We start from the raw sequence: 115,343 nt of genomic DNA, 5'->3' as shown, positions 1-115,343 counted from the left end.
CTTCTACGAGTGGCGCAAAAATCATCTCTTTAAGAAAGGAAAAAACTTGCGCCAACATGTTTTCTGGTTGTAATAAATAATTATCATTCACACAGTTTACGATGAAACTTAACGTATGTAAGCGGCCACGACGACTGACCGTCGTGCCAAAACTGGCTCCATACATTTTAGATAGCTCTAGAGCAACATCTTTTTGGGTCGGATAGGTCTGACTACTTGTTTCTAAAATGTTTGAAAGCAACGTTCGCATAATCGTTTCTTCACGGCTAGTAAGCTCGGTAACAAATGAGACAACAACACAATTTGTTTTAAATTGTTGCGTTGAAACAACTTGCAGTTCCACACCATTTACTAATTCCTGTTGCACTAACAGCCCTCCTTACACTAAGAGATCATTTTTTCGTCCTAACAGCTTTAAATCTCTTATAAATTCTTTTTATTTAGTAAGTAGACAAAAATCTACACTTTATTATCATAAGGTAAATAAACCGCTATGACAAGTTAGAATACGGGTACTTTTTGGGGCTTTTTTACACGTGATCTTCTTCATCTGAACTAGCTTTTAGGTAAACTTGACGTGATTTTGCCCCATTTTGTGGACCGATAAAGCCATGATTTTCTAATTCTTCCACGATCCGCGATGCTCGTTGATACCCGATTCTAAAATGTCGTTGTAGTAACGAAACACTACATTTTTGTTCTCGCGTAATAAATTCAACGACTTGGTCAAATAATTCATCTTCACCGCCATTATCATCTTTAGTTAATTCATCAGCCGAAACTTCCAGCTCTTCATCGTAGACAACTTCACTTTGTTCTTTGATAAAATCGACCACATTTTGAACATCTTCATCGGGAATAAATGCCCCTTGGACTCGTGTTGGTTTATTTTGTCCCATTGGTAGATACAACATATCACCGCGACCAAGTAGCTTTTCAGCCCCAACCTGATCAATGATCGTCCGCGAGTCTGTCCCACTTGAAACAGCAAAAGCCATTCGCGAAGGAACATTGGCCTTGATGATCCCAGTAATAACATCAACCGAAGGCCGTTGTGTTGCTAAAATCAAATGAATCCCTGCAGCTCGTCCCATCTGTGCAATACGTGTGATTGCTGCTTCAACTTCATTACCCGTTGTCATCATTAAATCAGCTAATTCATCAACCACCATTACAATATATGGCATTTTTCCATAATTTTGTGGCTCTTTTTGCGCCAACTTATTATAGCCATCTAAGTTACGTTGACCTGTTCTGGCAAATTCTTCATAACGCTGTTGCATCTTATTTACGACTTTATCCAAGGTAACAGCCGCTTTACGTGGTTCAGTCACAACTGGTGTCATTAGGTGCGGCAAGTCATGATACATCCCTAATTCTACTTTCTTTGGATCGATCAACACTAACTTCACTTGGTCTGGTTCACAATTCATCAAGATACTAGTCAAAATTACATTGATCGCCACCGATTTACCACTCCCAGTTGAACCAGCGATCAACAAATGAGGCATTTTCGCCAAATCAGCTGTGATCAAGCCATTAGAGATATCCCGTCCTAAAGGTACTTCTAGTGGGGCAAAATCAGTGGTCCGAAATTCATTCATCAATTCTTTAAATGATACTGCGGCAACATTTTGATTAGGTACCTCGATCCCGACTAAAGCCTTTCCTGGAATCGGCGCTTCGATCCGAATATCTTTGGCTGCTAACGCTAAAGCCAGATCATCGGCTAAACTAACAAATTTAGAAACTTTGACCCCGATAGCCGGATGAAGTTCATATTTAGTGACTGCTGGACCTAAGATAATATTTTTTAATTCTGCTTGAACCCCAAAACTCTTTAATGTTTCCGTCAAAACTTGTTGATTTTGTTTGATTTTTTCTTTTTCAAGTGCGCGATCTGGTTGTGCTAAGTCACTTAAAAGCTCGATCGTTGGTAATTCATAGTCAGGATTGGCCGTAGAAGTTCTCATTTGTTTTGGAACTTGGGGTACCACCTTTTTAGTCGGTTCAGCAATTTTTATCGGCGTTTCTGCTGTCTTTTGCGTTGTTACTTGAACAGGATCTTTTTTCGGTGCTATCTGTATTTCTGGTTCCATCGGGGACTGTTCTTTAGGTGAATTCGTTCTTTTTTCTTCTTCATCTTCAGCAAAACTTTCGACTAATTCCTTAAAAACATTTCTCACATGAGCCACAAACTGCTTTAATAATTGTCCAAGTTTTTCTAAAAAAGTCGCAAATGAGATTTGAAAAAGTAACATTCCACCTAAGAAGATCAAGACTCCACTTAAAATATATGAACCTACCTGTCCCATTAAAAAATAACTCAAACTATACAGAGCGACTCCGATAAATCCTCCTGCAAGATCTTCGTTAAGCGAACCAGAGACTAGCTCATTACCTGCCCGTTTAAAAAAGACCGTTAAAAAATCACTGTGGATCTCTGAACTAGCAAATGCATATGCACTGATAAACAATAAGATCCCTAAAATAACTAAAATACTGCCGAGCCAGTAATTAGCCTTAAGCTTCGGACGTTGATCAAATAGTAACCAATAGATTCCTACTAAAGCAAGACCGATCAACCCTAATTGATAAACATTACCGACCACGATCCGCATCATATTTGAAAATAAGGTCCCTAAAAAACCTAGGTCTAAAAAGCCGATCACAGAAAATGCAAGGGCCAAAGCACCACACAGCCGTAGAGATAATTGCTTAGTTGTGCGTGATTTTTTTTTACTTCTAGTATTTTTCTTTCTCTTAGTATTTGCCAAAACTACCCTTACTATAAAATATAGTTTTTCCTTTCCTAGATTTAGCAACTTCACAAACCACATAACCATACCTATATGTGTTTTTTGTGAATTTCACTAACTTTTTCACTCACAAAATTATAACATATCTTCTATTTTTACCTTAACACTAAAAATAGATAAATTATTGTATCAAATATCTAGAAACGGCTTAAGTTTAAATACTTAAACCTTCAAAAAACAAACTTAAATAATCACCTTGTGATTATAATTTCAATAAAATATAATTACAAAAAATTAAGAATCATTTTAATTTTTAGGATACACTTATTACATTTTTTAGATAAGGGGAAAAAAATATGTCTCTTAAACATTTTTTGACCACAAGTGCGTTAGTAACTCTTTGCACACTTAGCCTTAGCGCTTGTGGCACTCACAAACAAGCCAGTAACGAAAGTAAGCTGGCACCAAAACAGGTTTTAAACTGGTCTTTACAAACTGAGAACTCAACCTTAGATTCTGCTGCTGTTACCGAAAGTGAAAGTGCGGATATCGTCAATAATGCAATGGAGGGACTTTACCGCGTCGTTAATAACAAACCAAAAAACGGTCTAGCAACTTCATGTAAAAGCTCTGCTGACGGTGATTACAAATTAGTCGTTCAACTTGACCAAAAATTACCATATTTTAAACTATTGATGGGCGATGTTTACTTTTTCCCACAAAATAAACAAGCAGTCGAAAAATACGGCAAACGTTACGGTACGAGTGCTACTACGACCGTCTATAATGGACCTTTTGTGGTTAAAGGCTGGAACGGCTCGAAATTAAAATGGAAACTCGTGAAAAACCATACTTACTGGGATCAAAAAAACGTCAGATTAGACACTCTAAATGTCAATGTTGTTCAAAGTCTTTCGACCGCATATAACCTCTACCAAGCTAACAAACTTGATTTTACTTACTTAAATGCCGAACAAGGTAAGCAACTTGCTGATAAACTTGGATACCGAGTTTTCCATCGAGCTCGAGTCTCATATATGGAATTCAACGAAGTCAAAAAAGAATTCAAAAATCAAAAAATTCGCCAAGCACTCTCCTATGCGATCGACCGCAAACAAATTTCAGCTAGTGTCTTTGGCAATAATGCTACTCCGCTGACTGGAATCGTATCTAAAAACCTGATGTCCTTTAAAGGCAAAGATTTTTCTGAGCTAGCCCAAACTAAAGTTGGTACAAGCTATAATCCAAAATTGGCGCGGAAGTTAATGACTGAAGGTCTACGCGAATCAAATAAAGACCAACTTAAATTTACACTATTGAGTTCTGATAATGAAAATATGAAAAAAGAAGCGGAACTCTTGCAAAGTCAAATCGAAGAAACACTCCCACAAGTCAAAATTTCTGTCCGAAATATTCCGCTAAAAAATGTCCTCAACCAAACCCTTAAAGGTGATTTTGACGTTCAATTAACTGGGTGGCTGGCGGATTTTGCTGATCCAATCAACTTCTTAGACGTTGAAGCAAAGTCTAGCCCGACTAATGTAGGCAAGTGGGATAATTCCGAGTATAACCAACTACTTACAGCAGCCAAAACAACTAACGCTTTGAATCCAGAAAAACGTATCGCAGATCTCGTGAAGGCTTCTAAAGTCTTGAATCAAGCTCAACCTGTAATACCACTCGTTCAACTTGGTGAACCCGAGATCTTGCGTCCAACAGTTCATGGCTTAGTACAAAATACGGCTGGAACTACCGATGATTTTAAAAATGTTTATATCACCCAATAATGAATACCAAAAGCCCACTGAGTTACTTGAAGCTATTACTCAGTGGGCTTTCTATGATTGTTACACACTTTCATTTAATTTCAGCGCTCTTTGAAATCATATAAATTATTATATATTTTGCAATAGACTTAAATTAAAATAAACAGTTTAATATATAAAAAACAACCTTAAATAATAGCCTTGTAATTATAGTTTCAATAAAATATAATTACAAAAAATTAAAAAATACTTTAATTTTTTGGGATTCACTTATTACATTTTTTATTTAAGGAGGAAACATTATGTCTCTTAAACATTTTTTAGCGACTGGTGCGCTAGTGGCATTTTGTACACTTAGTCTAAGCGCCTGTGGCAATCACAAGCAAGCTAGTAACGGAAACAAACTGGCAGCTAAGCAAGTTTTGAATTGGTCGATGCAAAACGAGATCGCTACCCTAGATTCCGTTACGGTCGGTGAAAGTGAAAGTGCCGATATGATCAATAATACAACGGAAGGCTTGTACCGCATCGTCAATAATCAACCTAAAACGGGGCTTGCAACTTCATGTAAGGGTTCAGCAGATGGATTGACTTATACTTTAACTTTGCGCAAAAACGCAAAATGGTCAAACGGAGAACCGGTTACTGCGCATGATTTTGTTTATGCTTGGCGTCGTGCCGTTGCCCCTAAGACCCAAGCTTTAGGCTCTTATCTTTATAGCGGGATCAAAAATGCCGATGATATCGTGGCTGGCAAAAAAGATCCCGCTACTTTGGGAGTCCAAGCCGCTGGTGACTACAAATTAGTTGTCCATTTAGACCAAAAAATGCCTTATTTCAAACTATTGATGGGTGATATCCGCTTCTTCCCCCAAAATGAAAAAGCGGTCGAAAAATATGGTAAACGCTACGGTACCACTGCAGCTACGACCGTTTATAATGGACCTTTTGTGGCTAAAGGGTGGAATGGTTCAAACTTAAAATGGAAACTTGTTAAAAATCCTACTTATTGGGACAAGAAAAATGTCAAACTAGACACCCTAAACGTCAGTGTCGTTCAAAGTCCGTCAACCGCCTATAATCTCTATCAGGCTAACAAGCTTGATTTTACTTACTTAAATGCTGAACAAGCTAAACAACTTGCCGATGCGCCGGGATATCGTGTCTTTCATAGCGCGCAGATTTCATATGTTGAATTCAATGAAGTTAAAAAAGAATTCAAAAATCAAAAGGTCCGTCAAGCTCTCTCATATGCGATTGATCGCAAACAACTTTCAGCTAGCGTCTTTGGCAATAACGCTACCCCACTGACAGGCCTTGTCCCTAAAGATTTGATGACCTTTAAAGGTAAGGACTTTTCACAATTAGCACAAACTAAAGTGGGGACGAGTTATAATCCTAAATTAGCCCGTAAATTGATGGCTGAAGGTTTACGTGAGTTGAACGAATCTAAACTTGAATTCACCTTACTGGCCCGTGATAACGAAAATGAGAAAAAAGAATCTGAATTCTTGCAAAGTCAAATCGAAGAGACCTTACCACAAGTCAAAGTTTCTGTCCGCAACATCCCACTTAAAAGCGTCATCAGCCAAGCATCTAAAGGTAATTTTGACGCCCAATTGACTGGATGGCTCGCTGACTTCGCAGATCCAATCAACTTCTTAGATATCGAATCTAAGACTAATTCAACTAATATGGGTAAATGGGATGATCCTGAATTTAACCGCCTACTCACAGCAGCTAAGACGACTGATGCTTTAGATAAAGAAAAACGTATCGCAGATCTCGTAAAAGCTTCTAAAGTAGTAAACAATGCGCAACCAGTTGTCCCACTTGTTCAAGTTGGTAAACCTGAGATCTTACGCCCAACAGTACACGGATTAGTGCAAAATACCGCCGGGATCATCGATGACTTCAAGTCAGTTTACATCACCGAATAGTCTCTAAATAAAAAGGCTCGTGTTTACCATTACAGTAAACATGAGCCTCTTTTTATTTTAATTTATCATTTTCGTAAGTATGTGTCTTATCTAGGCCAGGAAATCCTTGTTGTCTTAAAGCTTCGTAAGCCACGATCGCTGCCGTATTAGATAAGTTAAGTGCGCGAATATGGTCATCATTTTGTGGGATCCGGATACACTTTTCTTCATTTTGACGCATGAAATTTTCTGGTAGACCAGTAGTTTCTTTGCCAAATAAGAAGTAATGATTTTTATTTTGATCGGTATAATCAGCTTCGGTATATGTGCGACTAGCAAATTTTGAAACAACATAAAGTTCATCATTTGCTTGTAATGTTTCCAAAAAGGCTGGCAAATTAGGATGATAAGTAATTTTCACCTTATCCCAATAATCTAGCCCTGCTCGCTTTAAGTATTTATCATCAGTTGAAAAGCCAAGTGGTTCGATCAAATGTAATTCAGTATTTGTCCCTGCGCAAGTCCGCGCGATATTGCCTGTATTGGCGGGCATTAAAGGTTCAAATAAAACAATATGATTAGCCATGCAAATTCTTCTTTCATTTTTATTTAGACACAAAAAAAGCGTAACCATTCGGTGTGGGCACGGCGAACAGTTACGTTAATGAAGTACAATCACATAGCAACTAACGCCAGTTCCGTTAATTGCTCATAACCGATTTCTTAGTAACTATCATAGCATTTTCAATTTTTGTTTTCAATACTTTTTCAAAATTATTTTTCGCCCATTAACAAAGTTACATCAACTGAGATCTTCGTTAAGCCTTTTTGTGCCACTTCTTGTAACCTTGCTTTGCTTGCGCCCCATTGCAGTGGCGTCATTTTCAAAAGATTTTCAAATAATTTTGGAGTTAATTCAAATTCATAAGAAATCCGCTGAGTTTTAGCCTCAGGATAGTGTTGATAAAATAAATCCAACACTTTTTGATTACTATAGGCGTGTTTTTCATCATTTTTATCGTATAAAGCCCGCCGTAATTCACCCAAGTAATTTGCATTAGGAATAATTTTCAATAACTTTCCTTGGTCAGTTTGCACTCGTTTAAATTCATGATAAGCCGATGGGGAAAAAATATCGATCAAATAATCAAACGATTTATCCCTAAAAGGCAACGCAGCTAAGTCAGCAACGCAAAAAAATCCCGTAGTTTCTTGCTGGGTTGCGAGATTGATCGCCCGTTTAGAAATATCAAAACCTACATAACTCTCAGTCTTATTTTGACGCAATTCTTCTAAACGGTGTAAGACACTGCCTTCACCACAGCCAATGTCTAAAATATTGGCATTAGTAGGTTGATCCATTTGTGCTATGATAGCGTGTATAATTGGATCAAATAGTCCTGCTTGTAACAAAATCCGACGTGCTTGCCACATTTCATCGTCATCATAATCACTAGTTACACCATGTTTGATCAAGTAAAGCGTTCCTTTTTTGGAAAGATCAAACTGATGTTTATGCGCACAAAAAACGCTATGCTCAACTACTTTAGTAAAATCTGCTTGACATACTGGGCAACAAAAAAGTTGGAGATTTTGGGCAACAAATTGTGCGCCTCGTTCTATTTTCTTCATGTTTTTATCCTTTTGAGACCTGAATGTATTTTCCTTTGACAAGGTTGACTAAGTCGCTTTGTTTCAAGCGCACCGAACGCCCAACTTTTCCCGCCGAAACTGAGATCTCTTCAAAAGGTTTGATCCGTTCGTCAAAATACACTGGGAAATTTTTTCGCACACTGATTCCGATCGGTGTGTTGGCACCGTGAATATACCCCGTGATATTGATCAAATTCTTATTATCAGCTAAATGTAGTTGCTTTTTTTGCAATTGTTGGGCTGTCAACTTCAAATCGATCTCATATTCGATCGGCAAACAAACAACGACATAGTCTTTAGGATCTTTGTTGGCTTGTAAGACGATCGTTTTTAAAATACTTTTTGGATCTACCCCTTGCGCTTTAGCTTCTTCGAGCGCAGATTGATGCTTAGTCAACCACTCAAAATTAGCTTCACGATAGGTAATATTATGTTGATCTAAGATCCGTTCATCATTTGTCTTTTTTTCTTTTATTTTTTTGTTTTTCTTCGCCATCTCTTTGCCTCGCTTTCATCTCTGATATTTTAACGTCAATTACTAAAATTGTCGACCACAGCTCTTAATGAACATTCCAGCAAAATCCGAACTTTTATTTAAAAAATAAGCAATTTCATTTGACTTACTTTGACTAATAAGTTATATTTATTCTTGCTCAAATGAGCAAACTATTTTTTTTACGAATAATAACAGTTATAGATAAAGGGGTATATAATCATGCCAGTATTTGATTATGAAGATATTCAACTTGTACCAAACAAATGTATTGTTAAAAGTCGTTCCGAGATCGATACACGCGTCAAGTTCGGACCAATGACCTTTAATATTCCCGTTGTTCCAGCCAATATGCAAACGGTGATCGATGAAGATTTAGCTATTTGGTTGGCTCAAAATGGCTATTTCTACATCATGCACCGCTTTGATGAAGATGAACGCCTACCATTTGTGAAAAAAATGCACCAACTTGGCTTGTTTGCATCAATTTCTGTTGGGGTAAAAGAAAAAGAATATCAATTGATCGATCAATTGGCTGAACATAATCTCATCCCCGAATATATCACGATCGATATTGCTCACGGACACTCTGACACAGTGATCGATATGATCAAGCATATTAAAAAGAAACTGCCTGGAAGCTTTGTGATCGCAGGTAACGTTGGTACTCCTGAAGGCGTGCGCGAATTAGAAAATGCCGGCGCCGATGCAACAAAAGTTGGAATCGGACCTGGGAAAGCTTGCATCACTAAAGTCAAGACCGGTTTTGGGACTGGTGGTTGGCAATTAGCAGCGCTTCGTCTCTGTGGTAAAGCTGCTAGCAAGCCAATTGTAGCTGACGGTGGGATTCGGACAAACGGTGATATCGCTAAATCCGTACGCTTTGGCGCTTCAATGTGTATGATCGGCTCAATGTTTGCGGGCCATGCTGAAACTCCAGGTGAAATTATTGAACAAGATGGTAAAAAATACAAAACTTATTTCGGCTCTGCCTCACAATATCAAAAGGGCGAGTATAAAAACGTTGAAGGTAAAAAGTTATTAGTCCCATATCGTGGACATATTGCAGACACCTTACGCGAAATGCATGAAGATCTTCAGTCTTCGATCTCTTATGCTGGTGGTCGTGATCTATCAGCTTTACGTAAGGTCGACTATGTAATCGTTAAAAATTCAATTTTTAATGGTGATCAATACTAAAATAAAAAAGCTTGGGTTTTGAAGCCCAAGCTTTTTTATTTATTAGCCATAAATAATTTCAGTACCTTCTGTTACAACTGGCATTACATGTGGTTCAAGGTAAAGAACGTTATCTTGCAAATGTTCTTTAGCTGGCAATTCCTTAAAATTGAGTACTGTATGCCCAATTGAGGTCAAGTTACTTTTAACTAAGCCACCTAAATATTTAACTTGATATTCTTGCTCACCGATCTTAATTGGTGAACCAACTTTTAAATCATAATTTGCAACCGCATCATTTTCAAAACGTTGAATCAAAGAAACTTCTTTTAATCTATCTGATGCAGTTTCATCAAATAAAATCAAGATAGGTTCACTCTTAGAAATAGCTTCTGCCCCAATTGCAACAACTTTACTCTTTATCATAACTAATACCCTCTCTTCGCTGCCTAATACGGTAAATTTGTATAAAAGCACCTTATACACCACCATATTATACAGCATTTCACTACAGAAAAGTAGTTTTTCCCCTATCCAGTCAAATAACAGCTCAGCGATAACTTTTCAAGCTAAATGTGTTAAAATAAGTTAATTGAATAAACTAGTAATCAAGCTAATAAGTAGTTAAGATCTAGCTCTAATTATTACAGAAAGGATACTATAGACCTGTGTTCGTGACACAAGCGCAATATAGTATATTAGGTGCACCTTGATGAAAGAAAATATTTATTTTGGTACGTATACTAAAAAAAGTAGCCAAGGGATCTATCGGGCTACTTTCGATCCAACCACTGGTACTTTAAGCACTCCACAACCAGTCGTTGCGGTTGAAAATCCAACTTATTTGACGATCTCTCCAGATAATACTTTGCTTACGATCGCTAAAGAAGGTCCTCTAGGCGGAATCGCTGCCTATGATCCAAGTCAAGATAGTTATGCACTTTTAGCCGATGCGTTGACCGAAGAACCAAATCCGTGTTATATTGCATACGATCAAAAACGTCATTTTATTTATACAGCTAACTATCATACTGGTCAGATCAAGGTTTACCAGTTTGATAATGGTAAAGCGCTTACCTTATGTGATACGGTCACGCATAAAGGATATGGTCCACGTCATGAACAAGATAGTGCGCATATTCACTATACTGATTTAACTCCAGACGGACGCTTAGTTGCTGTTGATCTTGGCAATGATACGATTACAACTTATGATGTGACCGAAACCGGCAAACTCAAATTTGTAGCGGTCTTAAAAACTAAACCAGGCTTAGGACCTAGACATTTAGTTTTTGCCCCAGACAACGAAACTGCCTATCTAGTAGGTGAACTCTCCAGTACTTTATCAACCCTGCACTACGATAAAAATGGTGGTACTTTTGCCCTATTAAATACGGTGTCAACGATCCCTGAAAATTGGGGACAACATAACGGCGCGGCTGCAATCAAAATTTCCCAAGACGGACATTTTGTTTATGTCTCAAATCGTGGTCACGATTCAGTAGCCGTTTTTGATGTAACTACCAAAAAACCACAATTACTACAATTGGTAGACACCAAAGGAGCATTTCCACGTGACTTTGCGCTTGATCTAACTGATAAATTTCTCGTGGTAGTCAACCAAGAAACTGACAATATCAGCGTTTATCAACGTGATCAAGCCCAAGGTACTTTGACATTATTGAGCCAAGATATTCCCCTACCTGAAGGAGTTTGTGTCTATTTTGATCCAACTAACGCTTAAAAATTACTTTTGTAACAAAGGAATGAAATAAATGCTTTATAAAGAAGTTTGTCTTGAAAATTATACTAATTTACCACAAGCAATTTTAAATGGTGCTAATCGCATTGAACTTTGTGATAATCTTGCTGTCGGTGGTACTACAGTCAGCAAAGGTGTTATGGGTGAAGCCATTAAATATACCCATGAAAAAAATATTCCCTTAGTTATTTTAGTACGTGCTCGTGGTGGTAATTTTGTCTACAATGATATTGAACTAAAAATCATGGAAGCCGATATTTTAGAGGCACAAGCAGTAGGCGCTGATGCGGTATGCATCGGAGCTCTAACCGCTGACGACCAAATCGATTATGAGGCAATGGAAACTTTGATCGCTGCTGCTGGAGGCATGGAACTCGTATTTAATATGGCCTTTGACCAACTATCTTTACCAGCACAAAAAGAAGCGATCGACTGGGCAGTCGAACAAGGATTCAGTCGTATTTTAACCCATGGTGGTTCTAGTGATACACCGATCGAAGGTAATTTCGAACATTTAAAAGAACTTATTGCTTATGCAGATGGCCGCATTACAATTCTTCCTGGTGGAAAGATCACTGCCCAAAATGCCCAAGCCGTGGCTGATGCTTTAAACGTCAAAGCTGTGCACGGTACAAAGATTCTTTAAAACTAAAAAAGACCTCGGAAATTTTCGAGGTCTTTTTTTAGCTAAAATTTTATCAAAGCAAATACCATATACATTAATCCGATTAGCGTAACTACACTTAGTTGTAATTTATATGTGATTCGCAAATATGCAATATATTCACGCATAAACGCATTTAAGGTAAAATACCACCGCGTTTTGGCACCAAAACCCACACATTTTAACCCTTGTCTTTTAGCAATTACTAACGCACGGTAAACGTGATAGGAATTCGTTGCGATACCAAATTTAGCATCTGGTTTCATTAATTTATGTGAAAATAAAATATTTTCATATGTCGTCGTTGACTTATTTTCTACCAAAATATCTTCGGCAGGCACGCCTTGTTTAACTGCATAATTTTTCATTGCTTCTGCTTCTGCAATAACTTCATCCGGTCCTTTACCACCAGACATGATCAATTTCATGTGCGGATTTTTTTGATAAACTTTGATCGCCCGATCAATTCGGGCTGCTAGTAAAAGAGTAACTTCTGTCCCATTTAATCCAGCACCTAATACTACGATATAATCAAGTTTATTTCGCTTAAAATGAAGTAAATTTAGCCATAGTGTCAAGGTATACATCATCATTACGCCAATAAAATAAAGCGCAAGGGTCCCCAAATATTCATAGGTATAGCGCCAAATATTGCGGTTGCTAAGATCTCCTACTAATGGCCACACAAATAGGTACCCAATACAAAGAAAAGCAAAAAATAGCGATAATAAATTATGTGGTTTGAAACCTTCCTTAAATAAGATCTTAATACCATTGTATAAAAAAGCTAAGATCAAAATGAAGGGTAACATCAATCCTACAAGTACTACCACCATCGCTAACAAACTAAGCAAAATATGCACTGGCTGATGTGCCATGATCACTTCACTATAGTGGAAAAGAATCGATAAAATAAACGCAACGCTCATCGCTAAAAACGCGGTACAAGTTGCCCCAGCCCATAATGAACGAGGCTCATGATACATCGTGTAGCCAAAAGCACCTGCAGTTACTAAAAACGCCAAAAATATAATAAGCATCAACATTGTTAAATCACCTTTTTTATGTCCCCATGAAAAATTTCATAAATAGTTTAGCAATATTAAAGTAGATCAACACAGAAGTCAAATCACTTAAAGTTGAAATAAACGGTCCCGATGCTACCGCTGGATCTACTCCGATCTTATTCATCAAATTAGGAATAAAGCTCCCCGCTAAATTAGCGACTGTGATTGCACATGTCATTGCCATCCCGATCACAAAACCTAAAACAAAATTTTGTTTCCACAGACCAACAATCAAAAAGATCGTTGCTCCAGTAATCAAGCCCGTAACCAAGCCAGTCAACAATTCAAGGATAAATTGACGATAAATCGAAGGCTTATCTTCATCACGGCTTGACAAACGTCTAATTGCCACCGCTAAACTTTGCGTCCCCGCATTTCCGGCCGTCCCCGTAATTGAGGAAACAAAAATTGCTAAAATACTTGCTTGGCTGATCATGCCTTCATAATGCGAGATCAATGTAGTCGTCGACATCCCTAATAAAAGCAACACGATTAGCCATGGAAGACGATTACTAGCTGCTTTTAGCGGGTTATCGGCGATTTCTTCGGTATCAACCGCAGCCAACCCGGAATAATCTTCTGCAGACTCTTCATCAATAACGTCAATAATATCGTCAACGTTGATGATCCCGATCAATTTTCCTTCATAATCTGTTACCGGAATTGCTAAGAAGTTATAATCACGAATCGTTTGCGCAACTTCGGCTTGATCATCGGAAACTTTAACTGACATAACTGGAGTAGTCATAATATCACTGATCATCTCATCATCGTCGTTTATCAATAGATCACGTAAAGTCAACACACCGATCAGTTTGTTATCAGGTTCAACTACATAAATGTAGTAAATCGTTTCTGCTTCACTTGCCTCACGTTTTACTACATGCATGGCAGAACGTACGGTTTGATTACCCACGATCTCAACATATTCAGTGGACATGATCGCCCCGGCCGTCTTATCTTCGTAGTATAACATTTCACGAATCTCAGCTGCTTTTTCGGTCGGTAAGAGTCGCAAATAACCTGCTAATTCCTTTTTAGGAACGTACGCCAAAATATCAACCGCATTATCGGTATACATTTCGTCAATTACATTTGCAGCATATTGTGGTGCCATCTCTTCAAAATACTTTACGACTTCTTCTGGTTCATCTTCGATCGCGTCAAACATGTCACCTACTTCATTTGCCGTTAAATAGCGATAGAGCCTCGCCCTTTGTTGTTTATTTAATTCCGTAAAAATTTGAGCTTGTTCATAGACGTGTAAGTCTAAATAATTTTCTCTGAATTGCCGTGCTTTTTGGCTGTTCAGAAGCTGGATGATCTTTTCCTCAGTTGCTTGAGTATTCACCAGATTTTCAGCCATTCTCATCCCTCTTTTCTAATTTTTGCAAATATTCTTGCATATCTCGTGGAATATCACTTACAAATTCAATTTCTTTTTCTAAAAATGGATGATAAAACCGTAAACGATGGCAGTGCAGTGCTTGTCTAAATAATGGCACTTGTTTTTGACCACCATATAGTTGATCGCCGACTAAAGGATGGCCTAAAAAAGCACTATGGACCCTGATCTGGTGAGTCCGACCAGTGTGCAATAAAATACGATAGATCGTCATCTTGTCTAATGCCTGTTCACGCCAATATTCCGTTTTGGCTGGCTGTCCGTTAGCTGTTACCATCCGTTCGATCATACTGTTAGGCTTCCTACCGATCGGTAATGCTACTTGAAAATGTTTTTTCGTTAAATTACCACTAAGAAAAGCAAGATACTCTTTTTTTATTGTGTGCGCTTGTTGTTGTTGATCGATCAAAGCATGCGCATAACGGTGCTTAGCAACCAACACAAGCCCAGTCGTATCACGATCTAAGCGAGTAGCAATATGAACTACGCTTTGTTGATAATCCTGCAAAGTATAATACCCTACAATTCGATTTACCAATGAGTCACTTCGTTGATGCGGTAAAGGTGAAGGAATCGTAGTCAAATGTGCAGGTTTATTTACAATCAAAAAGTGATCATCTTCATACACGATGTCTAACGGAACATACGAAGGTTTTACTTGTCTTTTTCGTGGGTGTTCCGGTGGTAAGGTGATCGTGATAACATCACCTTGTTTTAACTTATCGACGATTCGCCCAGAAGCATGATTGACTAATAATTCGCCACCCTCATGTCGAATTTTAGCCGATAATCTGCGCGAAACACCTTTTTGTTTTAAAAAAGTTTTTACATGACAGGGAGTTTCTTCCTTATAAATCCATTCTATCTTCATCTTCAGTTCCTATAAACGCCTCTTGTACTCGTCGCCAAAAATGCATGTGACGATATTTTGCAAAGTAGATCCTTCGCTTGGATACTTTATATTGAATTTCACAAATTTTCCGATTATGATATGAGTCCGAATCGACTGTTAGGATAAAATCGCTCCCTTTAGTTGGTCTAAAAGTGATCCAATCATTGGGGGCAATAATCATTGGTGAACTAAGCGTCCGGAAAACACGATTATTGATCGACCCGATCTCGGCAATCTGCAAAACTTCTAAATTTGGGTGCACTACTGCCCCATCAAGCGACTTATTATAAGCTGTCGATCCTGTAGGGGTGGAAACACACAAACCATCCCCTCTAAAGCGCTCAAATAGCTCACCACCAATATAAACATCTGTTACCATAGTAGCACTATTACGCTTTAAGGTAGATTCATTCAACGCTAAATAACGCGCTCGGGTAGGACTATCAGCATATTTGACCGATACTTCTAATAAAGGATAGCTTACAGCTTGACGATTATCAGATTGTAAACTTACCACTAAATCGTCAATCTCATCATCACGCCAATCGGTATAAAAACCCAAATGTCCGGTATGAACACCGACAAAACGAATCTTTTCTAAATTATCTTGATAATGATGAAACGCCGAAAGTAAGGTTCCATCTCCGCCGATCGAAATCACCACATCAGGATCTTTGTCATCTAAAATAAAATGTCGTTCGATAAACTTTTGTTGTAACTTTTGTTTTATTGCTTGAGATTTAGGTCGTTTGTTTGCAAAAATTGCGATTTTCATTTTTTTCACTTCCGTCGTCACCCAAAGCTATTTTAGATGTTTTTCTTTATTTTCAAATAAGTGTTGGGCTTCATTTACTTCTTCACGAATACTGGACATTTCTTGGTCAAGTGCAAAAGCTATCTCAGCACTTTTTTGTAACCTTTGCGCGATCTCAGGTGGAATGTCACCTTGATATTTATAATTGAGCGAATGTTCGATCGTCGCCCAAAAATTCATCGCCAAGGTGCGAATCTGAATTTCAACTTTGATCATTTTTTGCTCATCGATCAATTGAACTGGATACAAAACTACTAAATGATAAGAACGGTAGCCACTATCTTTTCTAACTTTTATATAGTCACGTTCTTCTACCACTTGCATATCTTGACGTTTACGTAAAAGTTCAACAACTCGGTAAATATCTTCAACAAATTGGCACATAATGCGGATCCCCGCAATATCTTCCATATCTTGTTCCAAGCGAGCCTCTTTGATACGTCGTCTATTCATTTTTTCCAAAATACTTGCTTTTGGTTTTACTCTGCCGGTGACATATTCAATCGGACTACGGTTGCCAGCCTTTTTAAACTGAGCCCGCAATGCTCTTAATTTTAACTTTAGCTCATTTACAGCTTGTTCATAGGGTTCAAAAAACCTACTCCAATCGTCTTCCATTAAATAAATCACCACCTTTCCATACTTTAACAGTTTAACACAGGCTGACTATATTTTACAAAGTGGTACCATTTTATATAAATAAAATCAACTTATTTCTCTCACCTTCAAAAAGAAAACGCTTTTGTAAACCTTTTAAGTCAGAATTATTGCAAAATTAGCTTTTTTTGCTTAAAGTATAAATATAGTAAAAAAGGAATATTATTACTCAAGTGGAGGAAAACACAATGTTAGAGATGTATTTGTTTGTAAATCCTCTTGGCGCTAAATGCTATGAAGCGGAACAAAACATTTTAAAACTTGCTGAAGAGTCATCTAAGAAGATCCAGATTCGTTTTATCCCACTTTTGAACTTGCAAACAGTGTCCAAGGCTATGTCTATCATGGAGATTACCGGAAATTCATTGCAAGTCCGCAATCACGTTTCCCAGATTTTATATCACGCTATTCTCGATTATAAAGCCGCTCTTTTCCAAGGGCGTAGACGTGGGCGTGATTTTTTAATGAGTGTTCAACACCAACTTCACGTTGAACATAAGAAATACAGTGAAGAAGTTGTAATGATCGCAGCTAAGAAAAGTAAGCTAGATTTAGAGGTCTTTCAAAGTGACCGTCGCTCTGAACTTGCAGTTAACAGCTTTCGCGCTGATCAAAAACTAGCAGCTGAAATGAACGTCGATACTCCTCCATCTGTAGTTATTTACGATATAGATGGATTTGAATGGGCTGTTTCATTTGAAGATTGTGCTTCACTTGCAACTTTAGAAGAATTGATCTTAGGTAACGGTAGTAAAGAATTTGTTTGCTCGAAGAAAACCTTTGGCAGACAAAACTTAGCCCCCACAGTTCACCAATTGAAAAAGTAATTTCTTGATTACAATAAAAACAGGTAAATTTCTCAAAAAAGAGAAACTTACCTGTTTTTTATTTTATCCAATTAGACGGTCAATAAACTGTTCAACTCCGCTAAGCGCTCAGCAAACACTTTAAAAGCTTTTTCTAGATATTGCCCATTTGTCATATCTACCCCAGCTTTTTTCATAACTTCAAGTGGTGCTTTAGAACAACCAGCTTTTAAATAATCTAAGTAAGCTTTGGTATGCTCTGGATCTTCATCCAAAATGCGTGTTGCTAAAGTTGCAGCAGCCCCAAAACCAGTGGCATATTGATAAACGTAGAAATTGTAATAAAAATGAGGGATCCTTGCCCATTCAAAAGCAATTTGTTCATCATTCTCAACACTTGGGCCATAATAATGTGCATTTAATTTACCATAAAAATCAGAAATCATATCTGCAGTCAATGGCACCTGCTTAGCATCTTGTTCGTGTAACCAAGCTTCAAATTCAGCAAATTGGGTTTGGCGGTAAACCGTTCCTTTAAAGCCATCCAAATAGTGATTCAAGACATATGCCCGCACTTTAGGATCAGTTTGAGTTTCTAGCAAGTACTGCGTCAATAGATTTTCATTAGTTGTCGAAGCAATTTCTGCCACAAAAATCGAATAATCACCATATTGATAAGGTTGATTTTGGCGTGTATAGTAGCTATGCATTGAGTGACCCATTTCATGCACTAAGGTAAATAAGTTATCCAGTGTATCTTGCCAATTAAGTAAAATATATGGTGCAGTGTCATAGGCACCACCTGAGTAGGCCCCGCTACGTTTGCCAGCATTAGCAACCACATCGATCCAACGTTTATCAAAAGCTTCACTTACATGTTTTAAATAATCTTCCCCTAAGACACTAAGCGCTTCAAGCGCCATTTGCTTAGCTTCTTCATACGTAAAAGTCAACGTTGGTTCACCAGTTAGTGGCGTGTACATATCATACATGTGCAATTCATCAAGTTGTAAGACTTGCTTGCGTAAAGCCACGTATTGGTGCAATAACGGTAGATTCTCATTTACAGTTTTGACCAATGTATCGTAAACAGCTACTGGGATCTCATTTTGTGCTAAAGCTGCTTCTTTGGCACTTTGATAGTGACGGATCTGTGCTGAGAAATTATGCTTACGTACATGAGCAGCCAAAGTCGTCGCAAACGTATGTCTAAATTGGTGATAAACTTCGTATAACTTTTCAAAAGCTTCTTTACGAACTCGGCGATCGGTCGACTCTAACAACGTACCGTAAACACCGTTTGAAAGTTCTACTTGTTCTTCTTTTTCGTTTGTCACGATCGGAAACTTCAAATCGGCATTGTTTAAAACTTCAAAAACATTTGAAGCATTCGCCAAGATATCACTGGCACCAGCTAACAAAGATTCTTCTTGTTCACTTAAAACATGTGCACGTAACCGCGTCCAATCATTGATCAAGGTTCGATATTGGTCTAACTTGGGCTCATTTGTGAAATAAGTAGCTAATGTCTGGGGATCAAGTGCTAATAACTCCGGTTGGAACCAAGCAGTTGCGGTTGATACATCCGCCAGTAATTTTTGCACCCGTGACATTAACGCCTGATACTTAGCTTCGGCTGTGTCTTGGTCATTTTTCATGCTAGCATAAACATAGACAACTTCTAAGGTCCGTTCTAAAGCTAATAATTCCTCTAAAGCGACTAAGAGCGCATTTGCACTTTCACCCAGAGTTCCCTTAAACTTGTTAAATTCACGTGCTTTTTGCGCAACTTCGCTAAATTTTGCTTCAAATTCAGCATCATTTTTAAAGATTTTTTCTAAGTCCCACGTTAATTCAACGGCAACTTCTTCTCTTTTTGGTAAACGTTTGACTGCTGCCATCCGCCACACCTCATTTCTTCTTAGTGCCTTAATTTTAGAAATTTTTATCTGGAATTGCAACCCCTTTCGTACTTATTTCAAAAAAAGGCGACAAATATCCATTAAAATAAAGGTTTCACTATTTAAAAAAGCCAGCTGGTACCCAAAATTTTGGGCTATTTTTTTCACATCAACATTTTCATTAACTACCAAAGCTTGCGCATGCCACCAAAATAAAGCTTTGCAATAAATCGGACTATATGGGATAAAATTTAAACCTCTCGCAATAATTTCATCCAAATTAGCTTGCTTTACATATGCTGTTTTTTGTAAAGAAAACATTTCTCCGCGTGAATAATAACGCATTTTTTGCAATACACGTAACTGATGCATGTGATCATTTGGTAAGACCATCGGAACATAGGTCAGCTGATAGCTTTTAAAAAATGACCTTAATTGTAAAAAATCACTAGTATACCAACGTAAATATCTAAGTGGTAAAAAATCAACCATTTGAAGCTGATAAGCAACTTCAATTCTTTTTTGAACTACATCAACATAAATCAAATAAAAACCGCGCACAGCTGACCAATTAAGAAATTGAGCTATTTTTTGAGTCATTCTTTTGCCTAGCCGATAGTTCTTTTTGCCTAAAAACCAAAAGAAAGCTAGACCTTGCTGACGATAACCAGTCGAACGCTCAGATAGTTTGTCATAGGTTAAAGGCGCACACTGAAATTCTACGGCTAAGTTTTTATTAGCTTTTCTAAAAACCAGTAGATCAGGACGCTGTTTTAGTTCACTAAGATACGCTTCAAGTTCTACATGGTCGTAATATTTAGCAAAAAAAGCCAGTAAAAATTTTTTACCTTGTAAATGTTCACCTGTTTCACCTTCACTAAAGGCCAAACAAGCTGTTCTCATATGGGCAAAATGGGGTAAATTATGCCTTCCTTGTCGTAAAATAAGTAATTTTTTACATTGCGGACAATAATAAGTCATATTTTTATCCGCCTGATTTGCAGCAACTAATTTTTTATCTCCTGTAATTCCATAAAACATCACGTTCATCCCCTTCACTAAGTAAATACGCAGTAAAAGGAATAATTCATTTAAAAAAAAGCAACTATGCAAAATATGCATAGTTGCCTAAAATTTAGCCAAAATGATAACGTGCTAGCTCAAAGGCAGCATGTTCCATGAGACATTTTCCACGTTCTTTGACTACTGCAGATTCAAATTGCTCTTTTTTACCATATTCATAAACTAACGCCATTGCATCTTGAACATCAGCTGGTTCCATCTGATCAGCAAAGAAAACTAGTTCAAGATAGTAAATACCATCGAGACTATATAGATTTGAGACTGTACTATCATAATTAAATGATTTTGCAAGTTGAATAAAATCTTCGAAGTCTGCAAAACTAACTAAATAACGATATTGCGAGTCTTTATCTGTATTCAAGTAACCCGAAACTCCATCTCCGTCATCAGTCAACGCAGGTGTTTGACGTTGATACTTCTCATTGTCTTCGGTCAGCTGTTTTCTAATATAATCAGCTAAATCGTTACCGATCCCCGCACCTGCAATGTTTAACTGTTGATCGTCTTGTCCACTTTTACTTGAAGCATTCCGTGGTAGTGAACTCGAACTTTCTGTCTTGTTTGGGTCAACCTTTGTGATAAACAATTCCAACCCATTTTGATTAGGGATCAATTGGAAAGTTACTGCATCATTATCACGAAATTCATGGTCTTTATCGACCTCTTCTAAAATGCTGAAAAAGAAATTTTCGATTTCTTTTTGATTACCAAGTAGATCCAGGACGGTGATGCCACGATCGGTCAAATCTTCAGTTCCGAGTAATACCCGAATAGTATTCTCATTAACCTTTTCCATTTCCATCTGTGATCCTCCCTTTCCTACTTAAATGCTCGCAAAAACACTTAATTTGCAACACTTATCATACCAAAAATTATCAAAAAAGACCACCCAAAAAACTTGAATGGTCTAATCTATAATGTATCTTATTATAAACTTTAGAAACCCGCTAATTCACGTGCACGTCGTAATTCGAGTGCTCGTACTTCGCGTGGAAGGAAACGACGAATTTCATCTTCGTTGTATCCGACTTGAAGTCTCTTTTCATCCATAATAATTGGTCGTCTTAACAGGCCGGGATGTGTTTGAACTAAATCGAGCAGTTCTTGCAATGGCATTTCTTCGATGTTGATATCTAATTCTTGATACGCCTTTGAACGTTTAGAAATAATTTCTTCTGTTCCATCTTCTGTCATTTGCAAAATTTGCTTGATCTCATCAATACTCAATGGTTCCGAAAAAATGTTTCTCTCACTATAAGAGATATCATGATTTTTAAGCCATGCACGTGCCTTGCGACATGACGTGCAACTTGGTGATGTGTATAAGGTAACCATATAAATCGCCCCTTCTTCATAAAACCTGGTGCAACCATACAATATATATCCTCATTCATTATTATACACCTATTTTAAAAAATTGATACCTTTTTTCTAAAAAATATCCTCGCTAACAATTTAGAAATTTTCTAAACTATTAACAAGGATACTATACTTTTAGTTATTTTATTAAAAAAATTTATTTATTCATCCCCATTAACGATAAGTTTCAAATTATACATAAATAAAAATCTATGAATTTAAATTCAAAAATGCCATAAATTCGTGTGTCGAAAATTGTGTTGTTCACAATATTCATAAGCTATATGCAATATCATAGCTTATTATTTTTATGTTTATCTTTCTAAACAATCCCAGATCACAACTTTATCAGCTGCTAAAGATTTTGGCACATCAATAATTCTTTGATTTGAACTACCACGGAACTGCAAGGTCAAATCTTTCAGATCTTCCATAAAACGTCCATCTACTAAAATATCAATTTTTGATAATAATTCTAGTTTATCCTCAGATTCAAGTTGCAATTCATCCCACGTATACCCTGTCCATGACCAAATATCCTTAGTATGACCATATTCTTTTCGAATTCGATCAACTAAACGTAAACAAACTTGGGTATTTAAAAATGGTTCGCCGCCTAGTAACGTTAACCCCTGAACATAATCTTGTCCAAGATCAGCAATAATTTGGTCTTCCAACTCTTGGGTATATAACGAACCATAATTAAAGCTTTGAGCAACTTTATTATAGCAACCTGGACAAGCAAACTTACAGCCACTAACATACAGACTACACCGGACACCTTCACCATCAACAAAGTTAAATGGCTTATAATCAGCGATCCGTAACTGACTTAGATCTTTGGCTAACCATTCTTGTGGTTTCGGATTTTTGGGTTTACGTCGCGCTGGTTTCTTGGGTTCTTTACGTGCTGTTTCTTTGATTTGATCAGCTTCAACAAAAGCTGTATCACCACCAACCGTGATCCGTAACATAGAATCACCTTTACTCATCAAAAACCATCCCCGGTCCAATATTTTTAGCGCGTGAAGCAATTTCAGCATGGCGTCCATGCACCATTGGACGTTGTAATGGATTACCTAAATAACCACAAGTCCGCTTAACACAATCACAAGTCTTAGGGTCATGGTTACCACAATCAGGACATTCAAAGCCCCGCGCAGTTGCCTTAAATTCACCTTCAAAGCCACACTTATAACAATGGTCAATTGGCGTGTTAGTCCCCAAATACCCAACTTTATCATACGCAAAATCCCAAACTGCTTCTAAAGCCTTAGGATTTTGACGCAAGTTAGGATATTCACAATAATGAATAAAACCACCCGCAGCGTACTTAGGGTAATCCATTTCAAATTGTAATTTTTCAAATGGGGTTGGGTGTTTTCGAACATCATAGTGGAAACTATTAGTATAGTAATCCTTATCCGTGATGTCTTTTACCTCACCAAAACGCTCTGTATCTAACTTACAGAAACGATCCGTTAAAGATTCACTTGGAGTTGAATAGACACTAAAATGATAGCCACTTTCTTTAGACCAAACTAGACAAGCATCATGTAGTTGTTTGACGATCTCTAACGTAAAATCATGAGCTTCTTTATTGTGTTCCCAATTTGGACCATAAAATGTTGTACCAACTTCGTAAAGACCAATATAGCCGATCGAAACCGTTGCGCGTTCATTTTTGAAAAGCTTAGAAACATCTTCACCTGGCTTTAAACGTTGACCAAATGCACCGTATTGATATAGGATCGGCGCGTTTTCTGGCACAGCGTCTAACACGCGATTGACCTTAAAGTCTAGTGCCGTTTTACATACTTGAAGCTTATCATTAAAAATCTTCCAAAAGAGAGCCTTATCACCTTTTGATTCTAAAGCGATCCGTGGTAGATTCAAGGTAACCACACCTAAGTTCATGCGCCCCGAATTTACTTCACTGCCTTGTTCATCTTTCCAGCCTTGTAAAAATGAACGACATCCCATTGGTGCTTTAAAACTCCCCGTCAATTCCTTGATTTTATCGTACATCAAAACATCAGGATACATCCGCTTAGTAGCACACTCAACGGCTAGTTGTTTAATATCGTAATTAGGATCCCCTGGTTTTAAATTGAGACCTTTTTTGATCGTAAAGACTAATTTAGGAAAAATAGCAGTCCGTTTTTCACGTCCCAAACCACCGATCCGAATTTTTAGAATGGACTTTTGAATCTCACGTGAGATCCATGACGTTCCTAAACCAAAACCTAACGTTGTAAAAGGTGTTTGACCTTGCGAAGAAAAGAGCGTGTTGATTTCGTATTCTAAGGCTTGCATTGCATCATAGATATCTTTTTTAGTCCGCTTTTTAGCGAATTCTTCTTGCTTTGCAGGGTCTTCGATATATTCTTTTGATTCAGCTAAATGCTTCTCATAATTCTTCATTGCAAAGGGTTCTAATACTTCATCGATTCGGTCAGCCGAACACCCACCATACTGACTTGAAGCCACATTAGCAATGATCTGTGACATTTGTGCTGTAGCTGTTTGGATCGAATGTGGACTTTCAACTTCGGCATTGCCGATCTTAAACCCATTCGTTAACATTTCTTTAAAGTCGATCAAACAACAGTTAGTCATGGGACTCCATGGTGTATAGTCAAGATCATGGTAGTGAATATCACCGCGTAAATGAGCTTTAGCCACGTGTTTAGGCATCATACGTAGTCCTAACGTTTTTCCCACAGTTCCAGCAGTTAGGTCGCGTTGCGTGTTAAAAACATTGCTATCTTTATTGGCATTTTCATGCACTAAGCTTGGATCTTTAGATTGGAGACGACTCAAACGGACTGCTGGATCAGTTTGTTTAGCCCAGTCTTCTTCGTCAAGTTTATGTACAGTAATAAATGCAGTTGCTTCTTTTTCATAACCATGCTTTTTTAAAACGGAAAGCAACTCATCATAGATCACTGTCGTTTTAACAACTTGAGCATGACCGAGTTTTTTTAATAACTCAACTAAAATAGTTTCACTTTGGTCAGCAAGACCTAACTTAGCCAAAACAGTTTCTAATTTATAAAGTCCAAATGGCACCTCATAACCATCCGTTTTGATCACCATTTTTGGCAACTTATATTTTTGATAGTTTTCAACTTGCATCATAACCTTCAGATCCCTTCTAAAGATAGTCTTTAAATTGAAAATGAACCACGATTTTTCATCCTATCATGGTCCACTTGTTTCAACATACTAACTATCTAACTCAATATACTATCTATCTTTAAATACATAATAATTCCTTAACCACTTTATATGATATAACCATTTGCTTTTAAACACAACATATAGTGTTTGGTTTCACAAAGCTGTACTATATATATTGAAAACAATATAACCAAAACGAAGTGCGTCTTTATCAAAAAAATAAGCACTCAAGTGGCTGTGAAACTTTTTTAAAGGATTTTTCTTTGTCTCAAATTCTTGGTATATAATGAAATATGAACTAATTAATAAAAAGTAAGGATGGTTTTTATGCAAACAGATGAATTAAAAACAATTTCTAACCAAATCAAGACCGGCTTGACCGAATTTTTGGAGCAAGCTGATTTTAAAAAACACGAACTCTTTGTACTTGGTTGTAGCACCAGCGAGATCCAAGGCAAAAAAATCGGAAAATATTCAAATTTAGACGTTGGTCGCACAGTGATCGAAACAGTTACTTCAGTTTTAGAACCACTCCAAATCGATCTTGCAGTGCAAGGCTGTGAACATCTAAACCGTGCCTTAGCCATGGAAAGAGAAGTTGCAGAAAACCATGGCTTCGAAATCGTTTCCGTTTGCCCTAGCCTTCATGCTGGTGGTGCTACTCAAGTTGCGGCCTTTGAACACTTCAATGATCCGGTTGAAGTTGAACACGTCATTGCAAAAGGTGGGATGGATATTGGTGATACCGCAATCGGGATGCACGTTAAATTTGTTCAGATCCCTGTCAGAACATCGATCAAAGAAGTCGGTGATGCACATGTTACTTATTTGAGTTCACGACCTAAATTGATCGGTGGTGAAAGAGCCGTTTATCGCTTTGAAAACTTAAACCAACAAGTTGATCCACTGAATCCTCTTGCTTAAAAATAAAATACCCCCTAGGTTAGATTTTTGGTCCAACTTAGGGGGTATTTTTAAGCTTTTACTCACTATTTTCTAGCCATAATTTTTTAAAGTTCTGCGAATTTCACGTTCTTGGTCACGCCGTTTAATCGTTTCACGTTTATCATAGTTATGTTTACCTTGAGCGATTCCAAGTAAAACTTTTGCAAAACCATTTTTTAAATAGACCTTTAGTGGGACTAAAGTGATCCCTTTTCCACTTGTTTCTTCCGCTAAGCGCATGATTTGCTTTTTGTGCAACAATAACTTGCGATTTCGTAAAGGATCGTGGTTAAACCGATTCCCTTGCGTATACTCAGAAATATGCACGTTCATTAACCATGCCTCACCATTTTTGATTTGAGCAAAACCATCTTTTAAATTGATTCTGCCGGCACGCACTGACTTGATCTCAGTCCCAGTCAAGGCGATCCCTGCTTCAATGGTATCTAAGATATAGTAATCATGACTTGCCTTGCGATTTTGGGCTAAAGGTCGGTCCTTTTGTACTTGTTTGGCCATTTACTTCAGTCCTTTTTAAAATTATTTACGTTCACGTCTTTTTTTATAAAATGGTTTACGCCCATTTTGATTTTGTGAATTACGTTTGTGGTCACGTGGACGTTTACTATGCTTTTTATATGGACGTTTTGGACCACGTTTATCACCATTTTTACGGTCAAATTTCTTACGTGGTGGCATTTCTGGCAATTCAACCCCGTCTAAAAGATCTGTTTTTGGTGCTTCACCTAAATTCAATAATTTAAAATCGATCTCTTTTTGCTCAGCATTAACGTTAACTAATTTTACTTTGATCGGTTGTCCAATACGGTAAGTTTGCTTTGTCTTACGTCCGACCAAGGCCATTTGTTTTTCAACAAAGACATAGTAGTCGTCATTGATCTCACTGATATGGATCAAACCTTCGACCGTATTTGGTAGTTCAACAAACATCCCGAACTTCGTAACTGAACTTACGACCGCATCAAATTCTTCACCCACATGATCAGCCATATATTCGGCTTTTTTCATTGCATCGGTATCACGTTCGGCATCAATTGCTCGTCTTTCGGCTTGTGAGCTATGTTGGCTGACTTCTGGCAACTGTGTTTGGAATTTAGCTTGGCTATTTTCCCCGATCCCATTGTCAGCATAATAGTGGATCATCCGGTGTGCCATCAAGTCAGGATAACGTCTGATTGGTGAAGTAAAGTGGGTGTAATCTTTTGCTGCTAAACCAAAGTGACCTAATGGTTCTGGCGAATATTTAGCTTGTTGCATCGAACGCAATAACATTACTGAAACCATTGGCTCTTCTGGCTTACCTGCGACTTTTTTCAAAATACCTTGTAGCATTTTTGGTTGAATATCACTGAGTTTCCCAGTTACTTCTACTCCTAGGCCCGAAAGCATTTCAAAGAATGATTTGATTTTTTCTTCTTTTGGTGTTTCGTGGATCCGGTAAATGAATGGCACGTTTAGATTTTTATAATGAGCTGCAACAGTTTCATTTGCAGCCAACATAAAGGATTCGATCATCCGTTCACTTGTACCACGTTGACGCAATTGGATATCGATCGCATGACCTTTTTCATCGACAATGATTTTAGCTTCAGTATCTTCAAATTCGATGGCACCACGACGTTTACGCATTTTAAGCAAAATTTTATGCAATTCGCCCATTTCCTTAAACATCGGTACAAGATCAGCATAGCGTTCCTTAGCCTTTTGGTCGTCTGCTTCTAAGATTTTGTTGATTGCCTTATAAGTCATCCGTTCAGTTGTTTTGATCACACTTGGGAAAATTTCGTGGGAAACAACCTTACCTTCCGGATCGATCTCCATTTCACAAGTTAAGGCCAAACGTTCAACTTTAGGATTCAAAGAACAGATCCCATTAGAAAGCTTAGCCGGAATCATTGGAATAACACGGTCTGTTAAATAAACCGAGGTTCCACGTTCAAAAGCTTCCCGATCCAACGGAGTATTAGGGGTAACATAGTGTGACACATCCGCAATATGAACCCCCAAATGGTAATTGCCGTTAGCTAATTTACGGACACTGACCGCATCATCCAAGTCTTTTGATTCGATACTGTCGATCGTGACCATTGGTTCATCTGTTAAATCGCGCCGCCCAACTTTTTCAGCTTCCGTTACATGATCAGGAATATCTGCAATTTGTTCCATCACATCGTCTGGGAAAGTATGCGGAATATCATGTTGATAAACGATTTGTAAAATATCGATCCCTGGATCATTGACATTCCCAATGACTTTAGTTGCTACCCCTTTAATGATTCCTGGTAAATCACTACTTGGATAAGCTGTAATGTCAGCTAAGACGATTTCTCCGGGAACCGGCGAAAGTCCCTTGTCTTCTACTAGAAAACGATAATTGGATAACTTTTTATCTCGCAAGTGGATTGTTCCAATAATACCCGCAGGAAGGTTCTCATCTTCTGCCGCTTTAAATTCTCCCACTACTTGAGTTAAATTACGTTGTACAATTCCCGTAACTTTACCTTCAGGGCGTTTCCCGCTTGCAGGATCACCAGCCTCGATCATTTCAACCTCAACTTCATCCCCATTCAATGCAGAAAGAGTTTGCGTTGGATTGATAAAATAATCTGGCTCTTCTGGATCGACCGTTACAAAGCCAAAGCCCCGATCATTTGCATGAAAAATCCCCGTAAAACGTTGCACTGGTTCTTCTTTTACAATTGCAAAAGAACCTTCATCGTCCAACTTGATGACCTTATCGTGTTCAAGTTGTGCGACTGCTTGCACAACAAAATTAAATTGGCCCGCCTTATTCATCTCTAATTTATCTGCTAGTTCTTGTACTGTGAATTTTTTATCAGGTTCACTTTCCATATAATTTACAAGTGATTCTTTTATTTTTTCTTTTTCCATTTATATCCTCATCATTTCGAAATAATTAACACTCATCACTGTTATACCACATCTGCTAACTAAAAAGCGACTAATACACTGAAAAAAGCCCCCTGTTTTTATTATGCAGGAGGCTTTACTATTTGGAGCTAGCGTGCTGAAATATATACTAAAGCTAATGAAAGCGCAAAGAAGATAATTCCTAAAACAGCTGTGACTCTTTGCATAAACGCTTCAAAGCCCCGTGGTTTTTGTTTGCTGAATAACTCAGTTGCTCCACCTGATAAAGCTGATGAGGCATTATCAGTTTTAGCCGGTTGCATTAAGACAGCAACGATGATCAAAACAGCAACGATCAGCAATAATGTTAAGAGTATATTGTACAAAGTATGTACCTCCTTACCCGCTATGGTAAACTACATCTACTATAATTTAGCATATCTAACAGAAATTTTCCAGTCACAATTAAGCTGACATTTTTTGTAATGCCGTCCGCACCGCCTGTACTTGCTCATTTGCAACTAAAATGAGCAACGTATCTCCCGCTTTAAGTACAGTTTTACCGTGAGCCAACATTTCTTTTTCCCCTCTGCGCACTGCTAAAACTAGACATTCTTTAGGCCAATTTATTTGAGAGATCATTTTATCTTGTAATTTTGAACCAACAAAAATTGGCCATTCCAATTGATCTTTTTGCTGTTCACCTGTCAAAAGCGCTTGTTGCCCCCGATGTTTCACTAAATTTTCTAGCATTGCTTCATAGATCGGGCGTCCATGTAACATATCAAAAACTGCATACGCTGTTAACGACACTAAAGCTAACGGCATTAAATGTTCCAAGGTCCCGACCATCTCAGTTACAAGCAAAATAGCGGTAAAAGGCGCTTTTCCAATACAAGCAAAATAACCTGCCATCGCATAAATTATGCAATTGACCAATACCCCACTTGATAAAATTCCCAGCTGAAAGGCAACCGCCCAATAAATCGCTCCTAGAAGCGAACCAAGTGTTAAGATCGGTAAAAAGATCCCTCCAGGTAGACTTGAGCCATATGATAAAACAGAAAAACACAGTCGCAGTGCAAATAACCCAACTAAGATCATAAGTGAGTAATTTGCCTGTGCTAGCCCAGTAATCAAATGATTACCACCACCAAGCGTTTGAGGCCAAAAATACCCGATAAAAAATAATAAGATCAACGGAATCACCCCATAAAAACGTGGTGACAAAAATTTTATTTTTTGATAGAGACGACCACAATTTAACGTTAAATATTCGTATAGTAGACCAAAACAGCCTAAAAGAACACCAAGCACAATTAATTGCCAATAATCACTGATTGGAAAAGAATGTTCTTGCGGCATATAAAGAACTGGCTTTAAGCCAAAAAAGTTAAGTGAGACAAAGTTTGCGGTAACAGCAGCTGCTAATGAAGTCGTCCAAATAAAAGGTGAAAAATTATGGTAGACTTCTTCTACCACAAATAAAGAGGCTGCGATCGGGGCATTAAATGCTGAAGCCAAACCAGCTGCAGCCCCTCCGGCAATTAGGCAACGTTTTTTAGTCGAACTTAAATGTAGATACTCGGCTACCCCTTGACCGACACTTGCTCCCAATTGGATCGATGGACCTTCCCGGCCTAAATAAAGTCCTGAGCCGATCGATAGTACGCCACCGATCCACTTACGCCATAAAACTGACCACCAATTTAGCGATAAAACACTTGCTAACTGTCCTTCAACTTGTGGGATCCCCGAACCACTAATATTGGGTTCAGATTTTAAAAAGTGGGCATTGACCCCCAAAACAAGCAAAAAGAATAAAAGTAAAATCATGCCTGGCATTACCCCACTTTTCCAGGCTAAAAACAAGTGCTGAACGGTCGTTAAGATCGTTTCGATCGCTAAGCGAAAAAAACTTACCACTAGCCCTGAAATGACCCCAACTAACGCACCACGCAAAATAAATTTAACACGAATAAAGTTTAGCTTTTTTAAATTATTTAATATCATCTTGATTCACCTAAAATTATATTCAGTTGTTTCCCCAAAATTAACAAATATGTAAAAAGAAAAGAGACCTGCCTAAACAGATCTCTTCTCTAAATAGTAGCTAAGCTACAAGATAATTAAGTCAATCAATCAACTAATTATTTTTCTTCGATAGCTTGACGAGCTTGTTCGCTCAAGTTGTAGAAGGAGTTGATGCCTTTGTATTCAGCAACACCACTTGTTAATTGATCTTCGATACGCATTAATTGGTTGTACTTAGCGATACGGTCTGTACGGCTCATAGAACCTGTCTTGATTTGGCCTGCGTTTGTAGCAACAACCAAGTCAGCAATTGTTGTATCTTCTGTTTCACCAGAACGGTGGGAAACGATAGCTGTGTAACCAGCTTCCTTAGCCATTTCGATAGCTTCAAAAGTTTCTGTCAAAGTACCGATTTGGTTAACTTTGATCAAGATGGAGTTAGCACAACCCATGCGGATACCTTTAGCTAAGTATTGTGTGTTTGTAACGAAGAAGTCGTCACCAACCAATTGAACTTTCTTACCAAGTTCAGCTGTGATTTCTTTCCAGTCATCCCAGTTGTTTTCGTCGATAGGATCTTCAATTGAGATGATTGGGTATTTAGCAACTAAACCTTCAAGGTACTTGATGAATTCAGCAGTTGTGAATTCTTCACCAGTTGACCAACGAAGTTTGTACTTGCCTGTTTCGCCATCCCAAAGTTCGGAAGAAGCAACGTCGATAGCGATAGAGATATCTTTACCTGGCTTGTAACCAGCAGCTTCGATAGCTTTGATCAAGTATTGTAATGGTTCTTCGTTGTTAGCAAAGTCAGGTGCAAAACCACCTTCGTCACCAACAGAAGTTACCTTACCATCAGCTGCAAGAAGTTTTTGCAAGTTGTGGAATGTTTCAGAACCCATGCGTACAGCTTCTTTGATTGAAGAAGCACCAACAGGCATGATCATGAATTCTTGGAAGTCAACCTTGTTATCTGAGTGTGCACCACCGTTGATAACGTTCATCATTGGTGTTGGTAATACGTGTGCGTTTGTACCACCCATGTAGTTGTACAATGGCACTTGTAGTTCATCAGCAGCTGCACGAGCAACAGCGATGGAAACAGCCAAGATAGCGTTAGCACCAAGCTTACCTTTGTTTGGTGTACCGTCCAAAGCGATCATAGCTTTGTCGATTGCGATTTGGTCTGTTACTTCGTAGCCAACGATTTCTTTTGCGATAACATCATTTACATTAGCAACAGCTTTTGTAACACCTTTGCCCATGTAACGTGACTTGTCGCCGTCACGCAATTCAACAGCTTCGTGTTCACCTGTAGAAGCACCGGAAGGCACGATACCGCGACCAAAACCACCATCTTCTGTGTAAACTTCAGCTTCAACTGTTGGGTTGCCACGTGAGTCTAAGACTTCGCGAGCATAAATTTCTGTAATTGCAGACATAAAATATTACTCTCCTTTTAGTTTGATTGACTTTGAGAAATATTGTCCTCATCCATTATTTTAATGGTTTTAGACGGAACTTTCAATTGATTTTATGAAGGTCCAAGTAAAAATTAATCTTAGTCGTTGAAATTAACCAATTCCAAGTATGATTCAGGAACTAAAGAAGCCCCACCAACTAAACCACCATCGATGTTTGGTTTAGCCATTAATTCTTTAACGTTAGCAGGTTTTACAGAACCACCGTATTGGATACGTACCTTATCTGCTACGTCTTGGTCGTATAAATCAGCAACAGTCTTTCTTACAACTGCACAGATTTCTTCTGCTTGGTCAGATGTAGCTGTTTTACCTGTACCGATAGCCCAGATTGGTTCGTAAGCAATAACCAAGTTAGCAACTTGTTCTGCTGTTAAATCTTTAAGAGCAGCCTTAACTTGTGCTTCAACCCATTCTTCAGCCTTACCAGCTTCACGAGTTTCTAAAGATTCACCACAGCAAACGATTGGTGTCATGCCATTGTTAAAGATAGCATGTGCTTTTTTGTTGATGTCTTCATCTGTTTCATGGAAGTAATCGCGACGTTCTGAGTGACCGATGATTACATAGTCAACGCCCATTTCTTTCAATACTTTAGGTGAAGTTTCACCTGTAAAGGCACCTTCATCTTCAAAGTAGCAATTTTCAGCAGCCACTTTTAATTCAGAACCTTTAGCATTTTCTAATAATGCTGGTAAGTCAACAGCTGGAGCAGCGATAACTGCTTCTACTTCTGTTGCTTTTGGTAATTTATCTTTAACAGCTTTTACAAATTCCGCAGTTTGTTCTGGATTCATGTTCATCTTCCAGTTACCTGCAATAATTGGTGTACGCACAAAAATCATCCTTTCAAAGAAAATTGTTTAAACAAACTGGCAGGGGCAAATAACTTACCCCTGTCAGCTGTGATCAATGGTTATTATTTGTTGGAAACAGCAGCAATACCAGGAAGTGTCTTACCTTCAAGATATTCAAGTGAAGCGCCACCACCAGTAGAAATGTGTGTTAATTTTTCAGCAACGCCTAATTCATTAACAGCAGCTGTGGAGTCCCCACCACCGACGATTGTTGTTGCATCGGATAATGTACCTAAGAATTCACCAACGCCAAGTGTACCCTTAGCAAAGTTTGGCATTTCAAAGACACCCATAGGTCCGTTCCAAACAACTGTCTTAGCGTCTTTCAAGACATCTTTGAACAATTCAACTGATTTTGGTCCAATATCAAGAGCCATGTAGCCATCTTCAATATCGCCTTCAAATACTTTTGTAGGAGCATCATTGTTGAATTCTGTTGCGCATACGTTATCAACTGGTAACACGATCTTGTCGCCAGCTTTTGCAAGCAATTCTTTAGCTAAATCGATCTTGTCTTCTTCAACTAAAGAGTTACCGATCTTGATACCTTTAGCAGCGTAGAATGTGTATGTCATCCCACCACCAACGATGATCTTGTCAGCTTTGTCAAGTAAGTGTTCGATCACACCGATCTTGTCAGAAACTTTAGCACCACCTAAGATAGCAACAAATGGATGTTCTGGGGTGTCAACAGCTTCACCTAAGAACTTGATTTCTTTTTCTAATAAGAAACCAGCTGCTGCTTGGTCCATGTTACTTGCGATACCAACGTTAGAAGCATGTGCACGGTGAGCTGTACCAAATGCATCGTTAACGAATACATCGCCAAGAGATGCCCAGTACTTGCCAAGTTCTGGATCGTTACCAGATTCTTTCTTACCGTCTAAGTCTTCAAAACGTGTATTTTCAACAACTAAAACGTCGCCATCTTCCATTTCAGCGATAGCTTCTTCTAATTGTGCACCACGTGTAGCAGGTACAAATGTAACTTTCTTACCTAAAAGATCAGCTAAATGTTCTGCAACTGGACGTAAGGACAACTTAGCTTTGTCTTCTTCTGTTTTTACACGACCAAGGTGTGAGAACAAGATAGCCTTGCCACCGTTGTCTGTGATATATTTGATTGTTGGCAATGCTGCCTTAACACGGTTGTCGTCACCGATCACACCGTCTTTGATAGGAACATTAAAGTCAACACGAACTAAAACTTTTTTACCTTTAAGATCTTTTAAATCTGAAACAATAAGTTTAGACATAAAGTAACCCTCCATAAATTTTAAAAAATAAAAGGCGGAAGGAGTCTGCCTCCCCCCGCCTCATAACCTGCTTAACAAGTTAAAAATTAGCGTTTAGCTAAATCTTAAAGCATGCTTGCAAATTTTTCTAATGTACGGATCATTTGTGCTGTAAAGCCAGCTTCGTTGTCGTACCATGCAACAGTCTTAACAACTTGTGCATCGCCTTCGCCAACAACTTGTGTTTGTGTTGGGTCGAAGATTGAACCAAATGATGTACCAATGATATCGGAAGAAACGATACCGTCAGCATTGTAACCAAATGATGGGTTGTTTTCTGTAACTTTCTTAACTGCTTCGTTAACTTCTTCAGCTGTAACTTCTTTGTCAAGAGTTGCAACTAATTCTGTTAATGAACCTGTGATAACAGGAACACGTTGTGCATGACCGTCTAACTTGCCGTTCAATTCTGGAACAACTAAGCCGATAGCTTTAGCAGCACCTGTTGAGTGAGGAATTGTGTTTTGAGCTGCAGCACGTGCGTTACGTACGTTACCACCGCGATCTGGACCATCTTGTAATTTTTGTGTAGCTGTGTAAGCGTGGATTGTTGTCATTGTACCAGCTTTGATGCCAAATGCATCGTTAACAGCTTTAGCAAGTGGTGCCAAGCAGTTTGTTGTACATGAAGCAGCAGAAACGATCTTGTCTTCTGGTGTCAATGTATCATCGTTAACACCGTAAACGATTGTCTTCATCTTGCCGGCTGGAGCTGAAACAAGAACTTTCTTAGCACCTGCATCGATGTGTGCTTGTGCCTTTTCTGGAGATGTGTAGAAACCTGTTGATTCAAGAACCAAGTCTACGCCATCGTTCTTAACCCAAGGAATGTTACGTGCATCTGCTTCTGCGTAAACAGGAATTTCCTTACCGTTAACGATAAGTGCGTTTTCTGTTGCGGAAACTTCACCTGCGAATTGACCATGAGCTGTGTCATATTTCAACAAGTGTGCTAACATTGCTGGAGATGTTAAGTCGTTGATAGCAACGATTTCCAAATCTTTTGATGTTTCAGCAATACGACGGAATGCCAAACGGCCGATACGACCAAAACCATTAATACCTACTTTAGTAGTCATACTACAATTTCCTCCTTTAGGAAATAAAAATTTATTTTAAAAAGTAATGATTAAACACTACTCTTTTAAAATCGCCTTTGCAGCTCCTTCATCCGTGATCAAACACGTTTGTTTGGGAGCGTGATTCATGTAGGAGACGATCGCTTTTGCTTTGGAAGCACCACCAGCGACCGCAACTACACAGTCCATAGAAGCGAGGTCTTCTAACTGGATCCCGATACGAGAGATCCGATACACGACACGTCCACTTTCATCAAAGAAATAACCAAAGGCTTCACCAACTGCTCTTTTTTCTTTGAGCATTGCGACCAAGTCTTTTGACATTGAGCGCCGATGAGCCATATGCATTGCCGTACCAATGCTGTGGATCACAGCATTACTTTGCTTGATCAACGCGACTACTTCTTGAATAGCCGGTTCCTTTAATAGCGGACGATACGTACTCTCGCTTACCTGCTCGGGAACATATAATGAACGGCTTTTCCCGCCAGTACATAATGCCATCCGAGCACAAACATTATTCGCCTGAATCTCAACGCGTTCTCCCAAGCCACCACGAGCCGGTACAAAAAGCAACTCACGATTTCTTGAGATCTCAGGTGTAAGACAATCAGCAATTTGTGCCATTGTTGTTCCACCCATCGCTGCGATCACATTTTTTCCATGTGGCAATAATGTCTTTAAAGTGTTGGTAACTAACTTTCCCATTTCATCGACCACATCACGATCATTATCGCTGTTACCAGCGACCACTAAACAATTTGTAATGCCGAGTTTTTGACTCAACTGAACTTCTAATTGTTTAAGATCTAATAACTGATCAATGAAACTAGATAATCCCTGAATAACTTCACGACCCTTATCGGTCAAGATCATGCCTGACTTAGTTGTCGCAATCAAGTCTTGCTTTTTCAAGCAATCGGCTTCTGTCCGCAAAATTCGTTCACTCATGCCCACTGCATCAGCTAACGAGCGTCTTCCGATCGGACCTGCCAGCGCAATGTGCTTTAACACTGCATATCTGCGACTAATGGTATCGATCACATCAGGAATTACCCGTTCGATCCACTCGATTTCTTGATGCATAGTCATTCGTCTCTCTTTCTGTGGGACGCAAACCGTCCAGAGATCTCATCAAACCTTAATTAGATGATGATAAAGTAGGTTTACAAAAAATTACTATTTGTAAATTCCTACTCTCCCAAGCACACTGAAATTATAACAACAATATTTTTCTTTTGCAAGGTGTAACACACTAAAATTAAACAAAAAAACCGAGAAATCCTTAGTATTAATCCTTATTTAAATCGCTTTATCCGAAATTTAACTTAAAAAAAACCGCAAACGTTGAAAGATTGACGAACGATAACTATGAAAACGTTACTAAACACCCGTAAATCAAGGAACATTTAAGTTTTTTCACAAATGTAAAATAATTACTAACAAAATCTTTTTCGCTTGGATGCAGCCGGGATTTGTAACTTTTCGCGATACTTAGCAACTGTTCTTCGGGACAATTTTAGTCCATCAGCTTGTAACTTATCTAAAATCTTTTGATCAGATAATGGTTTTTGTTTATCTTCAGTTGCAATCAATCGTTGGATCTGCTCTTGGATCTTAGCTGCACTAATGCCGGCACCATCTTGATCATAATTAACGGCTTGTGAAAAAAAGCTGCGTAATTCAAAAACTCCAAAATCAGTTTGTAAGTATTTTCCATTAACTGCCCGACTGATCGTTGATTCATGTAATTGTAGTTTTTGAGCTACATCGCGTAACAATAACGGTTTTAATGGATGGTTTGACTTAGCAAAGAAATCGTATTGATGGGCAATTATTTCTTGACCTACACGTTCGATCGTCCTTTGGCGCATTTGAAGTTCTTCTAGAAGTGAAGCATACTGCTTTTTCTTTTCCTTGAGATAAATTACCACGTTTTTGTCTAATGTTCCGACCAAACTTTCATAGTAACTTTTTCGAAAAACTATTTTGGGCTTAACTAAGCTTGTTGCCCGTGCCTGATACTTTCCGTCCACTTTTTCAACGATCAGATCTGGTGCGATATATGCCGTTGAACTTTGATCATAAGCTTTTCCCGGTGCTGCTGATAACGTCTTGACATAGTCTAAAACACCTTGAAACTCTTCTTTACTTAGCTTCATCTTTTTTATGATCTCATCCCATTTACGCTGGGTAAAAAGCTCGAAATTCTTAGCGATAACTTGATAAGCAAGCTCTTCTTGCCCGCGGTCATTTTCGATCTGCAACAATAAACATTCTTGCAGATTACGCGCACCTACCCCTGGTGGATCAAGCCGCCACAATAATGTTAAGGCATCATCTAATGTTGTTCGATCGATTTTTCCATCCTTAAGTAACTTAGTTGTATCTAGTGTTAAATAACCATTTTGGTCAATATTTTGAGCTAAATACACGACCCAATCCCGTAAAACAGTCTTTCGCATGGTTAAATTTATTTGGTCCATTAAGTATTCAAAGAGTGATTGTGATTTTGTTTCCACCGCAAATTCTGAAATATCAGCAATTTGTTGGTTAGAACTACTTACCTCCTTAAAGGACACCGAAATAAAAGGATTTTCTAATTCTACTTGAGCTAAATAATCTTGTAATTCGCTTGCATTAAATTTGAGAATTTGAATCGATTGTTGCATTTTTTGCGTCATCATCAAGTTTACTTGTTGCTTTTGTTGTAAGTTTACATCCTGCTGAAGTTTCATTTTCCCATCCTTTCACAAACTTTCACAAATTTAACTTGTAATTTCATCGAATATATTTTAATATAATAAAGTACGCATCGCTAGTGTAATGGATCGCACGCAAGATTCCGGTTCTTGTAATCTGGGTTCGACTCCCAGGTGATGCATTGATTTCCCCGATCTTCTTCAAGTTGATCGGGGCTTTTTTTATTTTATAAATCCCCGTTAATACTATTATACGTTAGGCTGAATCATTAATAAAACATTTTAAATTTTTTAGTTGTATCCACTACTATTCAAAAAGCCGCAAAAAATAAATTCTATTGTTTGACCATTTTTGACCAATAGATTATAATATCAATACATTGTCATTCATGACACAAAACTATAATAATTGCGGAGGTTCCCACTATGAATTTAGTTCCTACAGTCATCGAACAATCATCTCAGGGAGAACGTGCTTATGATATTTACTCACGTCTATTAAAAGATCGCATCATCATGGTTTCAGGCGAAGTTAATGATGATATGGCCAATGCCATCATTGCACAATTACTTTTCTTAGACGCTCAAGATTCTGAAAAAGATATCTATATGTATATCAACTCTCCTGGCGGTTCTGTTTCAGCCGGCCTAGCTATTTATGACACAATGAACTTTGTTAATGCCGATGTCCAAACGATCGTTATGGGAATGGCAGCTTCAATGGCTTCTGTCCTTGCTACAGCTGGTACTAAGGGTAAACGATTTGCACTTCCAAATTCAGAAATCATGATCCACCAACCTTTAGGTGGCGCCCAAGGTCAATCGACCGAAATTCAAATTGCAGCTGAACATATTTTGAAGACCCGCAAATTGATCAACGAAATTTTAGCTGAACATTCTGGTCAAGACATCGAAACGATCGACCGCGATACTGAACGTGATAACTTTATGACCGCACAACAAGCAGTAGATTATGGTTTGATCGATGGTATTATGAAAAATAAGAAGAAAACTAAATAAGCAAAAAATAGTAGCTCGGAAAAATTTCGAGCTACTATTTTTTATTTAGTTTCGATCAACAAATCTTGTGGTGAGAAGAGTTGCCACTTTTTAATAAATAAAAAGCGCATGATAAACCCTAAACAAATCGGAAATACCACAAATAAACTAACTAAAATCACCGTGCTGGCAATTCCTGGAGTCATAAAACCATAAGCTGTCAGCGGTCCAACTAAACCACTGAAACCAAAACCTGCACTCATTGGAGTTCCTTGAATATTAAAAATTGCTCCTAATGCTCCTACGATTCCGGCACTTAGCATTACTGGTAAATAGATGACCGGCTTTTCCATCATATTACCCATTTGGATCTTTGGAGTTCCAAAGAAGTGAGCGATCACCGTACCAACACTATTGACCGAACTCCCCATAACAGCTAAAGTAAAGGCACCAGCAGTGATACCTAAATTAGCAGAACCTGAAGCGATTCCCGTCAAGCCAACTGCTGCACCGATAGCAACCGAACTAACTGGTGAACAGATCAACACTGCAAACGAGATCCCCATCAAAATTCCCATTAAGATCGGCTGTAGGCTGGTGAACGTCTTAATAACCATTCCGATAAATCCAGTTACGGCTTTGACATATGGCAAAGTGAATAACCCTAAACTTCCACCAACGATGATAACTACGATCGGTAACAAAAGAATCGTGTAGCTCTTAAACCGATCACCGATGATTTGAGCTAAGATCACAGCAATCGTGATCGTGACCCCTGCATTTATCACATCCCCTGTTCCTGATAAAATAAAACCTTGTTGTCCTTTTTGGATCACACCCGAGCCGATCATGGCTGCCCCAGCGATCGAACTCATCTGCACCATATTCATTTTAAAAAGGTAACCAACGCTAAAGCCAGCCATCGCCGCTAATAAACTCATATTGAAATTGACGATATCTAAAACGCCATTCGCAAATGTTGGCCAAACGTCAACCAGTGCTTCCATTAGCTTACCTAAAATTGCTGATGGGATCAACGAAACAACGACCCCCATACTGATACCATTCAAAATATTTAATGCAAATTCTTTTCCTTTTATCTTCTCACCCATATATATCCCCCTTGTTACACACCTTTTACTTACAAAACTAGGACACGATCACACTCACTTAATAAAGTTTTAAATTAAAACTTTGTGTGCTTTATTGTCCCCTCTTACTTGAGTATTATTTGCTAATTTACTATATCTAGATTATAAAGTCAACGGATAAATTATATAAAAATTAATTTTTTAATTTTAAGTTAATAAAAAGGCACACCATCTCTAGCGTGCCTTTTATTTGATCATACTTGACCAGCTTTTAAATTTTTAGCGTACTCATTTAACTTACGTAAACGATGATTGATCCCCGACTTTGAGATCGGACCGCCTGGAACTAATTCACCTAACTCTTTTAAACTTACTTCTGGATGAGCTACTCGAGCTTGAGCTACTTCTTGAAGTTTAAGTGGTAATTTTTTTAGACCCACTTGTTCATCAATAAATTGAATGTTTTCGATTTGTCGTTTGGCGGCATCGGCTACCTTATTCATATTGGCTGTTTCACAATTAACGATACGATTGACCGAATTTCGCATATCTCTTACAATGCGAATATCTTCAAATTTCAACATCGAACCGGTAGCTCCGATCAAAGATAAGAAATCAGCGATCTTTTCTGCTTCTTTGAGATACGTAATATAACCGCTACGTCTTTCAGTTGTTCGTGCATTTAACCCGTAACGATTGATCATTTTACAGATCGTTTCGTTATGATCTTCATACAGCGAATAAATCTCTAAGTGATAACGACTCGTTTCGGGATTATTTACAGAGCCCGTTGCTAAAAAAGCTCCTCTTAAATATGAACGCACTTTAGCATCATCATCTAAAAAATCGACCGGAACAGTTTCTTTGATCTGAAAACCATCTAAGATGTCTAAATCCTTTAAAACATGATCGCTCCCAGTCTTTAGCCGAACAATATATAAATTGTTTTTCTTTAATTTCATTTTTCGGCGTACTAAGAGTTCACTTTCAACTTCATAAAATTGTTTCAGTAAAACATAGATTCGGCGTGCAATCGCTGGATTTTCGGTTTGAACACTCAAAACAAATTGATGGTTAACGATACTAAGTGATCCATTCATCCGGATCAAGGCCATTAATTCTGCCTTAGCATTGCCAAAATGGACCTCTAGCGTCGTTAGCTCCTTTTTGACGTCACTAGCGTATGACATTTAGCCACCCCTTTAATTTAGTTCATCAGCATACCAGGATTTTGGTCGGCCAATCAAGCGCATCAACTCAGATACAACTTGCGTCCCGTTGTGAAAGACGCCGTGATCACGTAATTCTAAGAAATTATCCGAAATAACTCGGCATCCCTGGTCACGTAAGCCATTAAAGTCATAGGCAACTTGATATAAATATTCATCATATTTTTGCCGATCCAAATAGTCCTTTGGCACAGGTTCAGTATTGACTAAAACAGTATCAATAAATTTTTTCCCTAAATGTTCATTTAAGATGCGCACGTGATCGGCATCAGTAAAATGCTCAGTTTCACCTTTTTGCGTCATAATATTACAAATATAAACAACTTCGGCATTTGTTTGACACACTGCTTGTCCCACATTAGAAATCATCAAATTTGGTAAGATGCTCGTAAATAAACTCCCCGGTCCTAAAACGATCTGGTCAGCTTCCATGATCGCGGTGATCACTTCTTCTTTAGCATGTGGCTCTACATCGTCGATCGAGGTGACCCACACTCGCTTGATAGTTTTACCAGCAGCCGAAATATGTGATTCTCCGGCTAAACTAGTTCCATCAGTAAATTTTGCATTTAAAGTTAACGGGACATCTGAGGCAGGATATACGTGCCCTTCGATCTTCATCAGTGCCGATAATTCCTGCACTGCATCAAAAATACCACGATCATCCATTTCAGACAAAGCTGCAATGATCAAATTTCCGATCGCATGACCTGAAAAAAATTGATCATTTGAATTAAAACGATATTGAAAAATTTTCTTATACACATCTGGCATATTTGATAATGCCACTAATACATTCCGAATATCTCCGGGAGGGACCACATTGATATAATCACGGATCACACCCGAAGAACCACCATCATCGGCCACGGTCACTACGGCTGTGATATCAACATTATGGCTCCGTAAGCCATTTAAGATAACTGGTAAGCCTGTGCCTCCACCGATCACAACGATTTTCGGACGCTTTCTGCCAATTCTATCCTTTGTCATGAACGATTTACAGTCTCCTTTCGCTTATTCATATCCCGATGCGTAATATTGACTGGATAATCTGTTTGTAAAGCATGACCGATCCGATTAGCCAAGGCGACCGAGCGATGTTGCCCGCCAGTACAGCCAATTGCGATCGTAACACTTGTTTTACCTTCTTTTTCATATCCTGGCATGACAAAGCGCAACATTTTTATAAATTGTTGGTAGAATTCCTCTGTTTTTTCAGAATTCATCACATAATCGTACACTGCTTGATCATTACCTGTTTTATTGCGTAAATCCTTAATGTAGTAAGGATTTGGCAAGAAACGAACATCCATCACAATATCCGCATCAATCGGAACACCATATTTAAACCCAAATGACATTACATTTACATGGAAAGTTGTTTGTTGATCGCTTTCAAAATTTCTAAATAGTTCTTCGCGTAATTGACGAGGTGAAATTTTACTTGTATCGATCACTAGCTTGGCTTTTGAACGTAATTCTGCTAACAATTCACGTTCACGGTGGATCCCTTCTAAGATCCGCCCTTCCATCGCTAATGGATGTGCCCGCCTTGTTTCTTTATAGCGTGCTACAAGTTCTTCATCAGAAGCATCTAAAAAGATGATCTGTGGGCGTAAATTATCATTCCCATCATCTAATTCTTGAAGCATCGTAAAAATCTCATCATAAAAAGCACGCGATCGTAAATCGATCACCAGTGCAACTTTATTGATCTTCCCTGATTCTTTTACAAGCTCCCAAAATTTATTAATGAGTGCTGGTGGCATATTGTCGACACAAAAATACCCTAAATCTTCAAAACTTTGCATTGCAACAGTTTTTCCTGCACCACTCATTCCAGTTACGACTACTAATTGTATTGCTTCTGACATTTTGACTAACGCCCCCAATTAAATTTCCATTGCCTAATTATAACATAGCCGGGTGTGTCATAGGTATTTGATGCAAAAAAGCAGCGCTAAACTGCTTTTTACCGGCTAAATATTTAAATCAAGCTCTTGACCAAAAATCTTCATTTTCATCTTAGTACCTGTAGGTGTGGCTGCTAAGCCTCCTAGACCAGTTTCACGTAATTGTGCTGGTAATCGCTTGCCGATTCGTTTCATCGCTAAAATAACTTCATCGGCAGGAATCTTATTTTCTAACCCCGCTAACGCCATGTCAGCCGCAGCTAATGCATTGACTGATCCGACAACATTTCGTTTTACACACGGAATCTCCACTAAACCTGCTACTGGATCGCATACCAGCCCTAAAAGATTACTCAACGCCATCGCAAAGCCTTCAGCTGCTTGGAGCGGCGTGCCACCACAGATTTCGACTGCCGCAGCTGCCGCCATTCCCGAAGCACTACCTACTTCGGCTTGGCAGCCACCTGTTGCACCAGCGATCATCGCATTGTTAGCTGTCACCATTCCAAAAGCACTAGCGCAAAACAAAAAGGCAATCATTTGATCTTCTGTAAGTGCCCGCTTTTTTTCCAACGCAAATAAGACCCCAGGAATCGTGCCCGAAGATCCTGCCGTTGGTGTGGCACAGATCAAGCCCATAGCCGCATTGACCTCATTTGTTGCTAGCGAATTTTCGATTGCATATAATACGGTCTCATCGGTCAATCCTTGACCTGACTCGCGGTATTTCCGCATCTTTGCCGCTTCTCCTCCCGTCAAGCCGGTAGGTGAAAAAACTCCATCGCCTGTTGTTCCACGCTTAGCTGCAGCTTTCATAACATCTAGCTGCCGTTTCATCTTATTCCAAACTTCCGTGCGACTTGAGCGTGAATACTGAATTTCTTGTTCTAGCATCAACTCCCAGATAGGAAGTTTTCGCTCCTGCGCTGTCGCTACGATTTCTGCTACACTGTTATACATAAAAATTCCTCAATTATAAACAAATCAACCCGCTACTAACTGCTTTTATCTGATCTAAAACTTTCGGATGTGGCATACGGTCAAGATCTAACTCATGAATATAGCGTCCACCGGCTTGCGACAAGGCACTTTCTTTTCTGATTTGAATATTATCATGCGATAAATGTGCCTTAATATCAACCGGATCATTGCCCCCAGTCCAACATAGCATGATCGGTAAAGGTCCGAGTGGAGTAAAATGGCACCCCTCTACTTCTAAGTCACGGATCTCGATCGTTCCACCGCCGATCGAACACCCACTAACTTTGATTTTTTTAGTGTCATTTTCAAGGGTGATGATCGCAGTGTTTGGATGGTTAATCGGACTAGTTCCTTCATGTTCATTAAAGATAACTTCGATCCCTTGTTTTTGTGCAATTTCAACCGCACGTGGTACGCGCAAATCATCGGTTTCCATACCTAAAACACCAGCGATGATCGCATAGTCTGTTCCGTGCCCTTGATGTGTTTTTGCAAATGATTCATAGTAATCAATGGTTACTTTTTTTAGTTTTTCTCCAAAAATTTTGTGTGCTGCCTGCCCGATCGCAACGGCACCAGCAGTATGTGAACTAGATGGTCCAACCATTACCGGTCCGATAATGTCAAAAACACTTTTATAATTACCACCACTCATCGTCTATCCTCACTATCTATTTTTTATTTAATTTAACATAATTTTAGACTCACGGTTCAACATGTGAAAAATTTAATTTATCTAATGGATTTCTCTTGGCATCAAAAAAGCCCAAAATGAACATCTGTCATTTTGGACTTTTTAAATTATTCCACTACCTTACGTTCAAAAGGATCAGATGAAATGCCTTCGGCTAAGATCTTTTCGCACCATTCTTGTGCTGAGAAAAGCGAATGGTCACGGTAATTGCCACAGCTCTTAATGTCTGTGCCTTGAACATCTTCCCAAGAAGCGTTCAAAATATCGTTAAGTGAGGCTTTCAATGCTTTTGCAACCTCAACAGTGTCATGTTCACCCCACATGATCAAATGAAAACCAGTCCGGCAACCAAATGGTGAACAATCGATCACACCATCCACATGATCACGTAAATATCCCGCTAACATGTGTTCGATCGTGTGTAAACCTGCTGTTGGAATAGCATTTTCATTTGGTTGAACTAATCTAAGATCAAAATTTGAGATCTTATCTCCCTTAGCGCCTTCTTCCACAGTGATCAAACGTACATAAGGTGCTTTGACCGCTGTATGATCTAATGTAAAGCTTTCAACTTCTGCCATTAATATCAACCTCACTTTATTTATCTTACTCTTTTACTCTAGCAGTTTATTTTTAAAAAGCAAGTCTTAGTCTTCCTTGCGTTCTTCATAATGTCCATTTTCAAGTAATGGTTTTAGATATTTTCCCGTGTAACTTTGCTTGATTTCACATAATTGCTCTGGCGTACCTGTTCCCACGATCTGTCCACCACGTTGGCCACCTTCAGGCCCAAGATCAATCAAGTGATCAGCTGATTTGATCACATCTAAATTATGTTCGATCACAAGAACGGTATTTCCCTTGTCGACTAACCGTTGTAAAACATTTAACAAACGCTTGATGTCATCAGTGTGTAACCCTGTTGTCGGTTCATCAAGAATATAGAAAGTCTTACCGGCTGATTTTCGATGTAATTCTGACGCCAATTTCATCCGTTGCGCTTCGCCCCCAGATAGCGTTGTTGCTGGTTGTCCTAAAGAAACATAACCTAAACCAACATCAACGATCGTTTGGAGTTTGCGCTTGATTTTAGGGATCGCACTAAAGAAATCTAAAGCCTCTAGAACATTCATTTCCAAAATCTGCGCGATATTTTTACCCTTATATTCAACTTCAAGGGTCTCTGAGTTATAACGCGCCCCATGACAAACTTCACAAGGAACATAGACATCCGGTAAGAAATTCATTTCGATCTTAATGATTCCATCACCCTTACATGCTTCACAACGACCACCTTTTACGTTAAAGCTAAAGCGTCCTTTGCCATATCCACGTAGCTTAGCTTGATTTGTTTGGGCAAATAAGCCACGAATATCATCAAATACCCCCGTATAGGTCGCTGGATTGCTTCGTGGAGTACGACCAATCGGACTTTGGTCAATATTAATGACTTTTTCAAGATTTTCAACTCCCAAAATCTTTTTGAATTTACCCGGTTTTTCAGAATTATGATGCAATTTTTGTGCCAAAGCTCGTTTCAAGATCATATTGACTAAAGTGGACTTACCAGAGCCAGAAACACCCGTTACTGCGATAAATTCACCTAGTGGGAACTTAACATCAATATCTTTTAAATTATTTTCTGTCGCCCCGATGATCTCAACGAAATTACCATTGCCTTGTCGCCTTGTCTTGGGGATCGGAATATATTTTTTTCCAGATAGATATTGTCCAGTCAGTGACTTTTTAATACGTGCAACTTGCTTAGGTGTTCCCGCAGCCATGATTTGACCACCTTTTACCCCTGCGCCAGGGCCAATATCGATCAAGTAATCGGCCGCACGCATCGTATCTTCGTCGTGCTCAACCACAACTAAAGTATTACCAAGCTCACACATCGCACGTAAAGAAGCGATCAAACGATCATTATCACGTTGATGTAGACCAATTGATGGTTCATCTAAAATATAAAGAACTCCGGATAAGTTGGAGCCAATTTGGGTCGCCAATCTGATTCGTTGTGCTTCGCCCCCAGATAAAGTTCGCGCTGAACGACTCAAATTCAAATAATCTAAGCCAACATTTACCAAAAACGTCAAACGGTCATTGATCTCTTTTAAAATTGGCCGTGCGATCTGCATTGTTTGTTCACCAAATGTCAAATTCTTGAAAAACTTCAATTCGTCTGCGATCGATAAATCCGAGACCTCACCAATATGCTTGCCAGCGATCTTAACTGCCAAAGCTTGCTCATTTAAGCGATAGCCGTGACATGTTTGGCAAGTTAAACTTGTCATATATTTACGCATGACATCACGGGTAAAATCACTGTTTGTTTCGTGATAACGCCGATCAACATTAGGAATGACCCCTTCAAAAGTTGTATCAACATCACGGATACCACCAAAATCATTTTTATATTTGAAATGGAATGTCTTTTCGCCTGCACCGTACAAAACAAGATCACGTTGTTTTTTAGGTAACTTTTCAAATGGTGTATCCATATCAATGCCAAATGCTTCACATGCTTGCTGCAACAAAGTCGGATAGTATTTTGAACTGATCGGATTCCATGGCTCCATTGCTCCTTCATTTAAAGTTTTTGAAGGATCAGGTACTACTAGATCAATATCAACTTCTAATTTCATCCCTAGACCATCACAATCAGCACAAGCACCAAACGGAGCATTGAAAGAAAATAGCCGGGGTTCTAGTTCACCGATCGTAAAACCACAGTAAGGACAAGCAAAATTTTCGGAAAATTGTAAGGTCTCACCGCCGATAATATCAGCACTGGCACGTCCATCCGCCAAGCGTAAAGCAGCTTCAAAAGAATCAAACAAACGGGAACGAATTCCTTCTTTGACCACGATACGGTCGATCACCACTGAAATATCGTGTTTTTGATTTTTATCTAATTCTAGCTCTTCTTCTACATCGTGCATTTCACCATCGACCAAAAGCCTAACAAAGCCTTCGCGCTTGATTTTTTCAAAGACTTTTTTATGTTGGCCCTTTTTTCCGACCACGATGGGAGCTAAAATCTGTAATTTAGTTCTTTCTGGTAATTGTAATACGCGGTCGACCATTTGTTCAGGTGATTGGCTAGTGATTTCATGTCCATCGTTAGGACAGATCGGTGTACCGACACGAGCCCATAAAAGGCGAAAGTAGTCATTGATCTCAGTTACCGTCCCCACCGTTGAACGCGGATTTTTCGAGGTCGTTTTTTGATCGATCGAAATTGCTGGTGATAAGCCGTCGATCGAATCAACATCTGGTTTATCCATCTGGCCTAAAAATTGCCTTGCATAAGCGGATAAACTTTCTACATAGCGTCGTTGTCCTTCGGCATAAAGCGTATCAAATGCCAACGAACTTTTTCCCGAACCAGATAGTCCCGTGATCACAACTAGCTTATCCTTAGGAATCTCAACATTTACATCTTTTAAATTATGCTCACGTGCCCCACGGATCGTAATCTTATTTTTTCCCACTGTACTTATCCTTTCATTTCCAAATTATTACCCTATTTGTGCCTTTAACTCCATCACAGTATCGCGTAAGGCTGCCGCATCTTCGAATTCCAAGTTTTTGGCTGCCGTGCGCATCTGTTCTTCTAAGCGAGCAATCATTTCTTTTTGCTCTTTTTTATTTAGTTCATCAAATTCAATCTCGGCATCTAGATCACGTTTTACGATTTCTTCTGACTTAATCGTACTTGTGATCACGTCACGAATCTCTTTTTTGACCGTCTTTGGTACAATACCATGCTCAATATTATATTCCATTTGGATCGTCCGCCGACGCTTAGTTTCTGCCATCGCTTTTTTCATCGAATCAGTGATTGTATCGGCATACATGATCACATGACCATTTTCATTACGGGCAGCGCGTCCGATCGTCTGAATAAGAGAACGTTCATTGCGTAAAAATCCTTCTTTATCAGCATCTAAAATCGCTACTAAGGAAACTTCCGGCACATCAATACCTTCTCGCAACAAATTGATCCCCACAAGAACATCGAATTTACCTAAACGAAGATCACGCACGATCTGTGTTCGTTCTAAGGTTTTGATATCTGAATGCAAATACTTGACCTTAATGCTCAATTCCTTAAAGTAGTCCGTCAGATCTTCGGCCATCTTTTTAGTAAGAGTCGTCACAAAAACACGTTCATCACGTTTTACACGCTGTTCGATCTCAGCCACAAGATCATCCATTTGACCCATGATCGGTCGCACTTCTACTTCTGGATCGAGTAAGCCAGTTGGGCGGATGATCTGTTGGACTACGGTGTCGGTGCGTTCTTGTTCATATGGTCCTGGAGTTGCAGACATATAAATTATTTGATTAACTCTTTGTTCGAATTCAGCCAATTTAAGTGGGCGATTATCTAACGCACTTGGCAAGCGAAAGCCATAATCAACAAGCATTTGTTTTCTAGAGCGGTCACCATTATACATTCCTCGAACTTGCGGCATGGTAACGTGAGATTCGTCTACCACGATCAAAAAGTCATCGGGAAAGAAGTCTAACAGCGTATAAGGTGCTTGCCCTGCCTTACGTCCATCCATATGTCGCGAATAATTTTCAATTCCTGAACAATATCCCATCTCACGTAACATTTCAATATCATACGTTGTTCTTTGCTCTAGGCGTTGAGCTTCCAACAACTTACCTTCGTCACGTAATTTAGCTAGTCGATTTTCCAATTCATTTTCAATGCTTTTGATCGAACCCTCTAACCTTTCACCACTTGTCAAAAAGTGCGTTGCCGGGAAAATCACCACATGATTGCGATCGCCTAAAATTTCTCCCGTCAAAGGATCAACTTCTCTGATCCGATCGATCTCATCACCAAAAAATTCGATTCGTAAGGCTTGCTCATCACGCGAAGCAGGGAAAATCTCTACCACATCGCCGCGAACTCGAAACCGCCCGCGCTGGAAATCGATATCGTTTCGTTCAAATTGAACATCAATCAATTGATTTAATAACTTATCGCGCTCAAGTTCTTGACCTACCCGTAACGAAATCGCTTGTTCTTGATACTCACGGGGATCACCTAAACCAAAAATCGATGAAACCGAGGCCACTACGATCACATCATTGCGCTCTAAAAGAGAACTTGTCGCCGAGTGGCGTAATTTATCGATCTCATCATTGATGCTCGAATCTTTTTCGATATAAGTATCACTAGATGGAACATACGCTTCGGGCTGATAGTAATCATAGTAACTCACAAAATATTCGACTGCATTATCGGGAAAGAATTCTTTGAACTCCCCATACAATTGTCCGGCTAACGTCTTATTGTGAGCTAAAACTAAAGTTGGCTTGTTGGCCTTGGCGATCACATTTGAAATTGTAAAAGTTTTTCCGGTACCAGTTGCACCTAACAAGATCTGCTCTTTTTTGCCTGCTTTGATCCCATCAGCTAATTGCTCAATTGCTTGCGGCTGGTCGCCGGTCGGTTCATATTTTGAAACTAATTTAAATTTCTTATCAGCTTGGCGTTCGATCACGTCGTTACCCCCTCATAACGTTTTATATTGTACCCAAAATTATACCACAGCGAACGTATTTTCGCATCTTTATTATATAAAAAAGGGGTACGGCAAGCCGCACCCCCTAAAAAATCAATTATTACTTTTTAATATATTCTGCGATCGCAGCATCGAATTGGTCACATTTTTCATGCGCTTGTGCTAATGAATCTCCTTGTGTTCCAATATAGAACTTGATCTTTGGTTCTGTCCCAGATGGGCGCACAGCGATCCAAGTACCATCTTCTAAGATATACTTCAAAACATTGGATTTTGGAAGTTTGATCTCTTCACTCTTGCCTTCGCTATCTGTCCGGACTGAGGATTGATAATCTTCAGCAGCGACAACTTTGTAACCAGCAAATTCCTTAGGTGTTTCATTTCTAAACTTGATCATCAAGTTCTTGATTTCTTGAGCACCTTCGACCCCATCAAAAGTCAAAGCAGTTGTCTTTTCAGCAAAGTAACCATATTTTTCGAATAATTCTTGTAACCCATCGTATAAGTTCTTGCCTTGTTTCTTGTAAAAGGCTGCAACTTCGGCTAACAATACCAATGATTGAATGGCATCTTTATCACGCACAAATGGACGAATCAAGTAACCATAACTTTCTTCAAACCCTAACATGAAGCTATGTTCATTTGTTTCTTCAAAGTGTTGAATCTGTTCGGCAATAAATTTGAAGCCCGTTAAAACATTGATCGAATCAACTCCAAAATCTGCTGCAACTTTAGCCGCAAATTCACTAGAAACGATCGATTTTACTAAGGCACCATTGTCTGGTAAAGTACCAGCATTTTTACGTGCAGTTAAAATGTAGTTCAACATGATCGCAGCAATTTGATTACCAGTCAAGAGTTCGTATTCTCCGTCTGGTTGACGTACTGCAGCGCCTAAACGGTCAGCATCTGGGTCAACAGCAACTAAAAGATCAGCCTTTTGACTCTTACCTAACTTAATTGCTAAATCAAATGCTTCAGTAAATTCTGGGTTAGGATGTTCAACAGTTGAAAATTCTGAATCAGGTTCTGCTTGTTCTGGAACCATTGTGAAATCTTCAAAACCAGCTTGACGTAAAGCTTTTTCACCTAACATTCCACCAGCACCGTGAAGTGGTGTAAAGACAAGTTTCATTGTCTTTCCTTCTTCGGCTACCAATTCACGATCAATCGTAACTTCTTTGGCATTTTCAAGGTAAGCTTCATCGACTTCTGAACCGATGACTTTTAAGGTACCATCATTGATCAAGGAATCTTTATCAGCAACTTCAACTGCAAATAAATCGTCAACTTCCCGGATATATTTAGTGATCATATCGGATTCTTTTGGTGGCATTTGCGCACCATCTTCACCGTAGATCTTATAACCATTGTATTGTTTTGGATTATGACTAGCAGTGATCATGATCCCTGCATAAGTGTGTAAATGACGCACAGTAAATGATAATTCTGGTGTCGGACGTAAACTCTCAAACACATAGGATGGAATCCCATGTGCTCCTAAAACTTTAGCAGCTTCAAATGCAAATTCTTGTGACATGCGACGTGAATCATAACTAATTGCGACCCCACGCAATTTTGTCTTTTCATCTAATGTATCCATCAAACGGGCTAGGCCTTCAGTTGCTTGATGAACAGTGTAAATATTCATCCGATTGATACCTGCACCGATGACCCCACGCATTCCGGCTGTACCAAATTCCATAGGTGCATAAAATGCATCTTCAATCGCTTCGTTATTCCCTTCGATTCTTGCTAGATCTTCACGAACAGTATCATCAAGATCAGTACGTGAATTCCAAACGGCATAAGTTTCTTCCCAACTCATATCTATCACCTCATTCATCTTTTCAAATCTAGTATACTATCAATCGGCAAAACTTGCTATAACAAGCCCTTTTCCGCTTACAAAATAACAAAAAAGACTAACTATCTCCTAATGAAATAATTAGTCCTTTATAATTTTTATGTTATTATGCCCATCAGCTTTTTTTGATTTCCTGTTAAATACCAAGGATTATTCGGTAAATAGTAGCGACGATACCAAAAAATACCTAAGGCTAAGACAAACAAGATCACTGATAACCACTGCGAAACGCGCAAAGCACCTAACATTAGGCTATCGGTCCGCATTCCTTCAATAAAGAAACGACCAAACGAATACCAAGCAACATAAGTCAAAAAGATCTCACCTTGCTTGAAAAGATGCTGGCGGTGACGCAAACAAATTAACAGAACAAAGCCTAAAATATCCCACAGTGATTCATATAAAAAAGTTGGTTGGTAATAAATACCTTGAATATTCATCTGTGAAATAATGAAATTTGGCAAATGTAAATTTTCTAAAAATGCGCGTGTGACTGGACCGCCATGTGCTTCTTGGTTGATAAAATTCCCCCAACGTCCGATTCCTTGAGCTAAAATCACAGTGGGCGAGATCACATCTAAAAACAACCACGGGGATAGTTTTTTTATACGACAAAAAACTATTAAAACGACTAATGCGCCTAACAAACCACCATAGATCGCAATGCCTCCATCCCAAATTCGGTAGATCTCACTAGGATTGGCACTGTAATATGACCAACGAAAGATCACATAATATGCGCGTGCACAAATCAATGCAATTGGTAAAGCCCATAAAATAAAGTCATAAAAGTCGTCTGCCACGATACCACGCTTTTTCCCTTCATTTACTGCTAAATAAAGTGCTAATAACACCGCAACGCCAATAATAACACCGTACCAATGCACTTGAAATCCTAAAAAATTAAAAGCGATTGGATCGATCGCACCTAAATTAAAATTCACTTTATGCCCCTCTACTTCTTATCAGAATTTTCACTGATCAATTCATTCAAATTTCGTTCAAAGGCTTTAGTTGCATCATAGCCCATCGTCTTAGCACGATAATTCATGGCAGCAGCTTCAATGATGATCGCCAAGTTACGCCCAACTTTGACCGGAATCGAGATCTTAGGAATATCGACATCAAAAATCGTTACCTTTTGTTCACCGTTACCTAAACGATCAAATTGTTTATCTCTTTCCCAGTTTTCCAAGTTAATGATCAGTGAAATATCAGTTTTTGAACGTACGGCACCAGCACCAAATAGATTCATCACGTCAATGATCCCGACTCCACGGATTTCCAATAGATGACGTAAGATCCGTGGTGCTTCTCCGATTACCGTTTGTTCATCTTGTTGATGGACTTCAACACGATCATCAGCGATCAAACGGTGGCCCCGCTTGATCAAATCAAGGGCTGTTTCTGACTTACCAACACCAGAGTCACCGGTGATCAAAACACCTAAACCATAAATATCGACTAAAACACCGTGAAGTGATTTTCTTTGAGCAAGCCGCCCCGATAAAAAGTCTGTCAACTTAGCCGATACCCGTGTCGTAGGCAATTTAGAGCGTAAGATCGGAATATGATGTTTATTAGCTGCAGCCGTCATTTCTTCCGGTACAGCCAAATAACGTGAAACAACAAAGCATGGTGTATTAGCCCCACACAATTTATTCATGATCTCTAACCGCTTTTTAGCACTCATTTTATTGCCATAAGATATTTCTGTCATCCCAAATAATTGGATCCGTTCTTCCGGATAGTAATCAAAATATCCCGTCAATTCTAATCCTGGTCGCGAAATATCTTCGGTTGTGATCAAGCGTTCTTCAAGATATTCTTTACCAGAATGAACTTCAAGATTAGTGATCTCATCCACTAATTCTTTAACACTTACTGTCCCACTCATCGTAAAAACCTCCTTAACTACTCCTGATTTGACGTAATAATCAAGTTAACGACACTTAAAATGATCGCAATAAACATCGCTGAGCCAAAACTAGTAAAGCTAAACGATGGTCCGACTAAAAATGAGGTTATTTCAAGCATAAACCCATTGATAAACAGATAAAAGATCCCTAGAGTCATTACCGTGATCGGTAAAGATAACACCACTAAAAGAGGCTTGACGAACATGTTCAATAAGCCTAAGATCACAGCTGCAATAATAGCTACCCATACGCTTGAAACGTGGAAACTATTGGGGAAAAATCCCGCTGTTGCTAAAAAAACTAATACTGTAACAAGTGTCCTTTGCCAAAAATTCAAATTATTTCTCTCCTTTATTATCAATGTCTCTTTCCTTTGCATCTGTTACTTGACGACGCTTCTCTTTTTCGCCGAAACTATTTAGAAAAGTAAAGACATCATTATATTTTTCATGGGGATGTTTTGGTAAGAATATTGCTAGACCTAAGTAAAGTAAAATTGGTACATACACTAAAAGTGGTACTAATTTGCACACGAAAGCAATTACTAAAAAGATGGTGCGGATGACCCAAGGAGAAACATTCAAGAATTCACCAATACCAGCACACACACCACAGATCACACCATTATTTGAACGATAGAGCTTCTTTTTATTCATTGAAAAACTTCCCTTCAACCTCTTGCTAATTTAAAAAACATGGTAGGGTCAAAATAAAGCGGGTCCCCTCTTGATATGGACTCTCGACCGTGATTCGACCAGATAAAGCTAACACTGATTCTTTAACGATCGCTAACCCTAAACCACTACCTTCATTTGAGCGCGACTGATCGGCCCGATAGAAGCGTTCAAAAATTCGCTTTTGTTTTGCCTCTTTGATCGTTTGTCCTGTATTATACACGAATAGTTGCCATTCATTGAGTTTTTTGTTTACTTTTAAGGTAATTTTTCCCCCATTTATATTATATCGAATCGCATTTTGAAGTAAATTACCAATAATATGCTGTAAGTGCCGCTTATCGCAACGCACGGTAAAATCTTTAGGAATCTCAAGTTGTAACGTTAAATTTTTTTCTTTGATCTTCTGAGTGTAGCCAGCTATTAATTGTCCACAAAACGAACGTAACGCGATTTTTTCAAGACGTAATTCTTGCGGACCACTATTTTTAGCAAGCGCCGAAATATCATCGATCAATTCCTTTAAGTGAGCGCTTTGCTCAGAAATTATTTTTACAAAACGATAGGCGGTTTCTTTGTCATCAAGTGCTCCTGCCAAAAGGGTCTCACTAAAACCTTGAATAGCTGTCAGGGGCGTTTTTAACTCATGACCTGCATTGGCCATAAATTCACGTTGCATGACTTCAATTTGCTTGATCTCGGTAATGTCATTAAAAATACACATGACCGAATAATGATGGCGACTTAATGGAACATAGACGAATTGTACCTCATACCATGCATCTTTTGTTTGCCATAAAAAGCGTTGATCTTTTTTAGTCTGATACACTTTTTGTGTAGCTAAAATCAACTCAGCGGCGGTAAATACTTGATAAAAATGCTGTTCTTTCGCATTTGAGCCAAGCTGTAAAATACCTTGCGCAACATGGTTATATAAAACAACTTGCTTATGTTGATCAAAAACGATCACACCACTTGTCAACGATTGTAATAAACTCAAATAGTCGCGATTTTGTTGCTCATATTTACGCATGAGGCTACGTTGTTTAGTTTGTAGCCGATTTACTTGACGCGAGATCGCGTAAAATTCATCGTTTTTAGCCAGCAAAACATGACGCCCTGGATTATTAGCAACCATTTCCGTCAATTTTTCTAAAATCAACATTTCACTAGCTAGACGCTTCTTTTTTTGATGTTCAAAAATCAAATTATTTCCTAGTGCTACCAATAATACCGCTAACAAAATCCAAGCGACACCTTCTTTTTGCCATACGGTCCAAAAATGTTCATGGAAAATCAAGCCATAAACGAAAACAACTAAGATCACTTCAAGCAACGACAGTAAAACGTAATTACGAAAATTTTTAAGCATCTTCATCTACATCACCATTAAAGCGATAACCAAAGCCCCGTAAAGTTTCGATATAGCGTGGCTTTTTAGGATCTGGTTCGATTTTTTCACGTAAATGGCTGACATGCATATCGATCATCCGCGTTTGCCCAACATAATCGTAGCCCCAGATACCATTTAATAATTTTTCACGACTTAATACTCTGCCGGGACGCTTAACAAAATATGCTAGTAGTTCAAATTCCTTAGGCGTTAATTGGACCGGTTGCCCATTTTGTAAGACCTTCACTTGATCTAAATCAATCGTAAAATCGGGAAATTCATAGACTTCCGTGGAAGTTTTAACAGCTGGTACAGATTCTTCTTGTGGCAACCGACGGCTAATTGCCTTTAGCCGTGCAATTACTTCTCGAGGGGAGAAAGGCTTCGTCAAATAATCATCGGCCCCCAACTCTAAACCAATGATCTTATCGATCTCTTGGTCACGAGCGGTAATGATCAAGATCGGAGTCGTTACTTTGTCTTGCCGTAAACTTTTCGTGATCTCTAAACCATCCATTTGTGGCAACATGATATCCAACAAAATAAAATCATAATTTTTAGTCTTAGCTAATTCATATCCTTGTTTTCCATCAGCAACGGTTTTAACTTGATAACCTGCTTGTTCTAAATTATATTTAAGCAAAGTCTGGATCGCCATATCATCTTCAACTACTAATACTTTTTTCAATGTTATGCGCACTCAATCAGACTGAGCGCTCCCTCCACATCACTAATTTATTATTCAAATAATACTAATCCGATCTCATGTGGTGAATCAGCATAAATAGCACTTTCGGCCAGTTTTAATTCACCATCAAAATTTTTAACTTTCAAGCGACAATAAGCAGAATTTTTTTGCAAAGCCTCATAAAGCTCATCACCACTCGTAACTCTAACTCCATTACATTCAAGAATAATATCGCCAACTTCTAATTTCATCTTTGCAGCTGGCGTATCTGGCTTGACTGCTACGATCCGCACCCCTTCAGAAGTTTCAACGTACCAACGTTTGGCTTCATGATCGGCTCGTAAGCGCCCAAATGCTTGAAAAATAATGACCAATAATAATAAAGCTAAACTGTAAAATGAACTTGCGGGAAAAACAAACGCGCTCCCCGCCAAAATAAAGGAAACTCCTGCTAAAAATAAACTTTGACGCCGGCGTAATTTTAAGGCAAGCGCAGGTGTTTGTTTATAGATCCGGCAAAAAGCCCCAACAAAAATTGGCATGATCATTAAACTAGTATTATATTTACTAAGATCAAACCAATCTTGCCAGTTAGTGCCAAAAGCTCCGCCAGGAATAAACATGATCAACGGAAAAACGGTAAATTCGCGCCAAGTATAACCGGCAATGCGACGTCCACGCTTACCAGAAAAAATTTGGGGACTAAACCAATCAGTTTTGTCTTCATGGGCTAAATATCCTTGGAAAAGAGCTAGCAGACCTGTCAGCAGTAAAATAGTCCCACCAAATTGGTCGTTAGTATGCGAAACTAACAGGTGCTTTGCCAAAAAGTCACTTGGCGCTAGCTTTAATTGTTCAAAAATCAAAGTAACACAGCCCGTTAGTAAAAGTGCAACTAAGCTTAGATCCCCTACATTGACAAGCAATAAAGCGATCACAGCAAACAACTGATATAACATCAGCGTTTGACTCGGTAAAGAGATCCCTAAAATTAAGTCGAAGACTGCACCGATCAATAAAAAGGTAAAACCATTTTTGATAAAATGTCGACCTTCATAAAAATCCCGATCGATCGCGATTCGAAAATTTTTCCGTTCATTTCTTAACCGCCACTGGTAAGAAAAAAACGTCATCAACAGTCCGCCCCAAAAAAGTGGCTCTATGAAAAAGAACATAACATTTTTTAAAAATTGCAAGATTTCAGTTCCTTTCTAAGTGTTTGGTTACATTATACCAATTTTTTATCTTGAAACATAATTAGACCCGTTACCTCTCCTAAACAAAAAGCACTCGGGAAATCCCAAGTGCTTTTGCCTTAAATTTTTAAGAAACGACGCATCGATAAACCTGAACCTAAAGCACCGATCACGATCCCAATTACAGCTAATAAAAGATCGATCTGCCAAAGGAAAGTTGCTGGTGTCAACAAATGATAGTTTGTACTTGCAAGTGCACTTGTCAAAACACCATATGCCCAATAATATGCAATATCAACTAATAAAATTGGTAAAATTGCACCTAATAGGCCGGTCCAAGCCCCTTCAAGGATGAAAGGCCAGCGGATATAGCTATTTGTTGCCCCAACTAAGCGCATGATCGCGATCTCATTTTCACGTGAAAGAATCGTGATCCTGATTGTATTAGAGATCAAGAAAACAGCGACAAATAATAGCAATAAACTGATTACAAAGCCCCAACGTTGAATCGAGGCAACGATCTTAAAGAGTTTTTTAGCGGAAGCTCCACCATATTTAGCGTCATAAACATATTTTAAAGTCTTAGCTTTTTTAGCAACACTGACTGTTTTTTCAGGTGAAGTCGTATCAACAACATACACATCATAGAGTGGATTTTGATCTCCTTGGAACAATTGGAAATCTTTACCATACACCCCGATCACGTTGTCCAATTCGTTTTGACGACTTGAATACGTTACCTTTTTAACTCCACTGATCTTGCTCAATTCACTTTTTAGTTGAGCTTTTTGTTCCTTGGTAGTACCACGGTCGATCACTACCCGAACTTGGACATCATTTTCGATATCATGGGCAACTTTGTTAATATTCATCAAGATCGAAAGTAAGACCCCGACTAGTAATAAAGTCACCGTAACCGCACTGACAGCCGCAACTGACATCCAACCGTTACGTTTTAAGCTTTTAAAGCTTTCCGTTAAATGTCGTTTAAGCGTTACTGCTTTCATCGATATAGTCCCCCTCTTCTTGATCGCGAATGATCTTACCATCAGCAATTTCGATCACTCGATGCTTATATTCGTTTACAATAAAGCTGTTGTGAGTAGCCATTACCACTGTTGTTTTTTCTTGGTTGATCTTTTCTAAAATATCCATAATACCTCGAGCCGTTTCTGGATCAAGGTTTCCTGTTGGTTCGTCAGCGATCAAGATACTTGGCTTATTTGCAATTGCACGCGCGATCGCTACTCTTTGTTGTTCCCCACCAGACAATTCATCAGGGAAGTTATCTTTTTTATCTTCAAGACCTACAAGTGTCAATACGCGGTCAACGCGCTCTTTTACTTCAGCAGGTGTTTTTTCGATTACTTGCAACGCATAAGCAACATTTTCAAAAACAGTTAACCGTGGGAGTAATTTAAAATCTTGAAAAACGATCCCTAATTCCCGGCGTAAACGAGGCACCTCGCTGTTTTTCATTTTTTCTAAGCTATGATCGTTAACTTGAATATGCCCTGAAGTTGGCACTTCTTCATGATACATCATTTTGATAAAAGTGGATTTACCAGCCCCACTAGGACCAACTACATAAACAAACTCACCATCATTGATCTTTAGTGAGATATGATCTGATGCCAAAGTATTATTAGGATATTCCTTAACTACATCTTTATACTCTATCAATATAAATTCTCCTTTCTTGTGATTTTTCATTTTTAGCTTGGGTTAGCTTTTTGTAACTTCCATTGCAAATATGCATTAATGAAGCCATCTAACTCGCCATCCATGACTGCTTGCGTGTTACCTGTTTCAAAATTTGTACGGTGATCTTTGACCATTGAATATGGATGGAAAACATAGGAACGAATTTGGGAGCCCCAGCCAATATCAAGTTGTTCACCTTGAATCTCAGCCCGTTTCTTTTCTTGCTCTTCTAATTCGATTTGGTATAGTTTGGAACGCAACATTTTCTCAGCCGTCGCACGGTTTTGAAATTGTGAACGTTGTGCTTGACTAGAAACAACGATCCCAGTTGGAATATGGATCAAGCGCACCGCTGAAGAAGTTTTATTGATATGTTGTCCCCCAGCACCACTAGCACGAAAGACCTCCATCTTGATATCTTCTGGACGTAATTCAACTTCAACATCATCGTCTAATTCTGGCATCACGTTAACAGAAGCAAATGAGGTATGCCGTCTGCCAGCCGAATCAAACGGGGAGATCCGCACTAACCGATGAACGCCCTTTTCACCGCGCAAATAACCATAGGCATTATGACCAGAAATTGTTAAGGTGACCGATTTTATGCCAGCTTCGTCTCCTGGTTGATAATCTTCAGTTGTCACCTTAAAGTTATGCTGTTCAGCCCAACGCGTGTACATCCGCAACAGCATTGAACCCCAGTCTTGCGATTCAGTCCCGCCTGCACCCGGATGAATTTCTAAAATTGCGTTATCCTTATCGTAAGGCTCATTTAACAATAATGTTAGTTGATAAGCCTCCAATTGTTTGGCCGTTGTCGTGTAGCTTTGTTCAAGTTCAGCTAAAACATCAGCATCATCAGGTGTTTCTTGGGCTAATTCAAAGAGTACTTCTAATTCTTCTACCGCCGATGATAGTTGATGGAAATTATCGTACTTAGCTTTTAAGTCATTATTTTCACTAATGATTTTTTGAGCTTGTTCTTGATCATCCCAAAAACCTGGCTCAGCCATCTTCATTTCATTTTCAGAAATGAGTTCTTCCAGACCTTCTAAGTCAAAGAGACCCCCTAAAGTCCGAAATTTGTGCATTCATTGCCTCAATTTCTTTCTTATATTCACTAAATTCCATATTTTTTCCTCAATTACTTTTTAGACTATGTAAGCATAAAAGAAGATCAGCTAAGCTGGTCTTCTTTTATCTTTAACGACTAATATTTTGACGAATCTCTGCCTTCAAGAAGAGACGCGTTACGTCATATTCAATATCAGCTACCATTACTTCAAACATTCTAAAACCATCAGACTGATATTCAACTAATGGATTAAGCTGACCGTAACCACGTAATCCAATTGATTGACGCAATTGATCCATTTCATCAATATGGTCAGTCCAGCGAGAATCGACCACTCGTAAAATAACAACTTTTTCAAATTCTAACATTTGAGCTGGGTCATTTAATTGTGCTTCTTTAGCAGCATAGTTTTCTTCCGCTAATTTCATCAATTGGTCCGTGATCTCTTCTGGAGTCTTGCCTTCAAAATCGCTCTTCTTGACTGCATCTTCATTGACCATTGCACCAATTGCAAAATCAACGATGCCGTCAAGATTCCAGTCTTTTTTATCACCTGTAGTATTGATCTGCACGTTATGTTCGACCGTCCGCTTGATCATTGGCATAATGATCGGCTTGAGTGATTTTTCTTCCATGATAACTTGTTGCCGTTCAGCATAGATGATTTCACGTTGTGCCCGCATTACATCGTCATATTGTAAAACTTGTTTACGCGTATCGTAGTTATTACCTTCGACACGTTTTTGTGCAGATTCAACTTGACGTGTGATCATCTTGGATTGGATCACAGTATCATCGCCAATATTCATCGTTTCATAGAAATGCTTGATCCGTTCGGAACCGAAACGAAGCATCAAATCATCTTCTAAAGAAAGATAAAATTGTGTCACACCTGGATCACCTTGACGTCCAGAACGACCACGTAACTGGTTATCAATACGGCGTGATTCGTGGCGTTCTGTCCCAATAACAGCTAAGCCACCAAGTTCACGCACACCAGGTCCAAGCTTGATATCAGTCCCACGACCAGCCATGTTTGTCGCGATCGTAACGGCCCCACGTTGGCCGGCATTAACAACGATCTCAGCTTCTTTAGCGTGGTTTTTGGCGTTCAAAACAGCATGTGGAATGCCTTCTTTGTCTAACATTTCGGAAAGCAATTCAGAAGTTTCAACTGCCACTGTACCAACTAAGACCGGTTGCCCCGTTGCATGACGATCTTTAATGTCTTCAACTACAGCCTTAAACTTACTCATCAAAGTTGGATAAAGCAAGTCTGGACGGTCTTCACGTAAAATTGGACGGTTAGTTGGGATCGTTACAACTTCCATGTTGTAAATTTCAAGAAATTCTTCTTTTTCAGTTTTAGCAGTACCCGTCATCCCTGAAAGTTTTTTGTACATTCTAAAGAAGTTTTGGTACGTGATGTTAGCCATCGTTTTTGTTTCTTCTTCGATCTTAACGTGTTCTTTAGCTTCGATTGCTTGGTGTAACCCGTCTGAATAACGGCGACCATCCATAATACGTCCAGTAAATTGGTCAACGATCAAGACTTCACCATCTTGCACCACGTAGTCTTTATCACGCAACATGATAAAGTTAGCACGTAAAGCATTATCTAAGTGGTGGTTTAACGCAGTATTATCCGGGTCAAATAAGTTAGTCAAGCCAAAATATTTTTCACCCTTGCGAATCCCATCTTCAGTCAAAGAAACCGTCTTTGATTCGAGATCAACTTTGAAATCTTCGTCTTTTTTCAATGTTTTAGCGAAACGATCTGCACGAGTATACAATTGGGTTGCCGCTGTTGCTTGTCCAGAAATGATCAATGGTGTCCGCGCTTCATCGATCAAAATCGAGTCCACTTCGTCAACGATAACGAAATTCAACGGTCTTTGTACCATATCTTCGCGATAAACGACCATGTTATCACGCAAATAGTCAAACCCAAGTTCACTATTAGTAGAATATGTGATATCACATGCGTAAGCCTCACGCTTTTCTTCTGGTGTCTTATCAGAAACATTCAAGCCTACAGAGAGACCTAACCAGGTGTAAAGCTCACCCATTTCAGTAGCATCACGCGCTGATAAGTATTCGTTAACCGTAACAACGTGTACCCCTTCACCAGATAAGGCATTCAAATAAACTGGCATCGTAGCCGTCAAAGTTTTACCTTCACCAGTCCGCATTTCAGCAATATTACCTTCGTGCAATACAGTACCACCAATAATTTGCACCCGGTAAGGGTATAACCCTAACACACGACGTGCACCTTCACGTGCGACCGCAAAAGCTTCCGGTAATAAATCATCTAATGTTTCCCCATTTTGATAACGTTGTTTAAATTCAGGGGTCTTTGCCTTTAATTCTTCATCAGTCAAAGCTTCCATATCACTTGCATATGCTTCAACTTTATCAGCGATTTTTCCTAAACGCTTTAGTTCACGTTTATCGCTTTCGACCCATTTTTTTAGGACATTTGCCATCTATTCTATAAATCCTTTCTCGAACGATTTACGTTTATTTTAGTTCTAAATATACTTCTTCTTATTTTAGCATTTTATTAGATTCCATACAAATTAGAATCTCTTTACCCAATACAAAAAACGCCTGATAACTACCAGGCGCAAAAACTATCATTCAGTTAGTTTTTAGTTGTTAGCTTCGATCAAACCATAGCGACCATCTTTACGACGGTAGACAATGTTTGTTCCGTTAGTTTCTGCATCTTCATAGATAAAGAAGTCATGTCCCAACATATCCATTTGCAAGATTGCTTCTTCAGCATCCATAGGTTTTAAGTCAACCCGCTTAGTACGTACGACTTCAAACTTCTTATCTTCTTTTTCAGCTTGTTTAGGGTCTTTAGTTGGCACAAATTCCAAATTCTTAAAGCCCTTTTCACGTGATTTGCGGTTAAGCTTTGTTTTATATTTTCTGATTTGGCGTTCAAGCTTATCTGTTACCAGATCAATGCTTGCATACATATCAGGCGAGGTTTCTTCAGCTCTCAAAACTAAGTAAGGCAAAGGAATCGTTACTTCTACTTTGCTCGTTTTATCTGAATAAACTTTCAAATTTACATGAGCTGTCGAATTTGCTGCATCTCCGAAATATTTTTCAAGCTTTGAAAGCTTCTTTTCTACATATTCACGAATTGCATTCGTAACCTCAATATTTTCACCACGAACATTAATCTTTAACATGATAACCTCTCCTTTCACAACTAAGCAAAATATGCTTAAAAGATTAGGTAATTATGAGCTTTTCTTGATTACCTAATCCTTAATTCCATTATAGTAGAAAGCGGTTAATTTAACAATTAATAACCACTCAACATTTATAAAATTTTATACCTTTTTCATCGCGCTAAAGTGACTGACTTAATTTTTCCACTGTTATGTTCATGTAATAAGGCACTAGCATGGTAAAGCGTACTTCCAGTGGTATAAATATCATCTAACAACAAGATGTTTTGTTGTTTTAAATCCATTGGTCCGACGTAACTAAATGGTTGAGGTACTTGTAACCGTTCTTGTCTATTTTTATGCGATTGCTTTTTTCGTCCCATCTTTTGACGATGACGTAAATATGAATTTAATTTTACTTGCGGAAGTAAGCCACATACTTGATTAAAACCGCGCTTTTGATAAGTTTCTTCATCCACAGGAATCACGACTAACAGCCATTTTCTTTTTAGATACCACTCTAACTGTTGGCGCATGTCTGTCTGAAAAACTGTCCCTAATTGATAATCACCAGTAAATTTATAACAAGCAAAATATTTTTTCATGTGCGGCTCATCATAGACGTAGCAAGCTTTATTTTCCAAGAGCTCATAGCCCTTTTGTTGCCAACGACGACAATCTTTACATAAGGTGCGACCACTTTGCTTCCGTCCACAGCCCCAACACGCATTTGCATAAGTAATTTTTTCAAAGCCCGCAAAACACTGCGGGCAAATCAATGAACGTTTTATTTTAGTAAGACTCACTAAACGCGCAAGCGAAAGTTTAGGACTAAAGGTCCGACCACATAAGACACACTCACTCATGGACTAATAACTTTTTAGCCCGCTGATTTGCGTGTTTTATTTGAAATTTTGCTGCTAAAACACTCAACGAAACTTCTTCGCAGCAAAAAATAACATCCCCACAAGGATAGGCGCTATTTCGCCCTACCCGTCCAGCGATCTGGACTAGCGCAGTCTGTGAAAATTTAGGACTGTCAGCTGCTAAGACGATAACATTTACATTCTTGATCGTGATCCCACGTTCTAAAATTGTAGTCGTGACCAAATAATCATATTCTTTAGCACGAAAAGCCTTTACTTTAGCCAATCTATTTTCATCATTAGCATGAACACTCGTGCCTTTTAATTGCGGAAAAATTTGTTGTAAGCACAACAATACCGGCCCTAACCAATTTACTTGCGGAACAAAAACTAGAAACTGGACTTCATTTTTAAACCACTTAGCGAAATAATTTTTAAGTTTTTCGGCTAACTTTTGTCGTCGAAAATTAGCTAACAGATCGGAAACTAAAATGATTTTTGCTTCGGGTAAAGGAAAGCGATGGTAGCGTAAGGGCAGATAACTTAATGTCAACTTTTTTTGCGCAACTTGGCGCTTTAAATTTTTATCTGGAGTTGCCGTCAAAAAAATTTTAGTTGCCCGTTTACAACATGCATTGGCAACTGCAAAATGCAACTGCTTATCTCCAATAAAAGGATAGGCATCAGTTTCATCTAAGATCAATAGATCAAAAGCTTGATAAAAATTAAACAATTGATGGACGGTACAGATCACTAACTGCGTATAACGATATGGTTGGCGACTATTTCCATACAAAACACTAATTTTTGTATGAGCAAAAGCTTGCTTGATTCGAGGCGCTAATTCCACACAAACATCCACTCGGGGCGCGGCTAAACAAATACGTTGCTTTGCTTTTAAGGCTTCTTTTATCACTTCAAATAAAATTTCAGTTTTACCTGCACCCGTGACCGCCCAAAGCAAGTGAGTACCTTGTTTTTTCCAAATAGTTACCAGTTCTTTAGCACATAAAGCTTGCCACTTAGAAAGTTTAGGGACTGCTGTCAAAATTGGGGAAATGGGTTTGGGAAAATCATGTGGTTCAGGTATACTATAGAGGATATCACTTGTCGTCAAGCGCCCAAAAAGCAAGCATTTAGGACAATAATATTGCTTATTAGGCAAAGCACAGACTTTTTTTGGCGTAAGCGAACCACAACGTTGACATTGGACAAAATTTTTCTTGATTAAAACCGCCTGACGTTTAACTAATTTATCAGCTGTATCATCTATGGATAGATTTGTTAATTGTTCTTGCGTCACTTGACGACCATAAAGTAAAGCTAACATTTTCTCACCTCACTTAATAAATACGCAAAATTACGCGCGTTTATTTTTAGGTGAATAAAAAATTTATCTGCAACAACTCAATTCTTAAGAAAGGAAAAGCTATCTCCAGCAAGAATTTACCTGGTGATAGTAGTTAAAATTTTGGATAAACCATATCTCACTTTAAAAGAAGATGGTTCAATTGAAATCATCATCAAAAAATCACAATTTATCTGTAACATTGCCCGGACTGAATCTGAAGAACAAGCTCGAGCTTTTATTGATGAAATAAAAACCAAACATCGTAAGGCTACTCACAATTGCTTTGCCTACACTTTGGGACTAAACGATGAGATCCAACGCGAAAGCGATAACGGTGAGCCTTCTGGTACGGCTGGTGTGCCCATGCTAGATGTTTTAAAGAAAAACCAAGTACACAATGTCACTGCTGTCGTCACACGTTATTTTGGCGGCATCAAACTTGGGACGGGTGGTTTGATCAGGGCCTATGGTGGTGCGGTCGCCCAAGCTTTAAAGGAACTTGGAATCGTCAAAAGAGTCGTTCAAACTGAAATTTCCTTAACTTTGGCATATCCACTCCACGGAAAATTGCAAAATTTCTTAGAAGGCGAAGAAATTGCGCTCCTAAACACTAATTATACCGATCAAGTTGAAGTAGTGATTGCAGTTGAACAAGATCAAGTTGATAATATAACCAATAAAATCATTGATCTTTTAAACGGAAAAATTGCGATCAATGTTGGTGAGAATCGCTATCATGAGATCGATTTTGATCCCCATCAACCATCAGCATAAAAAATAAATGGATAGATCTAATGCTCATGAGCTAAAAGATCTATCCATTTATTTTTTTGACTTATTTACTGCTCGGCTAAGTCTGAGGACAACTTTTTTTATTCCATTTAGCAATGGCTGGCGATCATCACCGACTAAACCGATTGCTTCCACAAAAAGTTCTAAGCCAACTAAAGTCGCAATCGTCAATAAAATTGAGCCCCATAGATTTGACAAGGGGTACATCAAGGAAATAAACGAGAAGATAAGTGCGATCCCGTAAATAACTAAAACTGTTTGCCGGTGTGTCAAGCCCATCTGCATCAAACGATGATGGAGATGATGTTTGTCTGCTTGTGAAATTGGCTTTTTATTGAGCAACCGTCGCAAGATCGCATAAATAGTATCTGTGATCGGAACCCCTAAAATTATGACCGGGATGATGACGGTGATAAATGTTGCGTTTTTTAAGCCATATAAAGCAAAGACTGAAATCATAAAACCAATAAAAAGCGAACCGGTATCCCCTAAATATATTTTAGCTGGATTGAAATTATAAGGTAAAAATCCTAGCAAAGCTGCTACTAAAGTTGCCATCATGATCGAGACAAAAGTTGAAGTCACATTTAAAAAGAAATAACCCGTGATCGCACTTGTAGAAAGTGCAATGATCGCGACCCCAGTAGCTAGACCATCCAGTCCATCGATCAAATTAACTGCATTGGTGATCGCTAAGATCCAAATCAATGTAAGTGGTAAACTTAACCACCCTAGCGAAATAACACCTAAAAATGGCAAAGTGATCGTCGTCATCTTGATATGTGCCAAGAAGTATACGACTAACGCAGCTAATGTTATTCCTAAAATCTTTTGACGTGGCAATAATTCGTAAATATCATCGATCACGCCGGTAAAAATTATCACACACTGTGCTACGAATAAGGCGAACAATTGTCCCAAAGGATATTGCTCTCTTAATAAAAAGAAATTTGTCGTATTAAAAGCAATAAAAATCGCTAAGCCTCCCATTGTTGGCATGGGGATCCGGTTGACCCGCCGAGCATTCGGATTATCAACAGCTCCTAGTTTAAAAGATAAATGCCTAACAATTGGTGTAATAACCAGCGCTATTATAAATGTTGCAATTAACGACGCAATGATTTTATACATGCAGCGTCCTCTTTCCGTCAAATCCCCAAATGTGAGGACCTCAATATCAGCTAAAAAGCCTACAATTCAATTACTATTTTACCATAACATTTGCTAGTGGTCATTTTGTATCATTAAAAAATTTTTTTACTTAAAAAAAGCAAATGGCATTTTTAACCAATACCATCTGCTTTCTATGCTGATTATTTTTTCAAATGGTAGCTATAGGTAGCTACGATAATGTTTTCACGCGTTCCTAACGCTGCTCGCAAACGCAAACTTGTTTGGTTATGCAAGATATTTTGCCAAGGTTTCTTAGGCACAAACTGTGGTACTAAAACAGTAAGTGAGAAGTTACGCTTTTTAGCATCCTTAGCGATCACATCACAGAAGCGTAAAACTGGCGGAGCAACTGAGCGATAAGATGAATGCAGATCAACAAAGCGCACATCTGGGAAAGCCATCTTAAACTCTTGTGCTGTTTCGTGCTCTTTTTTAGGATTAGTGTCAAATGAAACGTGCATTGCGATCACGTTATCGCCAATCGAACGTGCATAATTGATCGCTCCAGTAGTTACATGCGTTACGGAACTAACTAAAACGATCACCGTTGAGCCAGCGTAATCATGTAATTGTTGTTCTTCACTTAAACGCAATTGAGTTGCAACTTTTACATAGTGACTGTGAACCTTGTAAAAACCGAACAGTAAAACTGGCATGATGATCAAATATGGCCAAACATTGCCAAAATGTAAACAGAATAAAAATACTACTAACGCTAGCGACAAAAGTGCGCCTAAAAGATTAAAGAAAGAATTTAAGATCCAGTGCTTGCCCTTATGACGCTTCCAGTGAACCAACATCCCCGATTGTGATAAGGTAAACGGTACAAACACCCCAACTGCGTAAAGCGGGATCAGTAAGTTAGTCTGACCGTTAAAAATAAAGATCAAGACGATCGCACCGATCGCTAAAGCAATGATCCCATTAGAATAACCTAAGCGATCACCTTTATCCATGAACATATGAGGCATAAATTTATCTTTAGCTAAGTTATATGCCAAGATCGGGAATGCCGAAAAGCCTGTATTAGCAGCAACAGCTAAAATCATTGCCGTTGATAATTGCAATAAGTAATATAAGACGCCGTGGCCAAAAACTCCACTAGCAATTTGGGAAAGCACAGTTTGTTCACTGTTAGGTAAGATCCCCAAATAATAACTTAGAAAAGTTATCCCACTAAAGAATACCGCTAAGATCAACGACATGATCGCCAGCGTATTAGCGGCGTTGCGTTTCTTAGGTTCTTTAAAGTTTGGCACAGCATTACTAATGGCTTCGACCCCAGTCAGTGAGGATGAACCAGCCGAAAAGGCCTTTAAAAAGAGCAAAATCGTCATCCCAGGAACAACTTGCCCAACATGTGCTGCCGCAGAATATTCGATCTTACCAGTCGCAATATTAAACAAACCTACACCAACCATTAAAACGATCATAATCACAAAGAAATAAACCGGAATCGTTAGAAATGAAGCTGATTCACGCATTCCCCGTAAATTAAGGGTCATGATAAATAAAACAATGATCACTGAGATCAACACACTGTGTGACTGTAAACTTGGAATAGCAGAAGTAATCGCTTCAGTCCCAGAAGTAACAGAAACCGCAACAGTCAACATATAGTCAACTAAAAGCGAGCCTCCAGCAACTAGACCAGCCCCAGTCCCCCAGTTCTTAGTGGCCACAACATATGCCCCACCGCCTGAAGGATAGGCGTTGATGATCTGCCGATAAGACATCGTGATCGCAAATAACAAGATCAAAACGATTCCCGCAGCCGGCAAAGCGTACCAAGTAGCAGCTGCCGATAACACAAACAATGCCGTCGTGATCTGTTCAGTACCATAAGCGATCGATGACAAAGCATCCGATGATAATAAAGCTAACGCCTTAAATTTAGTCAGTGACTGACCGCCTTCTTCAGCTGTTTTCAGTGGCTGGCCGATCAGCAATCTCTTTAAATATCGATACATAAAAAGAAAACTCCTTTTAGGTAATTAGCCTAACTCTAATTAATCAATGATTTTGGTCCCCATAACTATTTTGTGGGGATCTTTTTTAATGTAACATTTGAATTTTACACCAATCCAATAAAAAAAGCACCCTAAAAATTTTAGGGTGCTCAAAGTCACTATCTGACTTGGATTACATCATTGGACTTTGTGGCATTTGTGGTGCATCATTTTTTTCTTCTGGCTTATCAGCAACAACTGCTTCTGTTGTTAATAATAAAGCAGAAACTGACGCAGCATTTTGTAAAGCAGAACGTGTTACCTTAGTTGGATCAACGATACCAGCTTCGATCATATCGACCCATTCATCGGTAGCGGCATTGTAACCAATACCTGCTTTTTGTTCCTTTAATTTTTCAACAATAACTGAGCCTTCTTTACCAGCATTTGTAGCAATTTGGCGCACAGGTTCTTCTAAGGCACGTTTTACGATATTAACACCAGTTTGAACGTCGCCTTCTTCTTGTAAAGCAGCAACAGCGTCAATAACATCAATCAAAGCAGTACCACCACCAGGAACAAAACCTTCTTCAACGGCAGCACGAGTAGCATTTAAAGCATCTTCGATCCGATACTTACGTTCTTTTAATTCTGTTTCAGTTGCAGCACCAACTTTAATCACGGCTACCCCGCCAGCAAGTTTTGCCAAACGTTCTTGTAATTTTTCTTTATCAAATTCAGATGTTGTTTCAGCAATTTGCTTTTTAAGTTGGTCGACACGTTCAGCAATTTGTGCTTTGTCGCCTGCGCCTTCAACGATCGTAGTGTTTTCTTTAGTGACTGTAACCCGACCAGCTGTCCCTAATTGATCGATCGTTGTATCTTTCAATTGAAGACCTAAATCGTCGGTGATCACGGTTGCGCCTGTTAAGATCGCAATATCTTGTAACATTTCCTTACGACGGTCACCAAAACCAGGAGCTTTAACTGCTACAACGTTAAATGTCCCACGAATCTTGTTTAAAACAAGCGTTGGTAAAGCTTCACCATCAACATCATCAGCAATGATCAATAATGGACGACCTTGTTCAACGATCGATTGCAATAGTGGTAAAATTTCTTGAATGTTAGAAATCTTCTTATCAGTGATCAAGATGTATGGATTTTCAAGATCAGCTTCCATCTTATCATTATCAGTTACCATGTATTGTGAAAGGTAACCACGGTCAAATTGCATCCCTTCAACAACATCTAAGGAAGTGTCGATCCCTTTTGATTCTTCGATCGTGATCACACCATCATTGCCAACTTTTTCCATCGCATCAGCAATTAAGCTACCGACTGCTTCATTGGCTGATGAGATCGAAGCAATTTGTGCGATATCACTCTTAGATTCAACTTTATGAGACATCTTATGCAAAGCATCAACGGCTGCTTTTGTTGCTAATTCGATCCCACGACGGATACCAACTGGGTTTGCACCAGCAGTAACGTTTTTCATTCCTTCGTTAACAATCGATTGGGTCAAAACAGTTGCAGTTGTAGTACCGTCACCAGCGATATCATTTGTCTTAGAAGCAACTTCGGCTACTAATTTAGCCCCCATATTTTCAAAATGATCTTCTAATTCGATCGCCTTAGCAATCGTTACCCCGTCATTTGTGATCGTTGGTGTGCCATAAGTTTGTTCTAACACAACGTTACGACCCTTAGGACCGATCGTTGATTTAACAGTATCTGCTAACTTATCAACACCTGCAAGCATTTTTGCGCGCGCATCTTCAGAGAACTTAATTTCCTTTGCCATTCTTTCTTCACCTCATAAATAAGATAAAATTTCGATTCAAATTGTTAAACTATTATTCAACAATAGCTAAAATGTCTTTTTCACGCATGATCAAATAATCATGTCCATCATATTCAACTTGTGCACCAGCATATTTGTCAAAGACTACAACGTCGCCTTCTTTAAGCGTCATTTCTAGCTTAGTGCCATTTTTAAGGATACGACCCGTACCAACAGCTACAACTTTAGCTGTTTGCGGTTTTTCTTTAGCATTGCCTGCTAAGACAATACCTCCCACTGTATGTTCTTCTTCTTTTTGAACTTCTAAAATCACACGATCTCCTAATGGTTTGAGCACGTTATATCCCTCCAAATTCTTTTTAGCACTCTGTGTACTTGAGTGCTAATCAATTACAATTATTACTATACCTACTTTACATTTAAATTGCAAGCATTTTATCACTCGAAGTATCCAAGTGCTAATTTTACGCTTTATGAATTACCTAAGTATGCTATAATGTTACGTATTGTTAAGGTTTAAGGAAGGGTGACGCTATGAGAAAAATACTACCTAACTCAATTGCGCTTCTGGGCACGTACTGTCTTGTAATGATGGCTACTCCAGTTTTGTGGAATTTATCCCAAAATAACAGCGTATATTATCCAACTTTAACTGTGATTGAATTTTTAGGCGTCTTGGCCATGATCTATTTTGCCCATAAATATGCTTTTAAAGATCAATTCATGTTAAAAACATTATCCCTTACTAAAATAAAAGAAGTTCTTTATGTAGTATTGGGAATCTGTGCGATCTTTCTGGCACAAGCCATTGGTTCGTTCATCGACATCAATGTTTTCGGGCAGACACAATACTCAGCTAACACAGGCTACTTACTAGCAGTCTTAGCTAAATACCCCTACTTTTTATTAGCGGTCGTATTATTTGCCCCGATAATGGAAGAATTTGTCTTTCGCAAAGTTTTATTTGCTAATTTTGCTAATGTTATAGCCCCTTTGAGTAGTGCTTTGATCTCTAGTTTGATCTTTAGTCTGGCTCACCAAGATGGTCATTACTTGACATATATGTTTATGGGCCTTGTCTTGTGCTTTATTTACGCCCGTACCGGTAAGATCCGTGATACGATCATGATCCATGTTTTCATGAATCTGATCATTGTTTGGAGTTCATTATAAAAAGGATGTGTCCTTTACACATCCTTTTTTAGCCATTATGCTCAAAATGTTGTAAAAAATAGATCAAAGTTTGAAGTTCATTGGTCAAATCGACGTTTTGGACTCTAACATTTTCCGGTACCGTTACACGTAAAGGGGTAAAATTTAAGATTCCCTTGATCCCACCAGCCACTAATTCATCAGTCACCGACTGAGCCACGGCCGCTGGAACGGTCAAAATAGCGATCTTGATCTGTTGTAAACGTAATTGTTCTTGCATATCTTCTAGTGGATAAACCGGAACACCACTGCGGATCAAGCCTGTGATCTGCGGATCGATATCAAAAGCAGCGCTAATACGTGCATTATTACTTTTGTGGAAGTTATAATTTAATAAGGCTTGACCTAAATTTCCCACCCCGATCAAGGCAACATTAGTTAACTTATCTTGGCTTAGTGTCGTTTTAAAAAATGCCAAGAGACTGCTAACATCGTAGCCATAACCGCGTTTGCCTAACGCACCAAAATAGGAAAAATCACGGCGAATAGTAGCCGGATCGATCTTGACTGTTTCAGCAAGCTCAGTCGAAGAGACATGTTTTTTACCCGAGTCAGCCAAGATCTTTAAGTAGCGGTAGTAGATCGGCAAGCGTTTAGCCGTTGCTTTAGGAATATTAGGGGTCATTATTAGTGGTCTCCTTTCATGCTATGATCATGATAAATTTTAGCATAACAACTCAAGTAAAGAAATTAAAAGATGTTAACTAATTCACAATCTCACACAGAATCCCTATTTTTAAGCTAATCTTAAATGGACTTTGTGAAATTTATTCTATAAGTAGGTGAAATTATGATTTTATTACAAGCCCAACATGTGGCTAGACATTTCGGAGCCGATGTTTTATTTGAAAACATCGATCTTGATATCCAAGAAAATTCTCGCATCGCATTAGTAGGCAAAAACGGCGCCGGAAAATCGACGCTCTTAAAAATGATCATCGGAGAACAAGCTCCCGATGAGGGCCAGATCGTGACTAAGAAAGGCTTAACACTCGGATACTTAGCCCAAAATACCGGGCTTGAATCCGACAAAACGATCTACGAAGAAATGTTAAGTGTCTTTGAACCATTACGCCAAATGGAAGCTCAGATCCATCGTTTAGAAGTAGAAATTGCTGATCCTAATGCCGATCATACTTCTGCTAACTACCAACAATTACTTAAACGTTATGACCAATTGCTTCACGATTTCAAAGAACAAAACGGTTATGGCTATGAAACTGAGATCCGTTCAGTTTTACACGGTTTTCATTTTTCAGAAGAAGACTATGAGCGCTTGATCACTTCACTTTCTGGGGGGCAAAAAACGCGGTTAGCTTTAGCCAAACTGCTCTTAGAAAAACGTGATCTATTGATCTTAGATGAACCGACTAACCATTTGGATATTGAAACTTTGACTTGGCTAGAAAATTACATTCAAAGTTATCAAGGTGCGCTCTTGATCGTCTCTCACGACCGTTATTTCTTAGATAAGATCGTGACAGAAGTATACGAGATCAGTCGGGGACACTCGAGCTACTATAAGGGTAACTACTCAAACTACATCGTTGAGCGAGAAAAACGGCAAGAATTAGCGTGGAAAAACTACGAAAAACAACAAGCTGAGATCCAAAAACTAGAAGATTTCGTCAATAAGAATTTAGTTCGTGCTTCAACGACTAAACGTGCTCAAAGTAAACGGAAACAACTCGAAAAAATGGATCGACTCAAACGACCTGATGGCGCTGAAAAAAGCATGCACTTCCGTTTTAAAGCAGCGGAAGAAAGTGGAAATGTCGTCTTGACTGTCAATGATGCTGCGATCGGCTATGACGGCCAGATCATCGCTTCACCGATTAATTTAGAACTGCGCAAACACCAAATTTTAGCGGTCGTCGGTCCAAATGGAATCGGAAAATCAACGTTATTAAAGAGTATTTTAGGCAAGCAGCCTTTTATCAAAGGTACGGCAACGTTTGGGACAAATGTTCACCCGGGTTATTATGACCAAGAACAACATAACCTTCATCCTAAAAAAAACGTGTTAAACGAATTATGGGACGATCACCCGACAACACCAGAAAAAGATATTCGTTCGATCTTAGGTAGCTTCTTATTTAGTGGCGATGATGTTAAAAAGATGGTCCATAGTCTTTCTGGTGGTGAAAAAGCTCGCTTGCTCTTGACTAAATTAGCCATGCAACATGACAATTTCTTGGTACTAGACGAACCAACTAACCACCTAGATATCGACAGTAAAGAAGTGTTGGAGCAAGCAATCAAGGACTTTGATGGCACGATCCTACTCGTTTCGCACGACCGTTACTTCATCAATAAAGTTGCGACTAGCGTGTTAGAGATCGCACCAACTGGTAGCACTTTATACTTAGGTGACTATGATTATTATTTGGCTAAAAAAGAAGAACAAGCTGAGTTGCTCGCTGCTAAAAAGCAAGCTAATGGTCAAGCGATCGAGCCTAAAAAAGAAGTTTCAACGGGGAAATTAAACTACGCTAAAAGTAAAGAACAACAAAAACAAGAACGCAAATTGACGCGCAAAGTGGCTGAACTGGAGGCTAAAGTCGAAAAGCTAGATGCAGCTAAAACCGAACTAGAAACACAAATGGCTCAACCTGAAAATTTCAATGATTTAGATAAAATGGCTGAATTACAACAACAACTTGAAGAAACTAGCCAGCAATTGGCATTGACCGAAGAAGAGTGGGAAAACAGCAGCATGGAATTAGAAGAATTTCTTTCCTAATGAAAAAAGGTGGTATTTACCGACTGGGTAAACACCACCTTTTTTATTTGAAATTATGCCAACCAATCAAATTCTAAACTTGGATCAGCATTTAAATCTAAACCTGCAAGGATCTTGTCATTATAAGCTGCATAACCAGCTGCCCCGATCATTGCTGCATTATCACCACAAAACTTAAGTGGCGCCTTTAAAAGTTCAACGTTATCAAATTGAACTAATTCTTTGTCTAGCCGATCACGTAGACCTTGGTTAGCTGCAACCCCACCAGCCAAGATCAACTGTTTGACTGGGTAATTTTTTAAAGCCTTCAACGTTTTATAAGCCAAAACGTCAACGACACTTTGTTGGAAACTAGCTGCTAGATCACGTTTATCCAGTGTTTCGCCCACTTGATCTGCATGGTGCACTGTATTGATAAAGGCACTCTTTAAACCACTAAAACTAAAGTCATAATTGTCCTCTTTTTCCATTGCTCGCGGAAAATCAAAGACATCTTTTCCCTGATGCGCCAACTCATCGATCTCTTTTCCCGCAGGATAAGCCAAGCCTAAAACGCGACCAACCTTATCATAGGCCTCCCCTGCTGCATCATCACGTGTTTCACCGATAATTTTAAAGTCGTTAGGACCTGCCAAATAAACCAACTCAGTATGTCCGCCAGAAACTAAGAGAGCTAGGGCTGGAAACTTGATCTCACCTGCAAAATTAGCCGCATAAATATGCCCTGCCATATGATTAACCGGGATCAAGGGCAAGTTATGAGCAAAGGCGATCATTTTAGCAGCAGTGACCCCTACTAAAAGTGAACCCACTAGACCTGGGCCATACGTCACTGCTACCGCTGTTAAATCTTCATAATCGACCTTAGCTTCAGCGAGCGCATCTGCGATACAAAGTGTGATCTGTTCGATATGATGGCGACTAGCCACTTCAGGCACGACCCCACCAAAGCGCTTATGACTCTTGATTTGAGTTGCAACAATATTAGATAAGATTTTTTTGCCATCCTCAATGACTGCGACACTTGTTTCATCACAGCTTGATTCAAATGCTAAAATCAAATTTCGATTTTTTTCCATCCCTTTTCAACTCTCTTTTTCAAATTTTTCTTTAGTAGATCGTATTCAAACTCTAAACCATCTTCCGTATGGTAATATTTTTCTTTAACTGCCCGTTTTTTAAAGCCCGCACTTTGATACAATGCTTGGGCTTTTTTATTACTTACTTTAACAGCTAGACTGATTTTACTACAACCATATGCTTTGGCTTCTGCAAGCAAAGTTTCTAGCATCATCATCCCAAGGCCGCGATTTTGATATTCGGGCAAGACTGCGATATTAGTAATGTGAGCCTCATTTTTGCCATAAACAAAATTGCAGCCTGCAAAAGCAACCATCATGTCTTCATAGCGTACAACAATATATAACGACGTCAACTTATCTTTGATTTGAGACTCAAAATTCATGAAGTCCCAAGGTTGGTCGCCTTGATAAACAGAGCGCTCGATTGCTAAGATCTCTGGGATATCAGGCACGACTGCACGACACATTAAATAATTTTTCTCTTTGACTTTTACATTGCGACAACCAAAATCAAGGTTGGGAGTCGCAGCTTGCTTTTTTAGGAAATTTTCAATTTTTTCTCTAAACTTTTTCAACATAGGAACCATCGGCTTGATCCTTTCCAGGATGTTTTTCCATCCACTGTACTTCAGCTTGTGTTAAGCGTAAATAATGTGGCACAAAATTTAAGACATCACTTGGTTGGGCATCTTTCCCAAGTAATCCAAGTACAAAGGCACTTGGATAGTCATCTTTTGGTTCAGAAAAACTATATTTTGTGGTAGTAAGTTGTTCGGCAAAATCAGCCTGAAAATTCTTAGCATCGGCCCCGATAAAAAGTACTTCTTGATCTTGAGCTTGAAGATACTGACAAAGTTCACTTAAACCTAAATGTTGATCAGGTAACACGTTGACCAATTTTTTGTCTTTTACTTGATATCCTCCGACAAAGACGTTTTTGCGTCGAGCATCAAAAAGCGGAATCAATAGTTTATTTGGATCATTTTGGCAGTTAGCTGCTAAAACCCCTAAACTAGAGATCCCAACTAGATCTTTATTTAATGTAAATGCAAAAGTCTTAGCTGCAGTTACACCGATCCGCAACCCCGTATATGAACCTGGGCCAGCAGCCACGACAACACGATCGATCTCAGCGGGCGTTAGTCCTACTTGCTTGATCATATCAGCCACCACTGGCATCAGCGTTGCACTATGTTTTTTAGCCATATTCAGCGTAGTTTGAGCTAATAACATCTCATCTTCTAAAACAGCGACACTCAAAGGTCGATTTGAGGTGTCTAGCGCTAATATTTTCATCTTATGAATAACTTCCTTTTATCTTATGTGATCCTTGTTTATCTCTTGTTTTACAACAACAAACTATCTAAATAGTTCTATGTTTTCATTAAATATCAACTCAATAATGAACAGTATAACATTAATGGAACTAAACGGGAGATATTTTATCAAACAAACTCAATTTAAAAATTACAAAAACTATCTTAACATAATATCACTGAGAAAAAAGCATCAATTTTAAATTCCGCCTATCGACAAGCAAACCACCCCTAGTCTATAATTTAAAAGTAGTCTCGCCACTTACAAAGCAACGTTTTCAGTTAGAAAGTTAAAAATGTGAAACTGATTTTCCAATTACAGCGAAGAATGTTTGAACTTATTTATTGTAATTTTTTATGAAAGGAGCTCTATATTACTTTCGCAAATTACTTAAAGTTTTTTGCTCACATTTTATATAGGCCGTTAGTTATGAAAAAAATACTCGTTTTACACACTGGTGGTACGATCGCAATGTCAGAAGACGAAACGGGGGCTGTTGCTCCAGGAGCAGAAAATCCGCTCAATCAATTCAAAAATCCTTTTGACCGCGAATATGAATTACTGATCGAAAATATCTTTAATATTCCCTCACCACATATGGATCCAAAAAATATGTTGCGCTTACGTCAACGTATCATGGAAGCCTATGAACAAGAAAATATTGATGGTGTGGTAATCACCCACGGAACCGACACCCTTGAAGAAACGGCATATTTTCTTGATTTAACCGTTCCCCTTGAACTACCGATCGTTTTAACAGGGGCAATGCGTTCCGCCAATGAGATCGGTTCAGACGGGTTGTATAACTTTAAAACTGCTATCTTGACAGCTGCTAGCGCTGAAGCAAAAGGGATGGGTGTTTTAGTAGTGATGAACGATGAGATCCATACTGCACGCTACGTTACAAAGACTCACACCACTAACGTTGCAACCTTTAGAACCCCAACTTTTGGGCCGATCGGTTTGATTTTACGCGACAAGGTCCAATTTTTTGAAAAGCTTTTACGACACACAAGTCTTGCAATTGATCATGTCGTTGACCACGTCTATCTTTTTAAAGCCTATGCCGGCATGGATCCTGAATTGCTTGAAATGGCGGTTAATGAAAAAACTAACGGGGTCGTGATCGAAGCCTTAGGTGCGGGTAACTTACCTCCTCGCGTTCTTCCAGCAATTGAAAAACTATTGGCACATGACATTCCAGTCGTTTTAGTGTCACGTAGTTTTAATGGCTTTGCACAAGATGTTTATGCTTATCCTGGCGGTGGCGTACAGTTGAAGAAAATGGGCGTTACTTTTTGTCATGGCTTAAACGGCCAAAAAGCACGCATCAAATTACTGGTAGGTTTGAGTGCAGGCTTAGATAAAGTTGCCTTAGATGAATTCATGGCTGATGCAGTTTCTTAAAAATTAAACATTTAAAAATCCCTTGAAATGAATCCTAGTCCTAAACTAGTAAATTCATTTCAAGGGATTTTTTAGGCTGACTCCGTTCATTGTCGCGGACGCCAAGAAACTTTTGCAGTGCAACTCAATGTATCAGTTTTTTTGATTTCATGCACGGTAATGAGTTCTGGTTCTCTTATGATTTGAACTTTACTTTCACAAGTATCACCATAATGTAATTCATGTTCATATTTGATATTTAGCGCAACTGGTTCATAATTTAATAAAAAGTCAGCATCTAACGCATCTAACATCCATTCAATATAATGAACATTATTAACGTGATGATTGGTATCAATGTCCCAGAAGCGTACCTGATATTCTTTTTTAGCATCAACCGTGGTGAGCTTTCCTGGACTAGGTAGACGCTCGATCGTTTTGATCGCCTCAGGAGCAAAGGGGGCGATCACAGCTTCCGTGATTCTTGAAATCTTACGTGTTTTTAAATCCAGCAAGACAAAAGCTGTATGCATTTTAGCTAAAAGTTCACCTGCCAGATCATAGATAGCAAAATCACGGTAACAAAAATAGCGATTATATGCAGTAGCTTTTGTTTCAAGCGTAATCTGTTCATCTCTTTTAGGTAAACGATTGATTTCCAATAAGTGTTGTGTGATGACCCAACCGTATCCTTGTTCATTTAACTTTTCTTCTGACATCCCCAATGCTTTTCCTTGATCATATGAGGCAAGCATTAGTAGATCAACTAGTTTTCCTAAACTAATTTGACCACTTACATCAGTTTCGTAGTAAACAACACGATGTTTTTCACGATAAATTTCTGGCATAATTTAACCTCTTTAGTCTACTAGGTGATGATATTCATTATAAACAACTTGCTTTTTTAAGCCATTACGCTTAGCAACTTCTTTAATCGCTACATTAGGCTTTAAGCCTTTTTCTGCGATTAGTTGTTCAACTTGATCATTCAAGGGTAAGTCAAGTGCTTGGTCCGCAGTTGAATTGATTTGGGGTTGGGGGTTACCTTCAACGACGATCACAAATTCCCCTCTGATCTCATCTTCTTCAGCCCAAGCAACTGCGTCTTTTAAATCACCACGTAAGAATTCTTCATATTTTTTGGTCAACTCACGACATAAGGTAACTTTGCGGGTTGCGCCAAAAACTTCTGCCATCGCGGTCAATGTCTTTTTTAGACGATGTGGTGCCTCATAAAAAATCAGCGTCGCTGTTTGTAAATTGAGTGTTTGCAAAGTTTCTGTCAACAGTGTTTTTTTCCGTGGCAAAAAGCCATAAAAGAAAAATGGTTGAGGCACGATCCCAGAAGCGATCAAGGCACACAAAGCGGCATTTGCCCCTGGTAAAGGTACCACCGCAATATCTGCTGCAATGCAAGCTTTAACTAACTCGTGTCCAGGATCACTGATCGAAGGCATCCCCGCATCACTGACTTGAGCTAAATTTTGCCCTTGTTGTAATTTTTCTAAGAGATAAGGGATCCTTTCTTTGGTGTTATGTTCATGAAAACTGATCTGAGGCGTTTTGATCTCGAAATGACTTAAGAGTCTTTTAGTATTGCGCGTATCTTCAGCACAAATCAAATCGACTTCATTTAATACTTCAAGTGCCCGAAAAGTCATATCACCTAAATTACCGATCGGGGTCGGAACTAAATACAAGGTTCCCTTAGAACTTTCACCTTTAAAACTACTTTTTTTACTAATACTCATCAGTGTCTCTCTCCATAGATCACATCTTGACAAAATACACAGGGCTCATCATTGATCCGTCTAGAACCGTACATATTGTCAACATTGCAAACATGAAATCCTTCTTCGTACAATTTCTCTAAATTTTTTCGTGATTTAGATAAACCACCTTCAGGGTTCACATCTTTATGTTTCTTTTGGTCTAATTCTTGAAGTCGTTCACGTAAATGCTGGTTTTCGATCTCAAGTTCAGCATTTTTTTCAATGATCCGTGTCATCTCATCTTTGATGCTTGCTAACATAGCCTGCATCTCACGTGATATTTCTTCCATATTTTCAAAACTATCATATAATTCACGTTTATCCAAAAAATCACCTTCAAACTGTCATCATTCTTGGTACCAACTGCACAAATTCAATGTCAATGCCTCTAAAACGTTTTGGAACGAAACATTTACTGCACGCTGCCGTTTAGTCGAAAGTACCGCCTCGACAGCTCGAATTGCTCCACTCTCAGAAATATTCAAATTTCGCTGGCTAAGCTCTTCACTATACATTATAAAGGCAACGTCCTCATTTTTTCCATATTTTAATAATAAAATATCGCGTGTCAGTAATAATATTAGTTGGATCAAACGCTCTTGGCGTTCATTATCAGTGGCATATGGCATTAGCTTAGTCTGAACGCCTACAAAAGCGCGCCAATCGTTACGTAAGACTTGATTGAACCATTCCCATAAATGGGCTAATAATTGGGTAAATTCTTCGTCTTGTTCTAATTCGCTAGCTTCTTTTTGGCTATTGGTCAAATGCGCTAACAAATTGGCCTTTTCAGGAGTAACACCTAACCCTACCAACTTATTGATCATCTTTTTAGTGGTCAAAGATGAAAGTTCGACTAATTGGCAACGTGAAACGATCGTCGGTAAAATTTGATTCAAACTATCAGTCAGCAAAAAGGCAGTCACATCACCGCTAGGCTCTTCTAAAAACTTCAAGAGACTGTTAGCCGCACTAGTCGTCATTTTTTCTGCATTTTGAATAATAAAAAGTTTCCGATTACCTTCGATCCCACTTTTAACGAATTCCGATTTCAAATACCTGATCTGCTCAACTTTGATCGAAGCACCATCCGGTTTGATCTCAACTACATCAGGCTGATTATTTTGTGATATCCGCCGACAATCATTACATTTTAAACATGGATAGCCCGCAGTTTTATTTTGACAAAATACGGCTTGCGCTACCCAGTGAGCCAATTTATTTTTTCCAGTCCCACGTGGTCCCGAAAATAAATACGCATGCGCTAATTTATTAGTATCCACTAACTTTGCGAAATGTTCGGTCAATCGTGGTTGTAGCTCTGTGATCGACTGTTCCATTCAAGCACCTACTATATATGTACTAATATAGCTTTCCCTTTCTAAATATATTTTAACGCTACTTGCATTAAAAATGTAAAAAGCGTTCTACCGGTAAAATAAAAACTGTCGCTCCCCCGACTTCTATTTCTAAGGGATAAGTTGTTTCAGCTTGACCTTCGACATTTACGGGTGGAACTAAGTACTCTCCACGTTTTGATGAAGATTGCTTAATGATCTCTAAAACTTCATCCACCCGTTCGTCATCGATCCCGATCATAAAGGTTGTATTACCTGAACGTAAAAAGCCCCCAGTCGTTGAAAGCTTAGTTGCCCGTACATCAGCTTCAATAAAGGCATTACTTAATTGATTACTGTCCTTATCTTGCACAACTGCAATGATCATTTTCATTTTAAACACCCCTATTAAACTTTTGCTGCAATACCGCATAAGTATCTGCTACTACATCAGCTAATGGCTGACTAGCATCGATCTTGACGATTCGTTTAGGATACTTTTGTGCTAACTGTTGGTAAGCATTAGCTACAGTATGATAAAAATCCAACTGTTCTTTATCTAAACGATTTATCTCATTTTGACGATTTTTTTTGATCCGTTTCAAGCCTAATTCTGGTTCGATCTCCAGATAAAAAGTCAAATCTGGTTCTAATCCGGCTGTGGCAAATTTATTCATTTCTGCCACTTCAGCGATCCCGATCTTTCTTCCAGCCCCTTGATACACTAACGAACTATCAACAAAGCGATCACACAAGACCAATTTCCCAGCTGCTAATGCTGGTAGTACAGTTTCGACTAAGTGTTGCCGCCGAGCAGCAGCATATAACAACGCCTCAGTTCGTTCATCCATCTCCGTAAAACGCACATCTAAAATAATATTACGAATCTGCTCAGAAATTCGATTTCCACCTGGTTCACGTGTCCGTAAATAATCGATTCCAGCTGCTTTTAACTTTTCTTCGATTTGATTTATTACACTTGTTTTTCCTGACCCATCGGTTCCTTCAAACGTTACAAAAAGTCCATTCACCTTCAAAACCCCATTTTTATTTACTGCTTTCATTTTACTTTAACATCATTACACTGTCTATTGCTTACTTTTCAAACTAAAAAGCCTGTCAGATCAGTTAGACTGTTTTGACAGACTTTTACTTAATTAATAATCAAGCACTGAGGCCTGAATATGACCTTTTACTTTTCGAAGTTTAGCTTCGCGATATAAAAATTCATATCTAGCTTTAGCCAAAGCAACCTCAGCGATCAATTCTTCATCAACATCATAAACTGCAGCTTTAGTTTGCCGAGCATGATCCCAGCCTAGTTTGGCATTATCAATATCTTGTAACAAAAGCTCATTGTATGCTCTTCTGAGTTTTTGTTTCTTTTTTCCAAACATTGCTTCCACCTCACTAGATTTCTTGTCTACCTTCGATCGCTTTAAACAGCGTCATTTCATCAGCATATTCAATATCACTACCTACCGCTAAGCCGTGAGCCAAACGAGTTGTCACGATGCCAGAAGGTTTGATCAAACGAGAAATGTAGGTTGCCGTAGCTTCTCCTTCAGGCGTCGCATTGGTAGCCAAAATAATTTCTTTGATCGCATCATTTTGTTGCAATCTTTTAACTAAACTAGTGATATTGATATCTTCTGGACCCTTACCCTCAATTGGGGATAAAACTCCGTGTAATACATGGTACAACCCGTGATATTCACGCATTTTTTCCAAAGCCATTACGTCTTTGACTTGTTCAACCACGATCACTTGACTTTGATCACGTGACTTATCAGCACAGATCGCACATGGATCACTTTCAGTAATATTGCCACAAATCTTGCAGTAATGTAGGTCATTTTTAGCCGAGATCAAAGCTTTTGAAAATGAAACAACATCACTTTGATCCATATCGATCGTGTAAAAGGCAAGGCGGGTTGCCGTTTTTTCACCAATTCCTGGTAATTTTAAATAACTATCGATCAGTTTAGCGATCGGTTCTGGATATTGCATCACACATCTCTTCTTTCAAACAATTAAGTTAAAGGTTAGAATCCTGGCATGTTATGGGAATATTTACCCATTGTTTTTTGTGTTTGATCATCAATTTTGACCATAGCATCGTTGACCGCCATAATGATCAAATCTTGTAACATATCAACGTCATCTGGATCAACTGCTTCTTCTTTGATTGCAATATCAGTCATTTTATGATCCCCGGTAAATTTTACAACTACGGCATCATCAGAAGCATGTCCTTCAAAGACCGTCGCATGTAATTCTTCTTGATCCTTTTGCATTTGTTTTTGCAATTTTTGCATTTGTTTCATCATACCTTGCATGTTCATCCCACGCATCATAATAAATCATCCTTTCAAAAGTTAATCATTTTTTATTTCAATCAAATCAGCACCAAATAATTCTTGTGCCTTAGAAACGATTGGGGGCACTGTTTGAGTTTTAGATACTTCTTCTTTTTTAGTAGCTTCATTACTAGCGGTGCCATGTTCACTTAAGTAACGCTGCCGGATCTCAGGCCAACGATTGCCAGGAATAAATATCAATTTTGGTGCTTCACCTAGCAAGCGACTCAAATTATTTTCTAGTACATCTTGCAATTCTTGATCAGCTTGAGCTCGTTGACACAAAATATCGTACTCAAAGCCGATCACGATTCCACCTTTCCCAGCAGCAACCGGTTGGGCAACATTCATCAAAGCGCGTTGCGTAACATTTAACATGTTCAGCAAATCGCCCCAAAGCTCACGCACTTGGAGTAACTCGCTTTTGGAAGCTTGACTTAAAACTTCATAGATTTTACTTAAATTGAGCTTTACTTCGCCAGTTTGTGACTGTGGGCGCGCAACTTTTTTAGGCTTAGCCACAGTTACTTTGGCACCACTTGAATTTTGTAGCTCTTTAAAGCTTTTTTCTAACTCATTTAACTGCTTTTGTAGTTGGGAAACTTTAGCATCAGTTGCAGGGTCAGAAGAGATCTGGGCTTTAGCGACTGGCACTTCACGACTACGTAAGCGTGATAATTTGACCGTTAGTACTTCCAAATATACCGATTCGTGCGAAGTAAAACGCATATTTTCTTGTTGTTCATTTAAAATATCGATCATTTGATAAAGTAATTCTGGGTCGACTTCACTGGCAAACTGTTTAAAATCATCATCTAACATTCCCAGCTCGCTTTCTTCAACGATCTGAGGTGCTTGTTGATATAACAAAAGATCACGACAGTAGTTTATCAGATCCTCGATCATGCGCGTGGCATCCTTACCATCTTCTAAAATATCATGGATCGTTGCTAACGCACTACTTGTATCTTTGGCAACCACTTGATGTAAAAATTTAGTCAAATTATCCCGTGTTACACTTCCCGTTACCAACAGTGCGTTATCCATTGTGACTTCATTATCACCAAACGAAAGCACTTGATCTAAAATACTCAAGGCATCACGCATTCCACCTTCAGCAGCTTTAGCAATAACTTTAAGTGCCTTTTCATCATAGGACAGATTTTTTTGTTGCAAAATGTATTCCATCCGTTGCAAGATTGCTTGCGGAGTAATGCGCTTAAAGTCAAAGCGTTGCGTCCGTGAAATGATCGTAGTCGGGATCTTATGTGGTTCGGTCGTTGCTAAAATAAAAACAACATTTGCCGGTGGTTCTTCTAACGTTTTTAATAAGGCATTAAAAGCTCCAGTCGAAAGCATATGGACTTCATCAATGATATATACCTTGTAATCCGCTTGCGTCGGAGCATATTTTGCCTTATCGCGAATATCACGGATCTCTTCGACGCCATTGTTTGAGGCAGCATCAATTTCGATCACATCGTTTAGACGCCCTGCGGTAATGGCTTGACAAGTCTCACATTCATTGCAAGGTTCGCCATCTTTTTGATAACGACAATTGATCGCCTTAGCAAAAATTTTAGCGGCCGATGTCTTACCAGTTCCTCGTGGGCCAGTAAACAAATAGGCATGTGTTGTCTGTTTAGTCATTAGCGCATTTTTTAACGTCTTAGTGATAAATTCTTGTCCCACTAAGTCATCAAAAACTTGCGGACGCCAGACACGGTATAAAGCCTGATAGCTCATCAACTATTGCTTCCTTTCTTAGTCTAAAAAAAAATCTCGATCGAGTGAGACGACCGAGAGTCTAATTTCATATTAACTTAAGGCACAAGCTGAACCAAACTTAGTGCTGCTTCCTTCCGGACCTGACACAATTCGTAAGGACAACATTGCCTTAAGGCCTTACGGCATATTCTATATTACATGAAATTAAATAAAATATCCAGTCTTTAAATCAATTATTTTTATTTTTTACGTAGTTTAGCAAAAAAATCACTCAAAATTTGACTGCATTCTGTGCGTAAAAGCCCTTTTTCAACTTGGACGCAATGATTGAACCGTGGATCAGTCAAAAGATTCATCAAAGTTCCAGCAGTTCCAGCTTTTTCATCTGGTGCTCCATAATAAACTTTAGCGATTCGTGAATTGATGATCGCACCACTACACATTGGGCAAGGTTCTAGCGTCACATACAACTCAGCTTCAGGCAAACGCCAACTTTGTAAAGCGTCATTTGCTTGACTGATTGCGATCATTTCGGCATGCTTTTCCGCTTGAGCCGTTGTTTCACGCAGATTATGCCCCCGACCAATGATCTTTCCTTGGTAAACAACGACACAACCAATCGGAACTTCCCCTAATTGTACTGCTTTTTTAGCTTCCCTTAGCGCTTCTTGCATGTAGAAAACTTGCTCTTTCATCCTTCTTTTACACTCTGTAAAATGAAATAACCCTTATCCTTTAAGATCACTTCACAATTACCAAAAACTTCCGTCATTTTTTTCTTGGCAGAAGGGGCGCCTTGCTTCTTTTGTAACACAGCAATCAAAGTGCCTCCTACCTTTAGATGGTCATAGGCATTCGCTAAAATGTCATGGACAACTTGCTTGCCAGCACGGATCGGTGGATTAGTTACAATTGCCTCATAATCATCAGCCTTTACGTTCGTATAAGCATTTGATTCATAAATCGACACATTGGCAACTTGATTTTGAGCCGCATTCTTTTTAGCAAGTTCAAGCGCTAACTCATTAACATCAACCAAATCAAAATGCGCTTCAGGATTTTTCTTAGCTAAAGCTAGCCCAATTGGGCCATAGCCACAACCCACATCAAGCACTTTGCCAGTAAAAGAAGTGTTACTAAGGGCAGCTAACAACACCCGAGAACCATAATCAACGGTATTCTTGGAAAATACACCGTTATCCGTCACAAAGGAAAAATCGTTGCCTAACAATTCAAAATTCCAATTTTTTTCCTCGTGTTCTACCGTTGGATTTTTTGAATAATAATGATTTTCCATCTAGTCACCCTTTTTCATTTTTATACCTACTAATTATAACATAATGCCCCTAACCACTAAACCATTGGCTAACGATTCTTTTAGCGATTGATCCGACTACGATTTTCTAAAACTAAGTTACCTAAATAGCGATATAATGGTAAAATATCTAAACTTTTTGGAAATTCAAATTTTACCGTCTTTAAGACCTCATCATGTGGCTTTTGATAAACATTTTCTAAAAATGTGATCTCAATTTCACTATCATCGACCCCAAAGCCAGCAGTTTCAACAGTAACATCCACGATTCCATCTAGATAAATCGAATGATAGGCTACTTTTTTCCCTGTAGCACCTTGCTTATCAACAAAAATAATACGGTAATTAGTAAATAGTAAAGCATCTCTGATCAAACGATACCCACTATTGATCATTTCTTCTTCAAATAAAAAGTCACCATATTTTTGGGTAAGTTCTCGCACACTAACTTCAGAATAATTACCTAACGCACCTTGAACTAAATTTTTAAACAATTTGATCACCTCTAACTTTTATTTCTTCTCAAATATTAACCAATCTTGGTCAATTGAGCCAGTATTATGCACAAAAAAAGCGCACCAAAATCGGTACACTTTTTAGGGGGATATCTTGGTGGGCAAAAAAGCTTTGATTGCCCAATTTACAAGGATATGTAATGCGCTTGATCGGAATTGAACCGATGACCTACCGCTTAGGAGGCGGTTGCTCTATCCTGCTGAGCTACAAGCGCAAAATTGGAATAGCCGTCCAAAACAACTATTCCATTATAGGAAGAAACATGTGCAAAGTCAATTGCTCTAGTAGCCTACTTCGATCTCTTTTAAAAGTTTCATGAAGTTACGCCGCCTAATACTTTGTGCGATCGGTTTGAAGAAAAATTCCTTTAGTTTTGATACTTGGCGCTTAGCAAAACTTTGCTCCGAATATTCAACTTGGACAAGATCTGCAGCTAAAGCAGTCAATTCATACGCTTCACGTTTGACATAGCCGTCAGTTTCAACTTGAATATGATAACTTTGGTCAGGAACTACCTTGATCACGCTCAAATCAGCTTTCGTTTGGCGGTCAAGTTTAGTGGCGTAACTCAAACCGTTTAGATCAGCAACCGTTAATTCTTGCCCTGTTTCTTGCTTAACATCATAAATCACGGTATCGACCAATCGCTGGAATAAGTACTCTGCCGAAACATTTAATTTCATTGAAATCTTCATATTCTCTTCCTCTTTCCGTCAATTTACCGTTAGTATACCATTTAATCAACTTGTACCAATAGACTTCTTACTTTTTCTTACGCTTTCCTTTATTTTTTTGGTCACGTTTACGTTTTTTCTTATGCTTCTTCTTTTCTGTGACGATTTTTTTAGGTTCAACTGTGTTTTGCTTTCTTTTAGCGCGCACTTCTTTTTTGACTTTTGCCTTGACTTGCGTTCTTAATTTAACTAATTCTTCTTGATCATCGATAAGTTGTCGTTGATATAGATAGCCTGCCCTAATATCATAACCTTCATCTTTGATTAATTGTTTAAACAAGCGCAGATCATGCTCATTTCCAAGATCCACTACGATCCCGTCTGCTCCCATCCGTCCAGTCCTACCCACACGATGAATATAAGTGTTGGTATCTTTTGGAAGGTCATAATTAACAACTGCCGGTAGATCCGGAATATCTAGTCCACGCGCAGCCACATCTGTCGTCAACAAAAGTGAGATTTCACGTTTTTTTAAGGCACGTAAGGCTTGTTCACGTTCAACTTGTCGTTGTTCACTATTTAAACGAGCGACTGAAACATTACTGTGCTTTAATTTTTCAAAAACATCATTCAAAGTTGCACTTTGTTTGAAAAATACTAACGCAAAAAAGCCTTCAACTTGGGCTAATTTTCGCAACATTTCACTGCGCTTTCTTTGTGGTGTTTCTAATAAATAATGCACCACTTCGCCTTGAGTATGATCTTCATTTCTAACATCTACGACAACCGGTTCTACACCAAACCACCGGTGTAACTCAGAAAAAATCGGCGCTTTTGTCGCTGAGAAAAAGGAAAGTGACGTTTCTCCTGGAGCATGAGAAATTATTTCGCGACAGTCAGCTAACGTCTCTTTTTCACCTAAAAGATCATCAGCTTCATCAAAAACCACTGCAACTAATTTATGCAACTTTAATTTTTTATCATTAATCAAGTTAAGTAACCGACCCGGAGTTCCGATTACTATTTCCGGGCGTTTCTTTAGTTTTTCGATCTGGCGTTTGACGTTAGCACCACCGATCAAGGCTAAAACGTTTAAATCAATCAGTTTAGCCCAAGGACGAATCACATTTGTCAATTGCGCCGCTAATTCTTGTGAAGGTGCCACAACTAGTAGCTGAGTTCCATCCCCCGGCAAAAGTTGTTCTAATAACGGCAAAGTGTATGCTAATGTTTTCCCCGAGCCAGTAGGAGCGAGCCCTAACACATTTTCACCTTTAGCTAAAAGTGCTTGCGTTTTAGCTTGGATCGGCGAAAGTTCCTTAAAGCCTTGTTCTTCAAAATACGCTGTAAATTTTTGATTCATAATTGCCTTTCTTACCGGTCAACATATGGTTCATCTGCCAAAAATTTAATTCCTGCACTTTGACGCAATTCGTAAAGTACTTTATTTACTTCGACTGCATATGCTAACCAATCTTGTTGTAACTGCTTATTTTCAAGTGAATCAGTTTCGCTCAATACGGCTGCAAATGCTTCTGCTTCTGCAAGCATTGGGTTTTGAGCTGGATCCACTGATAACATTGTAACATTTCCAGTCGCATCGACCAATTCAACTTTTTGTAATTCGGCTGCATTATCCATTCTGATCGTTTCTTTTAGCCCGTAAATTTCACCAGGCAATTCAGAATTGGCGGTTTTCCCCATATTCAAGACAACGTTGAAGTCTGGGTATTCCAAAATTGCTGTGCCCGCACCGTCGATCCCATTGCGCAACTTGACAGGATAATAGTGCGAACTTTGTGGGATGCCAAACCAAGCAATTGCATCATAGACCAAATAAACCCCTAGATCTTGTAAGGCTCCACCAGAATAGCTCAAAGAAAAGACATTTGGTTCTTCGCCTGCTAAAAACTGATCATAACGTGAAGAATATTTTTCATATGTTAGGTTAGCTCCTTGAATAACTGGCAATTGTTTAATCTGAGCTTTTATCGTCTTAAAATTAGGCTCATGCAAATGACGGGCGGCTTCAAAGCAATAGATCTCAGGATGTTTATGCAATTTCTCTAATAATTGCTTCATTTCAAACGGATTTGAACACATTGGCTTTTCCACAATAATATGCTTACCTGCTTCAATTGCTTGTAGGGTTTGTTCAAAATGTAAACTATTAGGCGAAGCAATATATACCACTTCAAAACTACCTTTTGTAAAAAATTCAGTTAAATCAGAAAAACATTCTGAAACATGGGTAAATTTTTGCCCAAAAGCTTGGGCCTTTTCTTTAGTTCGGGAATAAATGCTTGTCAATTCAAATTTACCAGTTGCTTCAGCCGCCGAAATAAACTGCTCTGTGATCCAATTTGTACCAATAATACCTAATTTCATTTGTGACCCCTTCCTTTCTTTTCTATCCTTATAGTAAATCATCCTTTTATGACTTACATTTCTTTTGCTCAAAGCAACTTAATTCTTTAACATTTTTGTTGCGTTTAAATGACAAAATTTCCTTTATATTTCATTTTGCGATATTCTCCCTATTTTACTACTGCTTAACAAAAAATCGTGGTATATTATATTCAATAAGAATTCTTGGAGGGATCGAAGCGATGAAACGCAAGGGCTTGATTGACTTAGGCCAAATTTTATTCAGTAATGTGATCAAGAAAAAAGCATCACCAAAAGCTGAGCAATCAACGGTCTATACCGGTAACTGGCAATTTACTGATGAACTTAGTCACCGTAAACACTGCCTTAAGATCACAGCTGACTTGCGTATCCTGATCGATCGTCGTGAATTAGCCGGACAAGTTGAAAGTCTGACAAATAAGGAACTTGTCTTTTTAGACGGCTATGGTTATCATCTGCGAATCGATGCAGTTGATGGTAAACCGATCAGCGTTTATGATGAAGCTGATAACCGTGTTTATGAATTAGTTGAAGATGCTACGACTGATACTCCTAAATGTGAAGATCGCTAATAACCGTTTGTCATAAGACGACGGTTTTTTATTTGCTCAATTTTCTTTATCTCCGATCAAAAGCGAAACACCATTTCGAGTCACTAAATAATCAACTTTCCAAGCATGGATGTCTCGCGGAAAGTCTTTTACCCAAACCTTTAAGGCACTTGGTCGTTTAGTTTTATCATAATAATAATCAAAATGACGCTTACGATCATCAAAGATCAAATTTAATTCTTGCCACGCACTTTCCATGCCACCAAAGCTTTTAATTATCGCTATTAGTTCTTCGACTTGAGGTTGCAACCGCAGACACAATTTTGTCTTTCGCCAATTCAAAGTACTATCATTAATTACAGCTTTTACTTCAAAATGTCCGTGAAACATGTGGCCAGCAATATTTTCTAACTTAAGTGTCGGGCAAACAAAGGAGACTTTTTTTGTGTCAGCTTCAAGCCAAAAATCGCCAATAAGTGTCTGTAACTCATCTATTTTACGAAAAGGAAAGTGACTTAACCCACATTCATTTTCAGTGAGCACAAACTTATTTTTGACTCGTTTAATAATCTTTTTGAGCTTATTAAACGGGTATGGAGCCGCTGCTTTGGTTGCGTAGATTATTTTTTTGACCGTAGCCTCTAGTTCAACATTTTGTGGCCCCACTGGCACGATGACTTGATCACCAACTTGAATGGTTTCATCTTCACACAAATAACTATAGGTTTGGAAAGACTCATTGAAACTAACCGCACAAAATTTGTATTTTTGATCACTATTATGGTAACAATTTTCGATCTGCGTTAACAATTGTAATAAATAGCCATTAGCCAACATCTGCAATAAGATTCCCTTACAAAAGCGATCTTGTTGGACATTTTCAACTAAAATAGCTAATAAGACCGACAATTTTGCAGAACTCAAATCTGCATTCAATGCATCAGTGATCCCATTTTCTTTCAAAATATCGGCTGGCTCAATCGAATTCCATTCCGAATATTGATTACTGAAGCGATGAACCTCTTGCATGAAATCGGTCAAACAGACTGGATATTTAACCCGGGAAAAGTAGTTGTTTTCCAAGACTAATTCTGTAAGATCGACTTTGACTAACTGTTCTTTCCAACTAAGTAACCTTTTTAACTCATACATTACCCTTTCCCCCTTGCTTATTTTCCTTACATTTAAGCACAAAAAAGTATCGAGTACCAATATTTTGATACTAAAAAATCCCTAAGTTAGCAAATTTCACCTAACTTAGAGATTCAAGACTTTATTTACGTAGTTGCGCTTCTTTTTCTTTCAAAAATAAACTTACACATTCGTCTAAAGAGAGCCCTGTTTCATCAGCTAAAATCGCTAGCCACCATACTGATTCGCCGATCTTTAGTGCTAATTTATCGTCACTAGTTTTCGGCCAACGACCTTCTTTATCCATTACCAAGCGCCCTACTAAAGCAGCATCAGTTAAAAAAGCTAAGGCATCTTCTTCAGTCGTCCAATGTGAACCATGATATTTTTCTTCTAAAGCATGATATAGCTCACGAATGTCCTTAGAACGTTTAGTTACTTCGGTTAAGTCCATAATATTACTCCTTTGTCGCTTGACCTGTGGCATAATTTATCTTGATACCCTTTTGTACATTGGGTACAAATACATTATACTCTAATGTCCCATCACTTGACTTAGCTTCAATATGAGCTCCTGATGGAACTAGATTATTGCCACTATAAAGATCGGTCACACGATAACGGACTGTCTTATTTTTATCTAATGCCTTACGAACTTGACTTTCAAAATAATTTTGTCCAGTCGAGTAACTAGCATTAGCTTGGTTAGCCCAAGCAGTTTGGGTCGCAATGTTTTTAGGGTTACTTTCGCTTGCATCAAAGCCACGAATGTTTCCTACTAACGCATAGCCTAATAAATGCCCCCGATCATAAGCATGATTATATGCCCCACTTAAATTAGTTAATTGTCTAAAGCCTTGAGGTCTCCAACTAGTTGAACCATTATTAGTCTGCGTTCGACTTTTATATTGCCGAGTTGTCCGATTTAGCAAAGCATTAGCAACAGTTGGCCGCTTTAAGCTATCAACTTGATTGGTCGCATAAGGCGCACTGGAAACTTTTGCCTTTAAATTTGTTTTATTATTATTGATAATAAACGCTCCACTACCGTTCCACTTAATGTTTTGTGACCCACCTAATTGTTTTACGACATCGTCACTTAAAACACTACGCGCTAATTCTTGATCTGGTGTACTCTTTTTGAGTTTACCAGTTGAACTAGAATAGTAGCGATACGTGCGGGCCTGCACATTATTAGCACTAGTCGCAAGTGCTGATGGTGCTGTAACACTTACCAATAATAACGAGGCCACTAACCCCGTGAGTAATTTTTTAAACTTCATCATTTTCCCCTCAAAAAAAGACCAACAGATAAATCCATTGGTCTTTTCTGCTTTATTTATCATTATTAAAGAATGTTGATATTGTGCTTACGGCATTCTTCGATCATTTCTTGTGGCCAAATACTTGCTTGAACTTCACCCACATGAGCTTTACCTAATAAAAGCATACACAAACGGGATTGGCCGATCCCACCACCGATCGTATATGGTAACTCGCCCTTTAAGATCATTTGATGGTAAGGTAATTCTTTGCGGTCCAATGCGTCGGCAGCTTCTAATTGCTTAAGCATTGCATCCTCATCGACCCGGATTCCCATACTTGAAAGTTCTAAACGGCAGTTAAGCGGTTCATACCAAAATAAGATATCCCCGTTTAAACTCCAATCATCATAGTCAGGCGCACGACCATCGTGTTTGACCCCACTCTTTAATTTGCCACCGATCTGCATTAAAAAGACAGCGCCGTGTTCTTTACAGATTGCGTCTTCCCGTTCTTCTGGTGTCAATTTAGGATACATATCTTCTAATTCTTGGGTCGTGATAAAGAAAATATCATCTGGTAACTTATTGACCGCTTCAGGATATTTATACCAAACTTCATTTTCCATGTGTTTGATAACCTTAAAGATTCGACGTACTGTATCTTCAAGCGTCGCAACATTTCTTTCATCTTTGGCAATGATTTTTTCCCAATCCCATTGGTCAACGTAACTTGAATGATAGTTATCCAACTCTTCATCTTTTCTAATCGCATTCATGTTGGTATATAAACCTTCATGCATCGTAAAACCATATTGTTTTAGCGCCATTCGTTTCCATTTTGCTAAAGAATGGACGACTTCAATGGTATCGTTTGGAAGACTCTCCATCGTAAATGAGACCGGTGTTTCATACCCATTCAAATTATCATTCAACCCCGAACTCTTTTCTAAATACATTGGTGCTGAAACACGAGATAATCCAAGCTCTTTACCAAATTCATCTTGAAACGTTTCGCGAATATAACGGATCGCTTCTTGCGTTTTCTTAACGTCGAGCTTTGGATCATAGTCTTTTGGAATGATAAGATCCATAAAACGTCATCCTTTCTTAATTAGTTATTTTTAATTTTACCCTAAAATAAATTAAATGCAATCCTTTTATTTTTTAAAACTTATTGTCTTAACTTTCTCTGTAATCTGTGCTTCAGAATATTGTTGCATCACCCGATAGATTTCACCTTCGATATTATAACGACTTGCTTGATTGTGACCTAGATTTTTTAAAGCTAATTCAACGTAACGCATAAATTGTTCTTGTGTCATCTTATTTCCCCTAATTGGCTTTTCATTTGTTCCAACGCAATTGAAATTCAGTTTCGCCCGTACTCTCATCTTCTTGCCATGAAATCTCTGTAAAACCTTGGCGCGCATAAAACTTACGCGCCAATACATTTTTTTGATAAACATGTAATTTCAAAGTCTGTCTAACTTTTTTAGCTTGTGCAAGTAACTTTTTCCCAATTCCTTTTCCTTGATACGCCGGTGCAACAAAGATACCTGCTAAATAATTGTCTTGGAGCCCGATAAAACCTAAAACTTGCTCATTTTCGCAGTAAACATAAAGCTCTGCTTGTGGTAAAGCCTCCTTGACCGCAGCGTAATTTTTATGCCAATAATCGGCAGCAATAAAATCATGAGCTTGTAAATTAGCGCTCAACCAAAGTTGCATTACTTGCTCAAGCTCTTCAGTTTTAAATTTACGAATCATTTTTTCTTCCTCTTTTCAATGTTATAATAATTGTACACAATACAAAAAGCGAGGTAACGCCCATGGACCAACAAGTCACTGAATATATCGCACGCATCGATGATCAAGATCATCAGCTCATCTTTCACGATTTAATTTCATGGATGCTGACTGAATTTCCCGACCTTACCTTAGAATACAAGTGGAATCAGCCAATGTTTACTCACCATGGAACTTTTATCATTGGCTTTAGCGTTGCTACTAAACATTTTACGGTAGCACCAGAAATGCGGACTTTTGCACATTTTTTGACACAGATCGAAGCCTTAAAACTCAAACATGGCAAAAAGACTTTCCAAATTCAATTCGGTAAAGACATTCCTTATGATCTGCTACGTGAAATGATCAATTATACTTTTGATGATAAAAAAGACGTCACCACTTTTTGGGATAAACGTACGATCGGTGAATAAAAAAGAGCCCTAACCATCAACTAGTTAGGGCTCTTTTAGACTAAAGTTCCCTCAAAACAAAATCATATTGGAGTATTTATCTCTACGCCTGTGACTTGCGAATTTGTTCCGTCAACGGTTCATAAGGGCTGAGCAGTAAGAGCGACTCACTACTTCCTTATGCTTTACTAGACCGTGGCAAGCATCTCAGCTTCCAACATCAACCCGAACATTCAGCATTACATAGTGACTTGTATGTTATTTGCCGTTTTGAGCGATGTCCCCACTTCTTTTCTTATACTGTTATTTCTAACATTCACAGCAACACACTTATTTGGAAATTACCAACGGAAACTGTATTCATCCCTAAATATCAGCAATATTGGCTTCTTCTCACTGAGCGTCTATTATCGTGTAGAAAAGTTCAGTACGTTAATTCTGGGCCACATTTGCATATTTCTTTGCCTCTTTTGCGGTTACAAAACTCCATAATGTCACCACTACTTCGATAGTCACCAGCCAGTATCCCAACTAGTAAGCTACGAGGACTTATTCTCCAAAATATCTTAGCGAAGTGTTCAACTTCTCTGCACTAAGTTCAATATGATCTTGTTTTCAAAGAACTTTAGTATTCCTATTATACTCATCTTATCCACTTTGACAAGTGTTTTTTTTACAAAAAACCCCTCTTGCTATCAAAATCAAGCTAGAGGGAAGATCAGCTGTTCAATTATAACTACGCCTCTTTTGTCTTAGCAAAAGCCAAGTAACCACAAGCTACGGCACCTAATGCGACAAAAATAATAGCTGCAATCATGTTACCCTTAGCAACCATCGTAATTGCGATCGTTGCAAATAAACTAATGATCGTCAATAAGATACCTGATTTTTGTAGTGTGTTAAGTTCGTTGAATTTGTCTTTGAATCCAATAGCTAACATCAATGAACCTGCAAATGAACCTAAACCAAAGAGTACGTGTAAAACGATAAATAACATGCTCATCTCAGCACCTCCTTTTCTTTCTTTTATCTAAAATATACAGGATATGTTAAGTAAATACAACTTCTTTGTCTTTTACACAACATTTCCGTACTAATTCAAGTTTCTTATAATTGTCTATTTTCTACCAAGCACAATATAATTTGGTTAACGTAAAATGATCAGCACTGATAATTATGAAAGGAACTATATTAATATGATTGAATCTTATTTACTAGAACAATTATTGGCTTTCGAAAAGTTTGGAACTCTCTCAAAAGCAGCTCAATTTATTCATATGTCTCAACCTTCACTTAGTTTGTCCATGAAGAGATTAGAAGATCTCATTGGAGTTCCTCTCTTTACGCGAACTAAGAATCGGATCATTTTAAATGAAAACGGTCAGTTATTAGTCAAGTACGCGCATGAGTTACTTGACTTTGAAAGAAATATGATCCAACAAATCCGTTTAGCTGAAGTAAGCCAACATGAATTACATTACGCAAGCATCTCACCAACACCTGTTTTTTTACTAGATTCAATTTTACAACAGTTATCCACTAAAAAGGTCAAAACACAACTCATTGATGACAACGACCTTCTTTTTAGTAGCTTACTAGAAGATAAGGTCGAGTTTATTATTTCAACTACTACACCCAAAAATCCTAAGCTAGCCACCATTCGCTTATTTCAAGAGCAATTATATCTAAGCGTTGATCCCACTCACTTACTGGCTACTAAGAAAAACATAACTTTTCAAGACATCGCCACCGAAAATATCCTTTTATTCAAAAATATTGGCTTTTGGATGAACGTTTGTCGCTTTCGGCTTCCAAGCGCAAATTTTTTAATCATGGATAATTTTGAAGTTTTCACCAAAGTTGCTGATACAGGTAACTTTCCACATTTCACTTCTAACGTGATGCAAAAATTACTTACATCACCTGACAATAAGGTCCTTTTACCGCTTGAAGAAAAAGATAGTATTGTGACATACTATTTAATTTTTAAAAAGCAATATCAAGATACGTTAGCCCCCATATTGACCCACCTAAACTCACATCCTATTATCTAACATTAAATACATTTATAAGGTGTCTTTTTTTAGGCGGGCTAAGACTAAAGCAATCCAAACTGAGATCAACGCAGGTAACAAAAAGATTATCAAATCAGCAGGATCCGTTAAATTTAGTGCACTGATATCACTAGCTGTTACTTTTTCTTTTTTCAAAGCACCTAAAAAATTATCAAACACTACTTGATAAACAGTCACATAGATCAAGCCCCATTGGATCATATACTCACATAAAATTTGAACTTGAGTTGAGATCTTAAATTTAGCATCCAAAAAATGATTTAGCCAGTACAAAATGATCCCATTTATGATGGCAATAATTAAGATTCCCAAAAATAAAACTCCGATCCCCTCATTTAACACTTGTGCAAGTGGGGTCATAAAAAATATTAGTACCAGCAATTCAAATAAAATGCCCCCCCAACAGGGTTTCAATGCTAACTAAAAGGAAAGCTTGGATAATTTTTAAAGATTTTTTCTTACCTAAACCTGCTAAAAAACCAGATAATATGATCAATGCTACTAAAATAAAAACTGCCATAAAATCCCCTTTTCTATTTAATAAAATCCCTATAAAAAAGATCATGACAAGAACGCCTGCCATGATCTCTAATCAAGTATTCGATCACTTCTTGTGATAAGTTTCTGGCAACAATATAATTGCCACCAAATATATCATTGACACAATGATATAGAAAATATTTGCCGATAGCAAGCCCCCTACACCAAGGACCATACTCCAAATGACATTTAAAATGGTATAAAAACCATAAGTCAAAGCCCAGATCACCCCGAATAATAAGGTCGATTTTTGTGGATTCATATTTGGCAATTCATGTGGAATGTTCAAGTAGATCGGATATTGTGTAAATAACAAGATCCCACTGATAAATAATAAAATATACGCTATACTTGGCGCGCTTTTTATGAAACACAGGGCTAAAGCAACCGTTACGATCACTGCACTACCTAACGCCAAAAGAATCGGACGTCGTTTACGTTCAATTTTGATCTTTAACATTAATAACGTTCCCACAATGCCACCACCCGAAACTGCACAAATCATCGCCCCAGGACGAAAAGCAGGATACGCTTCCGCTAATGTTGGTGGCAAACTCGTTAAGGTCATAACGTATAAAAATAAAAAGGCTCCAAATCCCAGCGCAAATTTCCAAACAAAGGGATCTTTGATCGCTTTACCATAACTGTAATCATTAGCAACATCATTACTTGAGCTAGTTTCAAAATTTTGTGCCTTAAAAAGCCAGATCACAAAAAATAAAATACTAAAAGCAGCCACACAGCTCAAGGTAAGCCGCCAATTATAACGTAAGGCTTGCGCAAAGAAAACAAAGGCGATCGCCATGATAAAGGCACCGATATTATATGAAGCAGTAATAAATGATGAATAAAAAATCTTTTGTTCTCTAGCCACAAAACGTACAACTAACGGATTCATGTAAACCATGATCATTGAACCACCTAAAGCCATGATCATTCGAGCAGCAATATATAACCAATAATTAGGCATCCAAACTGCAACCAAAGAAAAAGCTAACAAACACAGGGCTAACTGACCAGCACGCTTGATCCCTAATTTCATTAAAAAGAGTGCGGCTAAAAAGTTGGCCACTACGCGTGCGATCGTGATCGTATAATTAACAACTTGACTTAAAACCGGGGAAACTTCGCCCCCAAAATATGTCTGGATGATCTCTGGTCCAAGATTAGACCCTCCAACCCAACTTGCGGCAAAGGTCACATAAGCAGCAAATAGGGTGAAAAACATTAAGATCCCAGTTCTATGACTAACCTCTTTCATAAAAATCCCCTACCATTTCTTGTCCTGCCAACAAAAACACAAGCATACTATCCCCCTTTTTAACTAGCACTTCTTAAAACTTAATAATTATATCTGCAAAACCCAGAACTAATAATAATTCAAAATTACCCCCCTAAAAACCCTACTAATAATGGATTTTTCAAACAAAGAAGTTGAAAGCGCTATAATAATTTGTACATCTTTATTTTATCTTTTTAAGTATAAATTAGTCTAGTAAAAGCGCTTTTATACAAAATAAAAAAGCCAGTTGCCCGACTTTTTTCAGTTATTAATTTTCAATTTAGGTCCGGCGACTGAGCTTATGGTAGCCTAGTCCTAAAATAAATCCTAGGATACTAAATGGCAACCAAGCAAAACCAATGCTAAAGAGCGGTAACCACTTTTGCGCAAAGTCTAGTAAAATTTGAACCAAAGTCGTTTCACTTAAGACTGGCGGTAAAGCTTTTAGCATATCAAAGATTGCAGGTACCAAAGTGAATATGGTCGTAATTCGATAAACTAGCTTGTCATTATCAAACATTGATGATGTTAGTCCTAAAATGATCAAAGAGATCGAAAGTGGATAAAGAAACATTAGCACTGGGATCGACCAAGTAATAATGAGATCTAACCCTAAATTCGCTACTAAAAAGGACAAAAAGCAATTAAAAATCAAAAATTGTTTGTAAGAAAACCGGGGAAATCTTTGGTGAAAATCTTGAGCAAAAGCGATCACCAAACCCATTGCAGTCGTTAAACATCCTACTGTAGCTAAAAGGGCCAATAACACATTTCCTAAATTACCTAAATAATAGCGCGAAATCTGAGTTAACGTAACACCGCCGTTATCAGCTAATTTAAATTGATTCAAAGAAGTTGCCCCTAAGAAGATCAAGGCTACGTAAACAAGTGCGATTCCTAAAATCCCAAAAGTACCTGCTTTTGCGGTGGCTAATGAGATCTGCTTGGCATCTTTAACGCCCATCATTTTGATCGCCGTAATGATCGTGATCCCAAAAGCTAAGGCAGCCAAAGCATCCATTGTGTTATAACCTTCTAAAAAGCCGTTAGCAAATGCAGCCGTGATGTAATCTGTCGTTGGTTTTCCTGCCATTGAATTTCCCATTGGTGAAAAGATCCCCAGTAAGAAAATAATCAATAAAAGCCCTAGAAAAAGTGGGTTTAACAACTTACCGATCGAGCTTAAAATTTTACTTTGTCGCACGGAAAATGTATACACGATCAAAAAGAAAAGCGCCGAATAAATTGCTAAAGCCAAACTATTAAATTCTTTGGGAATATAGGGCTCGATCCCTAACGCATATGAAACAGTCGCTGTCCGTGGGGTCGCAAAAAGTGGTCCTAAAGTTGCGTGGACCAAGATCAAAAAAATCAACGCATATCGCGGACTGATCGGCTTAGCTAAATCATAGATCCCACCACTTTTAGTGGCACTGATCGCTAAAATTGCTAGTAAAGGGATACAAACCCCTGAGAGCAAAAAGCCTAGTGCAGCCGTGATCCAGTTGCCACCAGCTAATTGGCCTAAGTGCACAGGAAAAATCAAATTTCCCGCACCAAAAAACATCCCAAAAATCAATGATGCAATGATCAAATAATCACTTAATTTTAATTGTCTATCTTTCATAAATAAATCTCCTCACATTTATCACTAAATTTTAGAGATCTTAGCTAAGATTCAACATCAACTGTAATAAAAAAGCGCCCTTTCAGTAAAACTGAAAGGACGCCAATTAGCGCGTTACCACCTTTATTCATGAAAATATCACTATTTTCACCTTACCCCGTACTGCAAATGCAAGACGTTGACGCTATAAAGGGCGCACCCATTCAAAACTTCGCTAATTGGCGTCGCATTGACCACTCAGAGCTTACTTTCACTGAGACAGACCCTTATCTCCTTACACTAACTGAGACTCGCTTAAAAGGTAATCCATCAAAGTTACTCTTCTCTTCAACGTGTTTCACTACATTGATTAACTTGTTTATTATCTTAACTTGATTCTAATTCAATGTCAATATTTTTATTATATTTTTTTAATAAAAAATCCCTAGTTCGACATTTTACTAGTCAAACTAGGGAAAATAAGCTCAAGTTAATTAACTAATTCACTTAAATTTTCAGCAATATCACCAACAATTTGGATGATTTGTGGTTCTAATTGCACTGGGTATTCGAAACGTTGGGCATTAAAGGTAATAAATTCTGCCTGAGGATTTTGGCTTGTCATCTGCAAGAATGGGTACTTAATGATCCCAGGAGTATTCATCCCTACCCCAAGTTCGAGATAAACGATCTTCTTTTGCTCGTTTTCAGCCAAGAATTTTTCGTAGCGAGCTTGTGCTTTATGCCAGCCTTCATCTTCAACGAAACGATTATCGATCCGTAAGTTCATGGTCATATCAGCCCCACATTTAGGACACTTAGGAATTAACTCTGTGGGGATCTTCATGTCCTTTTGTTGTTCCACCATCTTTTTAATGATCGCTTCATTATCATAAGTTTCATTATGACACGGAACTGAACATTGGAACAAACCATAGTCACCTTGAGTATAGAACAATCTTTCTTTATCAAAGCCAGCTTTTTGCGTTTGATGATCAACATTTGTTGTTAGCACAAAATAATTTTTATCTTTAACTAATTTCAAGAGATCTAGGTATGGCTTTAAGGCTTTTGGTTTGTAACGATTGATATAAACATGTCTGCTCCACCAAGCCCAGTATTCTTCTTTAGTTTGAAAAGGATAAAAGCCACCGCTATACATATCTGTAATGCCGTACTTATCCTTAAAATCAGCGAAATGTTTTTCAAATCGTGGACCAAAATACTGCAACCCAGCTGCTGCCGACATACCTGCACCGATCCCAATCAAAATTACATCTGCATCTTCGATAAATTCCTTAACCTCGGCTAAGGAGTTCTTGGTAGATTTTTTTGTCATTTTCTTTGAAAATATTGAATACCACCTTCATTTTACTTTGACTTTTTGCTAAAAATTCTTCAACTGTACTAATTGCGATCTTAGCCGCTTCTTCATTTGGAAAATGGAACTCTCCCGTTGAGATACAACAAAAGGCGATGCTAGCTAAATTCTTTTTCTCTGCTAATTCCAAACATGAAAGATATGATGAAGCTAGGAGCGCTTTATGTTCTTCGGTCAATTCACCACTAACGATCGGCCCGACCGTGTGGATGACGTATTTACTAGGAAGATTGTAAGCCGCCGTGATCTTTGCTTGCCCCGTTGATTCAAGATGTCCTTGGGCTTGCATCAAGTCAAAGCATTCACTGCGCAGTTGCATCCCGGCAAAAGTATGGATCGCATTATCGATACATTTATGGTTAGGTGCAAAACAGCCTAGCATTTGACTGTTTGCAGCATTAACGATCGCGTCTACTTCTAGTGTTGTAATGTCACCTTGCCAAAGATAGATCTGCTCACCTTTTATCGGAGTCAAATCGGATAATTTAGTTACTTTTTTACCTGCTAATTCGGCTTTTAAATACGCATCTTGAACCATCAAAAAATCATCTGAAATTTCTTTTGGTTCACGAATATTCATCAATGCACGTAATAATGTTTTTTGCCCTTCTTCATCAGTTGGGATCGTGACTCCGCTAAGTCGAGCATCTTCGGCTAACAGAGCCTTGATCAAATATAATCTCCGCTCTTCTTGTGTCATTTATATCACCAGTTTCTTATTTTATTGATTAAAATTTACCATTATCGTTAGCTTTTTCGGCAGAAATCGGTTCGATCACATCCCAGTGTTCTGCGATAAAACCATTTTCGATCCGGAAAAGATCATAAAAGGCAACATGTTGCCCAGCAAATTCACCTTCACTAACTGAAAGTACAAAGTCATTTTGAGCTAAAATTTGATAAGTCTTGTAATAAACCATGCTCATACCTTGTTTTTCCATTTCAGCTAAGGCATCTAAGAGACCTAAAAGACCATCAGCCACACCAGGGTTATGTTGGAGATACTTTTCTTCAGTCACACCGTCAAAGTAACTGTTCATCTTATCTGATGCTTGACCATGTAATACATCATAGATAAAATTTGTGGCGATTTCACGAGAAGTTTCAGTATCGGCATCTTCCACTACTGTTGCCACACCATCGACCAATGTCCGACCACTTGGGTTTGGTGGTGTCATTTCTTGAATGTTATCCCAGTGTTCTGCGATCAAGCCGTTTTCATTAAAGCAGAAGATGTCAAAGGCTACTTTTTCACCTTCACCAGCTAAGTTATAAACATTGTGAAGAAATACCTTGTCACCATCTTCAAAAGCTCGAATCGTCTTAACTGTTGTTTTTTCAGGCGCTTGTGCAAGTTTGTTTACCAAAGCTACAAAAGCGTCGCGACCAGTTTCTTGAGCTTGATTATGTTGGATGTAGTTTTCTTCAAGTAATGAAGTAGCTAATGCAGCATCACCAGATGCAAGAGTTGATACAAGATTTTTTGCGTTTTGAATATTTGTTGACATGATTAAATTCTCCTTATTACTTCAAATTCGTTTGGATGTAACTATAGTCGTTACATCCGATAAATTTAGTATATAACAGATCTGTTGTAATTCAAATAGTTACAACTAACTTTTTTTAATTTTTTTGGTAAAAAGCTCTATAAACGCCTATATATAGGGATTTATTTCTGAAATTTTTTTATAAAATAAGATCCCCTAAGTCTATTTTTCTAACTTAGGGGATCTTATTATGATCTATTTTTAATTGATTTTTTCATATGCTTCGGTCATCACATCAGCTAAAGTTTGATCTTTTAGCTGGCTTTCCAAAGCATTTTGTGCTTCAACTAAGCGGTGATCTAAAATACTGTGAATATTTTTACCTACTGGGCAATCTGGATTAGGATTATCATGGAAGTTAAACAACAATGCGTTAGGACTAACCTCGACTGCACGATAAACATCTAACAAATTGACTTCTGTCAAAGGCTTAACGATCTTAGCACCACCACTACCACGTTTAACTTCAACGATTCCAGCTTCTTTTAGTTGCGATAAAATTCGCCGAATAACTACCGGGTTTACTCCGATACTATTAGCTAAGCAACTACTAGTTACTTTTTCATCTTTAAAAACTTCCATTGCGACTAACATGTGTAAACTGATTGAAAAACGACTCGATAGTTGCATACTCTTTCCCTTCTATCTATGTGAATTGATATCACCAGGAAAATGAACGAGAACTTGCAGGGGTCGTCGAAAGGTCAAAGACTTGTCCACTGCCATGTTCTAATTTAAATACTTGAAGTGTCTTTTGTTCATTTTCACTAGGATACTGGGATTTTACGATTTCGTTCATATATGGATTTTCTTGTAAAATCTCAGCCAGTTTTTCTTGTCCAATACAGATGGCTGAACTATTAAGCGTCACTGATTGTTTTTGTAAAGAATTTTCACCTGTAGTAACACCTGTGATCGAAACTTTAGGATGCTTCATTAAACTCCGATAAAGTCGCTTGCGACTCGAAGTCATGAAATAAAGTGTCGTCCCTTCAAGTAACATCATATCAACGATCCGTGTTTCCGGATCACCATTTCATCGACCGTAGCTAATACAGTTGAATGGATCTTATCTTTCAAAAATTGTAAATAATCCTTGGCTAACATTTAATTCACCTCTGAATTGTAACTTTAACTGTTACATCGAGTGTAACTTATATTTTTAAATTAGTCAATCTAGTGAACTAAAAAATCTCCCATTACTTTCATAATTATTGGGCTGTTAATAAGTCATGGTAAATCTGTTGATCTTCATCTTTAAACACATTGAAGACAATTTGAAGCTCACTATCTGTTTGTGCCAAAAAATCTGTGACAGTTTCAACTGCAATCTGAGCCGCACGTTCATTAGGGAAATGAAATTCTCCGGTTGAAATACAACAAAAGGCCAAACTCTTCAAATCATTATCGGCAGCTAATTTCAAACAATTTTGATAGGCTGCCTTTAAAAGTTGCTCGTGTTCAGGCGTCAGCTCACCATTTTTTACATACGGCCCCGCCACGTGTAAAACATAGTTACTAGGTAAGTTGTAGGCTTTAGTCGGTAGCACCTGTCCAACCTTAACGAAACGACCAACATTTTTCATGACCGCATAACACTCATTTCTAAGTTGGATCCCAGCAAAAGTGTGGATCGCATTATCGATACAATTACAATTAGGCCGATAACAACCTAACATCATTTGATTAGCAGCGTTCACGATCGCCTCTACTGCTAAAGTGGTAATATCACCTTGCCATAAGTATATTTGCTTAGCAATTGGCGTTAACTCTGTTAGTTTGGTGACCTTTTTTTGCGCTAATAACTCGGTCAAATACTCATCTTGGATTTTTTCAAATTCAGGTGTTATCGGACGCGCCAACCGAGTATTAACTAAAGCTCGTAACATTTTTTCTTGTGCTTGTTTTGATTCTGGTATCGCAAATTTAGCAGTCCGCGGATTCTCATTTAATAAACTTTGAATCAGATACCTTCTTCGTGTTGCTTGCTCCATGATCCCATTCCCCTAATTATTTTTTAGCCCTATGTTTAACCAATATTATCGGACTTATTAAAGTAAGGCTATTGTATCATAATCATCTTTGGGTACGCTTTTTTTCTTGTTGAAATACGACTGACATTAAAAGAATGGCAATTATTACTAATCCACTTGCGGCTAGCGCTGTTTGGAGCAAGCCAACATAAGTGATCACTAATCCACCCACATAAGATCCTAAAACGATCCCCAAGCTAAAAGCTGAAATATTTAGGGCTGATGCGATCGCAGTTGCTTTTGGAGCATATGTTTGTGCCAAAATCAGGATATATGATTGTAAGATCGGCACACTCATGAAGGCTAATAAACCTAAAATAACAATGTTTAGTAACGCTAACCACAAGCTTTTAGCAGTGAAATAAAAACTAAAGAGTGCCAAGGCTTGTAAGCTAAAAATTGTTAGTAGGACCTTCAACGGCGCTACATCCCCTAATTTTCCCCCTAAACTATTACCAATAGCGATCGCAATGCCATAAATAACTAAAACGAGACTGATATATTGCGTTGGTACATGGGTCGTTTGCGCTAAAATAGGTGACAAATAAGTAAAAGTCGCAAATGTACCACCATAACCTAGAATCGTTACTAACAATACTAATAAAATATGGGGTTTGGTAAAAATACTTAATTGCTCTGTTATTTTTATCTTAGAGTTATTGCTATTTGATGGTAAAACCACAGCATTTAAGAACAAAGCGACTGTCCCTAAGATTGCAATGATAAAAAAGGAAATACGCCAACTCATAAAATCACTGAGTAGCGTCCCTAAAGGTGCTCCAAAAGCTGTTGCTACCGTAAAGCCCGAAAAAATCAGCGCAATCGCCCAAGCTTGTTTCGCTTTTCCTACAAGACTAGCAGCAATAAGCGCACTCAAAGCAAACAATAAGCCATGAGCTGCCCCAGCAATAAAGCGCCCGGCCAATACTAATGAAAAAATAGGTGCAAAACTGATCAAGACATGACCCAAGACAAACGCTAGTAATGCTCCTAAAATGACTTTTTTCTGTTCAAAGCCACTCGTCACAAGCGTTAGAACCGGCGCCCCTAGTGCTACTCCTAGGGCATACATCGTTGTGATCAACCCTGCTGTACTGGTTGAGATCTGGAACTCCTGTGCTATGGCAGGCAAAACTCCTACACTAATAAATTCTGTTACTCCGACCGCAAAAAAAGTCGTCGCTAAAGCGAACAATGCTAACTTAACTTTTGATGATCTCATCATACTTAACCTCACTTCTGTAAAATTACAGAAATGAGTATATATGATACAATAACTAAAAGTAAGTAGGCACATTTTTGTACTCTACATACATTTAAGTAACATTTTTGCACTGAAAGGAATTCTACTAACCAATGGCTGAAAAAATTTATCACTTAGCAGTTGATGTCACCTTAAAGAGTATTTCTGGTAAATGGAAAACTGCTATTCTATGTAATTTGGGGACTAAACCAATGCGTACAGGTGAATTAAAACGCCAATTACCAGGAATAAGCCAGCGAATTTTAACCAAACAACTTAAAGAATTAGTCGAAAACGACATTATTTGTCGCAAAGTTTATCCCCAAACGCCACCTCAAGTAGAATATTCGTTGACTGCACATGGAAAAAGTTTACGTGAGATTTTATTACTGATGTCTAAATGGGGCGAAAAACAAGTTGCTAAACAAAACAAGCAAGGAAAACCAACTAAAATCCTTGACCACAATTTAACTGGTTTTGAAAAAATGTAAATTAAAAATCCGCCAAATAGCGGATTTTTTGTTTTCCCACAAACATTACAGACGATAACTACTGCGTACCAAAGAAAAATTAGTCATAATAAGCAAACTCAAAATACCAATGCCAGTATAGATCGTCATTTGATCATAAAAGGCTTGTGATTTCCAAAAAGTTAGCAGCATTGTCGTTTGCAGAGAATATAGCGAAATCAGTGAGACACTGAAAGATAAATACGTATCAGCCTTTAGAAGATAAGCTTGGCTTTTACGATTCGTAATGAAATTTTTTAGTGCCACGATCACATTATAAAAGGTAAACGCGGCGATCGTGATCGTTTCAACTTCGGTTAAGGTTTGGATCTTTTTACTGTACAAGGTCACAAAAATCAAACCAATAAAGAACAGCAAAAAGGTAAGGTAAAACCGGCTAAGAAATAATGCCAAGTAGTAGCTGGCTAATAAAATAAACCAGATGCTTTGTGACTTTATCCCTAACCACAATTCAAAGCCCACATAGCCCGCATTGATCAAACTACTAGATACTAGTGAAATCATGCGGAAAAGCTCTTGATATTCTTTTAATTTTAACAAGTAGTAGTTTGTTTTAAATAAGTGATTGATATATCTTACCAGCCAAATAACATCTATCCCCCCGATCACCCCAGCCAAAATCATCATAGCTGTTTTTAAAGTTGCTTGCCTCCAGTCATCAATAAAAATAATATACTGGATCGCCAGTAAAATTAGATTTAAACCAATTAGTAGGCTCCTTTTTTGCAAAACCCCCCCATAAACTATTTGTTACAAAAAAACATAGTAACAAAATGTTATTATGCTGATTGTATCAGTTCTTCTTTTAATCGTGTGATTTTTTTAGTCGTTCTTTTGCTTCTTCAACCGTTTCATTTTCATGTTTGAAAAACTTATCGATGAATTTATCAGAGATATCATCATATGTTTCAACGGCTTTTTGTTCTACCTTTTTAAAGCTATCGACTGCTCCTTCTTCTACTTTCTTGTATCCAGTTGTGACCTTTTTAGCAATTTTTTCGTTTTCTTCACGTAATGACATCTTAAATCCTCCTATAAAATTTGATTGGTTTAAGCATAATATGCCATACCGCACTTGCACACAACAAAAAAGCCAAAAGTTGTTGGGTTTAATTGGTTACATGATAAAAGGTACATTTCTGTAAAATGTCCGCAATCTCTGCCTCACTTTCTTTAAAACTATTTCGACTCCATTTGCGGATCACTGTCCGTGTTCCAGCTAAATAAAAAGCCGTCATATACTCAACTTGTGTCTTATCATTGATTCCATGCTCTAAATATAAAGGTTTAAAAATATTTTCCACTAAACTCTCAAACGCAGCCCGATGATTATATTCCTTCGCATGTTCATTATAAACCGAGTATAAACGATGGTACTTTTTGACAAATTCTAAATATGGAATAAGAACTTGTTTTGAAAATGGATGAGCATCTATTTTAGGAATATTTGCCCGAAATAGTTCCACTAAATAAGTATGGGAATCCTCCAACAATTCCATCTGATTACTATAGTAACTGTAAAAAGTCGAGCGATTCACCCCTGCTTCACGGCAAATATCAGTGATCGAAAGTTCTTCAAAAGCTTTTTCATCCATTAAATAAATCAAAGCTTGACATAATTTTTCTTTAGCACTCAAAGCAAAGTATCCTTTCGTTTTTGCTGTGTTAAATAATAATCAAGATAACGTAAATAATTTCTTTCAAAATTATCTGGTAGATCATCATACGAAAAAAAGCCCAATTGTAGCGTTTCATCTTGATCTGGGATGATCTTTCCGTGGTAGGCCAACACTTGGTATAGTGTCGTTACCATATACAATTCATCTTGATTGGCTAACTTTAAATGCGCAAAATCACCAGAAAACGTATGGAGTTGCTTTAAATCAGTTACTACTAAACCAGTTTCTTCTTTTACTTCTCTGATTGCGGTCTCTTCTAAAGTCTCGCCGATTTCCAAAAGTCCACCTGGCAACCCCCACTTTCCCGAAGAACGCTGTTGCAATAGAATTTGTCCGCGATCATTTTCTAAAATAACACAGGCACCGGCTAACATTAATAAATCATGGCCGATCTTAGTTCGAATTTGTTTAACATATTCCGGAACACTCATCTTTTTACTTCCTTACCTTCATGATCTATCAAAATTATACCATGTAACGCCACCTAAACTTATTTTCTGCTTTTTTGCCAGTACAAAGCAGCACCAAAGAGAACTGTCATTGCATTGAGCCCAATTCCTAGATTAACGACATTATTATAAAATTAAAGATGCTAAAAATCCGACCGCTCATCCGATGCCAACTTATTTACGGGATGAGCATTACAAAGGTGCTGCTAAATTACGTGGCGCAGGCTTAAAGCTCGATGCTTTTAGCCAACCACACCAAATCGCCAAGCAAGCCTATTTACCCCAAGATCTGATCGGGCATCATTACTTTGTCCCCCGAAACACCAGTAATGAATTGCAACTTTATAAGCACTATCGGGCTTTGTTTGAATACATTTATCAACGTAAATTTGAAGAATAGTCAAAAGAACCTCCCAAGTTAGCATTTTCAGCCAACTTAAGAGGTTCTTGTTATTTCCAAAATAAATCATTTAAAGTTACATCAAGCTCTTTACAGATACTGATACATAAATTGATCGTTGGGTTGTAATCACCCTTTTCAATTGCCGAGATCGTTTGCCTTGAAACACCAACTTTATCAGCTAATGCTTGTTGTGAAAGGTCTTTACCTGCACGAGCTGCTTTTAATTTTAAATTCTTCACTTTTCTGCTTCTGCTCTCTTGTCTAAATAATTGCGTAAAAATATTGCTATACTGATAATACAGGCTGAAATAGCCCCTATGCTTAAAGAAATTTCGACTGGTAAACTAGCTTCTCCACCTAAAAGGCTGAAACGATCGATCACGACGATCAATGCTTGCATAAAGGCTAAAATTAACATATGAATGCCAAAAACTTCCCCATGCTTTACTGTAAAAGGAAAATATGCATGTTTCCAGATCGAATATACCGACTGAACTATTATACCACTCCAAAGACTCAAGGTTGCTAGAATTATCGTTGGCATTTTAGGGATCTCTTCAAAAAAGCTAGCCATCATGACCACTATATTTATAAAAAAGACTACGTAAAAAGCATACATATAACTGCGATTTGAGATCAATTCTTGGCGTTCATCGTATTTATTTTCATCTTTTGATAATAAGACTACTAACAGCACCACTGCTCCGATAATAACGGGAACTATTGCTAATAACATTTCAACACCTCCTTTTTATGTCTTTATAGTAATCTAAATCGCACTTTATGTCAAATATATTTAACATAAAGAATTTGTGAATTGCATAAATAAAAAAGAGCACCAATATTTGCGCTCTTTTTTCACAAATAATTACCAAAAACTATCGAAATCATCGCCATCTAGATCATTATCGGAAAGAATTGATTCCATAAACAAAATAATGATATCTTGTAAAATATCTAATGAGCTGGCTAGTAAAATGCTAACTAAACAAAGTCCCCCGACCTTCTTAGCTTCGGGATAAAGATTCATCGCAATATTTGCGTCATAGATCAAATAGCCTAAAAAGATTACGACCGTAGCATAATACGACAGACTGCTTACAAAAGATAAATGTAAAAAATTTGAACTTAATAACGTGGCTAAAATTACACTTACTAGCCCAAAACCTAAAATTGAACCCCACGATGAAAGATCTTTTTTAAAGAGCATCCCGATCGAACAAAATATCAAGGTCAACACTGTTACTTGTAACGCTGCTGGAATAATCACTTGTGGAAATGCAATCATTATCATTCCTAAAGGTAGTCCCCAAACAAATAAACTAATGAAATAAAAAACGATCGATCTGACTGGCCTGATCACTGCATTTCGTCGACAGATCACTACCGGTATAATAGTAGCTATTATAATTAAAATCGTCCTAATAAAACCACGATAGGCTTTAGCATATGTTACTAAGATTTTTATGTACAATGCGTTGTCAAGCAACAGATAATTCATCACTAACAGTCCGACAAAACTTAAAATCGCAACAGTTACTGTCAAATAACCATATCTTAACTTTGCCAAATAATCCTCATCTGTCCACAATACTTTTGCACGTCTTGGTGCTTCATTACTCTTTTCCATGATATTTCTCCCTTTTTATTAGTCATGTTTTCATCACTTGTGTTTTTTTCGATCAAAACACCATGTTCTTTTAATTCTTTAAGCAAATAACGCATTGCCCATTTGCGGTATTTTACAAATAAGAAAATCGCGATCAGTAATGGCGAAAGTGCCAATAAACCATAGATAACTCCCCGTCTATCACCAACCAAATTCATGACCACATTAGCTAAACCACCACCGGCTAGCAAGATTCCAAAACACAACCAAATTACAATGTATGGACTGTCCCATGCATATTTATTTTTCCTCATAACTTAGTGCAACCAAAACTATGCATCTTATTTTTCGTTAACTATCTGTAATAAACCTTTGCGACGTAATACCCATAAAACATATTTAAATATCCATTTGCGGTACTTAACTATTACCCAAAGTGCCATTACTGGAGGGGCAAATATGCAGAGCGCATATATTACACCTTTTCTATCACCAACAAGCTCAACTACAAAATTTCCCATTCCGATGCCCAATAACATTATTCCAAGCCATAGCGTCACAAGCATTACTCGTAGGAAACTTGAAACCGCCAGCTCAACATTTTCTCCCTTTACTATCATTTCCTCTGGATGCTTTACTATTCGAAAACGATAAAATATTAGTAATATTAGACCTCCTACTATTAGAGGCACTGATAGCCCACTGCTGTTCCTAAACTTCCCCAAACATCATATTTAGTTGTCCCATCATACATATATTGTCCAAGTACAGCAGCATTCAACCCGGATAATATTATCATTGTTGCTGTATAAATCGCTGCCCATCCAAAATTTGTTTTTCCATTGTAGCCTTGAACACCGAAGATTAACGTAATAAATAACATTATCAAACTAAACCAAATTGCTCCATATGGATATTTTCCCCATGTTTCTATTGCCATTTCTATTCTTCATCCCCAAAATTTAAAATGTATTCTTTTCTAATCACTGTTATCCTCATTTGTCACTTGCAACAAACCTTTACGTCGCAATACTCACACAATATATTTGAAAATCCATTTGCGATACTTAGCCATTATCCAAAATACTAGTATAATTGGACTAAAACTCAATAATACATAAAATATTCCATTTCTATCCCCTATCATTTCAGAAGCTACATTTCCCATTCCGATGCCAAACATCATTAGCCCGAACCACAACATTATAAACATTCCATT

120 protein-coding genes, 1 tRNA gene and 1 other RNA gene (1 of these 122 only partly in view) are annotated in these 115,343 nt (G+C 38.3%); 17 read left to right on the top strand and 105 right to left on the bottom strand.

Annotation, left to right across the window (positions count from 1 at the left end):
• Both yfmF and FC32_RS06420 read right to left on the bottom strand, forming a co-directional pair.
• Positions 1–367, bottom strand: the 5' end (the start) of a protein-coding gene (gene yfmF / locus FC32_RS06425; protein WP_025086655.1) for an EF-P 5-aminopentanol modification-associated protein YfmF. Its footprint begins 896 nt before the window's first position; the window shows 367 of its 1,263 coding nt (coding positions 1–367); its start codon is at positions 365–367; the stop codon falls past the left edge of the window.
• Positions 368–530: 163 nt separating this feature from the next.
• Positions 531–2,777 (bottom strand): FtsK/SpoIIIE family DNA translocase, encoded by a 2,247-nt coding sequence (locus FC32_RS06420; RefSeq protein ID WP_025086654.1) that lies wholly within the window; start codon positions 2,775–2,777, stop codon positions 531–533.
• Between the two features lie 338 nt (positions 2,778–3,115).
• Between FC32_RS06420 and FC32_RS06415 the strand changes: the two genes are divergently transcribed.
• Together FC32_RS06415 and FC32_RS06410 are read left to right on the top strand one after the other, a co-directional pair.
• Positions 3,116–4,546, top strand: a complete 1,431-nt coding sequence (locus FC32_RS06415) for a peptide ABC transporter substrate-binding protein (RefSeq protein WP_025086653.1) — start codon at positions 3,116–3,118, stop codon at positions 4,544–4,546.
• Between the two features lie 281 nt (positions 4,547–4,827).
• Complete coding sequence (locus FC32_RS06410) at positions 4,828–6,465, top strand: peptide ABC transporter substrate-binding protein (protein WP_025086652.1); 1,638 nt, start codon at positions 4,828–4,830, stop codon at positions 6,463–6,465.
• Positions 6,466–6,517: 52 nt separating this feature from the next.
• Here the strand turns inward: FC32_RS06410 and trmL are convergent, their stop codons facing one another.
• The 3 genes from trmL to FC32_RS06395 all read right to left on the bottom strand — a co-directional run bounded on the left by trmL (position 6,518) and on the right by FC32_RS06395 (position 8,593).
• A complete protein-coding gene (gene trmL, locus FC32_RS06405) occupies positions 6,518–7,030 on the bottom strand; it encodes a tRNA (uridine(34)/cytosine(34)/5-carboxymethylaminomethyluridine(34)-2'-O)-methyltransferase TrmL (protein ID WP_025086651.1) in 513 nt (170 codons plus the stop codon).
• Positions 7,031–7,218: 188 nt separating this feature from the next.
• Entirely contained in the window at positions 7,219–8,076 is an 858-nt protein-coding gene (locus FC32_RS06400) for a methyltransferase domain-containing protein (RefSeq protein WP_025086650.1), read from the bottom strand.
• 4 nt (positions 8,077–8,080) lie between these two features.
• Positions 8,081–8,593 carry an aminoacyl-tRNA deacylase gene (locus FC32_RS06395; RefSeq protein WP_025086649.1) on the bottom strand — a complete coding sequence of 171 codons (513 nt, stop codon included), beginning with the start codon at positions 8,591–8,593 and terminating at the stop codon, positions 8,081–8,083.
• A gap of 219 nt (positions 8,594–8,812) precedes the next feature.
• Here FC32_RS06395 and FC32_RS06390 point away from each other — a divergent pair, with 219 nt between their 5' ends.
• On the top strand, positions 8,813–9,790 hold the full coding sequence (locus tag FC32_RS06390) for a GMP reductase (protein WP_056957333.1): 978 nt from the start codon (positions 8,813–8,815) through the stop codon (positions 9,788–9,790).
• A gap of 42 nt (positions 9,791–9,832) precedes the next feature.
• Here the strand turns inward: FC32_RS06390 and FC32_RS06385 are convergent, their stop codons facing one another.
• Positions 9,833–10,195 carry a PTS glucitol/sorbitol transporter subunit IIA gene (locus FC32_RS06385; protein WP_025086648.1) on the bottom strand — a complete coding sequence of 121 codons (363 nt, stop codon included), beginning with the start codon at positions 10,193–10,195 and terminating at the stop codon, positions 9,833–9,835.
• Positions 10,196–10,481: 286 nt separating this feature from the next.
• Here FC32_RS06385 and FC32_RS06380 point away from each other — a divergent pair, with 286 nt between their 5' ends.
• Complete coding sequence (locus tag FC32_RS06380; RefSeq protein ID WP_025086647.1) at positions 10,482–11,513, top strand: lactonase family protein; 1,032 nt, start codon at positions 10,482–10,484, stop codon at positions 11,511–11,513.
• Between the two features lie 31 nt (positions 11,514–11,544).
• Positions 11,545–12,177 carry a copper homeostasis protein CutC gene (locus FC32_RS06375; RefSeq protein ID WP_025086646.1) on the top strand — a complete coding sequence of 211 codons (633 nt, stop codon included), beginning with the start codon at positions 11,545–11,547 and terminating at the stop codon, positions 12,175–12,177.
• A 41-nt stretch (positions 12,178–12,218) separates the two neighbouring features.
• Here the strand turns inward: FC32_RS06375 and FC32_RS06370 are convergent, their stop codons facing one another.
• The 5 genes from FC32_RS06370 to yjbM are packed head-to-tail and all read right to left on the bottom strand — an operon-like array spanning position 12,219 to position 16,991.
• Positions 12,219–13,235, bottom strand: a complete 1,017-nt coding sequence (locus tag FC32_RS06370; RefSeq protein ID WP_025086645.1) for a YdcF family protein — start codon at positions 13,233–13,235, stop codon at positions 12,219–12,221.
• Positions 13,236–13,257: 22 nt separating this feature from the next.
• Positions 13,258–14,628, bottom strand: coding sequence for a magnesium transporter (mgtE, locus tag FC32_RS06365; RefSeq protein ID WP_056957332.1), 1,371 nt, complete (start codon positions 14,626–14,628; stop codon positions 13,258–13,260).
• Entirely contained in the window at positions 14,621–15,538 is a 918-nt protein-coding gene (locus FC32_RS06360) for an RluA family pseudouridine synthase (protein WP_025086644.1), read from the bottom strand. The genes mgtE and FC32_RS06360 overlap by 8 nt, the downstream gene beginning before the upstream one ends.
• Entirely contained in the window at positions 15,516–16,334 is an 819-nt protein-coding gene (locus tag FC32_RS06355; RefSeq protein WP_025086643.1) for an NAD kinase, read from the bottom strand. The genes FC32_RS06360 and FC32_RS06355 overlap by 23 nt, the downstream gene beginning before the upstream one ends.
• A 27-nt stretch (positions 16,335–16,361) precedes the next feature.
• Positions 16,362–16,991 carry a GTP diphosphokinase gene (gene yjbM / locus FC32_RS06350; RefSeq protein ID WP_025086642.1) on the bottom strand — a complete coding sequence of 210 codons (630 nt, stop codon included), beginning with the start codon at positions 16,989–16,991 and terminating at the stop codon, positions 16,362–16,364.
• 227 nt (positions 16,992–17,218) lie between these two features.
• On the opposite strand from yjbM, the gene FC32_RS06345 reads away from it, so the two are divergent.
• The gene (locus tag FC32_RS06345; protein WP_025086641.1) at positions 17,219–17,857 is read left to right on the top strand and encodes a DsbA family protein; all 639 of its coding nucleotides are present in this window, start codon (positions 17,219–17,221) and stop codon (positions 17,855–17,857) included.
• A 71-nt stretch (positions 17,858–17,928) separates the two neighbouring features.
• Here the strand turns inward: FC32_RS06345 and pepF are convergent, their stop codons facing one another.
• The 6 genes from pepF to nrdD form a co-directional block, all read right to left on the bottom strand.
• Entirely contained in the window at positions 17,929–19,737 is a 1,809-nt protein-coding gene (gene pepF / locus FC32_RS06340; protein WP_025086640.1) for an oligoendopeptidase F, read from the bottom strand.
• 72 nt (positions 19,738–19,809) lie between these two features.
• On the bottom strand, positions 19,810–20,778 hold the full coding sequence (locus FC32_RS06335; RefSeq protein WP_025086639.1) for a competence protein CoiA: 969 nt from the start codon (positions 20,776–20,778) through the stop codon (positions 19,810–19,812).
• A 94-nt stretch (positions 20,779–20,872) separates the two neighbouring features.
• Positions 20,873–21,622: an adaptor protein MecA gene (locus tag FC32_RS06330; protein WP_025086638.1), complete on the bottom strand. Its 750-nt coding sequence runs from the start codon at positions 21,620–21,622 to the stop codon at positions 20,873–20,875.
• 134 nt (positions 21,623–21,756) lie between these two features.
• Positions 21,757–22,155 (bottom strand): transcriptional regulator SpxA, encoded by a 399-nt coding sequence (gene spxA, locus FC32_RS06325; protein WP_025086637.1) that lies wholly within the window; start codon positions 22,153–22,155, stop codon positions 21,757–21,759.
• Between the two features lie 338 nt (positions 22,156–22,493).
• Complete coding sequence (gene nrdG, locus FC32_RS06320; RefSeq protein ID WP_025086636.1) at positions 22,494–23,171, bottom strand: anaerobic ribonucleoside-triphosphate reductase activating protein; 678 nt, start codon at positions 23,169–23,171, stop codon at positions 22,494–22,496.
• Positions 23,164–25,320: an anaerobic ribonucleoside-triphosphate reductase gene (nrdD, locus tag FC32_RS06315; RefSeq protein WP_056957331.1), complete on the bottom strand. Its 2,157-nt coding sequence runs from the start codon at positions 25,318–25,320 to the stop codon at positions 23,164–23,166. Before nrdD ends, nrdG begins: the two co-directional genes overlap by 8 nt.
• Before the next feature lie 369 nt (positions 25,321–25,689).
• Here nrdD and FC32_RS06310 point away from each other — a divergent pair, with 369 nt between their 5' ends.
• A complete protein-coding gene (locus FC32_RS06310; protein ID WP_025086635.1) occupies positions 25,690–26,286 on the top strand; it encodes a TIGR01440 family protein in 597 nt (198 codons plus the stop codon).
• Between the two features lie 72 nt (positions 26,287–26,358).
• Here FC32_RS06310 and smpB read toward each other — a convergent pair whose 3' ends face one another.
• The 10 genes from smpB to rpoN form a co-directional block, all read right to left on the bottom strand.
• Complete coding sequence (smpB, locus tag FC32_RS06305) at positions 26,359–26,826, bottom strand: SsrA-binding protein SmpB (RefSeq protein WP_025086634.1); 468 nt, start codon at positions 26,824–26,826, stop codon at positions 26,359–26,361.
• 21 nt (positions 26,827–26,847) lie between these two features.
• The gene (rnr, locus tag FC32_RS06300) at positions 26,848–29,220 is read right to left on the bottom strand and encodes a ribonuclease R (protein WP_025086633.1); all 2,373 of its coding nucleotides are present in this window, start codon (positions 29,218–29,220) and stop codon (positions 26,848–26,850) included.
• Between the two features lie 128 nt (positions 29,221–29,348).
• Positions 29,349–29,585: a preprotein translocase subunit SecG gene (gene secG, locus FC32_RS06295; protein ID WP_025086632.1), complete on the bottom strand. Its 237-nt coding sequence runs from the start codon at positions 29,583–29,585 to the stop codon at positions 29,349–29,351.
• A gap of 79 nt (positions 29,586–29,664) precedes the next feature.
• Positions 29,665–31,212 carry a ClC family H(+)/Cl(-) exchange transporter gene (locus FC32_RS06290; RefSeq protein WP_025086631.1) on the bottom strand — a complete coding sequence of 516 codons (1,548 nt, stop codon included), beginning with the start codon at positions 31,210–31,212 and terminating at the stop codon, positions 29,665–29,667.
• A 137-nt stretch (positions 31,213–31,349) separates the two neighbouring features.
• Complete coding sequence (eno, locus tag FC32_RS06285; protein ID WP_025086630.1) at positions 31,350–32,675, bottom strand: phosphopyruvate hydratase; 1,326 nt, start codon at positions 32,673–32,675, stop codon at positions 31,350–31,352.
• Between the two features lie 119 nt (positions 32,676–32,794).
• Positions 32,795–33,550, bottom strand: coding sequence for a triose-phosphate isomerase (gene tpiA, locus FC32_RS06280; protein WP_025086629.1), 756 nt, complete (start codon positions 33,548–33,550; stop codon positions 32,795–32,797).
• An 83-nt stretch (positions 33,551–33,633) separates the two neighbouring features.
• The gene (locus FC32_RS06275) at positions 33,634–34,827 is read right to left on the bottom strand and encodes a phosphoglycerate kinase (protein WP_025086628.1); all 1,194 of its coding nucleotides are present in this window, start codon (positions 34,825–34,827) and stop codon (positions 33,634–33,636) included.
• 104 nt (positions 34,828–34,931) lie between these two features.
• Positions 34,932–35,945 carry a type I glyceraldehyde-3-phosphate dehydrogenase gene (gene gap / locus FC32_RS06270; protein ID WP_025086627.1) on the bottom strand — a complete coding sequence of 338 codons (1,014 nt, stop codon included), beginning with the start codon at positions 35,943–35,945 and terminating at the stop codon, positions 34,932–34,934.
• A 57-nt stretch (positions 35,946–36,002) separates the two neighbouring features.
• Entirely contained in the window at positions 36,003–37,031 is a 1,029-nt protein-coding gene (locus FC32_RS06265) for a sugar-binding transcriptional regulator (protein WP_025086626.1), read from the bottom strand.
• Positions 37,032–37,384: 353 nt separating this feature from the next.
• A complete protein-coding gene (gene rpoN, locus FC32_RS06260; RefSeq protein WP_025086625.1) occupies positions 37,385–38,683 on the bottom strand; it encodes an RNA polymerase factor sigma-54 in 1,299 nt (432 codons plus the stop codon).
• Between the two features lie 390 nt (positions 38,684–39,073).
• On the opposite strand from rpoN, the gene clpP reads away from it, so the two are divergent.
• Positions 39,074–39,667 carry an ATP-dependent Clp endopeptidase proteolytic subunit ClpP gene (clpP, locus tag FC32_RS06255; RefSeq protein ID WP_025086624.1) on the top strand — a complete coding sequence of 198 codons (594 nt, stop codon included), beginning with the start codon at positions 39,074–39,076 and terminating at the stop codon, positions 39,665–39,667.
• A gap of 41 nt (positions 39,668–39,708) precedes the next feature.
• Here clpP and FC32_RS06250 read toward each other — a convergent pair whose 3' ends face one another.
• The 24 genes from FC32_RS06250 to FC32_RS06135 all read right to left on the bottom strand — a co-directional run bounded on the left by FC32_RS06250 (position 39,709) and on the right by FC32_RS06135 (position 67,009).
• Positions 39,709–40,758 carry a PTS sugar transporter subunit IIC gene (locus FC32_RS06250; protein ID WP_056957330.1) on the bottom strand — a complete coding sequence of 350 codons (1,050 nt, stop codon included), beginning with the start codon at positions 40,756–40,758 and terminating at the stop codon, positions 39,709–39,711.
• 233 nt (positions 40,759–40,991) lie between these two features.
• Entirely contained in the window at positions 40,992–41,927 is a 936-nt protein-coding gene (gene whiA / locus FC32_RS06245) for a DNA-binding protein WhiA (RefSeq protein ID WP_025086623.1), read from the bottom strand.
• 12 nt (positions 41,928–41,939) lie between these two features.
• On the bottom strand, positions 41,940–42,959 hold the full coding sequence (locus tag FC32_RS06240) for a gluconeogenesis factor YvcK family protein (RefSeq protein ID WP_025086622.1): 1,020 nt from the start codon (positions 42,957–42,959) through the stop codon (positions 41,940–41,942).
• Positions 42,956–43,843 (bottom strand): RNase adapter RapZ, encoded by an 888-nt coding sequence (rapZ, locus tag FC32_RS06235; RefSeq protein ID WP_025086621.1) that lies wholly within the window; start codon positions 43,841–43,843, stop codon positions 42,956–42,958. The genes FC32_RS06240 and rapZ overlap by 4 nt, the downstream gene beginning before the upstream one ends.
• A 105-nt stretch (positions 43,844–43,948) precedes the next feature.
• Entirely contained in the window at positions 43,949–44,842 is an 894-nt protein-coding gene (sdaAA, locus tag FC32_RS06230) for an L-serine ammonia-lyase, iron-sulfur-dependent, subunit alpha (RefSeq protein WP_056957329.1), read from the bottom strand.
• A 13-nt stretch (positions 44,843–44,855) separates the two neighbouring features.
• Positions 44,856–45,518, bottom strand: a complete 663-nt coding sequence (locus FC32_RS06225) for a serine dehydratase beta chain (RefSeq protein ID WP_025086620.1) — start codon at positions 45,516–45,518, stop codon at positions 44,856–44,858.
• Between the two features lie 146 nt (positions 45,519–45,664).
• The gene (locus tag FC32_RS06220) at positions 45,665–46,138 is read right to left on the bottom strand and encodes an S-ribosylhomocysteine lyase (RefSeq protein ID WP_025086619.1); all 474 of its coding nucleotides are present in this window, start codon (positions 46,136–46,138) and stop codon (positions 45,665–45,667) included.
• Between the two features lie 66 nt (positions 46,139–46,204).
• The gene (gene uvrA, locus FC32_RS06215) at positions 46,205–49,054 is read right to left on the bottom strand and encodes an excinuclease ABC subunit UvrA (RefSeq protein ID WP_025086618.1); all 2,850 of its coding nucleotides are present in this window, start codon (positions 49,052–49,054) and stop codon (positions 46,205–46,207) included.
• 27 nt (positions 49,055–49,081) lie between these two features.
• Positions 49,082–51,085, bottom strand: a complete 2,004-nt coding sequence (gene uvrB / locus FC32_RS06210) for an excinuclease ABC subunit UvrB (protein ID WP_025086617.1) — start codon at positions 51,083–51,085, stop codon at positions 49,082–49,084.
• Positions 51,086–51,206: 121 nt separating this feature from the next.
• The gene (locus tag FC32_RS06205; RefSeq protein WP_025086616.1) at positions 51,207–52,934 is read right to left on the bottom strand and encodes a phospho-sugar mutase; all 1,728 of its coding nucleotides are present in this window, start codon (positions 52,932–52,934) and stop codon (positions 51,207–51,209) included.
• 137 nt (positions 52,935–53,071) lie between these two features.
• On the bottom strand, positions 53,072–53,917 hold the full coding sequence (lgt, locus tag FC32_RS06200) for a prolipoprotein diacylglyceryl transferase (protein ID WP_025086615.1): 846 nt from the start codon (positions 53,915–53,917) through the stop codon (positions 53,072–53,074).
• An 11-nt stretch (positions 53,918–53,928) separates the two neighbouring features.
• Positions 53,929–54,870 (bottom strand): HPr(Ser) kinase/phosphatase, encoded by a 942-nt coding sequence (gene hprK / locus FC32_RS06195; protein ID WP_025086614.1) that lies wholly within the window; start codon positions 54,868–54,870, stop codon positions 53,929–53,931.
• A 17-nt stretch (positions 54,871–54,887) separates the two neighbouring features.
• Positions 54,888–55,229: a phage holin family protein gene (locus FC32_RS06190; RefSeq protein WP_025086613.1), complete on the bottom strand. Its 342-nt coding sequence runs from the start codon at positions 55,227–55,229 to the stop codon at positions 54,888–54,890.
• Position 55,230: 1 nt separating this feature from the next.
• Entirely contained in the window at positions 55,231–55,548 is a 318-nt protein-coding gene (locus tag FC32_RS06185; protein WP_025086612.1) for a PspC domain-containing protein, read from the bottom strand.
• Positions 55,549–55,573: 25 nt separating this feature from the next.
• On the bottom strand, positions 55,574–56,944 hold the full coding sequence (locus FC32_RS06180; protein ID WP_025086611.1) for a sensor histidine kinase: 1,371 nt from the start codon (positions 56,942–56,944) through the stop codon (positions 55,574–55,576).
• Positions 56,931–57,647 carry a response regulator transcription factor gene (locus FC32_RS06175; RefSeq protein WP_025086610.1) on the bottom strand — a complete coding sequence of 239 codons (717 nt, stop codon included), beginning with the start codon at positions 57,645–57,647 and terminating at the stop codon, positions 56,931–56,933. The genes FC32_RS06180 and FC32_RS06175 overlap by 14 nt, the downstream gene beginning before the upstream one ends.
• Before the next feature lie 50 nt (positions 57,648–57,697).
• The gene (locus tag FC32_RS06170) at positions 57,698–58,780 is read right to left on the bottom strand and encodes a PDZ domain-containing protein (RefSeq protein ID WP_235722441.1); all 1,083 of its coding nucleotides are present in this window, start codon (positions 58,778–58,780) and stop codon (positions 57,698–57,700) included.
• 182 nt (positions 58,781–58,962) lie between these two features.
• Positions 58,963–59,850 carry a permease-like cell division protein FtsX gene (gene ftsX, locus FC32_RS06165; protein ID WP_025086608.1) on the bottom strand — a complete coding sequence of 296 codons (888 nt, stop codon included), beginning with the start codon at positions 59,848–59,850 and terminating at the stop codon, positions 58,963–58,965.
• Entirely contained in the window at positions 59,831–60,526 is a 696-nt protein-coding gene (ftsE, locus tag FC32_RS06160) for a cell division ATP-binding protein FtsE (RefSeq protein WP_025086607.1), read from the bottom strand. Before ftsE ends, ftsX begins: the two co-directional genes overlap by 20 nt.
• Before the next feature lie 32 nt (positions 60,527–60,558).
• A protein-coding gene (gene prfB, locus FC32_RS06155; protein ID WP_191976281.1) for a peptide chain release factor 2 occupies positions 60,559–61,678 on the bottom strand; the annotation gives its coding sequence in 2 pieces (ribosomal slippage) (positions 60,559–61,605 and positions 61,607–61,678; 1,119 coding nt in all).
• Positions 61,679–61,750: 72 nt separating this feature from the next.
• The gene (gene secA, locus FC32_RS06150) at positions 61,751–64,111 is read right to left on the bottom strand and encodes a preprotein translocase subunit SecA (RefSeq protein ID WP_056957328.1); all 2,361 of its coding nucleotides are present in this window, start codon (positions 64,109–64,111) and stop codon (positions 61,751–61,753) included.
• 165 nt (positions 64,112–64,276) lie between these two features.
• On the bottom strand, positions 64,277–64,831 hold the full coding sequence (hpf, locus tag FC32_RS06145) for a ribosome hibernation-promoting factor, HPF/YfiA family (protein WP_025086605.1): 555 nt from the start codon (positions 64,829–64,831) through the stop codon (positions 64,277–64,279).
• Between the two features lie 155 nt (positions 64,832–64,986).
• The gene (locus tag FC32_RS06140; RefSeq protein WP_025086604.1) at positions 64,987–65,679 is read right to left on the bottom strand and encodes a ComF family protein; all 693 of its coding nucleotides are present in this window, start codon (positions 65,677–65,679) and stop codon (positions 64,987–64,989) included.
• Entirely contained in the window at positions 65,672–67,009 is a 1,338-nt protein-coding gene (locus FC32_RS06135) for an ATP-dependent helicase ComFA (RefSeq protein WP_056957327.1), read from the bottom strand. Before FC32_RS06135 ends, FC32_RS06140 begins: the two co-directional genes overlap by 8 nt.
• Positions 67,010–67,150: 141 nt before the next feature.
• Here FC32_RS06135 and FC32_RS06130 point away from each other — a divergent pair, with 141 nt between their 5' ends.
• On the top strand, positions 67,151–67,804 hold the full coding sequence (locus tag FC32_RS06130) for a YigZ family protein (RefSeq protein ID WP_025086603.1): 654 nt from the start codon (positions 67,151–67,153) through the stop codon (positions 67,802–67,804).
• 48 nt (positions 67,805–67,852) lie between these two features.
• Here FC32_RS06130 and FC32_RS06125 read toward each other — a convergent pair whose 3' ends face one another.
• From FC32_RS06125 to groES, 4 genes are all read right to left on the bottom strand, one after another.
• Positions 67,853–68,953, bottom strand: coding sequence for a glycosyltransferase family 4 protein (locus tag FC32_RS06125; RefSeq protein WP_025086602.1), 1,101 nt, complete (start codon positions 68,951–68,953; stop codon positions 67,853–67,855).
• A 182-nt stretch (positions 68,954–69,135) separates the two neighbouring features.
• Positions 69,136–70,965: an APC family permease gene (locus tag FC32_RS06120; RefSeq protein ID WP_056957326.1), complete on the bottom strand. Its 1,830-nt coding sequence runs from the start codon at positions 70,963–70,965 to the stop codon at positions 69,136–69,138.
• A gap of 172 nt (positions 70,966–71,137) precedes the next feature.
• Positions 71,138–72,751 (bottom strand): chaperonin GroEL, encoded by a 1,614-nt coding sequence (groL, locus tag FC32_RS06115; RefSeq protein ID WP_056957325.1) that lies wholly within the window; start codon positions 72,749–72,751, stop codon positions 71,138–71,140.
• Between the two features lie 52 nt (positions 72,752–72,803).
• Positions 72,804–73,088 carry a co-chaperone GroES gene (gene groES / locus FC32_RS06110; RefSeq protein ID WP_025086601.1) on the bottom strand — a complete coding sequence of 95 codons (285 nt, stop codon included), beginning with the start codon at positions 73,086–73,088 and terminating at the stop codon, positions 72,804–72,806.
• 197 nt (positions 73,089–73,285) lie between these two features.
• Here groES and FC32_RS06105 point away from each other — a divergent pair, with 197 nt between their 5' ends.
• Positions 73,286–73,924 carry a CPBP family intramembrane glutamic endopeptidase gene (locus tag FC32_RS06105; protein ID WP_025086600.1) on the top strand — a complete coding sequence of 213 codons (639 nt, stop codon included), beginning with the start codon at positions 73,286–73,288 and terminating at the stop codon, positions 73,922–73,924.
• 28 nt (positions 73,925–73,952) lie between these two features.
• Here FC32_RS06105 and FC32_RS06100 read toward each other — a convergent pair whose 3' ends face one another.
• Positions 73,953–74,588, bottom strand: coding sequence for a redox-sensing transcriptional repressor Rex (locus FC32_RS06100; protein ID WP_156399011.1), 636 nt, complete (start codon positions 74,586–74,588; stop codon positions 73,953–73,955).
• Positions 74,589–74,753: 165 nt separating this feature from the next.
• Between FC32_RS06100 and FC32_RS06095 the strand changes: the two genes are divergently transcribed.
• Complete coding sequence (locus FC32_RS06095; protein WP_025086599.1) at positions 74,754–76,706, top strand: ABC-F family ATP-binding cassette domain-containing protein; 1,953 nt, start codon at positions 74,754–74,756, stop codon at positions 76,704–76,706.
• Positions 76,707–76,759: 53 nt separating this feature from the next.
• On the opposite strand, the gene tsaD is transcribed toward FC32_RS06095, so the two are convergent.
• The 3 genes from tsaD to tsaB are packed head-to-tail and all read right to left on the bottom strand — an operon-like array spanning position 76,760 to position 79,084.
• Entirely contained in the window at positions 76,760–77,785 is a 1,026-nt protein-coding gene (gene tsaD / locus FC32_RS06090; protein ID WP_025086598.1) for a tRNA (adenosine(37)-N6)-threonylcarbamoyltransferase complex transferase subunit TsaD, read from the bottom strand.
• Entirely contained in the window at positions 77,764–78,375 is a 612-nt protein-coding gene (gene rimI, locus FC32_RS10870; protein ID WP_235722434.1) for a ribosomal protein S18-alanine N-acetyltransferase, read from the bottom strand. Before rimI ends, tsaD begins: the two co-directional genes overlap by 22 nt.
• The gene (gene tsaB, locus FC32_RS10865) at positions 78,350–79,084 is read right to left on the bottom strand and encodes a tRNA (adenosine(37)-N6)-threonylcarbamoyltransferase complex dimerization subunit type 1 TsaB (RefSeq protein WP_025086596.1); all 735 of its coding nucleotides are present in this window, start codon (positions 79,082–79,084) and stop codon (positions 78,350–78,352) included. The genes rimI and tsaB overlap by 26 nt, the downstream gene beginning before the upstream one ends.
• Before the next feature lie 450 nt (positions 79,085–79,534).
• Between tsaB and FC32_RS06075 the strand changes: the two genes are divergently transcribed.
• Positions 79,535–80,512, top strand: coding sequence for an asparaginase (locus FC32_RS06075; RefSeq protein ID WP_025086595.1), 978 nt, complete (start codon positions 79,535–79,537; stop codon positions 80,510–80,512).
• Positions 80,513–80,598: 86 nt separating this feature from the next.
• Here FC32_RS06075 and FC32_RS06070 read toward each other — a convergent pair whose 3' ends face one another.
• The 18 genes from FC32_RS06070 to FC32_RS05990 all read right to left on the bottom strand — a co-directional run bounded on the left by FC32_RS06070 (position 80,599) and on the right by FC32_RS05990 (position 92,581).
• Complete coding sequence (locus FC32_RS06070) at positions 80,599–81,339, bottom strand: acyl-[acyl-carrier-protein] thioesterase (RefSeq protein WP_081780038.1); 741 nt, start codon at positions 81,337–81,339, stop codon at positions 80,599–80,601.
• A gap of 12 nt (positions 81,340–81,351) precedes the next feature.
• On the bottom strand, positions 81,352–82,242 hold the full coding sequence (gene rsmI, locus FC32_RS06065; RefSeq protein WP_025086593.1) for a 16S rRNA (cytidine(1402)-2'-O)-methyltransferase: 891 nt from the start codon (positions 82,240–82,242) through the stop codon (positions 81,352–81,354).
• Positions 82,242–82,589 (bottom strand): DNA replication initiation control protein YabA, encoded by a 348-nt coding sequence (locus FC32_RS06060; RefSeq protein WP_025086592.1) that lies wholly within the window; start codon positions 82,587–82,589, stop codon positions 82,242–82,244. The genes rsmI and FC32_RS06060 overlap by 1 nt, the downstream gene beginning before the upstream one ends.
• Positions 82,590–82,610: 21 nt before the next feature.
• Positions 82,611–83,603: a DNA polymerase III subunit delta' gene (holB, locus tag FC32_RS06055; protein ID WP_056957323.1), complete on the bottom strand. Its 993-nt coding sequence runs from the start codon at positions 83,601–83,603 to the stop codon at positions 82,611–82,613.
• A gap of 67 nt (positions 83,604–83,670) precedes the next feature.
• Positions 83,671–83,994 carry a cyclic-di-AMP receptor gene (locus tag FC32_RS06050; RefSeq protein WP_025086591.1) on the bottom strand — a complete coding sequence of 108 codons (324 nt, stop codon included), beginning with the start codon at positions 83,992–83,994 and terminating at the stop codon, positions 83,671–83,673.
• Between the two features lies 1 nt (position 83,995).
• Complete coding sequence (tmk, locus tag FC32_RS06045) at positions 83,996–84,631, bottom strand: dTMP kinase (protein WP_025086590.1); 636 nt, start codon at positions 84,629–84,631, stop codon at positions 83,996–83,998.
• A 126-nt stretch (positions 84,632–84,757) separates the two neighbouring features.
• Positions 84,758–84,997 (bottom strand): YaaL family protein, encoded by a 240-nt coding sequence (locus tag FC32_RS06040; protein ID WP_025086589.1) that lies wholly within the window; start codon positions 84,995–84,997, stop codon positions 84,758–84,760.
• A 13-nt stretch (positions 84,998–85,010) separates the two neighbouring features.
• Positions 85,011–85,610 carry a recombination mediator RecR gene (gene recR / locus FC32_RS06035; RefSeq protein ID WP_056957322.1) on the bottom strand — a complete coding sequence of 200 codons (600 nt, stop codon included), beginning with the start codon at positions 85,608–85,610 and terminating at the stop codon, positions 85,011–85,013.
• Between the two features lie 35 nt (positions 85,611–85,645).
• Positions 85,646–85,960 (bottom strand): YbaB/EbfC family nucleoid-associated protein, encoded by a 315-nt coding sequence (locus FC32_RS06030; protein WP_155891425.1) that lies wholly within the window; start codon positions 85,958–85,960, stop codon positions 85,646–85,648.
• A gap of 18 nt (positions 85,961–85,978) precedes the next feature.
• Positions 85,979–87,706 (bottom strand): DNA polymerase III subunit gamma/tau, encoded by a 1,728-nt coding sequence (dnaX, locus tag FC32_RS06025; protein ID WP_025086587.1) that lies wholly within the window; start codon positions 87,704–87,706, stop codon positions 85,979–85,981.
• Between the two features lie 71 nt (positions 87,707–87,777).
• An RNA gene (gene ffs, locus FC32_RS10405) (signal recognition particle sRNA small type) lies at positions 87,778–87,864 on the bottom strand.
• A 63-nt stretch (positions 87,865–87,927) separates the two neighbouring features.
• Entirely contained in the window at positions 87,928–88,383 is a 456-nt protein-coding gene (gene tadA / locus FC32_RS06020; protein ID WP_025086586.1) for a tRNA adenosine(34) deaminase TadA, read from the bottom strand.
• Positions 88,380–88,985 carry a class I SAM-dependent methyltransferase gene (locus FC32_RS06015; RefSeq protein ID WP_025086585.1) on the bottom strand — a complete coding sequence of 202 codons (606 nt, stop codon included), beginning with the start codon at positions 88,983–88,985 and terminating at the stop codon, positions 88,380–88,382. The genes tadA and FC32_RS06015 overlap by 4 nt, the downstream gene beginning before the upstream one ends.
• An 80-nt stretch (positions 88,986–89,065) precedes the next feature.
• Complete coding sequence (locus FC32_RS06010; protein WP_081780036.1) at positions 89,066–89,497, bottom strand: PH domain-containing protein; 432 nt, start codon at positions 89,495–89,497, stop codon at positions 89,066–89,068.
• Between the two features lie 162 nt (positions 89,498–89,659).
• Positions 89,660–89,733, bottom strand: a tRNA-Arg gene (locus tag FC32_RS06005).
• A 67-nt stretch (positions 89,734–89,800) separates the two neighbouring features.
• Positions 89,801–90,214, bottom strand: coding sequence for a DUF3284 domain-containing protein (locus FC32_RS06000; protein WP_025086583.1), 414 nt, complete (start codon positions 90,212–90,214; stop codon positions 89,801–89,803).
• A gap of 67 nt (positions 90,215–90,281) precedes the next feature.
• Entirely contained in the window at positions 90,282–91,556 is a 1,275-nt protein-coding gene (locus tag FC32_RS05995; RefSeq protein ID WP_025086582.1) for a DEAD/DEAH box helicase, read from the bottom strand.
• 11 nt (positions 91,557–91,567) lie between these two features.
• Entirely contained in the window at positions 91,568–92,581 is a 1,014-nt protein-coding gene (locus FC32_RS05990) for a Gfo/Idh/MocA family protein (RefSeq protein WP_025086581.1), read from the bottom strand.
• Between the two features lie 221 nt (positions 92,582–92,802).
• Between FC32_RS05990 and FC32_RS05985 the strand changes: the two genes are divergently transcribed.
• Positions 92,803–93,174, top strand: a complete 372-nt coding sequence (locus FC32_RS05985; RefSeq protein ID WP_025086580.1) for a DUF4828 domain-containing protein — start codon at positions 92,803–92,805, stop codon at positions 93,172–93,174.
• Positions 93,175–93,210: 36 nt separating this feature from the next.
• Here the strand turns inward: FC32_RS05985 and FC32_RS05980 are convergent, their stop codons facing one another.
• From FC32_RS05980 to FC32_RS05960, 6 genes are all read right to left on the bottom strand, one after another.
• Complete coding sequence (locus FC32_RS05980) at positions 93,211–94,305, bottom strand: DUF6508 domain-containing protein (RefSeq protein ID WP_025086579.1); 1,095 nt, start codon at positions 94,303–94,305, stop codon at positions 93,211–93,213.
• A gap of 121 nt (positions 94,306–94,426) precedes the next feature.
• The gene (locus tag FC32_RS05975) at positions 94,427–94,738 is read right to left on the bottom strand and encodes a nucleoside triphosphate pyrophosphohydrolase family protein (RefSeq protein ID WP_025086578.1); all 312 of its coding nucleotides are present in this window, start codon (positions 94,736–94,738) and stop codon (positions 94,427–94,429) included.
• A gap of 4 nt (positions 94,739–94,742) precedes the next feature.
• Positions 94,743–95,567, bottom strand: coding sequence for a DNA/RNA non-specific endonuclease (locus FC32_RS05970; RefSeq protein ID WP_025086577.1), 825 nt, complete (start codon positions 95,565–95,567; stop codon positions 94,743–94,745).
• Positions 95,568–95,632: 65 nt separating this feature from the next.
• Positions 95,633–96,640 carry an aspartate--ammonia ligase gene (asnA, locus tag FC32_RS05965; protein WP_025086576.1) on the bottom strand — a complete coding sequence of 336 codons (1,008 nt, stop codon included), beginning with the start codon at positions 96,638–96,640 and terminating at the stop codon, positions 95,633–95,635.
• A 66-nt stretch (positions 96,641–96,706) separates the two neighbouring features.
• On the bottom strand, positions 96,707–96,871 hold the full coding sequence (locus tag FC32_RS10795) for a hypothetical protein (RefSeq protein ID WP_167330255.1): 165 nt from the start codon (positions 96,869–96,871) through the stop codon (positions 96,707–96,709).
• A 22-nt stretch (positions 96,872–96,893) separates the two neighbouring features.
• Positions 96,894–97,316, bottom strand: coding sequence for a GNAT family N-acetyltransferase (locus tag FC32_RS05960; protein WP_025086575.1), 423 nt, complete (start codon positions 97,314–97,316; stop codon positions 96,894–96,896).
• A gap of 62 nt (positions 97,317–97,378) precedes the next feature.
• On the opposite strand from FC32_RS05960, the gene FC32_RS05955 reads away from it, so the two are divergent.
• A complete protein-coding gene (locus tag FC32_RS05955; RefSeq protein WP_025086574.1) occupies positions 97,379–97,768 on the top strand; it encodes an iron chaperone in 390 nt (129 codons plus the stop codon).
• A gap of 715 nt (positions 97,769–98,483) precedes the next feature.
• Here FC32_RS05955 and FC32_RS05950 read toward each other — a convergent pair.
• Positions 98,484–98,750 (bottom strand): hypothetical protein, encoded by a 267-nt coding sequence (locus FC32_RS05950; RefSeq protein ID WP_025086573.1) that lies wholly within the window; start codon positions 98,748–98,750, stop codon positions 98,484–98,486.
• A gap of 193 nt (positions 98,751–98,943) precedes the next feature.
• On the opposite strand from FC32_RS05950, the gene FC32_RS05945 reads away from it, so the two are divergent.
• On the top strand, positions 98,944–99,801 hold the full coding sequence (locus tag FC32_RS05945; protein ID WP_025086572.1) for a LysR family transcriptional regulator: 858 nt from the start codon (positions 98,944–98,946) through the stop codon (positions 99,799–99,801).
• A 12-nt stretch (positions 99,802–99,813) separates the two neighbouring features.
• On the opposite strand, the gene FC32_RS05940 is transcribed toward FC32_RS05945, so the two are convergent.
• From FC32_RS05940 to FC32_RS05890, 11 genes are all read right to left on the bottom strand, one after another.
• Positions 99,814–100,203: an SA1002 family membrane protein gene (locus FC32_RS05940; protein ID WP_156399010.1), complete on the bottom strand. Its 390-nt coding sequence runs from the start codon at positions 100,201–100,203 to the stop codon at positions 99,814–99,816.
• A 1-nt stretch (position 100,204) separates the two neighbouring features.
• Positions 100,205–100,387, bottom strand: a complete 183-nt coding sequence (locus tag FC32_RS05935; protein ID WP_155891422.1) for a hypothetical protein — start codon at positions 100,385–100,387, stop codon at positions 100,205–100,207.
• Positions 100,388–100,426: 39 nt separating this feature from the next.
• Entirely contained in the window at positions 100,427–101,623 is a 1,197-nt protein-coding gene (locus FC32_RS05930) for an MFS transporter (RefSeq protein WP_056957320.1), read from the bottom strand.
• A gap of 301 nt (positions 101,624–101,924) precedes the next feature.
• The gene (brnQ, locus tag FC32_RS05925; RefSeq protein WP_035459507.1) at positions 101,925–103,271 is read right to left on the bottom strand and encodes a branched-chain amino acid transport system II carrier protein; all 1,347 of its coding nucleotides are present in this window, start codon (positions 103,269–103,271) and stop codon (positions 101,925–101,927) included.
• 469 nt (positions 103,272–103,740) lie between these two features.
• Positions 103,741–104,589 carry an SIR2 family NAD-dependent protein deacylase gene (locus FC32_RS05920; RefSeq protein WP_025086571.1) on the bottom strand — a complete coding sequence of 283 codons (849 nt, stop codon included), beginning with the start codon at positions 104,587–104,589 and terminating at the stop codon, positions 103,741–103,743.
• Positions 104,549–105,331, bottom strand: a complete 783-nt coding sequence (locus tag FC32_RS05915) for a protein-ADP-ribose hydrolase (protein WP_025086570.1) — start codon at positions 105,329–105,331, stop codon at positions 104,549–104,551. The genes FC32_RS05920 and FC32_RS05915 overlap by 41 nt, the downstream gene beginning before the upstream one ends.
• Positions 105,332–105,359: 28 nt before the next feature.
• Complete coding sequence (locus FC32_RS05910) at positions 105,360–106,139, bottom strand: nuclear transport factor 2 family protein (protein ID WP_025086569.1); 780 nt, start codon at positions 106,137–106,139, stop codon at positions 105,360–105,362.
• A gap of 240 nt (positions 106,140–106,379) precedes the next feature.
• The gene (locus FC32_RS05905; RefSeq protein WP_025086568.1) at positions 106,380–106,808 is read right to left on the bottom strand and encodes an Rrf2 family transcriptional regulator; all 429 of its coding nucleotides are present in this window, start codon (positions 106,806–106,808) and stop codon (positions 106,380–106,382) included.
• Between the two features lie 31 nt (positions 106,809–106,839).
• On the bottom strand, positions 106,840–107,184 hold the full coding sequence (locus tag FC32_RS05900) for a hypothetical protein (RefSeq protein WP_155891421.1): 345 nt from the start codon (positions 107,182–107,184) through the stop codon (positions 106,840–106,842).
• A gap of 205 nt (positions 107,185–107,389) precedes the next feature.
• Positions 107,390–108,172, bottom strand: coding sequence for a protein-ADP-ribose hydrolase (locus FC32_RS05895; RefSeq protein ID WP_025086567.1), 783 nt, complete (start codon positions 108,170–108,172; stop codon positions 107,390–107,392).
• 82 nt (positions 108,173–108,254) lie between these two features.
• Positions 108,255–109,436: an MFS transporter gene (locus tag FC32_RS05890; RefSeq protein ID WP_056957319.1), complete on the bottom strand. Its 1,182-nt coding sequence runs from the start codon at positions 109,434–109,436 to the stop codon at positions 108,255–108,257.
• A gap of 131 nt (positions 109,437–109,567) precedes the next feature.
• Here FC32_RS05890 and FC32_RS05885 point away from each other — a divergent pair, with 131 nt between their 5' ends.
• Positions 109,568–109,945: a winged helix-turn-helix transcriptional regulator gene (locus FC32_RS05885; RefSeq protein WP_025086566.1), complete on the top strand. Its 378-nt coding sequence runs from the start codon at positions 109,568–109,570 to the stop codon at positions 109,943–109,945.
• A gap of 45 nt (positions 109,946–109,990) precedes the next feature.
• Here the strand turns inward: FC32_RS05885 and FC32_RS05880 are convergent, their stop codons facing one another.
• The 4 genes from FC32_RS05880 to FC32_RS05865 form a co-directional block, all read right to left on the bottom strand.
• Complete coding sequence (locus FC32_RS05880; protein WP_156399009.1) at positions 109,991–110,713, bottom strand: hypothetical protein; 723 nt, start codon at positions 110,711–110,713, stop codon at positions 109,991–109,993.
• A 76-nt stretch (positions 110,714–110,789) separates the two neighbouring features.
• Entirely contained in the window at positions 110,790–111,005 is a 216-nt protein-coding gene (locus tag FC32_RS05875; RefSeq protein WP_025086564.1) for a hypothetical protein, read from the bottom strand.
• Between the two features lie 88 nt (positions 111,006–111,093).
• A complete protein-coding gene (locus FC32_RS05870; RefSeq protein WP_025086563.1) occupies positions 111,094–111,621 on the bottom strand; it encodes a TetR/AcrR family transcriptional regulator in 528 nt (175 codons plus the stop codon).
• On the bottom strand, positions 111,618–112,094 hold the full coding sequence (locus tag FC32_RS05865; protein WP_025086562.1) for an NUDIX hydrolase: 477 nt from the start codon (positions 112,092–112,094) through the stop codon (positions 111,618–111,620). Before FC32_RS05865 ends, FC32_RS05870 begins: the two co-directional genes overlap by 4 nt.
• Before the next feature lie 151 nt (positions 112,095–112,245).
• On the opposite strand from FC32_RS05865, the gene FC32_RS05860 reads away from it, so the two are divergent.
• A complete protein-coding gene (locus tag FC32_RS05860; RefSeq protein ID WP_268870005.1) occupies positions 112,246–112,512 on the top strand; it encodes an AAA family ATPase in 267 nt (88 codons plus the stop codon).
• A 50-nt stretch (positions 112,513–112,562) separates the two neighbouring features.
• On the opposite strand, the gene FC32_RS05855 is transcribed toward FC32_RS05860, so the two are convergent.
• The 6 genes from FC32_RS05855 to FC32_RS10975 form a co-directional block, all read right to left on the bottom strand.
• Entirely contained in the window at positions 112,563–112,754 is a 192-nt protein-coding gene (locus tag FC32_RS05855; protein WP_025086560.1) for a helix-turn-helix transcriptional regulator, read from the bottom strand.
• Positions 112,751–113,251, bottom strand: a complete 501-nt coding sequence (locus FC32_RS05850) for a hypothetical protein (RefSeq protein WP_025086559.1) — start codon at positions 113,249–113,251, stop codon at positions 112,751–112,753. The genes FC32_RS05855 and FC32_RS05850 overlap by 4 nt, the downstream gene beginning before the upstream one ends.
• Before the next feature lie 132 nt (positions 113,252–113,383).
• Positions 113,384–114,145, bottom strand: a complete 762-nt coding sequence (locus FC32_RS05845; protein WP_081780034.1) for a Bax inhibitor-1 family protein — start codon at positions 114,143–114,145, stop codon at positions 113,384–113,386.
• Positions 114,073–114,438 carry a hypothetical protein gene (locus FC32_RS05840; protein WP_035459503.1) on the bottom strand — a complete coding sequence of 122 codons (366 nt, stop codon included), beginning with the start codon at positions 114,436–114,438 and terminating at the stop codon, positions 114,073–114,075. Before FC32_RS05840 ends, FC32_RS05845 begins: the two co-directional genes overlap by 73 nt.
• Positions 114,439–114,465: 27 nt before the next feature.
• The gene (locus tag FC32_RS10980; protein WP_025086556.1) at positions 114,466–114,816 is read right to left on the bottom strand and encodes a hypothetical protein; all 351 of its coding nucleotides are present in this window, start codon (positions 114,814–114,816) and stop codon (positions 114,466–114,468) included.
• Positions 114,807–115,064 (bottom strand): hypothetical protein, encoded by a 258-nt coding sequence (locus tag FC32_RS10975; RefSeq protein WP_025086555.1) that lies wholly within the window; start codon positions 115,062–115,064, stop codon positions 114,807–114,809. The genes FC32_RS10980 and FC32_RS10975 overlap by 10 nt, the downstream gene beginning before the upstream one ends.
• Between the last annotated feature and the right edge of the window lie 279 nt (positions 115,065–115,343).

The sequence above is a fragment of the Ligilactobacillus apodemi DSM 16634 = JCM 16172 genome (assembly GCF_001434405.1).
Lineage (GTDB): Bacteria > Bacillota > Bacilli > Lactobacillales > Lactobacillaceae > Ligilactobacillus > Ligilactobacillus apodemi.
The sequence above is the reverse complement of the archived record's forward strand: the minus strand, read 5'-3'. Positions and strand labels throughout refer to the sequence as shown.

What these genes read in the sequence shown, in the direction of transcription:
- FC32_RS06415 (WP_025086653.1), top strand. Translation starts at nt 3,116, where the DNA reads ATGTCTCTTAAACATTTTTTGACCACAAGTGCGTTAGTAACTCTTTGC.
- FC32_RS06410 (WP_025086652.1), top strand. Translation starts at nt 4,828, where the DNA reads ATGTCTCTTAAACATTTTTTAGCGACTGGTGCGCTAGTGGCATTTTGT.
- trmL (WP_025086651.1), bottom strand. Translation starts at nt 7,030, where the DNA reads ATGGCTAATCATATTGTTTTATTTGAACCTTTAATGCCCGCCAATACA.
- FC32_RS06400 (WP_025086650.1), bottom strand. Translation starts at nt 8,076, where the DNA reads ATGAAGAAAATAGAACGAGGCGCACAATTTGTTGCCCAAAATCTCCAA.
- FC32_RS06395 (WP_025086649.1), bottom strand. Translation starts at nt 8,593, where the DNA reads ATGGCGAAGAAAAACAAAAAAATAAAAGAAAAAAAGACAAATGATGAA.
- FC32_RS06390 (WP_056957333.1), top strand. Translation starts at nt 8,813, where the DNA reads ATGCCAGTATTTGATTATGAAGATATTCAACTTGTACCAAACAAATGT.
- FC32_RS06385 (WP_025086648.1), bottom strand. Translation starts at nt 10,195, where the DNA reads ATGATAAAGAGTAAAGTTGTTGCAATTGGGGCAGAAGCTATTTCTAAG.
- FC32_RS06380 (WP_025086647.1), top strand. Translation starts at nt 10,482, where the DNA reads ATGAAAGAAAATATTTATTTTGGTACGTATACTAAAAAAAGTAGCCAA.
- FC32_RS06375 (WP_025086646.1), top strand. Translation starts at nt 11,545, where the DNA reads ATGCTTTATAAAGAAGTTTGTCTTGAAAATTATACTAATTTACCACAA.
- FC32_RS06370 (WP_025086645.1), bottom strand. Translation starts at nt 13,235, where the DNA reads ATGCTTATTATATTTTTGGCGTTTTTAGTAACTGCAGGTGCTTTTGGC.
- mgtE (WP_056957332.1), bottom strand. Translation starts at nt 14,628, where the DNA reads ATGGCTGAAAATCTGGTGAATACTCAAGCAACTGAGGAAAAGATCATC.
- FC32_RS06360 (WP_025086644.1), bottom strand. Translation starts at nt 15,538, where the DNA reads ATGAAGATAGAATGGATTTATAAGGAAGAAACTCCCTGTCATGTAAAA.
- FC32_RS06355 (WP_025086643.1), bottom strand. Translation starts at nt 16,334, where the DNA reads ATGAAAATCGCAATTTTTGCAAACAAACGACCTAAATCTCAAGCAATA.
- yjbM (WP_025086642.1), bottom strand. Translation starts at nt 16,991, where the DNA reads ATGGAAGACGATTGGAGTAGGTTTTTTGAACCCTATGAACAAGCTGTA.
- FC32_RS06345 (WP_025086641.1), top strand. Translation starts at nt 17,219, where the DNA reads ATGTTAGAGATGTATTTGTTTGTAAATCCTCTTGGCGCTAAATGCTAT.
- pepF (WP_025086640.1), bottom strand. Translation starts at nt 19,737, where the DNA reads ATGGCAGCAGTCAAACGTTTACCAAAAAGAGAAGAAGTTGCCGTTGAA.
- FC32_RS06335 (WP_025086639.1), bottom strand. Translation starts at nt 20,778, where the DNA reads ATGTTTTATGGAATTACAGGAGATAAAAAATTAGTTGCTGCAAATCAG.
- FC32_RS06330 (WP_025086638.1), bottom strand. Translation starts at nt 21,622, where the DNA reads ATGGAAATGGAAAAGGTTAATGAGAATACTATTCGGGTATTACTCGGA.
- spxA (WP_025086637.1), bottom strand. Translation starts at nt 22,155, where the DNA reads ATGGTTACCTTATACACATCACCAAGTTGCACGTCATGTCGCAAGGCA.
- nrdG (WP_025086636.1), bottom strand. Translation starts at nt 23,171, where the DNA reads ATGAGTAAAGGTGATTCTATGTTACGGATCACGGTTGGTGGTGATACA.
- nrdD (WP_056957331.1), bottom strand. Translation starts at nt 25,320, where the DNA reads ATGATGCAAGTTGAAAACTATCAAAAATATAAGTTGCCAAAAATGGTG.
- FC32_RS06310 (WP_025086635.1), top strand. Translation starts at nt 25,690, where the DNA reads ATGCAAACAGATGAATTAAAAACAATTTCTAACCAAATCAAGACCGGC.
- smpB (WP_025086634.1), bottom strand. Translation starts at nt 26,826, where the DNA reads ATGGCCAAACAAGTACAAAAGGACCGACCTTTAGCCCAAAATCGCAAG.
- rnr (WP_025086633.1), bottom strand. Translation starts at nt 29,220, where the DNA reads ATGGAAAAAGAAAAAATAAAAGAATCACTTGTAAATTATATGGAAAGT.
- FC32_RS06290 (WP_025086631.1), bottom strand. Translation starts at nt 31,212, where the DNA reads ATGATATTAAATAATTTAAAAAAGCTAAACTTTATTCGTGTTAAATTT.
- eno (WP_025086630.1), bottom strand. Translation starts at nt 32,675, where the DNA reads ATGTCTGCAATTACAGAAATTTATGCTCGCGAAGTCTTAGACTCACGT.
- FC32_RS06275 (WP_025086628.1), bottom strand. Translation starts at nt 34,827, where the DNA reads ATGTCTAAACTTATTGTTTCAGATTTAAAAGATCTTAAAGGTAAAAAA.
- gap (WP_025086627.1), bottom strand. Translation starts at nt 35,945, where the DNA reads ATGACTACTAAAGTAGGTATTAATGGTTTTGGTCGTATCGGCCGTTTG.
- FC32_RS06265 (WP_025086626.1), bottom strand. Translation starts at nt 37,031, where the DNA reads ATGCATCAAGAAATCGAGTGGATCGAACGGGTAATTCCTGATGTGATC.
- rpoN (WP_025086625.1), bottom strand. Translation starts at nt 38,683, where the DNA reads ATGAAACTTCAGCAGGATGTAAACTTACAACAAAAGCAACAAGTAAAC.
- clpP (WP_025086624.1), top strand. Translation starts at nt 39,074, where the DNA reads ATGAATTTAGTTCCTACAGTCATCGAACAATCATCTCAGGGAGAACGT.
- FC32_RS06250 (WP_056957330.1), bottom strand. Translation starts at nt 40,758, where the DNA reads ATGGGTGAGAAGATAAAAGGAAAAGAATTTGCATTAAATATTTTGAAT.
- whiA (WP_025086623.1), bottom strand. Translation starts at nt 41,927, where the DNA reads ATGTCATACGCTAGTGACGTCAAAAAGGAGCTAACGACGCTAGAGGTC.
- FC32_RS06240 (WP_025086622.1), bottom strand. Translation starts at nt 42,959, where the DNA reads ATGACAAAGGATAGAATTGGCAGAAAGCGTCCGAAAATCGTTGTGATC.
- rapZ (WP_025086621.1), bottom strand. Translation starts at nt 43,843, where the DNA reads ATGTCAGAAGCAATACAATTAGTAGTCGTAACTGGAATGAGTGGTGCA.
- sdaAA (WP_056957329.1), bottom strand. Translation starts at nt 44,842, where the DNA reads ATGTATAACAGTGTAGCAGAAATCGTAGCGACAGCGCAGGAGCGAAAA.
- FC32_RS06225 (WP_025086620.1), bottom strand. Translation starts at nt 45,518, where the DNA reads ATGAGTGGTGGTAATTATAAAAGTGTTTTTGACATTATCGGACCGGTA.
- FC32_RS06220 (WP_025086619.1), bottom strand. Translation starts at nt 46,138, where the DNA reads ATGGCAGAAGTTGAAAGCTTTACATTAGATCATACAGCGGTCAAAGCA.
- FC32_RS06205 (WP_025086616.1), bottom strand. Translation starts at nt 52,934, where the DNA reads ATGAGTTGGGAAGAAACTTATGCCGTTTGGAATTCACGTACTGATCTT.
- hprK (WP_025086614.1), bottom strand. Translation starts at nt 54,870, where the DNA reads ATGAGTGGGACAGTAAGTGTTAAAGAATTAGTGGATGAGATCACTAAT.
- FC32_RS06185 (WP_025086612.1), bottom strand. Translation starts at nt 55,548, where the DNA reads ATGAATAAAAAGAAGCTCTATCGTTCAAATAATGGTGTGATCTGTGGT.
- FC32_RS06180 (WP_025086611.1), bottom strand. Translation starts at nt 56,944, where the DNA reads ATGAAGATGCTTAAAAATTTTCGTAATTACGTTTTACTGTCGTTGCTT.
- FC32_RS06170 (WP_235722441.1), bottom strand. Translation starts at nt 58,780, where the DNA reads ATGACGTTTTTTTCTTACCAGTGGCGGTTAAGAAATGAACGGAAAAAT.
- ftsX (WP_025086608.1), bottom strand. Translation starts at nt 59,850, where the DNA reads ATGAAAGCAGTAACGCTTAAACGACATTTAACGGAAAGCTTTAAAAGC.
- secA (WP_056957328.1), bottom strand. Translation starts at nt 64,111, where the DNA reads ATGGCAAATGTCCTAAAAAAATGGGTCGAAAGCGATAAACGTGAACTA.
- hpf (WP_025086605.1), bottom strand. Translation starts at nt 64,831, where the DNA reads ATGTTAAAGATTAATGTTCGTGGTGAAAATATTGAGGTTACGAATGCA.
- FC32_RS06140 (WP_025086604.1), bottom strand. Translation starts at nt 65,679, where the DNA reads ATGAGTGAGTGTGTCTTATGTGGTCGGACCTTTAGTCCTAAACTTTCG.
- FC32_RS06135 (WP_056957327.1), bottom strand. Translation starts at nt 67,009, where the DNA reads ATGTTAGCTTTACTTTATGGTCGTCAAGTGACGCAAGAACAATTAACA.
- FC32_RS06125 (WP_025086602.1), bottom strand. Translation starts at nt 68,953, where the DNA reads ATGTATAAAATCATTGCGTCGTTAATTGCAACATTTATAATAGCGCTG.
- FC32_RS06120 (WP_056957326.1), bottom strand. Translation starts at nt 70,965, where the DNA reads ATGTATCGATATTTAAAGAGATTGCTGATCGGCCAGCCACTGAAAACA.
- groL (WP_056957325.1), bottom strand. Translation starts at nt 72,751, where the DNA reads ATGGCAAAGGAAATTAAGTTCTCTGAAGATGCGCGCGCAAAAATGCTT.
- FC32_RS06105 (WP_025086600.1), top strand. Translation starts at nt 73,286, where the DNA reads ATGAGAAAAATACTACCTAACTCAATTGCGCTTCTGGGCACGTACTGT.
- FC32_RS06100 (WP_156399011.1), bottom strand. Translation starts at nt 74,588, where the DNA reads ATGACCCCTAATATTCCTAAAGCAACGGCTAAACGCTTGCCGATCTAC.
- FC32_RS06095 (WP_025086599.1), top strand. Translation starts at nt 74,754, where the DNA reads ATGATTTTATTACAAGCCCAACATGTGGCTAGACATTTCGGAGCCGAT.
- tsaD (WP_025086598.1), bottom strand. Translation starts at nt 77,785, where the DNA reads ATGGAAAAAAATCGAAATTTGATTTTAGCATTTGAATCAAGCTGTGAT.
- rimI (WP_235722434.1), bottom strand. Translation starts at nt 78,375, where the DNA reads ATGGTTCCTATGTTGAAAAAGTTTAGAGAAAAAATTGAAAATTTCCTA.
- tsaB (WP_025086596.1), bottom strand. Translation starts at nt 79,084, where the DNA reads ATGAAAATATTAGCGCTAGACACCTCAAATCGACCTTTGAGTGTCGCT.
- FC32_RS06075 (WP_025086595.1), top strand. Translation starts at nt 79,535, where the DNA reads ATGAAAAAAATACTCGTTTTACACACTGGTGGTACGATCGCAATGTCA.
- FC32_RS06070 (WP_081780038.1), bottom strand. Translation starts at nt 81,339, where the DNA reads ATGCCAGAAATTTATCGTGAAAAACATCGTGTTGTTTACTACGAAACT.
- rsmI (WP_025086593.1), bottom strand. Translation starts at nt 82,242, where the DNA reads ATGAGTATTAGTAAAAAAAGTAGTTTTAAAGGTGAAAGTTCTAAGGGA.
- holB (WP_056957323.1), bottom strand. Translation starts at nt 83,603, where the DNA reads ATGGAACAGTCGATCACAGAGCTACAACCACGATTGACCGAACATTTC.
- FC32_RS06050 (WP_025086591.1), bottom strand. Translation starts at nt 83,994, where the DNA reads ATGAAAATGATCATTGCAGTTGTGCAAGATAAGGACAGTAATCAATTA.
- FC32_RS06040 (WP_025086589.1), bottom strand. Translation starts at nt 84,997, where the DNA reads ATGTTTGGAAAAAAGAAACAAAAACTCAGAAGAGCATACAATGAGCTT.
- recR (WP_056957322.1), bottom strand. Translation starts at nt 85,610, where the DNA reads ATGCAATATCCAGAACCGATCGCTAAACTGATCGATAGTTATTTAAAA.
- dnaX (WP_025086587.1), bottom strand. Translation starts at nt 87,706, where the DNA reads ATGAGCTATCAGGCTTTATACCGTGTCTGGCGTCCGCAAGTTTTTGAT.
- tadA (WP_025086586.1), bottom strand. Translation starts at nt 88,383, where the DNA reads ATGAAAGAGCAAGTTTTCTACATGCAAGAAGCGCTAAGGGAAGCTAAA.
- FC32_RS06015 (WP_025086585.1), bottom strand. Translation starts at nt 88,985, where the DNA reads ATGGAAAATCATTATTATTCAAAAAATCCAACGGTAGAACACGAGGAA.
- FC32_RS06000 (WP_025086583.1), bottom strand. Translation starts at nt 90,214, where the DNA reads ATGAAGATTTCAATGAAATTAAATGTTTCGGCAGAGTACTTATTCCAG.
- FC32_RS05995 (WP_025086582.1), bottom strand. Translation starts at nt 91,556, where the DNA reads ATGAATCAAAAATTTACAGCGTATTTTGAAGAACAAGGCTTTAAGGAA.
- FC32_RS05990 (WP_025086581.1), bottom strand. Translation starts at nt 92,581, where the DNA reads ATGAAATTAGGTATTATTGGTACAAATTGGATCACAGAGCAGTTTATT.
- FC32_RS05985 (WP_025086580.1), top strand. Translation starts at nt 92,803, where the DNA reads ATGAAACGCAAGGGCTTGATTGACTTAGGCCAAATTTTATTCAGTAAT.
- FC32_RS05980 (WP_025086579.1), bottom strand. Translation starts at nt 94,305, where the DNA reads ATGTATGAGTTAAAAAGGTTACTTAGTTGGAAAGAACAGTTAGTCAAA.
- FC32_RS05975 (WP_025086578.1), bottom strand. Translation starts at nt 94,738, where the DNA reads ATGGACTTAACCGAAGTAACTAAACGTTCTAAGGACATTCGTGAGCTA.
- FC32_RS05970 (WP_025086577.1), bottom strand. Translation starts at nt 95,567, where the DNA reads ATGAAGTTTAAAAAATTACTCACGGGGTTAGTGGCCTCGTTATTATTG.
- asnA (WP_025086576.1), bottom strand. Translation starts at nt 96,640, where the DNA reads ATGGATCTTATCATTCCAAAAGACTATGATCCAAAGCTCGACGTTAAG.
- FC32_RS10795 (WP_167330255.1), bottom strand. Translation starts at nt 96,871, where the DNA reads ATGACACAAGAACAATTTATGCGTTACGTTGAATTAGCTTTAAAAAAT.
- FC32_RS05960 (WP_025086575.1), bottom strand. Translation starts at nt 97,316, where the DNA reads ATGATTCGTAAATTTAAAACTGAAGAGCTTGAGCAAGTAATGCAACTT.
- FC32_RS05955 (WP_025086574.1), top strand. Translation starts at nt 97,379, where the DNA reads ATGGACCAACAAGTCACTGAATATATCGCACGCATCGATGATCAAGAT.
- FC32_RS05950 (WP_025086573.1), bottom strand. Translation starts at nt 98,750, where the DNA reads ATGAGCATGTTATTTATCGTTTTACACGTACTCTTTGGTTTAGGTTCA.
- FC32_RS05945 (WP_025086572.1), top strand. Translation starts at nt 98,944, where the DNA reads ATGATTGAATCTTATTTACTAGAACAATTATTGGCTTTCGAAAAGTTT.
- FC32_RS05935 (WP_155891422.1), bottom strand. Translation starts at nt 100,387, where the DNA reads ATGATCTTTTTTATAGGGATTTTATTAAATAGAAAAGGGGATTTTATG.
- FC32_RS05930 (WP_056957320.1), bottom strand. Translation starts at nt 101,623, where the DNA reads ATGAAAGAGGTTAGTCATAGAACTGGGATCTTAATGTTTTTCACCCTA.
- brnQ (WP_035459507.1), bottom strand. Translation starts at nt 103,271, where the DNA reads ATGAAAGATAGACAATTAAAATTAAGTGATTATTTGATCATTGCATCA.
- FC32_RS05920 (WP_025086571.1), bottom strand. Translation starts at nt 104,589, where the DNA reads ATGACAAAAAAATCTACCAAGAACTCCTTAGCCGAGGTTAAGGAATTT.
- FC32_RS05915 (WP_025086570.1), bottom strand. Translation starts at nt 105,331, where the DNA reads ATGACACAAGAAGAGCGGAGATTATATTTGATCAAGGCTCTGTTAGCC.
- FC32_RS05910 (WP_025086569.1), bottom strand. Translation starts at nt 106,139, where the DNA reads ATGTCAACAAATATTCAAAACGCAAAAAATCTTGTATCAACTCTTGCA.
- FC32_RS05905 (WP_025086568.1), bottom strand. Translation starts at nt 106,808, where the DNA reads ATGCAACTATCGAGTCGTTTTTCAATCAGTTTACACATGTTAGTCGCA.
- FC32_RS05900 (WP_155891421.1), bottom strand. Translation starts at nt 107,184, where the DNA reads ATGATGTTACTTGAAGGGACGACACTTTATTTCATGACTTCGAGTCGC.
- FC32_RS05895 (WP_025086567.1), bottom strand. Translation starts at nt 108,172, where the DNA reads ATGGAGCAAGCAACACGAAGAAGGTATCTGATTCAAAGTTTATTAAAT.
- FC32_RS05890 (WP_056957319.1), bottom strand. Translation starts at nt 109,436, where the DNA reads ATGATGAGATCATCAAAAGTTAAGTTAGCATTGTTCGCTTTAGCGACG.
- FC32_RS05885 (WP_025086566.1), top strand. Translation starts at nt 109,568, where the DNA reads ATGGCTGAAAAAATTTATCACTTAGCAGTTGATGTCACCTTAAAGAGT.
- FC32_RS05875 (WP_025086564.1), bottom strand. Translation starts at nt 111,005, where the DNA reads ATGTCATTACGTGAAGAAAACGAAAAAATTGCTAAAAAGGTCACAACT.
- FC32_RS05865 (WP_025086562.1), bottom strand. Translation starts at nt 112,094, where the DNA reads ATGAGTGTTCCGGAATATGTTAAACAAATTCGAACTAAGATCGGCCAT.
- FC32_RS05850 (WP_025086559.1), bottom strand. Translation starts at nt 113,251, where the DNA reads ATGTTATTAGCAATAGTTCCCGTTATTATCGGAGCAGTGGTGCTGTTA.
- FC32_RS05845 (WP_081780034.1), bottom strand. Translation starts at nt 114,145, where the DNA reads ATGGAAAAGAGTAATGAAGCACCAAGACGTGCAAAAGTATTGTGGACA.
- FC32_RS05840 (WP_035459503.1), bottom strand. Translation starts at nt 114,438, where the DNA reads ATGAGGAAAAATAAATATGCATGGGACAGTCCATACATTGTAATTTGG.
- FC32_RS10975 (WP_025086555.1), bottom strand. Translation starts at nt 115,064, where the DNA reads ATGGCAATAGAAACATGGGGAAAATATCCATATGGAGCAATTTGGTTT.